This is a genomic window from Pseudomonas sp. H1_A03, assembly GCF_054685145.1.
In genome coordinates this window covers 6,011,587-6,122,899 of record NZ_CP162829.1, presented here as the reverse complement: position 1 = coordinate 6,122,899, position 111,313 = coordinate 6,011,587, and the positions used below count along the sequence as shown (strand labels likewise).

107 protein-coding genes and 5 pseudogenes (1 of these 112 cut by a window edge) are annotated in these 111,313 nt (G+C 59.5%); 57 read left to right on the top strand and 55 right to left on the bottom strand.

The features are described 5' to 3' along the window. Positions 1-4 precede the first annotated feature (4 nt). The 3 genes from scpB to rluB all read left to right on the top strand — a co-directional run bounded on the left by scpB (position 5) and on the right by rluB (position 2,546). Positions 5-943, top strand: a complete 939-nt coding sequence (scpB, locus tag AB4O35_RS28335; protein ID WP_065873573.1) for an SMC-Scp complex subunit ScpB — start codon at positions 5-7, stop codon at positions 941-943. A gap of 55 nt (positions 944-998) precedes the next feature. Then, entirely contained in the window at positions 999-1,190 is a 192-nt protein-coding gene (locus tag AB4O35_RS28330; RefSeq protein WP_065873572.1) for a DUF1289 domain-containing protein, read from the top strand. 144 nt (positions 1,191-1,334) lie between these two features. Next, positions 1,335-2,546: a 23S rRNA pseudouridine(2605) synthase RluB gene (gene rluB, locus AB4O35_RS28325; RefSeq protein WP_015885577.1), complete on the top strand. Its 1,212-nt coding sequence runs from the start codon at positions 1,335-1,337 to the stop codon at positions 2,544-2,546. A 195-nt stretch (positions 2,547-2,741) separates the two neighbouring features. Here rluB and AB4O35_RS28320 read toward each other — a convergent pair whose 3' ends face one another. Then, on the bottom strand, positions 2,742-3,701 hold the full coding sequence (locus AB4O35_RS28320) for a M29 family metallopeptidase (RefSeq protein ID WP_065889927.1): 960 nt from the start codon (positions 3,699-3,701) through the stop codon (positions 2,742-2,744). Positions 3,702-3,775: 74 nt separating this feature from the next. Further along, positions 3,776-3,913, bottom strand: coding sequence for a hypothetical protein (locus AB4O35_RS28315; RefSeq protein WP_175403017.1), 138 nt, complete (start codon positions 3,911-3,913; stop codon positions 3,776-3,778). A gap of 638 nt (positions 3,914-4,551) precedes the next feature. On the opposite strand from AB4O35_RS28315, the gene AB4O35_RS28310 reads away from it, so the two are divergent. From AB4O35_RS28310 to arfB, 3 genes are all read left to right on the top strand, one after another. Beyond that, complete coding sequence (locus tag AB4O35_RS28310) at positions 4,552-5,973, top strand: amino acid permease (protein ID WP_065873569.1); 1,422 nt, start codon at positions 4,552-4,554, stop codon at positions 5,971-5,973. Positions 5,974-6,076: 103 nt separating this feature from the next. Continuing rightward, entirely contained in the window at positions 6,077-6,760 is a 684-nt protein-coding gene (locus tag AB4O35_RS28305; RefSeq protein ID WP_065873568.1) for a pentapeptide repeat-containing protein, read from the top strand. Between the two features lie 12 nt (positions 6,761-6,772). Further along, on the top strand, positions 6,773-7,186 hold the full coding sequence (arfB, locus tag AB4O35_RS28300) for an alternative ribosome rescue aminoacyl-tRNA hydrolase ArfB (protein ID WP_065873567.1): 414 nt from the start codon (positions 6,773-6,775) through the stop codon (positions 7,184-7,186). Here the strand turns inward: arfB and AB4O35_RS28295 are convergent. The 3 genes from AB4O35_RS28295 to AB4O35_RS28285 form a co-directional block, all read right to left on the bottom strand. Next, on the bottom strand, positions 7,183-8,379 hold the full coding sequence (locus AB4O35_RS28295) for an MFS transporter (RefSeq protein ID WP_065873566.1): 1,197 nt from the start codon (positions 8,377-8,379) through the stop codon (positions 7,183-7,185). The genes arfB and AB4O35_RS28295 overlap by 4 nt on opposite strands. A 105-nt stretch (positions 8,380-8,484) precedes the next feature. After that, entirely contained in the window at positions 8,485-8,610 is a 126-nt protein-coding gene (locus tag AB4O35_RS28290) for a hypothetical protein (protein WP_460149417.1), read from the bottom strand. A gap of 423 nt (positions 8,611-9,033) precedes the next feature. Then, a complete protein-coding gene (locus AB4O35_RS28285) occupies positions 9,034-9,345 on the bottom strand; it encodes an Mpo1-like protein (protein ID WP_049711785.1) in 312 nt (103 codons plus the stop codon). A 160-nt stretch (positions 9,346-9,505) separates the two neighbouring features. Here AB4O35_RS28285 and AB4O35_RS28280 point away from each other — a divergent pair, with 160 nt between their 5' ends. Next, positions 9,506-10,564, top strand: a complete 1,059-nt coding sequence (locus tag AB4O35_RS28280) for an AraC family transcriptional regulator (RefSeq protein ID WP_065873564.1) — start codon at positions 9,506-9,508, stop codon at positions 10,562-10,564. Here the strand turns inward: AB4O35_RS28280 and AB4O35_RS28275 are convergent. The 6 genes from AB4O35_RS28275 to AB4O35_RS28250 all read right to left on the bottom strand — a co-directional run bounded on the left by AB4O35_RS28275 (position 10,521) and on the right by AB4O35_RS28250 (position 17,666). Further along, the gene (locus AB4O35_RS28275; protein WP_065873563.1) at positions 10,521-11,975 is read right to left on the bottom strand and encodes a TrkH family potassium uptake protein; all 1,455 of its coding nucleotides are present in this window, start codon (positions 11,973-11,975) and stop codon (positions 10,521-10,523) included. The two genes, AB4O35_RS28280 and AB4O35_RS28275, sit on opposite strands and share 44 nt — an antisense overlap. A 251-nt stretch (positions 11,976-12,226) precedes the next feature. Continuing rightward, the gene (locus tag AB4O35_RS28270) at positions 12,227-13,570 is read right to left on the bottom strand and encodes an imelysin family protein (protein WP_460149416.1); all 1,344 of its coding nucleotides are present in this window, start codon (positions 13,568-13,570) and stop codon (positions 12,227-12,229) included. A 126-nt stretch (positions 13,571-13,696) separates the two neighbouring features. Next, positions 13,697-15,748, bottom strand: a complete 2,052-nt coding sequence (locus AB4O35_RS28265) for a putative bifunctional diguanylate cyclase/phosphodiesterase (protein ID WP_065873561.1) — start codon at positions 15,746-15,748, stop codon at positions 13,697-13,699. 207 nt (positions 15,749-15,955) lie between these two features. After that, positions 15,956-16,138: a hypothetical protein gene (locus AB4O35_RS28260; RefSeq protein ID WP_065873560.1), complete on the bottom strand. Its 183-nt coding sequence runs from the start codon at positions 16,136-16,138 to the stop codon at positions 15,956-15,958. Between the two features lie 153 nt (positions 16,139-16,291). Continuing rightward, the gene (locus AB4O35_RS28255) at positions 16,292-16,888 is read right to left on the bottom strand and encodes a superoxide dismutase (RefSeq protein ID WP_017125974.1); all 597 of its coding nucleotides are present in this window, start codon (positions 16,886-16,888) and stop codon (positions 16,292-16,294) included. A gap of 178 nt (positions 16,889-17,066) precedes the next feature. Beyond that, complete coding sequence (locus AB4O35_RS28250) at positions 17,067-17,666, bottom strand: LysE/ArgO family amino acid transporter (protein WP_065873558.1); 600 nt, start codon at positions 17,664-17,666, stop codon at positions 17,067-17,069. A gap of 105 nt (positions 17,667-17,771) precedes the next feature. On the opposite strand from AB4O35_RS28250, the gene AB4O35_RS28245 reads away from it, so the two are divergent. The 3 genes from AB4O35_RS28245 (at position 17,772) to AB4O35_RS28235 (ending at position 20,658) form a co-directional block, all read left to right on the top strand. Continuing rightward, positions 17,772-18,665, top strand: a complete 894-nt coding sequence (locus AB4O35_RS28245; protein WP_065873557.1) for a LysR family transcriptional regulator ArgP — start codon at positions 17,772-17,774, stop codon at positions 18,663-18,665. Between the two features lie 52 nt (positions 18,666-18,717). Beyond that, complete coding sequence (locus AB4O35_RS28240) at positions 18,718-19,716, top strand: NAD-dependent epimerase/dehydratase family protein (protein WP_065881028.1); 999 nt, start codon at positions 18,718-18,720, stop codon at positions 19,714-19,716. 114 nt (positions 19,717-19,830) lie between these two features. Then, positions 19,831-20,658 (top strand): ATPase, encoded by an 828-nt coding sequence (locus AB4O35_RS28235; protein ID WP_065873555.1) that lies wholly within the window; start codon positions 19,831-19,833, stop codon positions 20,656-20,658. 70 nt (positions 20,659-20,728) lie between these two features. Here AB4O35_RS28235 and AB4O35_RS28230 read toward each other — a convergent pair whose 3' ends face one another. Beyond that, entirely contained in the window at positions 20,729-21,553 is an 825-nt protein-coding gene (locus tag AB4O35_RS28230) for a hypothetical protein (RefSeq protein WP_065873554.1), read from the bottom strand. A gap of 180 nt (positions 21,554-21,733) precedes the next feature. Between AB4O35_RS28230 and AB4O35_RS28225 the strand changes: the two genes are divergently transcribed. From AB4O35_RS28225 to AB4O35_RS28190, 8 genes and pseudogenes are all read left to right on the top strand, one after another. Continuing rightward, positions 21,734-22,504: a hypothetical protein gene (locus AB4O35_RS28225; protein WP_065873553.1), complete on the top strand. Its 771-nt coding sequence runs from the start codon at positions 21,734-21,736 to the stop codon at positions 22,502-22,504. 113 nt (positions 22,505-22,617) lie between these two features. Further along, positions 22,618-23,877 carry a D-mannose isomerase gene (locus AB4O35_RS28220; protein WP_065945861.1) on the top strand — a complete coding sequence of 420 codons (1,260 nt, stop codon included), beginning with the start codon at positions 22,618-22,620 and terminating at the stop codon, positions 23,875-23,877. 103 nt (positions 23,878-23,980) lie between these two features. After that, positions 23,981-25,267, top strand: coding sequence for an ABC transporter substrate-binding protein (locus AB4O35_RS28215; protein WP_065945883.1), 1,287 nt, complete (start codon positions 23,981-23,983; stop codon positions 25,265-25,267). Positions 25,268-25,445: 178 nt separating this feature from the next. Then, entirely contained in the window at positions 25,446-26,354 is a 909-nt protein-coding gene (locus tag AB4O35_RS28210; protein WP_003175732.1) for a carbohydrate ABC transporter permease, read from the top strand. Beyond that, positions 26,347-27,189, top strand: a pseudogene (locus AB4O35_RS28205) (carbohydrate ABC transporter permease); the annotation flags it as partial. The gene AB4O35_RS28210 and the pseudogene AB4O35_RS28205, both read left to right, overlap by 8 nt. Positions 27,190-27,195: 6 nt before the next feature. Beyond that, positions 27,196-28,356, top strand: a complete 1,161-nt coding sequence (locus tag AB4O35_RS28200; protein ID WP_065873550.1) for an ABC transporter ATP-binding protein — start codon at positions 27,196-27,198, stop codon at positions 28,354-28,356. An 84-nt stretch (positions 28,357-28,440) separates the two neighbouring features. Then, positions 28,441-29,787: a carbohydrate porin gene (locus AB4O35_RS28195; RefSeq protein ID WP_015885551.1), complete on the top strand. Its 1,347-nt coding sequence runs from the start codon at positions 28,441-28,443 to the stop codon at positions 29,785-29,787. 102 nt (positions 29,788-29,889) lie between these two features. Next, entirely contained in the window at positions 29,890-30,735 is an 846-nt protein-coding gene (locus AB4O35_RS28190; protein ID WP_065873549.1) for a D-hexose-6-phosphate mutarotase, read from the top strand. Positions 30,736-30,849: 114 nt separating this feature from the next. Here the strand turns inward: AB4O35_RS28190 and AB4O35_RS28185 are convergent, their stop codons facing one another. Continuing rightward, a complete protein-coding gene (locus AB4O35_RS28185) occupies positions 30,850-31,710 on the bottom strand; it encodes a MurR/RpiR family transcriptional regulator (RefSeq protein WP_170039859.1) in 861 nt (286 codons plus the stop codon). 219 nt (positions 31,711-31,929) lie between these two features. Here AB4O35_RS28185 and zwf point away from each other — a divergent pair, with 219 nt between their 5' ends. From zwf to AB4O35_RS28170, 3 genes are read left to right on the top strand one after another with little or no spacing between them, the layout of a single operon-like run. After that, complete coding sequence (zwf, locus tag AB4O35_RS28180; RefSeq protein WP_065945862.1) at positions 31,930-33,396, top strand: glucose-6-phosphate dehydrogenase; 1,467 nt, start codon at positions 31,930-31,932, stop codon at positions 33,394-33,396. Further along, complete coding sequence (pgl, locus tag AB4O35_RS28175) at positions 33,383-34,096, top strand: 6-phosphogluconolactonase (protein ID WP_065873546.1); 714 nt, start codon at positions 33,383-33,385, stop codon at positions 34,094-34,096. The genes zwf and pgl overlap by 14 nt, the downstream gene beginning before the upstream one ends. 17 nt (positions 34,097-34,113) lie before the next feature. After that, complete coding sequence (locus AB4O35_RS28170) at positions 34,114-34,779, top strand: bifunctional 4-hydroxy-2-oxoglutarate aldolase/2-dehydro-3-deoxy-phosphogluconate aldolase (protein WP_065873545.1); 666 nt, start codon at positions 34,114-34,116, stop codon at positions 34,777-34,779. A 115-nt stretch (positions 34,780-34,894) separates the two neighbouring features. Here the strand turns inward: AB4O35_RS28170 and AB4O35_RS28165 are convergent, their stop codons facing one another. Further along, positions 34,895-36,070 (bottom strand): aminotransferase class V-fold PLP-dependent enzyme, encoded by a 1,176-nt coding sequence (locus AB4O35_RS28165; RefSeq protein WP_065873544.1) that lies wholly within the window; start codon positions 36,068-36,070, stop codon positions 34,895-34,897. Positions 36,071-36,079: 9 nt separating this feature from the next. Continuing rightward, a complete protein-coding gene (locus AB4O35_RS28160; protein ID WP_010208204.1) occupies positions 36,080-36,316 on the bottom strand; it encodes a DUF3820 family protein in 237 nt (78 codons plus the stop codon). Between the two features lie 206 nt (positions 36,317-36,522). Here AB4O35_RS28160 and AB4O35_RS28155 point away from each other — a divergent pair, with 206 nt between their 5' ends. Further along, positions 36,523-36,990 carry a ferritin-like domain-containing protein gene (locus AB4O35_RS28155; RefSeq protein ID WP_003175720.1) on the top strand — a complete coding sequence of 156 codons (468 nt, stop codon included), beginning with the start codon at positions 36,523-36,525 and terminating at the stop codon, positions 36,988-36,990. A gap of 132 nt (positions 36,991-37,122) precedes the next feature. Here AB4O35_RS28155 and AB4O35_RS28150 read toward each other — a convergent pair whose 3' ends face one another. Further along, on the bottom strand, positions 37,123-37,593 hold the full coding sequence (locus tag AB4O35_RS28150; RefSeq protein ID WP_010208208.1) for a MaoC family dehydratase: 471 nt from the start codon (positions 37,591-37,593) through the stop codon (positions 37,123-37,125). Positions 37,594-37,650: 57 nt separating this feature from the next. Beyond that, a complete protein-coding gene (locus tag AB4O35_RS28145) occupies positions 37,651-38,595 on the bottom strand; it encodes an alpha/beta hydrolase (RefSeq protein ID WP_065873543.1) in 945 nt (314 codons plus the stop codon). A 234-nt stretch (positions 38,596-38,829) separates the two neighbouring features. Between AB4O35_RS28145 and fadD2 the strand changes: the two genes are divergently transcribed. Beyond that, positions 38,830-40,518 carry a long-chain-fatty-acid--CoA ligase FadD2 gene (gene fadD2 / locus AB4O35_RS28140; RefSeq protein WP_065873542.1) on the top strand — a complete coding sequence of 563 codons (1,689 nt, stop codon included), beginning with the start codon at positions 38,830-38,832 and terminating at the stop codon, positions 40,516-40,518. Between the two features lie 389 nt (positions 40,519-40,907). Further along, the gene (fadD1, locus tag AB4O35_RS28135; RefSeq protein WP_065873541.1) at positions 40,908-42,599 is read left to right on the top strand and encodes a long-chain-fatty-acid--CoA ligase FadD1; all 1,692 of its coding nucleotides are present in this window, start codon (positions 40,908-40,910) and stop codon (positions 42,597-42,599) included. A 104-nt stretch (positions 42,600-42,703) separates the two neighbouring features. Here the strand turns inward: fadD1 and AB4O35_RS28130 are convergent, their stop codons facing one another. Continuing rightward, positions 42,704-43,081 (bottom strand): hypothetical protein, encoded by a 378-nt coding sequence (locus AB4O35_RS28130; RefSeq protein ID WP_065875365.1) that lies wholly within the window; start codon positions 43,079-43,081, stop codon positions 42,704-42,706. A 199-nt stretch (positions 43,082-43,280) separates the two neighbouring features. On the opposite strand from AB4O35_RS28130, the gene AB4O35_RS28125 reads away from it, so the two are divergent. The 3 genes from AB4O35_RS28125 to def all read left to right on the top strand — a co-directional run bounded on the left by AB4O35_RS28125 (position 43,281) and on the right by def (position 45,139). After that, positions 43,281-43,466 carry a CsbD family protein gene (locus AB4O35_RS28125; protein ID WP_065881042.1) on the top strand — a complete coding sequence of 62 codons (186 nt, stop codon included), beginning with the start codon at positions 43,281-43,283 and terminating at the stop codon, positions 43,464-43,466. A gap of 179 nt (positions 43,467-43,645) precedes the next feature. Then, a complete protein-coding gene (locus tag AB4O35_RS28120; protein ID WP_065881044.1) occupies positions 43,646-44,596 on the top strand; it encodes a YihY/virulence factor BrkB family protein in 951 nt (316 codons plus the stop codon). 3 nt (positions 44,597-44,599) lie between these two features. Then, positions 44,600-45,139, top strand: coding sequence for a peptide deformylase (gene def / locus AB4O35_RS28115; protein WP_065881046.1), 540 nt, complete (start codon positions 44,600-44,602; stop codon positions 45,137-45,139). A gap of 271 nt (positions 45,140-45,410) precedes the next feature. On the opposite strand, the gene AB4O35_RS28110 is transcribed toward def, so the two are convergent. Further along, a complete protein-coding gene (locus AB4O35_RS28110) occupies positions 45,411-45,848 on the bottom strand; it encodes a GNAT family N-acetyltransferase (RefSeq protein WP_065875369.1) in 438 nt (145 codons plus the stop codon). A 240-nt stretch (positions 45,849-46,088) separates the two neighbouring features. Further along, on the bottom strand, positions 46,089-46,697 hold the full coding sequence (gstA, locus tag AB4O35_RS28105; protein ID WP_065875370.1) for a glutathione transferase GstA: 609 nt from the start codon (positions 46,695-46,697) through the stop codon (positions 46,089-46,091). A gap of 96 nt (positions 46,698-46,793) precedes the next feature. Here gstA and AB4O35_RS28100 point away from each other — a divergent pair, with 96 nt between their 5' ends. The 3 genes and pseudogenes from AB4O35_RS28100 (at position 46,794) to AB4O35_RS28090 (ending at position 49,119) form a co-directional block, all read left to right on the top strand. Continuing rightward, the gene (locus tag AB4O35_RS28100) at positions 46,794-47,663 is read left to right on the top strand and encodes a LysR family transcriptional regulator (protein WP_065875371.1); all 870 of its coding nucleotides are present in this window, start codon (positions 46,794-46,796) and stop codon (positions 47,661-47,663) included. 76 nt (positions 47,664-47,739) lie between these two features. Next, positions 47,740-48,576 (top strand): annotated as a pseudogene (locus tag AB4O35_RS28095) (PAS domain-containing protein); the annotation flags it as partial. Beyond that, positions 48,550-49,119, top strand: a complete 570-nt coding sequence (locus tag AB4O35_RS28090; RefSeq protein ID WP_405045930.1) for a methyl-accepting chemotaxis protein — start codon at positions 48,550-48,552, stop codon at positions 49,117-49,119. The pseudogene AB4O35_RS28095 and the gene AB4O35_RS28090, both read left to right, overlap by 27 nt. Before the next feature lie 151 nt (positions 49,120-49,270). Here AB4O35_RS28090 and AB4O35_RS28085 read toward each other — a convergent pair whose 3' ends face one another. From AB4O35_RS28085 to gntR, 6 genes are all read right to left on the bottom strand, one after another. After that, on the bottom strand, positions 49,271-49,768 hold the full coding sequence (locus tag AB4O35_RS28085) for a hypothetical protein (protein WP_065889890.1): 498 nt from the start codon (positions 49,766-49,768) through the stop codon (positions 49,271-49,273). A gap of 132 nt (positions 49,769-49,900) precedes the next feature. Beyond that, entirely contained in the window at positions 49,901-51,316 is a 1,416-nt protein-coding gene (locus AB4O35_RS28080; protein ID WP_065889889.1) for an MFS transporter, read from the bottom strand. Positions 51,317-51,458: 142 nt separating this feature from the next. Then, entirely contained in the window at positions 51,459-52,196 is a 738-nt protein-coding gene (locus AB4O35_RS28075) for an NAD-dependent epimerase/dehydratase family protein (RefSeq protein ID WP_065881055.1), read from the bottom strand. Between the two features lie 15 nt (positions 52,197-52,211). Next, positions 52,212-52,844 (bottom strand): glutathione S-transferase family protein, encoded by a 633-nt coding sequence (locus AB4O35_RS28070; RefSeq protein ID WP_065945863.1) that lies wholly within the window; start codon positions 52,842-52,844, stop codon positions 52,212-52,214. 138 nt (positions 52,845-52,982) lie between these two features. Continuing rightward, the gene (locus AB4O35_RS28065; protein WP_139113247.1) at positions 52,983-53,408 is read right to left on the bottom strand and encodes a DUF6252 domain-containing protein; all 426 of its coding nucleotides are present in this window, start codon (positions 53,406-53,408) and stop codon (positions 52,983-52,985) included. 153 nt (positions 53,409-53,561) lie between these two features. Next, positions 53,562-54,593: an HTH-type transcriptional regulator GntR gene (gene gntR, locus AB4O35_RS28060; protein WP_175403021.1), complete on the bottom strand. Its 1,032-nt coding sequence runs from the start codon at positions 54,591-54,593 to the stop codon at positions 53,562-53,564. A gap of 212 nt (positions 54,594-54,805) precedes the next feature. On the opposite strand from gntR, the gene AB4O35_RS28055 reads away from it, so the two are divergent. Together AB4O35_RS28055 and AB4O35_RS28050 are read left to right on the top strand one after the other, a co-directional pair. Further along, positions 54,806-55,339, top strand: a complete 534-nt coding sequence (locus tag AB4O35_RS28055; RefSeq protein WP_065875378.1) for a gluconokinase — start codon at positions 54,806-54,808, stop codon at positions 55,337-55,339. An 83-nt stretch (positions 55,340-55,422) separates the two neighbouring features. Beyond that, entirely contained in the window at positions 55,423-56,775 is a 1,353-nt protein-coding gene (locus AB4O35_RS28050; RefSeq protein WP_065875379.1) for a GntP family permease, read from the top strand. 155 nt (positions 56,776-56,930) lie between these two features. On the opposite strand, the gene alaC is transcribed toward AB4O35_RS28050, so the two are convergent. Beyond that, positions 56,931-58,142 carry an alanine transaminase gene (alaC, locus tag AB4O35_RS28045; RefSeq protein ID WP_065875380.1) on the bottom strand — a complete coding sequence of 404 codons (1,212 nt, stop codon included), beginning with the start codon at positions 58,140-58,142 and terminating at the stop codon, positions 56,931-56,933. A 196-nt stretch (positions 58,143-58,338) separates the two neighbouring features. On the opposite strand from alaC, the gene AB4O35_RS28040 reads away from it, so the two are divergent. Beyond that, complete coding sequence (locus AB4O35_RS28040) at positions 58,339-58,821, top strand: GyrI-like domain-containing protein (RefSeq protein WP_065945864.1); 483 nt, start codon at positions 58,339-58,341, stop codon at positions 58,819-58,821. A 42-nt stretch (positions 58,822-58,863) separates the two neighbouring features. Here the strand turns inward: AB4O35_RS28040 and AB4O35_RS28035 are convergent, their stop codons facing one another. Beyond that, on the bottom strand, positions 58,864-59,469 hold the full coding sequence (locus tag AB4O35_RS28035; RefSeq protein WP_065945865.1) for a pyridoxamine 5'-phosphate oxidase family protein: 606 nt from the start codon (positions 59,467-59,469) through the stop codon (positions 58,864-58,866). Positions 59,470-59,489: 20 nt separating this feature from the next. Beyond that, positions 59,490-59,978 carry a GNAT family N-acetyltransferase gene (locus AB4O35_RS28030; RefSeq protein WP_065881060.1) on the bottom strand — a complete coding sequence of 163 codons (489 nt, stop codon included), beginning with the start codon at positions 59,976-59,978 and terminating at the stop codon, positions 59,490-59,492. Between the two features lie 136 nt (positions 59,979-60,114). Between AB4O35_RS28030 and AB4O35_RS28025 the strand changes: the two are divergent. Next, positions 60,115-60,351: pseudogene (locus tag AB4O35_RS28025) on the top strand (SRPBCC domain-containing protein); the annotation flags it as partial. Positions 60,352-60,398: 47 nt separating this feature from the next. Here AB4O35_RS28025 and AB4O35_RS28020 read toward each other — a convergent pair. Beyond that, positions 60,399-61,253 carry a LysR family transcriptional regulator gene (locus AB4O35_RS28020; protein ID WP_065945866.1) on the bottom strand — a complete coding sequence of 285 codons (855 nt, stop codon included), beginning with the start codon at positions 61,251-61,253 and terminating at the stop codon, positions 60,399-60,401. Positions 61,254-61,342: 89 nt separating this feature from the next. Here AB4O35_RS28020 and AB4O35_RS28015 point away from each other — a divergent pair, with 89 nt between their 5' ends. Continuing rightward, on the top strand, positions 61,343-61,804 hold the full coding sequence (locus AB4O35_RS28015; protein ID WP_065875383.1) for a multidrug/biocide efflux PACE transporter: 462 nt from the start codon (positions 61,343-61,345) through the stop codon (positions 61,802-61,804). Here the strand turns inward: AB4O35_RS28015 and AB4O35_RS28010 are convergent. Next, complete coding sequence (locus AB4O35_RS28010; RefSeq protein ID WP_065875384.1) at positions 61,761-62,519, bottom strand: SDR family NAD(P)-dependent oxidoreductase; 759 nt, start codon at positions 62,517-62,519, stop codon at positions 61,761-61,763. The two genes, AB4O35_RS28015 and AB4O35_RS28010, sit on opposite strands and share 44 nt — an antisense overlap. Positions 62,520-62,624: 105 nt before the next feature. Here AB4O35_RS28010 and AB4O35_RS28005 point away from each other — a divergent pair, with 105 nt between their 5' ends. Continuing rightward, entirely contained in the window at positions 62,625-63,521 is an 897-nt protein-coding gene (locus AB4O35_RS28005; RefSeq protein ID WP_065945867.1) for a LysR family transcriptional regulator, read from the top strand. Here the strand turns inward: AB4O35_RS28005 and AB4O35_RS28000 are convergent. After that, positions 63,518-64,435, bottom strand: a complete 918-nt coding sequence (locus tag AB4O35_RS28000) for a LysR family transcriptional regulator (RefSeq protein WP_065875386.1) — start codon at positions 64,433-64,435, stop codon at positions 63,518-63,520. The genes AB4O35_RS28005 and AB4O35_RS28000 overlap by 4 nt on opposite strands. A gap of 121 nt (positions 64,436-64,556) precedes the next feature. On the opposite strand from AB4O35_RS28000, the gene AB4O35_RS27995 reads away from it, so the two are divergent. Genes AB4O35_RS27995 through AB4O35_RS27985 form a run of 3 tightly spaced genes read left to right on the top strand, consistent with a single transcriptional unit; the run spans position 64,557 to position 67,223 of the window. Beyond that, positions 64,557-65,315 carry a 5-oxoprolinase subunit PxpA gene (locus tag AB4O35_RS27995; RefSeq protein ID WP_065945868.1) on the top strand — a complete coding sequence of 253 codons (759 nt, stop codon included), beginning with the start codon at positions 64,557-64,559 and terminating at the stop codon, positions 65,313-65,315. 58 nt (positions 65,316-65,373) lie between these two features. Then, the gene (locus tag AB4O35_RS27990) at positions 65,374-66,252 is read left to right on the top strand and encodes a 5-oxoprolinase subunit B family protein (RefSeq protein ID WP_065945869.1); all 879 of its coding nucleotides are present in this window, start codon (positions 65,374-65,376) and stop codon (positions 66,250-66,252) included. Beyond that, the gene (locus AB4O35_RS27985) at positions 66,249-67,223 is read left to right on the top strand and encodes a 5-oxoprolinase subunit C family protein (protein WP_065875389.1); all 975 of its coding nucleotides are present in this window, start codon (positions 66,249-66,251) and stop codon (positions 67,221-67,223) included. Before AB4O35_RS27990 ends, AB4O35_RS27985 begins: the two co-directional genes overlap by 4 nt. A gap of 124 nt (positions 67,224-67,347) precedes the next feature. On the opposite strand, the gene AB4O35_RS27980 is transcribed toward AB4O35_RS27985, so the two are convergent. After that, positions 67,348-68,964 carry an inorganic phosphate transporter gene (locus tag AB4O35_RS27980; protein WP_065875390.1) on the bottom strand — a complete coding sequence of 539 codons (1,617 nt, stop codon included), beginning with the start codon at positions 68,962-68,964 and terminating at the stop codon, positions 67,348-67,350. A gap of 139 nt (positions 68,965-69,103) precedes the next feature. Continuing rightward, positions 69,104-70,123 (bottom strand): transporter, encoded by a 1,020-nt coding sequence (locus AB4O35_RS27975; protein ID WP_065875391.1) that lies wholly within the window; start codon positions 70,121-70,123, stop codon positions 69,104-69,106. 259 nt (positions 70,124-70,382) lie between these two features. Here AB4O35_RS27975 and AB4O35_RS27970 point away from each other — a divergent pair. Beyond that, a pseudogene (locus tag AB4O35_RS27970) lies at positions 70,383-71,078 on the top strand (methyl-accepting chemotaxis protein); the annotation flags it as partial. Between the two features lie 165 nt (positions 71,079-71,243). Next, positions 71,244-72,011, top strand: a complete 768-nt coding sequence (locus AB4O35_RS27965) for a methyl-accepting chemotaxis protein (RefSeq protein WP_405045929.1) — start codon at positions 71,244-71,246, stop codon at positions 72,009-72,011. Here the strand turns inward: AB4O35_RS27965 and AB4O35_RS27960 are convergent, their stop codons facing one another. Beyond that, a complete protein-coding gene (locus tag AB4O35_RS27960) occupies positions 72,012-73,184 on the bottom strand; it encodes a GAF domain-containing sensor histidine kinase (RefSeq protein WP_065875393.1) in 1,173 nt (390 codons plus the stop codon). Positions 73,185-73,366: 182 nt separating this feature from the next. Continuing rightward, on the bottom strand, positions 73,367-73,672 hold the full coding sequence (locus tag AB4O35_RS27955; protein ID WP_065875394.1) for a PepSY domain-containing protein: 306 nt from the start codon (positions 73,670-73,672) through the stop codon (positions 73,367-73,369). Between the two features lie 155 nt (positions 73,673-73,827). On the opposite strand from AB4O35_RS27955, the gene AB4O35_RS27950 reads away from it, so the two are divergent. Beyond that, a complete protein-coding gene (locus tag AB4O35_RS27950; RefSeq protein ID WP_065875395.1) occupies positions 73,828-74,691 on the top strand; it encodes a sterol desaturase family protein in 864 nt (287 codons plus the stop codon). On the opposite strand, the gene AB4O35_RS27945 is transcribed toward AB4O35_RS27950, so the two are convergent. Continuing rightward, a complete protein-coding gene (locus tag AB4O35_RS27945) occupies positions 74,683-75,345 on the bottom strand; it encodes a helix-turn-helix domain-containing protein (RefSeq protein WP_065875396.1) in 663 nt (220 codons plus the stop codon). The genes AB4O35_RS27950 and AB4O35_RS27945 overlap by 9 nt on opposite strands. Further along, a complete protein-coding gene (locus AB4O35_RS27940) occupies positions 75,346-76,473 on the bottom strand; it encodes a glycerophosphodiester phosphodiesterase family protein (protein ID WP_065875397.1) in 1,128 nt (375 codons plus the stop codon). A 232-nt stretch (positions 76,474-76,705) separates the two neighbouring features. On the opposite strand from AB4O35_RS27940, the gene AB4O35_RS27935 reads away from it, so the two are divergent. Continuing rightward, a complete protein-coding gene (locus AB4O35_RS27935; protein WP_065875398.1) occupies positions 76,706-77,029 on the top strand; it encodes a DUF2025 family protein in 324 nt (107 codons plus the stop codon). A 228-nt stretch (positions 77,030-77,257) separates the two neighbouring features. On the opposite strand, the gene AB4O35_RS27930 is transcribed toward AB4O35_RS27935, so the two are convergent. Together AB4O35_RS27930 and AB4O35_RS27925 are read right to left on the bottom strand one after the other, a co-directional pair. After that, the gene (locus AB4O35_RS27930) at positions 77,258-77,578 is read right to left on the bottom strand and encodes an antibiotic biosynthesis monooxygenase family protein (protein ID WP_065875399.1); all 321 of its coding nucleotides are present in this window, start codon (positions 77,576-77,578) and stop codon (positions 77,258-77,260) included. After that, positions 77,575-78,276, bottom strand: coding sequence for a CTP synthase C-terminal region-related (seleno)protein (locus AB4O35_RS27925; RefSeq protein WP_065875400.1), 702 nt, complete (start codon positions 78,274-78,276; stop codon positions 77,575-77,577). The genes AB4O35_RS27930 and AB4O35_RS27925 overlap by 4 nt, the downstream gene beginning before the upstream one ends. Before the next feature lie 80 nt (positions 78,277-78,356). Here AB4O35_RS27925 and AB4O35_RS27920 point away from each other — a divergent pair, with 80 nt between their 5' ends. Beyond that, positions 78,357-79,274, top strand: coding sequence for a LysR family transcriptional regulator (locus tag AB4O35_RS27920; protein WP_065945870.1), 918 nt, complete (start codon positions 78,357-78,359; stop codon positions 79,272-79,274). Here AB4O35_RS27920 and AB4O35_RS27915 read toward each other — a convergent pair. The 4 genes from AB4O35_RS27915 to AB4O35_RS27900 form a co-directional block, all read right to left on the bottom strand. Continuing rightward, positions 79,259-79,789, bottom strand: coding sequence for a DUF1003 domain-containing protein (locus AB4O35_RS27915; protein WP_065945871.1), 531 nt, complete (start codon positions 79,787-79,789; stop codon positions 79,259-79,261). The two genes, AB4O35_RS27920 and AB4O35_RS27915, sit on opposite strands and share 16 nt — an antisense overlap. A gap of 76 nt (positions 79,790-79,865) precedes the next feature. Beyond that, positions 79,866-81,185, bottom strand: a complete 1,320-nt coding sequence (locus AB4O35_RS27910; RefSeq protein WP_065875403.1) for a methyl-accepting chemotaxis protein — start codon at positions 81,183-81,185, stop codon at positions 79,866-79,868. 263 nt (positions 81,186-81,448) lie between these two features. Beyond that, positions 81,449-82,507 carry a diguanylate cyclase gene (locus tag AB4O35_RS27905; RefSeq protein WP_065875404.1) on the bottom strand — a complete coding sequence of 353 codons (1,059 nt, stop codon included), beginning with the start codon at positions 82,505-82,507 and terminating at the stop codon, positions 81,449-81,451. Positions 82,508-82,700: 193 nt separating this feature from the next. After that, positions 82,701-83,327, bottom strand: coding sequence for a TetR/AcrR family transcriptional regulator (locus tag AB4O35_RS27900; protein WP_065875405.1), 627 nt, complete (start codon positions 83,325-83,327; stop codon positions 82,701-82,703). 122 nt (positions 83,328-83,449) lie between these two features. Between AB4O35_RS27900 and AB4O35_RS27895 the strand changes: the two genes are divergently transcribed. From AB4O35_RS27895 to AB4O35_RS27880, 4 genes are all read left to right on the top strand, one after another. Beyond that, on the top strand, positions 83,450-84,499 hold the full coding sequence (locus AB4O35_RS27895) for an MBL fold metallo-hydrolase (RefSeq protein ID WP_065875406.1): 1,050 nt from the start codon (positions 83,450-83,452) through the stop codon (positions 84,497-84,499). 273 nt (positions 84,500-84,772) lie between these two features. Continuing rightward, positions 84,773-85,354, top strand: a complete 582-nt coding sequence (locus tag AB4O35_RS27890) for a hypothetical protein (RefSeq protein ID WP_256530451.1) — start codon at positions 84,773-84,775, stop codon at positions 85,352-85,354. 110 nt (positions 85,355-85,464) lie between these two features. Then, complete coding sequence (locus AB4O35_RS27885; RefSeq protein WP_065881076.1) at positions 85,465-86,967, top strand: amidase family protein; 1,503 nt, start codon at positions 85,465-85,467, stop codon at positions 86,965-86,967. A 97-nt stretch (positions 86,968-87,064) separates the two neighbouring features. After that, positions 87,065-87,622: an AAA family ATPase gene (locus AB4O35_RS27880; RefSeq protein ID WP_065945872.1), complete on the top strand. Its 558-nt coding sequence runs from the start codon at positions 87,065-87,067 to the stop codon at positions 87,620-87,622. Here AB4O35_RS27880 and AB4O35_RS27875 read toward each other — a convergent pair. From AB4O35_RS27875 to argH, 7 genes and pseudogenes are all read right to left on the bottom strand, one after another. Beyond that, on the bottom strand, positions 87,552-87,932 hold the full coding sequence (locus AB4O35_RS27875; protein WP_083207121.1) for a helix-turn-helix domain-containing protein: 381 nt from the start codon (positions 87,930-87,932) through the stop codon (positions 87,552-87,554). The genes AB4O35_RS27880 and AB4O35_RS27875 overlap by 71 nt on opposite strands. Positions 87,933-88,026: 94 nt before the next feature. Then, entirely contained in the window at positions 88,027-88,977 is a 951-nt protein-coding gene (locus tag AB4O35_RS27870) for a hypothetical protein (protein ID WP_065875410.1), read from the bottom strand. Between the two features lie 89 nt (positions 88,978-89,066). Next, a complete protein-coding gene (locus AB4O35_RS27865) occupies positions 89,067-90,257 on the bottom strand; it encodes an MFS transporter (RefSeq protein ID WP_065875411.1) in 1,191 nt (396 codons plus the stop codon). A gap of 101 nt (positions 90,258-90,358) precedes the next feature. Beyond that, positions 90,359-91,180, bottom strand: a complete 822-nt coding sequence (locus AB4O35_RS27860; protein ID WP_065875412.1) for an ABC transporter substrate-binding protein — start codon at positions 91,178-91,180, stop codon at positions 90,359-90,361. 25 nt (positions 91,181-91,205) lie between these two features. Further along, complete coding sequence (locus AB4O35_RS27855) at positions 91,206-91,970, bottom strand: amino acid ABC transporter ATP-binding protein (protein WP_065875413.1); 765 nt, start codon at positions 91,968-91,970, stop codon at positions 91,206-91,208. A gap of 24 nt (positions 91,971-91,994) precedes the next feature. After that, positions 91,995-92,873, bottom strand: a complete 879-nt coding sequence (locus tag AB4O35_RS27850; RefSeq protein WP_025859372.1) for an amino acid ABC transporter permease — start codon at positions 92,871-92,873, stop codon at positions 91,995-91,997. Between the two features lie 118 nt (positions 92,874-92,991). After that, positions 92,992-94,429 (bottom strand): annotated as a pseudogene (argH, locus tag AB4O35_RS27845) (argininosuccinate lyase). Positions 94,430-94,622: 193 nt separating this feature from the next. On the opposite strand from argH, the gene AB4O35_RS27840 reads away from it, so the two are divergent. Together AB4O35_RS27840 and AB4O35_RS27835 are read left to right on the top strand one after the other, a co-directional pair. Next, on the top strand, positions 94,623-95,582 hold the full coding sequence (locus AB4O35_RS27840) for a LysR family transcriptional regulator (protein ID WP_065945873.1): 960 nt from the start codon (positions 94,623-94,625) through the stop codon (positions 95,580-95,582). 270 nt (positions 95,583-95,852) lie between these two features. Further along, a complete protein-coding gene (locus tag AB4O35_RS27835) occupies positions 95,853-97,397 on the top strand; it encodes a Fic family protein (RefSeq protein WP_065875416.1) in 1,545 nt (514 codons plus the stop codon). 149 nt (positions 97,398-97,546) lie between these two features. Here AB4O35_RS27835 and AB4O35_RS27830 read toward each other — a convergent pair whose 3' ends face one another. The 3 genes from AB4O35_RS27830 to AB4O35_RS27820 form a co-directional block, all read right to left on the bottom strand. Continuing rightward, positions 97,547-98,194, bottom strand: coding sequence for an HAD-IB family hydrolase (locus AB4O35_RS27830; protein ID WP_065875417.1), 648 nt, complete (start codon positions 98,192-98,194; stop codon positions 97,547-97,549). 302 nt (positions 98,195-98,496) lie between these two features. After that, positions 98,497-99,747: a ribonucleotide-diphosphate reductase subunit beta gene (locus AB4O35_RS27825; RefSeq protein WP_049711875.1), complete on the bottom strand. Its 1,251-nt coding sequence runs from the start codon at positions 99,745-99,747 to the stop codon at positions 98,497-98,499. Positions 99,748-100,313: 566 nt separating this feature from the next. Beyond that, positions 100,314-100,583: a DUF2790 domain-containing protein gene (locus AB4O35_RS27820; protein WP_065946023.1), complete on the bottom strand. Its 270-nt coding sequence runs from the start codon at positions 100,581-100,583 to the stop codon at positions 100,314-100,316. A gap of 397 nt (positions 100,584-100,980) precedes the next feature. On the opposite strand from AB4O35_RS27820, the gene acs reads away from it, so the two are divergent. The 7 genes from acs (at position 100,981) to argR (ending at position 109,018) form a co-directional block, all read left to right on the top strand. Further along, positions 100,981-102,936 carry an acetate--CoA ligase gene (gene acs / locus AB4O35_RS27815; protein WP_065874011.1) on the top strand — a complete coding sequence of 652 codons (1,956 nt, stop codon included), beginning with the start codon at positions 100,981-100,983 and terminating at the stop codon, positions 102,934-102,936. 687 nt (positions 102,937-103,623) lie between these two features. Continuing rightward, a complete protein-coding gene (locus AB4O35_RS27810; protein ID WP_065874010.1) occupies positions 103,624-104,409 on the top strand; it encodes an ABC transporter substrate-binding protein in 786 nt (261 codons plus the stop codon). A gap of 91 nt (positions 104,410-104,500) precedes the next feature. After that, positions 104,501-105,190: an ABC transporter permease gene (locus AB4O35_RS27805; protein ID WP_032886746.1), complete on the top strand. Its 690-nt coding sequence runs from the start codon at positions 104,501-104,503 to the stop codon at positions 105,188-105,190. Beyond that, positions 105,187-105,885, top strand: a complete 699-nt coding sequence (locus AB4O35_RS27800; protein ID WP_460149406.1) for an ABC transporter permease — start codon at positions 105,187-105,189, stop codon at positions 105,883-105,885. The genes AB4O35_RS27805 and AB4O35_RS27800 overlap by 4 nt, the downstream gene beginning before the upstream one ends. A gap of 1 nt (position 105,886) precedes the next feature. Beyond that, positions 105,887-106,999: a succinylglutamate desuccinylase/aspartoacylase family protein gene (locus tag AB4O35_RS27795; protein WP_065881349.1), complete on the top strand. Its 1,113-nt coding sequence runs from the start codon at positions 105,887-105,889 to the stop codon at positions 106,997-106,999. Between the two features lie 27 nt (positions 107,000-107,026). Then, on the top strand, positions 107,027-107,791 hold the full coding sequence (locus AB4O35_RS27790; RefSeq protein ID WP_005790637.1) for an ABC transporter ATP-binding protein: 765 nt from the start codon (positions 107,027-107,029) through the stop codon (positions 107,789-107,791). Between the two features lie 246 nt (positions 107,792-108,037). After that, a complete protein-coding gene (argR, locus tag AB4O35_RS27785) occupies positions 108,038-109,018 on the top strand; it encodes a transcriptional regulator ArgR (RefSeq protein WP_049711881.1) in 981 nt (326 codons plus the stop codon). Positions 109,019-109,025: 7 nt separating this feature from the next. On the opposite strand, the gene AB4O35_RS27780 is transcribed toward argR, so the two are convergent. Next, on the bottom strand, positions 109,026-111,313 hold the end of the coding sequence (locus AB4O35_RS27780; protein WP_256531184.1) for a leucine-rich repeat domain-containing protein. Its footprint extends 2,602 nt past the window's final position; the window shows 2,288 of its 4,890 coding nt (coding positions 2,603-4,890); its start codon lies beyond the right edge, outside the window — the gene reads right to left on this strand; the stop codon is at positions 109,026-109,028.

Sequence of the window (111,313 nt, the reverse complement as noted above, 5' to 3'; positions counted from 1 at the left end):
ATCGATGAATCTGACTGAACCCCGCGAACTGGCGCCGCTGCTGGAGGCCTTTCTCCTGGCCTCGGGTAAACCGCAATCCCTGGAGCGCTTGTTCGAACTCTTTGAAGAAGCCGAGCGCCCTGAGCCGCCGGTGTTCAAGAAGGCGCTGGAGATATTGCGCAAATCCTGCGACGGCCGTGCCTTTGAACTGCGCGAGGTGGCGTCGGGTTATCGCCTGCAGATCCGTGAGAAGTTTTCCCCGTGGGTTGGGCGTTTGTGGGAAGAGCGCCCGCAACGTTATTCGCGGGCAATGCTGGAAACCATGGCGCTGATCGCCTACCGCCAGCCCATCACCCGGGGCGAGATCGAGGACGTACGTGGCGTGGCGGTCAACAGCCATATCGTCAAGACCTTGCTGGAGCGCGAGTGGATCCGCATCGTTGGCTACCGTGACGTTCCCGGCAAACCGGCGATGTTTGCCACCACCAAGGTGTTCCTCGACCACTTTAACCTGAAAAACCTCGACGACCTGCCGCCGCTCGCCGAACTGCGCGAAATGGAACCCGACCCGGTGCTGGACTTCGACGACGCCCCCGTGCCCGCCAGCCTGCAAGAGTTGGCGGATGCCAGCGCCGAGCCGGAAGAACCGAAGGACGAGACCAGTTTCCACACGTTGTTGCTTGAGCTGGACGACATGGAGCAGGGCATCAAGACCGACTTCGACGACCTGTTGCGTGATGGCGCGGCAGAGCCTGAAGCCCAAGTGAACGTGGACGTTGAGCCCGAGGTCGAACCTGAATCCGAGCCTGAGCCCGAAGAAGATGTCCTCGGCGTGGCCGAAGCCCGCGAGAAACTCCTGGCCGCCGTCGCCGCCCTCGAACAGCCGCCGCTGAGCGACGAAGAAGACGAAGCCAGGGCCCTGGCCGAAGCCATCGAGAACGAGCGCCGCGAGTTTGAAGACTAACGCGATCCGCCAGGCCCGCTCCCACATTTGATTATTGTTGCCAGGGAGAAATCATATGAGTTCAACCAAAGACCCCTGCATCAGCGTCTGCAAATTCAGCGACGACATCTGCCTTGGCTGTGGCCGCAACAAGCGCGAAATCCGTGCCTGGAAGAAACTCGACAAGGTCGACAAGCGCACAGTGTTGGCCGAGGCCGAGCTCCGATTGCTGGCCCTGGGCGCCACCGGTCGGCGGAAAAGCAAATGACTTGGGCCATATCGACTAGTCTCTGATGCGCAACGCGCGTCATGCGCGTATGATTCGCGACCCTTTGCCGAGCTATTCGGCCAAAGCCCCGCTTTCAACACTCTTCAGGCCACGCCTGAATCGACCCACCGGGAGGTGCTTAAGATGAACGACAAAGACCAGAACGACAGCCAGGAAATCGGCCCAGCAGGTGAAAAACTGCAAAAGGTGCTGGCGCGTATCGGCGTGGGCTCGCGCCGCGACGTCGAAGCCTGGATCACCCAGAAGCGCATCAAGGTCAACGGCGTCGAGGCTACCCTCGGCCAGCGCGTCGACCTGCACGATGCAATCACCATTGATGGCAAGGTCATCAAGCGTGAAGAGGCCGCCGAATCGGTGCGCCGCGTGATCATGTACAACAAGCCCGATGGCGAGATCTGCACCCGTGACGACCCGGAAGGCCGTCCGACCGTGTTCGACAAGATGCCTAAGCCGAAAGAAGGCCGTTGGATCAACATCGGTCGTCTCGACATCAACACCACCGGCTTGCTGATGTTCACCACTGACGGTGAATTGGCCAACCGCCTGATGCACCCGTCCTACGAGATGGACCGCGAATACGCTGTGCGTGTGCGTGGCGAAGTCGATGACGAGATGATCGAGCGCTTGAAAGCCGGCGTGGTGCTGGAAGACGGCCCGGCCAAGTTCACCGATATCAAGCAGGCCCCAGGCGGCGAAGGTTTCAACCACTGGTACCACTGCGTGGTGATGGAAGGCCGTAACCGTGAAGTGCGTCGCCTGTGGGAATCCCAGGGCCTGGTGGTCAGCCGCCTGAAGCGCGTGCGTTTCGGCCCGGTGTTCTTGAACTCCGACCTGCCGATGGGCCGCTGGCGCGAAATGAGCCAGTACGAAGTCGACATCCTCAGCGCCGAAGTCGGCCTGACGCCAGTCGCGATGCCGCAGATGAACGCCAAGAGCAAAGACAAGCTTGAGCGTATGCAGCGTAAATCGTCGCGTCCGGTTGCTCGTACCGAGCGCGTTGCCCGCACCCTGCGCCCTGCGCTGAATGCACCGGCTACCGGCGGTCGTATTTCCCGTGAGCCGCAGATCGAAGGCGAGCGTCGTCCGACCGCGCCATCGCGCCAGGAAGGCGAGCGTGCTCCACGCACGCCGCGCCCAGCTCCGGCCGGTGGTCGCAGCAATCGCGGTGAAGCGGATCGCCCCGCCGACAACGCCAGCACCAAGCGTCCAGCCAAGCCGGCGGCAAATAAGCGCCCCGGCCCCAAACTGGTCGCGGACGAGCCGTCGGGCAAGCGCCGTGGCGCCCCGGCCGGTTCGGGTCAGCGTCCTGGTTTTGGTCGCAAGAAGCCGCAGTGATTTGCTAAGCGCTGCATAAAAAAACGCCAACCTTCGGGTTGGCGTTTTTTTTGGTCTGAATTTGAAATGCGTTCAACTGTGGGAGCTGGCTTGCCTGCGATGGCATCACTGCGGTCTGTCTGATAGACCGAGGTGTCTGCATCGCAGGCAAGCCAGCTCCCACATTTAGAGCCTCAGCGTTCATGAGGTCAGTGGTTAGAACGCAAACCTGCCATCAAACACCGGCTTGTCATCCAGCGCCAACACCCCGCTGGCAAAGATCAGGTCCAGGTGATGGCTGCCTTTCTGCCCACCCCCCAAGCCCAAATGCAACCCACAATGGCGCTCCTCAAACCCGGCATTGCGCGCATACAAATCCTTGACCCCTTCATTGGTCCCAATCCCTAATTCCTCCACGCGCCGGTTGGACGGGTTGGCATTCAGGTACTTGTTGAAGTCATCGGCCAACCCCGGCACCTCACTGGCTACGCTGCAGACGGTCGAGTTCTCGATCCACAGCTCCAGCGGTGATTGCAGCACGCCATATTTGCGTGCAAACGGGATGGTGCTGAGAAAGGTGCCGACAAACCGCACCTGGCCATTGATGGCTTCGCTGTGGGTCGCGATCTCGCCGGGTGCCAGGTCGTGGTTGCCGATGCCGTTGATATTGGTCCACTTCTTGATGCTGCTCAGCGGCGCCTCCAGCCGCGAGCCGTGCTTGTCGGTGAAGCTCAACACATTGGCCTGGGACATGCGTCGGATCAGTGTGGCGTTGAGGTCGGCGATGCGCTGCGGCTCGACGCTGAAGGTGTCGTAGAAATAGTCGCCGTAATCCTTGAACAGCAGGGATTTCTTCCAGTGCTCGGCCATCACGCCCTGCAGGGTGCGGATAAAGTCCGGGCCTTCGGCGCGTGGATTGGGCAAGGTGGAGGAATCGTAGAGGAACAGGTACAGGTCGCAGGTTTCGATGGCCTGGGCGAGTGTGTCGCTGGCCGCCAGGTCCAGGCGCTGCACCTGAAAGTTGAAGCGGGCGGCGCTGCTGTGGGTGATCGCCTGGGCAATGGCGTCGTAGCGCTCGGTATGGCCCAGTAACACGGTGGGACGATTCAGGCCGCTGAGGGCCGGGTGGTGCGCAAGGTAGTAGAGAAAGTGTTCGACGGCGCGGGCCTTGTCCATGACGTACATCCTATTGTGCCTTGGGTAAGGGTGGCAGGTGCCGTGCACAGCACCTGCCGGATACCTGCCGATTTTTAGAAAGGCCACATCGCGGTGCCGAACGGCACGACGGCATCGGCTTGCATCATTTTAACGGCGGCCTCATGGGTCGGCGCTTCAAACCAATCGTCGAGTTGCAGTTCGGTTTCCAGGTCGTTTTCCAGTGCTTGCATGGTGTATCTCCTAGAGGACGTTGTTTGAGAACGGCTTGCCAACGGGCTGCGCTGGGCAAGTGGAATGAACCTAGGAGAGCCTGTTTCAGAATGCAAAATATTTATTGACACGGTTCCAATTACACAATTTTTTCTATTTAGGGCCATTAGCTTTTTTTTCATAAAAAACAGCAGGCTGATCATGAGGATTTGTAAGAAGTTTCCCACCGCCAATTTTCCGTGAGTTCACGCCTGTAACGTAGATTTTCCGCGCTGTAACGATTATTTGACGATAAAGTCGCGCGCTTGTTGAGCGGTGAAACTGTGTAAGAAATGCCTGACAGATCGTCGCATGCACCGTTGCGGGGCGGCCCCAAGCTGTCGAGCGGTGTACAATCCGCCGCGTTTTACTGTGACGCCCCTTGCGTACCCACGCAAAAGGCCAAGACCTCAGGGTTATCGACCCTGATCACTCCGCCCGGCCACGAGCCAGACGGGTTCGATTTCGTCACAGATAAAAATAAACAGGTGACGCATGACCGTTAGAAAGACGCTGTATTCCTGGTGCCTGCGCTGGGGTTTGAGCAGCGCTGCTTGAGTCGAGATTCAAGGCAGCAACGTGCATTCAACATCATCAAACCTTGCGTGAGACCCTTTTCATGAGTGGACCCCATTCCTCTTCAGGCGAGCTGAAACGCGGCTTGAAAAATCGGCATATCCAGTTGATCGCCCTCGGCGGCGCCATCGGCACCGGCCTGTTCCTGGGCTCTGCCGGGGTGCTCAAATCCGCCGGCCCTTCGATGATCCTGGGTTATGCCATCTGCGGCTTCATTGCCTTCATGATCATGCGCCAGCTCGGCGAAATGATCGTTGAAGAGCCGGTCGCCGGCTCCTTCAGTCACTTTGCCCACAAGTACTGGGGCGGTTTCGCTGGCTTCCTGTCGGGCTGGAACTGCTGGATCCTGTACATTTTGGTGGGCATGTCGGAGCTGACGGCTGTCGGCAAATACGTGCATTACTGGTGGCCGGAGATTCCGACCTGGGTCTCGGCGGCGGCGTTCTTCGTGCTGATCAACCTGATCAATCTGGCCAACGTCAAAGTCTTTGGTGAGGCTGAGTTCTGGTTCGCCATCATCAAGGTGGTGGCTATCGTCGGCATGATCGCCCTGGGCAGCTACATGCTGGTCAGCGGCAGCGGCGGGCCGCAGGCTTCGGTGACTAACCTATGGGCGCACGGTGGGTTCTTCCCTCACGGCGTCGGCGGTTTGGTGATGGCCATGGCGATCATCATGTTCTCCTTCGGTGGCCTGGAAATGCTTGGCTTCACTGCCGCCGAAGCGGACCAGCCACGCACTGTGATCCCGAAAGCGATCAACCAAGTGATCTACCGCATCCTGATTTTCTACATCGGTGCGCTGGTCGTGCTGTTGTCGCTGACACCGTGGGACAGCCTGCTGACAACCCTCAACGCCTCGGGCGATGCCTACAGCGGCAGCCCGTTCGTGCAGGTGTTCTCGATGCTAGGCAGCAACACCGCCGCGCATATTCTTAACTTCGTGGTCCTGACGGCGGCGCTGTCGGTGTACAACAGCGGCACTTACTGTAACAGCCGCATGCTGCTGGGTATGGCCGAACAGGGTGATGCGCCCAAAGCACTGGCGAAGATCGACAAGCGCGGCGTACCAGTGCGCTCTATCCTCGCCTCGGCGGCGATCACCCTGGTGGCGGTGTTGATGAACTACCTGATCCCGCAACACGCACTGGAACTGCTGATGTCTCTGGTCGTGGCGACGCTGGTGATCAACTGGGCGATGATCAGCTTCTCCCACTTCAAGTTCCGCCAGCACATGAACCGCACCGGTCAGGTGCCGTTGTTCAAGGCGTTGTGGTACCCGTACGGCAACTATGTGTGCTTGGCGTTCGTGGTGTTTATCCTGGTGATCATGCTGATGATTCCAGGGATTCAGGTGTCGGTGTTCGCGATCCCGGTGTGGGTGGCGTTTATGGCGGTGTGCTACTGGATCAAGAATAAGCGCAGTGCCCGTGTGGTCGCGAGCACAACGCGGACAGTTTTGGAGTAGGACCTTTCCGCAAATAGAAAACCCGGCACCTTGCCGGGTTTTTTGTTTGCGGCAGCAGGTTAGAATCGCCCCTCGTTTTTTCCAGCGCTCGCCCGGAGGTCCCATGCAACACACCGACATCGACGGCGGCGCTTTACAGCGCTTTGATCTGGAAGACCTCATCGACCAGCACGGCGGGCCCTTACGCCTGATCGGCGTCGACCTGAGTGGCGCCGATCTGTCGCGCATGGTGCTGGATCACTGGGTGCTTGAACGCTGCATCCTCGTCCAGACCTCCTTCCTCGGTTCGCGCCTGGAAGGTACCCAGTGGAAAAGCTGTCGGGCCGGCCACGCCATATTTGAAGCGGCAAACCTACTGGAGGCGCAGTTCCACAGCTGCGACCTGAACAACACCCGCTGGCAGCGCAGCAAGCTGTCCCAGGCGAGCTTTGAACACTGCAAGTTGACCGGGGCCAACTTCACCCATTGCGCTTCCCTGGGCCTGAGCTTCAGCGAGACTCGACTGAACAGCGCTTTCCTGTCCGGGCTGTCGTTTGCGCGCACCGTACTGAATAACCTGGACTTCTCCGACAGCGATTTGTCGGACGCCGACTTTCGCAAGGCCGAACTGATCGACTGCAGCCTCGCCCACGCCCGTATCAACGGTGCCAATTTCGCCGGCGCCGATTTGCGCGGTGCGGATTTAAGCGGTTTCCGTCTCAATGATGCCAAACTGTTCAAAGGCGCTGTGATTTCCAAAGCCCAGGCCTCGATGTTGTTGTCCGAGTTGGGCTTGTCCGTTGCGTAAGGGTTTTGATTGATGCTGGTGATTTCCAACAACGTGCACTTGCCCGACGCCGAGATCGAGCTGACCGCCATTCGCGCCCAGGGCGCAGGTGGGCAGAACGTGAATAAGGTGTCGAGCGCGGTGCACCTGCGTTTTGACATTCCGGCGTCGTCGCTGCCGGAATTCTATAAGGAGCGGCTGCTGGCGCTGCGCGATAGCCGTATCACCAGCGAAGGCGTGCTGGTGCTCAAGGCCCAGCAATACCGGACCCAGGAGCAGAATCGCACGGATGCGCTGGAGCGTTTGGTGGAGTTGATTCTCAGCGCCACCAAGGTCGAGAAGAAGCGCCGCCCGACCAAGCCGACCCTGGGCTCGAAAAAGCGTCGCCTCGAATCCAAGACCAAGCGGGGCAGCATCAAGGCCGGGCGCGGCAAGGTCGACTTTTAGTCGCCGCGCGCTTCACGGGCCTTGGGGGCCTGGCGGTACAAGCACACGCTCAGTAGCAAACCACCCAGGGCGGCGAGGGCGGCGAACAGGAAGATCGACGCAAAGCCGAAGCCAGCCGCCACGGCGCCGGCGAGCGGGCCGGTGATGCCCAGCGATAAATCGATAAACAGCGAATAGGCCCCCACCGCCGAGCCACGGCTGGACGCCGGTACCAGGTTAACTGCCTCCACCCCCAGCGCCGGAAACACCAGGGAAAAGCCGAAGCCGCTCAACGCCGCGCCGGCCAAGGCCAGGTTGGCGTCCGGCGCCAGCCACAGCAACAGCAGCCCTAGGATTTCCACGGATAGGCAGGCAATCGCCACGCGAAAACCGCCGATGCGGTTGATCAGGTTACCGAACAGCAAGCGCGCGCCGATGAAACTGGCGCCGAACAGGCTCAGGGCCCACACCGCGTTGTCCCAGTGCTGGGTGGTGTAATACAAGGTGATAAACGTGGCGATGGTGCCAAAGCCGATGGAGCCCAGCGCGAGGGCGCAGCCGTGGGGCAATACCCGGCCCAGCACATTCATGAACGGCAGGCGCACGCCAGTGACGATCGGCGCTGCGACTTTGTTCCAGGCCAGCAACAAGCCGACGACCGCCAGCAGGATGATGCTGACGCCCATGCTCCACAGCCCGAAGTTTCTCACCAGTAATACGCCCAATGGCGCGCCGACGGCCAAGGCGCCGTAGCTGGCAATGCCGTTCCAGGAGATGACTTTGGCGGTATTTGCCGCACCGACCCGGCCGATGCCCCAGCCGATGGCGCCCGAACCCACCAGGCTTTCAGCGCTGCCCAGCACCAGTCGGCCAATCAGCAGGCTGCAGAGGCTCACGGCAGGCACGCTTGAAAACCACGCCGCGAGCAGCATGAACACGCCGCTCAGGCCACAGCCCGCCAAACCGATCAGCACCGCACGCTTGCTGCCCAAGTTGTCGATGATTTTGCCCGCATAGGGGCGGCTCAGCAGGGTGGCCAGGTATTGCACGCTGATCACCAGGCCGGCAATCACCGCGCCGTAGCCCAGCTCACTGTGGACATAGCCTGGCAATACGGCCAGGGGAATGCCGATATTCAGGTAGCCGATAAAGGTGAACAGCACGATGGAAACAACTTGCAGCGTGACCGCCATGGGGCGCTGGGTATCTGGCATGGGGAGAGGTCCACTGTCGCAGCAGGTAAAGATAGGCTGCTAATGATACCGGTGGTTTGGCCCGCGCAGGGCGGTAAAACGCAAAAACCTCAGGTCACAAAGACCTCAGGTTTGCGCAGGGGCCAGCAATTGCGTGGTGACCAGGGCGGCCAGCGCGTTTTCCTGGGTGCCGAAGCGCTTGAGCAGCACGGCTTGCTTGTCGGCGCTGAGGCGGTTCCAGACCTCGACCATCTGCAGGGCAGCATCGAGTACGGCGGTGTCCGGGGAGTGGGGGAGGAGTCAGTCATGGCAGGTATCTCGGATAATTCAGGCAGTGTGGAAAGCGCTCAAAGCTGCGCTTTCCACACGGTCTGGTACGGCGTCAGTCCTGGCTTTTGCTGTCGACTGGTTTTGCTTCTCTGGCCTCAGGCTGCTTGTCGCTGGCCTGCTGCGGTGTTGGCTGCTCTGTAGGGTGCAGGCTTGGGAAGGGGAGATTAGGTATCTCGTGCATCGTCGTCGCTCCTCGCAAGGTCTGTTTTTTCAATCGCAGGTGATTCCGCGCTCTCAAAAAGCCTTGGCAGGATACAGCACTGTAAATGACAAATAGACTTTTATCTCGACGGATAGGCGACCCTTCATCCTGCAAACGCAAGTGACATGGGGTCACACTTACCTTTAGAACGGCACTTTGCCCAGGATCATGTCGCGATACATCACAAAATCCCCGAGCAAGCTGTAGAACGGGTGCTGAAACGTCGCCGGGCGATTTTTTTCGAAGAAGAAGTGGCCGATCCACGCAAAGCTGTAGCCGGCAATCGGCACGGCAATCAGTAGGCCCAGCGAGCCTCTGCCGATGGCGTACGCCAAAATTCCGATCACCAGCGTGGTGCCGATAAAATGCAGGCGCCGGCACGTGCTGTTGCCGTGCTCGCTCAGGTAATAAGGATAGAACTCAGCAAAGCTATTGAATTGCTTGACGTTTTCCACAGTGACCGGCCCTTTGATTGTTATGCCGCCCAACAGGTGTTCGGCGGGGAGCTTATTTGAGTCTAGAGTGATCAGTAGTAACAGCCAGTGACAATAGACGCCACTTTAGTATCCTTGGCTTCCTGGCTGCCATTTGAACCTGCTTTTTTAAGAAGACGCCATGAGCGAACGAACAACTTCTGCAAGCTGGGCGATGGGGATCGTCAAGGCATTGGAAATGGACGGCCTGGATTGCCGCGCCTTGTTCAAGCAGCTCGGCCTGGACTACGCCGCCCTGAGTGAACCCGATGCGCGGTTTCCGCAAGACTCCATGACGCGCCTGTGGCAACGGGCGGTGGAGCTTTCAGGCAACCCGGCGATCGGCTTGAACATGGGTAAAGTGGTGCGCCCGGCGTCGTTTCATGTGGCTGGCTATGCACTGATGTCCAGCAATACCCTTGCCGAGGGCTTTATGCGCCTGGTGCGCTACCAGCGCATCATCGCCGAAAGTGCCGACCTGAGTTTCCGACTGATCCCCGAAGGTTATGCGCTGATTCTGACGGTGCATGGCGATCACCTGCCGCCCACCCGACAAAGCGCCGAAGCGTCGCTGGCCAGTGCCCTGGCCCTGTGCGGTTGGCTGACCGGCCGTACCCTGCAGCCGCGCAAGGTAGTGTTGCAGGGTGATCAACCGGCGGACCTGTCGCCCTACAAACAAGCCTTCCATGCACCTTTGGAATTCAACGCGCCCTATGACGCGCTGATTTTCGAGCGGGCCGACATGGACGCGCCGCTGCCCACGGCCAACGAGGCCATGGCGCTGCTGCATGATCGATTTGCCGGCGAATACCTGGCGCGTTTTTCGGAAAGCCGCGTGACCCACAAGGCACGGCAGGTGTTGTGCCGCCTGTTGCCCCAAGGTGAGCCCAAGCGAGAAGTGGTGGCCCAGACGTTGCACCTTTCCCAGCGCACCTTGCAGCGGCGTCTACAGGAGGAGGGCACCAGCTTCCAGACCCTGCTCGATGACACCCGTCGCGAACTGGCCGAGCAGTACCTGGCGCAGCCCAGCATGACGTTATTGGAAATCGCCTACCTGTTGGGTTTTGCCGACCCGAGCAACTTCTTTCGCGCGTTTCGTCGTTGGTTCGACGCCACGCCCGGCGAATACCGGGCGCGGTTGCTGGAAGCGTCAGCCGTCAGTGACGCCAAAACGCCGGAATGCACAGAACAAAGACTGTAATGATCTCCAGCCGGCCCAACAGCATGCCGAGTGACAGAATCCACTTGGCCGCATCCGGCAGGCTGGCGAAGTTGCCCGCCGGGCCAATGGTTTCCCCCAGGCCCGGGCCGACGCCGGACACGGTACTGGCTGCGCCGGTCAAGGCGGTCATCCAGTCCAGTCCCAGCAGCGACAAGGCCAGGGCGATGGCGCAGATGGTGATGGCGAAGAAAAACGAGAACGTCAGGATCGAACGCACGATTTCTTCGTCAAGGCGATGGCCGTTGTACTTCTGCTTGATCACCGCGCGCGGGTGAATCAACTGGTTCAAGTTGGCCTTGAGCAGGATATAGGCGACCTGAAAGCGGAAGATCTTGATCCCACCCGCCGTAGAGCCTGAACAACCACCGATAAAGCCCAGGTAAAAGAACAGCATCAGTGAGAAGTTGCCCCACAGGCTGTAGTCCCCCAATGCAAAACCTGTGGTGGTGACCACCGAGGTCACGTTCAACGCCACATGACGCAGGGCGTCCAGCCAATGCAGGTTGGTGGTCCACCAGTACCAGGTGCCCAGTACCAGCCAGGTCACCAGCAACAATCCGAGCAAGCCTTGTACCTGCTGGTCCTTGATCAACGCCCGGCGGTTGCCGCGCAACGTGGCCACGTACAGGGTGAACGGCAAGCTGCCGAGGATCATCACCACTACCGCCACCCAGTGCACCGCCGGTTGTTTCCAGTGGGCCAGGGATTCATCGGAGGTGGAGAACCCCCCGGTGGAAATCGCCGACATCGCGTGGTTGATCGCATCGAACAGGCCCATCCCGGCCCACCAGAACGCCAGGCTGCCGAGGATGGTGATACCGACGTAGGCCGCCACGATCAGCCGCGCCACCATGTGCGAGCGGGGCATGACCTTTTCCGAGCGGTCCGAGGATTCGGTCTGGAACAGGCGCATGCCACCGATACGCAGCAGTGGCAGGATCGCCACCGCCATGCCGATAAAGCCGATGCCACCCAGCCAGTGCAGCAGCGAGCGCCACATCAGGATGCCTGGCGACATGGCGTCCAGGCCGCTTAATACGGTGGAGCCGGTGGCGGTGATGCCGGACATGCTTTCAAAAAATGAGTCGGTGTAGCTGATGTGCTGGGTCAACAGAAACGGCAGCGCAGCAAAGATGCATACCACCACCCAGCTTGTAACGGTGAGTAGGTACATGTCCCGCGGGCGCAGGTGCACATGCTCGGGGCGACCCGGGATCACCAGGGCCAGGCCGGCGAGAAAGGTGATCATGCTGGCCCACAGGAAAGAGGGTAGGTCACGGGTGCGTTCGAAGATCACCAGGGTCGCCATTGGCACGACCATGGCGATCGCGAGGGTGATCAGGAAGATGCCGATGATGAAACCGATGATGCGTAGGGTCGGCAACGCCATGAAGTGAGCTCGGGGTTATTGGGTAGAGGCGCCATTCTACCTGCGGTGCAGGTCTTGTAAACCGGGGCGTCCGAGGCGAAACCGGTCAAGTGTGGGAGCCGGCTTGCCTGCGATAGCGGTGGGTCTGCGAAACATTCGTCAACTGACAGCTCGCTATCGCAGGCAAGCCAGCTCCCACAGGAGTTGTGTGGTAGCAGGTAGCGCGCACAAAAAAGGCGACCCGAAGGTCGCCTTTTTCAACGCGCTACCGATCAGAACTCGTGATCAGCGCTGTCCGGGTTCAAGTCGCTGATGCCCAGCTTGCCTGCCGCCGCTTCGATCGAACCGGTCTGCTTGACCAGCGCAGCGATGGCGTCACGCACGATCTGGTTGCCCGCATCGTTACCCGCAGCGATCAACTGGTCGTAGTGCTCACCCTTGTTGGCGTGGTCAACCATGACCTGGATCTTCGCTTCGGTGGCTGCCAGGTCCGCTTTCAGCGCGGTATCGGCAGCTGGATCGGCCTTGGCCACCAGGGACGACAGGCTGGCGCCGGTCATTTTGGTGCCGTCAACACGGGTGTACTCGCCCAGGTAGACGTTGCGGATACCCTTGGCGTCGTAGAAGTGCGAGTTGTGGGTGTTGTCGCTGAAGTAGTCCTGCTCGTCTTCCGGCGAGTTGGCTTCCAGGGAAACCTTCATGCGCTCACCGGCCAGCTCGCCCAGGGACAGGCTGCCCATGCCGAACAGCATCTTGCGCAGGCCGTCGGTGGCAGGTTCTGCCTCCAGGGTGGCGCGGTAGTTGTCTTCGACGTTGGGTTTCCAGTTGCCGACCATTTCTTCCAGGTCGCTGACCAGCAGTTGAGTCACAGCGCTCAGGTAGGCACGGCGACGCTCGTTGTGGCCGCCGGTGGCACCGTCGCCGGTCAGGTAGTCCGATGCAGGACGGTTGCCGGCGCCTGGGCCGGTGCCGTTCAGGTCTTGGCCCCAGAGCAGGAATTCGATGGCGTGGTAACCGGTGGCGACGTTGGCCTCGGAACCGCCCAGCTCATTGAGGCTGGCGAGTTTTTCCGGGGTGATGTCCTTCACGTCGACCTTGTCTTCGCCGACCTGGATCTCGGTATTGGCGATGATGTTGGCGGTAGCGCCTGGGTTACCCAGGGCGTGTTCGTAGGACTTGTCGGTGTAGTCGATCAGGCCTTCGTCGAGCGGCCATGCGTTCACCTGGCCTTCCCAGTCGTCGATGATGGTGTTGCCGAAGCGGAACACTTCGCTCTGCAGGTACGGAACGCGGGCGGCCACCCAGGCGGTACGCGCGGCTTTCAGGGTTTCGTCGTTCGGCTTGGCGAGAAACGCGTCGATCGCGGTTTGCAGGGTTTTAGCGGTGGACTCGGCGTCGCTGTAGACCGCAAACACCATGTCTGCGTAATGCGCGACCACGGCCTTGGCGGCTGCTTCGTCGACCTGGCCGGCAGGGGTGGCAGCGGCTGGAGCGGTGGTGCTGGCAGCCGGGGTCGGCGCCTGGTTTGCAGGGGCCTTGTCTTTACCTTCGCCGCAACCGGCGAGAGAAATGGCAATGGCCAGCAGACTGGCGGTGGCCAGGGGCATACGAATCATGGCGAACATCCTGCTTCGGTTGTTGAGAGGGCGCGCGGGGGCGCGCAAAACTGCGACATAATGCGAAAGATTTGCATTTTGTGTAAAGGGTTATACGCGGGAAATATTCAGTATCGTTATGCCAAGTCAGAGAATGGCGGCGTTATTGCGCTCCGACTGCTTCAAAAAAGCCGCCAGCTCTCGGGCCTGCAAGGGTTTGCTGTAGTGGTATCCCTGACCTTCATGGCAGCCTTCGGAGATGATGTAGGCCTCTTGCTCAGCGGTTTCCACGCCTTCGGCGATCACCTGCATGCCCAGGCTTTTGCCCAGCTGGATGATCGCGCGCACGATGGTGGCGTCGTCGTCATCGTCCAGCAGGTCCTGGACGAAGCTCTTGTCGATCTTGATCTTGTCCAAGGGCAGGCTTTTCAAATAGCTGAGGGATGAGTAGCCGGTGCCGAAGTCATCAATCGCGATCAACGCACCGGACCGGCGCAGGCTCAGCAGGTGCTGGGCGGCGGTGCTGATGTCTTCCATCAGGCCGGTTTCCGTGACTTCCAGTTCCAGGCTGCGCGGCGGCAAGCGGTAGATTTGCATCAGGTTATTGACCACCCGCGGCAATTCGGTGTGGTGCAATTGCACGGTGGACAGGTTGACCGCCATGCGCAGGTCGGTAAAGCCCAGGTCGTGCCATTCGCGCAATTGGCGGCAGGCTTGGTCGAGTACCCATTCGCCTATCGGGATAATCGTGCCGTTCTGCTCCGCCAGCGGGATAAACAGGTCCGGCGGGACCAGGCCGTGTTCCGGATGCTCCCAGCGCAACAGGGCTTCCACGCCCACCACACGGTGGTCGCGGTAACTGATCTGCGGCTGGTACACCAGGTGGAATTGGTTGCGGCTGAGGGCGTCGCGCAGGTCTTTTTCCAGCTCCCGGCGGCGGCGCATCTCACTGTCGACGCTGGCGATATAGAATTGATAGCGATTGCGCGAGCGGGTCTTGGCCAGGGTCATGGTCTGTTCGGCTTTTTGCAGCAGCTTTTCAGTGCTGTCGCCGTCTTCTGGGAATAAGGTGATGCCGATGGTGGCGCGCAGGCGGATCCGTTCGTGGTCGAGGACGAAGTCTGCTTCCAGGTCATCAAGGATGCTTTGTGCCAGCTCGGCGGCCTCGTAAGGCTGTTCGATATCGGCTTGGACCAGCGCGAACTGGTCTCCGCCCAGACGGGCCAGGGTGCCGAGGCGCCCACTGTGCGCGCGTAAACGGTCGGCCAGCGCCAGCAGCAGTTTGTCACCGGCCTGGTAGGTGAACTGTTCGTTGACGCTTTTGAAATCATCCAGCCCCACGCACAACACCGCTACGCGCCGTTGTCGGCGGCCTGCGTCAATGAGGATCTTGTCCAGTTGCTCCTGCAGTTTCTGGCGGTTCGGTAAACCGGTCAGGAAGTCATACTGGGCCATGCGCAGCAGGCTGGTTTCGGCTTCATGGCGCAGGTGGGTATTGCGCTCGATGGACTCGAGCAGCTGGTTGGCGGTGTTGATCCACAGCCCCAATTCGTCGCGTTCGTGACCCTTGAGCTGCGGGATCTTGTGTTCGCTGGGCCGGTCCGGGTTGATCGACGTCAGGTGTTCGATAATCCGCGACAGCGGCTTGGTCAGCAGCCAGTGATAAACCAGGTAGAGCACCAGGCCCATGGCCAGGGCGCGCAATACACCGGAAATAAAGATGATCACCGAATTGACGATAAATCCCTGGCCATAGGTGGCCGTGTCGAGGGTGATACTCAGGTCGCCGTAATACTCGCTGTAGGGGCCTTTGCCGACCAGAGGCGTGGTAAACGTGCGTTCCTGGCCAAGAATCAGGTCGGTCAACCAGCGGCTCGGGGCGTGCTGCAAGGCGCGGCTCTTCTCGGCCAGCATGGTTTCGTTGGGGTGGCCGATGGACGCCATGCGCACCGCGTCATCCTGGAACAGGCCCTCAATCACTTGCATACCCATTTCGCGGTCCAGGCTGTAGACGGCCTGGGTCGAGGGGTCGCGAAACATGTCGAGGATGCGCTGGGCATCGCCGGCCACGGCCTGGCGCGTCTTGTAGGCATCGAAAACGATCTGCGCCACGCTCAGCGCTACGCCCACGATCAATGCCGACAGCAGCACAACCCGTAGTAACTTCACCGACAAGCTGTTCTTGAGTTCCAGCTTCAAAGGGGCATTCCTTGTCTCATGCGGGTGGCCTTCAATATGCCATGAGTATTGGCAATCCCGTGAGGCCAGTCAAAGGAACATTAGGGCTGGAGACGTCTTGGCGGTGGGGAGGGAGAAAAAACCAGAAAAAACGGCGGATTTGCTCCGCCGCGTGGGGGGCTCGGCGTACGTGTGGTCAGGCAAATGCCTTTCCTGCCGTGGCCGCTTTTATTGATAGGCTGAAATCTCGATCTTTGGTGGCGCCGGCGGCATCATGTCCTCGCCTGGTTTGCTGGGAGGGCTGGCAGCAGCGCCATCACCGCCATCCGCCCCGCCGGCGAGGCCTTTCATAAGTCCGGTGATTAATTGCATCGCCATCTGTGCGCCTGCTTTTCCGATTTCTTCCATCATTGATTCTCCAGAAGCGTGTGGGAGGGGTATTCCTCTCGCTGGATGGTTGGCACATTCCCTTCCGCGCGTTCCACGATTCTGGGCAGGTCGACGTTGTGGAACACCCACAAAAAAGCCCGGCAATCGCCGGGCTCTTTCTGCTGCAAGCGGTGCTTAGGCAGTGAAGGTTTTGCCTTCGAACTGCTCAGCCACGAACTTCCAGTTGACCAGGTTCCAGAACGCTTCCACATACTTTGGACGCACGTTACGGTAGTCGATGTAGTAGGCGTGTTCCCATACGTCGCAGGTCAGCAGCGGGGTGTCGCCGCTGGTCAGCGGGTTGCCGGCGCCGATAGTGCTGGCCAGGGCCAGGGAACCGTCAGCCTTTTTCACCAGCCAGCCCCAACCGGAACCGAAGGTGCCGACGGACGTTTTGGTGAACTCTTCCTTGAACTTGTCGAACGAACCAAACGCAGCGTTGATGGCTTCAGCCAGCGCGCCGGTAGGTTGGCCGCCGGCGTTTGGCGCCAGGCAGTTCCAGTAGAAAGTGTGGTTCCAGACCTGAGCAGCGTTGTTGAAGATGCCGCCCGAAGAGGATTTAACGATCTCTTCCAGGGTCTTGCCTTCGAACTCGGTGCCTGGCACCAGGTTGTTCAGGTTCACGACATAGGTGTTGTGGTGCTTGTCGTGGTGAAATTCCAAGGTTTCCTTGGAGATGTGCGGCTGCAGGGCATCGTGTGCGTAGGGCAGCGGCGGCAATTCGAAAGCCATGATGATTCTCCTAATCAGGTCAGTTGCGGTGAGCGCAAGGCCGATCACGGGCGGCCAAACAAGCGCCGGGGAGTTTGTACTCTTTGCGGCGCAGGGTCCGGATCATAGCACCGGGGGTGCGGCAAAACCACGCAACAACTGTGTGGGATAGAGGTTCCAGAGCGTTTTGGAATATTCCTCAGGCGCTGATCAATTGGTAGGCCACGCTGAACATCATCACCGCTACCAATAGGTCCAGCAGGCGCCAGGTGGCGGGGCGCGCCAGCCAGGGGGCCAGCCAGGCCGCGCCGAGTGCCAACGTGGCGAACCACAGGAACGAGGCGCTGGCGGCACCGGCCACATAGGCGCCGGGCTCGGTTTGCTGCGCGCCGAGAGAGCCGATCAGCAAAACAGTGTCCAGGTACACGTGAGGGTTGAGCAGCGTCACCGCCAAGGCACTGAGCAACACGGCGCGCAAGGAGCGCACCTTGAGGTTGTCGCCTTGTTCCAGGCTCTGTTTTGAACAGGCCCGACGCAGTGCGCAAGCCCCGTACCAGATCAGGAAAGCTGCGCCGCCCCAACGGGCAATCGCCAGCAGCAATGGGCTTTGTGCCAGCACCGTCGCTAATCCGAACACCCCGGCGGCTACCAGCAGGGCATCGCACACTACGCACAACGCCGCGACCGGCAAGTGATGCTCGCGACGCAGGCTTTGCGCCAATACAAAGGCATTCTGGGAGCCGATGGCCATGATCAGGCCGAGCGCGACCAGCAGGCCATTCAGATAACTTTGCCACATAGGGATTACTCCGTGTCCGCTGCCAAGAGAAGCGATGCTGGCTATTCTCTTGGCACAGGCTGTATAAGAAAAACAAATATTGCTGATCGCTCATTAGAGAAACTGATGTTCGACTATAAATTGCTTTCTGCCCTGGCGGCGGTGGTGGAACAGGCTGGCTTCGAGCGCGCCGCGCAAGTGTTGGGGCTCTCGCAATCGGCGATCTCCCAGCGCATCAAGTTGCTCGAGGCGCGCATCGGCCAGCCGGTGCTAGTGCGGGCCACGCCGCCGACGCCTACCGAGATCGGCCGTCGCCTGCTCAACCATGTGCAACAGGTGCGCCTGTTGGAACGCGACCTGCAAAGTCAGGTGCCGGCACTGGACGAGGAAGGCATGCCCGAGCGCCTGCGCATCGCGTTGAACGCCGATAGCCTGGCCACTTGGTGGGCAGAGGCCGTCAGCGATTTTTGCGCCGAACACCATTTGCTGCTGGATTTGGTGGTGGAAGACCAGACCGTGGGCCTCAAACGCATGCGTGCTGGCGAAGTGGCCGCCTGCATCTGCGCCAGCGAGCGCCCGGTTGCCGGGGCACGCAGCCTGTTGCTGGGCGCTATGCGCTACCGGGCGCTGGCCAGCCCGGCTTTTATAACCCGGCACTTTCCGGATGGCGTACGCGCTGATCAACTGGCGCGCACCCCGGCACTGGTGTTCGGCCCGGATGATTTCCTGCAGCACCGTTACCTGGCGTCCCTCGGCGTGGACGGTGGTTTCGAGCACCATTTGTGCCCTTCGTCCGAAGGCTTCATCCGTTTGACAGAAGCAGGCCTGGGCTGGGGGCTGGTGCCGGAATTGCAGGTGCGCGACCAACTGGAAAAGGGCGTATTGGTCGAGTTATTGCCAGATAAGCCCATCGACGTGCCGTTGTACTGGCATCATTGGCGCAGTGGCGGGCAACTGCTGGGCTTGTTGACGGATCACCTGGCCCAGGCATGTGGCCAATGGTTGGTGCCGTTGGAGTAATGGCGCGCGTCAAGGCAACAGCGATGAAAAACGAAAGCACACGGGGTAACACATGAAGATTCTGGTCACCGGCGCAAGCGGCTTCATTGGCGGGCGCTTCGCGCGTTTCGCCTTGGAGCAGGGCCTGGACGTGCGGGTCAACGGGCGGCGCGCTGAAGGTGTGGAACACCTGGTGAGGCGCGGCGCCGAGTTTATCCAGGGTGATCTGAATGACGCCGACCTGGTGCGCGGGCTGTGCCGCGATGTCGAAGCCGTGGTGCATTGCGCGGGTGCTGTCGGGCTGTGGGGGCGCTATCAGGACTTTCATCAAGGCAACGTGCAGGTCACTGAGAACGTGGTCGAGGCCTGCCTCAAGCAACGGGTCGGCCGACTGGTGCACTTGTCGTCGCCATCAATCTATTTTGACGGCCGCGACCACCTGGGCCTGACCGAAGAGCAAGTCCCCAAGCGCTTCAAGCATCCCTATGCCGCCACCAAATACTTGGCGGAACAAAAGGTGTTCGGCGCCCAGGAGTTCGGCCTCGAAGTGCTGGCCCTGCGCCCGCGCTTCGTTACCGGCGCCGGCGACATGAGCATCTTCCCACGCCTGCTGAAAATGCAGCGCAAGAACCGCCTGGCTATCGTCGGCGACGGCCTGAACAAGGTCGATTTCACCAGCGTGCACAACCTCAATGAAGCGCTGCTCAGCAGCCTGCTCGCCACCGGTTCAGCACTGGGTAAGGCCTACAACATCAGCAACGGCACGCCAGTGCCGGTGTGGGATGTGGTGAACTACGTGATGCGCCAAATGGAGTTGCCGCAGGTAACGCGGTATCGGTCCTACGGTTTGTCCTACAGCGTGGCGGCCCTCAACGAGGCCTTCTGCGCGATGTGGCCCGGGCGTCCGGAGCCAGCATTGTCGCGCCTGGGCATGCAAGTCATGAACAAAGATTTCACGTTAGACATCAGCCGCGCCAGGCATTATCTGGACTACGAGCCCAAGGTCAGCCTGTGGACCGCCCTCGACGAGTTCTGCAGTTGGTGGAAGGCCCAGGACCCAGGGTTCAAGTGAGCACACAACAGGCAACACTTGGGGAACCGAATCTGGCCTTCCAGGTCGACCAGTGCGCCGGGAAGGCGGTTTATACTCCCGTCGCTCGCCATTTCACCGATTCAGGGTTGATTCATGCGCAACGATGCTAAAGACGACTTCGACAACGTTCCCAGCCTGCGGGCCGATGTCGGGGATGACGATGATTTCGAACCGACCCCGGCCACCTCGGTGCGTTCGCGCAACACGAAGGTAGTCAAGGTCAAGGGCGCCAGCACCGGCCCGTTATGGGCGTTGATCGGCGCGCTGCTGATCGCTTTTGCGGGCCTGGCCTGGTGGAGCTTCCAGCAGATTTCCCTGATGGGCCAGCAATTGGTTGCCACCCAGGAAAGTTTTGCGCGCATCAGCGAAGAAGCGGCGGGGCGCCTGCAGGATATTTCCGGCAAGGTGGTGGCCAGTGAAGCCAGCGTCAACAACGGCAGCGAAGCGTTGAAACTGCAGATCAAGCAGCTCGAAAGCCAGTTGTTGGAGCAGGGCAAACAGCAGGTCGGCGTGGCCGGCCAGGCCACCGAGTTGGATAAGCGGCTGGCGCAAATGACGGCCAGCACCACTGAACTCTCCAACGCCAACAGCAAGCTGCAAGGCCAGGTCCAGGCCCTGACCGACGCCGTGGCGACGCTTAAGGCGGCGCAAGGTGACGCAGGTAAGCGCGATGCCGAAATCAAGGAGCTTTCCGCTGACGTGGCCGCGTTGAAGAAACAGGGCAACCCAAGTGCGGCCATCGCCCGGATCGAGCAGGATCTGGTAGTGCTCAAAAGCGCGCAGGATAACCAGCCGGCCAACAGCGACGCGCCAACCAATAAAGAGTTCGACGTGTTCCGTATCCAGACCACGCGCAACATCACCACGTTGCAGAGCCAGGTGCAGAACCTGCAACGACAGATCGCAACGCCGACGCAATAACCTCAGTAATCAGTCGAGCCACTCTGGCGGGGGAGTGGCTCTTGTGGCGAGCGGCCTCGAGAATCCCTTCCTATTCTGTTATCAAGGGTGCCATCGGCTTGCCGACCATTGAAACGCGGATTGAGACTTGCCAGTCTGCAAAGCTGGCATAGGAGACCACTCCATTCTCGTGCAAGCGGTAGCGGGTGTCTTGCTCGATTCCGGGCATAAGGTCTGCTTGCTGATAATCGGCAGCGATAGCGATCCATTTTATCGGCTGTTTATAGGTCACCAGCGCCTGCATCGGCCAAGCGCCCGCGAAACTCATTACAAGAGACACCACGATAGCGCCCGCCCAGTGTTTGATCATGCGTCCTGCGAACTCTCTTCGGCCGGCCTGCATGAAGGCCTTGGCTGACCCATCAGGAAAGGCCAGGGCTAACAGCCTGAAGATGTCGTCAATAATTGGAAACGTGGAAATATGGACGAGAACGCCTAACAGTATCGCAACTAAGGCATTGCATAGAATAATGAGGGAAGCAGCCATTAACCAAAGGCTGGGATAAATCAGTGCGCTGACCACGCTGACCGTTATATCGAAATCCTGTGCTGGAAGCCCCATCACGCTGGATACACACCAGCGCGCAGGTATAAACGCAATAAAGAATATCGCGGTGTGGGCGACAGTCAGGTATACCTTGCCGAAGGATGAAGCCCAGCGATGCTTGATGAAGTTGAACAAAAAGGTGAGGTAGCCGATGCCGAATAATCCACCTGCGCAAAGAATAAGTGTCTCTGTCAGCCAAATCTTTTGGAATATTAGTTGAGCGACCAGTCCGGCAATGCCAAGCCCTAAACCAATATTATAAAATATGCTGCCGGAAGAAAGTTTCGTCGTTGTGGTGTGTTGTTGCATGTCAGTCCTTTGTTTGCGGCAGTTGAGTGATGGGTTCCGACGCTTGAAACGGACGCGTCGGTGGTGACACGTTGCTCTGGGCGGGCATCATAAATACAATCGCGCGCTCATGGGTCGATGAATGACCTGTAAAGTGGTAATTACGTTATTAGTTTTGCGCAAAAAAAGGAATTGATGCGAATGTCATTTGAAACAAAATTGTCTGAATGCTGGGTCTGGCTTCAAGCGTTGAAGCACACCGTTGCAAAATTCACACTCTGTTTAATTCTTGTTTATATTTTAGTAGGCCTGTCTGTCTGGTTTGAGTTGCCCGCGCCCATCATTTTCCTCAGCCTGCTTTGCACGTTGCTTGTTCCTTTTGCTTTGATCGTAATGCTGCTGACCGAAAATATTCTATATAAAAAACTTTCCGATACGGTCTGGGGCAAGGCTGTCATTGGCGTCGGGGTAACGTTCTACGGAGCGTTGGCGTACATATGGGCCGCCAGCGAGGTGAACCAGGTATTTGCCGAGGCGGCCGGGAATTTTCCCTGGGCGGTTACTGCTCTTGCTATCGTATATTTTTTCAAGAATGTGGTGTTGGTGTTCGCGTTAGTGCTGCTGACGGGCATGATCTTCTACGTACCACTGTGGCTGTTACTGGTGCTCATAAACGAAGAGCAATCGGCCAAGGGTTTTTTTCGGAAACTTGCGGGCGGCATTTTACTGTTGCTAGGCGTCAGCATGCTCATGGGAACTGCCAATGCTGTAACATTGCAGGCGCGGGAGCTTGCCATACACGTGGCGTTGTATGCTGATTTCAGCAGTAAGTACCATTGTAATGGCGCGGTTTTCAACGGTGTAGGTCAGGTGTTGTTCTTACCGTCCGGTAGCGTTTTGATACCTGAAAAGGTCTCAATTGATCAACATCAAGTTGAATGGCGGTTTCCAAGGGTCAAGTGTGGGGAGTGATGCGAATCTTGAATGTCACCACTCGGTGACATTTCCCATCCCCTTCGTTACATGCCCCCACCGCGCCCTTGTTTAGACTCCGGTCACCCCACAAAAAATAATAAGGGCCACCCATGACCACGCAACCACTGCCTGCCAGCAGTTGGCTGAACGCGCCTGCCCATCACGCTTGGCTTGCCGCCGAAGGCCAGCGTCTGCTGGCATTCGCCAAGGCGTCTCGACTGCCTGACGGTTTCGGCAACCTCGACGACAAAGGCCAACTGCCGGCCAATGCCCACGCCGAAACCATGAACACCGCCCGCATGACCCACAGCTTTGCCATGGCCCACGCCCTGGGTTTGCCAGGGTATGCCGAGTTGGTCGCACACGGTGTCGCAGCCCTCAGTGGCCCGCTGCGCGACGCTGAGCACGGAGGCTGGTTCGCCGCACCCCAGGCCATCGATGGCAACCGTGGCAAGGCTGCTTACCTGCACGCCTTTGTCGCCCTGGCCGCCAGCTCGGCGGTGGTAGCCGGCGCTCCCGGCGCACAAAACCTGTTGAACGACGCCATCCATATCATCGACCAGTTTTTCTGGAGCGAGGAGGAGGGCGTGATGCTTGAGTCGTTCGCCCAAGACTGGAGCGGCGTCGAGGCCTACCGCGGCGCCAACAGCAACATGCACGCCACCGAAGCCTTCCTCGCCTTGGCCGATGTCACCGGCGATACACGCTGGCTGGACCGCGCGCTGCGGATCGTCGAGCGTGTGATCCACACCCACGCCGCCGGTAACCAGTTCATGGTGATCGAGCATTTCGACGCGCATTGGCAACCGCTGCTCGGTTACAACGAAGACAACCCCGCCGACGGCTTCCGCCCCTACGGCATCACGCCCGGCCACGGCTTCGAGTGGGCGCGGCTGGTGCTGCACCTGGAGGCAGCGCGCCTGCAAGCCGGGCTCGTCACACCAGAATGGTTGGTGACCGACGCCAAGGGCCTGTTCGCCAGCGCCTGCGAATATGCCTGGTCCGTGGATGGCGCCCCCGGCATCGTCTACACGCTGGACTGGAACCACCGCCCGGTGGTGCGCGAACGCCTGCACTGGACCCACGCCGAAGCCAGCGCCGCTGCCCAGGCGCTGCTCAAGCGTACCGGCGAGTTGCACTACGAAACGTGGTACCGGCGCTTCTGGGAGTTTTGCGAGGCCCACTTTATCGATCGTCTCCACGGCAGTTGGCACCACGAACTCAGCCCGCACAACCAACCCAGCAGCAACATCTGGGGCGGCAAGCCAGACCTGTACCATGCTTGGCAAGCGGTCGTGCTGCCTGCACTGCCCTTGGCACCGAGTATGGCCAGTGCCATCGGGGCTGGGTGTTATGTCACCAGTTGGTGACATTTGTGCATCCCTTTGTTACCTGCGCCTCAAAAATCCATGTTTAAACTCCGTGCAGCGCAAGCTTAAGACTTGCATGCATAACAACAAGAAAGGTATTCAGATGAACGCGATTAATCGCCTCGCCGTAGCTATTTCCATTGTCTCGTTGTTTCCCCTCAGTGCATTTGCCGCCGACTCGAAAGGGACGGTTGAAGTTGTGCATTGGTGGACCTCGGGCGGTGAAAAAGCGGCTGTAGATGTCCTGAAGGCCCAAGTTGAGAAAGACGGTTTCATCTGGAAAGACGGTGCCGTCGCAGGTGGCGGTGGCGCAACGGCCATGACCGTGCTGAAAAGCCGCGCGGTCGCCGGCAACCCGCCCGGCGTTGCCCAGATCAAAGGTCCCGACATCCAGGAATGGGCGTCCACCGGCCTGCTCGACACCGACGTTCTGAAATCTGTCGCCAAAGACGAAAAATGGGACTCCCTGCTCGACAAGAAAGTCTCCGACACCGTGAAGTACGACGGTGACTACGTTGCCGTACCGGTCAACATCCACCGCGTGAACTGGCTGTGGATCAACCCGGAAGTCTTCAAGAAAGCCGGCATCACCAAGAACCCAACCACCCTCGAAGAATTCTACGCAGCGGGCGACAAGCTCAAGGCCGCGGGCTTCATTCCGCTCGCCCATGGTGGCCAGCCGTGGCAGGACAGCACCGTTTTCGAAGCCGTCGTCCTGTCGGTGATGGGGGCCGATGGCTACAAGAAAGCCCTGGTCGACCTGGATAACGCTGCACTGACCGGTCCGGAAATGGTCAAGTCGCTGACCGAGCTGAAGAAAGTCGCGACCTACATGGACGTCGACGGCAAAGGCCAGGACTGGAACCTCGAAGCGGGCAAAGTCATCAACGGCAAGGCCGGCATGCAGATCATGGGTGACTGGGCCAAGTCCGAGTGGACCGCCGCCAAGAAAGTCGCCGGCAAGGACTACGAGTGCGTAGCTTTCCCAGGCACCGACAAAGCCTTCACCTACAACATCGACTCCCTGGCGGTGTTCAAGCAGAAAGACAAAGGCACTGCGGCGGGTCAGCAGGATATTGCCAAGGTCGTGCTGGGTGAAAACTTCCAGAAAGTGTTCAGCATCAACAAGGGTTCGATCCCTGTGCGTAACGACATGCTGACCAAAATGGATTCGTACGGCTTCGACTCGTGCGCCCAGACCGCTGCCAAGGACTTCCTGGCAGACGCCAAGACCGGCGGCCTGCAGCCAAGCATGGCGCACAACATGGCCACGACCCTGGCTGTGCAAGGTGCGTTCTTTGACGTCGTGACCAACTACATCAACGACCCGAAAGCTGACCCGGCCGACACCGCCAAGAAACTCGGCGCTGCGATCAAGTCGGCTAAGTAAGGCCAGGTAGCGGCTTTTTGTAGGAGCCGGGCTTGTGTGGGAGCGGGCTTGCTCGCGAAGGCATCACCGCGGTGTAACGGTTACACCGCGTCGCCTGCTTCGCGAGCAAGCCCGCTCCCACAAAGCCAGCGTCACAAGGTTTATTGGCTGGTCCTTTTTCCCTGTATTGGATTTCCCCATGAGTTCTGTTGCTGTCTTCAGCAAAGCCTCGCCGTTCGATGCACTGCAGCGCTGGCTACCCAAACTGGTGCTTGCGCCCAGCATGTTCATCGTGTTGGTGGGCTTCTACGGCTACATCCTGTGGACGTTTGTACTGTCGTTCACGACGTCTACGTTCCTGCCAAGCTACAAATGGGCGGGTCTCGCGCAGTATGAGCGTTTGTTCGACAACGACCGCTGGTGGGTCGCGAGCAAGAACCTGGCCCTGTTTGGCGGGATGTTTATCGGCATCACCCTGGTGATCGGCGTAACACTGGCGATCTTCCTCGACCAGAAAATCCGTCGCGAAGGCTTCATCCGCACCATTTACCTGTACCCGATGGCGCTCTCTATGATCGTCACCGGTACGGCCTGGAAATGGCTGCTCAACCCGGGCATGGGCCTGGACAAACTCCTGCGTGACTGGGGCTGGGAAGGCTTCCGTCTCGACTGGCTGATCGACCCGGACCGCGTGGTCTATTGCCTGGTGATCGCCGCGGTATGGCAAGCCTCGGGCTTCATCATGGCAATGTTCCTTGCGGGCCTGCGTGGCGTTGATCAATCGATCATCCGCGCTGCGCAGATCGACGGCGCAAGCCTGCCGCGCATCTACTGGAGCGTGGTGCTGCCAAGCCTGCGTCCGGTGTTCTTCAGTGCGGTGATGATCCTGGCGCACATTGCGATCAAGAGTTTCGACCTGGTGGCGGCGATGACGGCTGGCGGCCCCGGCTACTCGTCCGACCTGCCTGCGATGTTCATGTACTCGTTCACCTTCAGCCGTGGCCAGATGGGCATGGGCTCGGCCAGTGCAATCCTGATGCTCGGTGCGATCCTCGCGATCATCGTGCCTTACCTCTACTCCGAGCTGAGGACCAAACGTAATGACTAGTCTCGTCTCCAAATCGCCCATCAGCCTGAGTCGCATCGCGATCTATGCGGTGTTGATTCTCGCCGTGCTGCTGTACCTGGTGCCGCTGGTGGTGATGTTGCTGACCAGCTTCAAGACCCCGGAAGACATCAGCACCGGCAACCTGCTGAGCTGGCCGACCGTGGTCAGCGGCATCGGCTGGGTCAAGGCCTGGGCCACCGTGGATGGCTACTTCTGGAACTCGATCAAGATCACCGTTCCCGCTGTGCTGATCTCCACCGCCATCGGTGCGTTGAACGGCTACGTGTTGTCGTTCTGGCGCTTCCGGGGTTCGCAGTTGTTCTTCGGTCTGTTGTTGTTCGGCTGCTTCCTGCCGTTCCAGACCGTGCTGCTGCCGGCCTCGTTCACCCTCGGCAAGATGGGCCTCGCCAGCACCACCACCGGCCTGGTGTTTATCCATGTGGTCTACGGCCTGGCGTTCACCACGCTGTTTTTCCGTAACTACTACGTGAGCATTCCGGATGCGCTGATCAAGGCGGCACGCCTGGACGGTGCCGGTTTCTTCACCATTTTCCGCCTGATCATCCTGCCGATGTCGACCCCGATCATCATGGTCTGCCTGATCTGGCAGTTCACCCAGATCTGGAACGACTTTCTGTTCGGCGTGGTGTTCTCCAGTGGCGACTCCCAACCCATCACGGTGGCGCTGAACAACCTGGTCAACACCAGCACCGGGGCCAAGGAATATAACGTGGATATGGCGGCGGCGATGATCGCCGGGCTGCCGACCCTGCTGGTCTATGTGATCGCAGGCAAGTATTTCGTGCGCGGCCTCACGGCCGGCGCGGTCAAGGGGGTAATCATGGCTACGCTTGAACTTCGCAATGTAAACAAGACCTATGGCGCCGGCCTGCCCGACACCTTGAAGAACATCGAACTGTCGATCAAGGAAGGCGAATTCCTGATCCTGGTCGGCCCTTCGGGGTGCGGCAAATCCACGCTGATGAACTGCATCGCGGGCCTGGAAACCATCACCGGCGGCGCGATCATGATCGGTGATCAAGACGTGAGCGGCATGAGCCCCAAGGATCGCGACATCGCCATGGTGTTCCAGTCCTACGCGCTGTACCCGACCATGAGCGTGCGCGAGAACATCGAGTTCGGCCTCAAGATCCGCAAGATGCCCCAGGCCGAGATCGACACTGAAGTGGCGCGCGTGTCCAAGCTGCTGCAGATCGAACACCTGCTCAACCGCAAGCCGGGCCAGCTCTCTGGCGGGCAGCAACAGCGTGTGGCGATGGGCCGTGCGTTGGCGCGCCGGCCGAAGATCTACCTGTTCGACGAACCGCTGTCCAACCTCGACGCCAAGCTGCGCGTTGAGATGCGCACCGAAATGAAACTGATGCACCAGCGCCTCAAGACCACCACGGTCTACGTGACCCACGACCAGATCGAAGCGATGACCCTGGGCGACAAAGTGGCGGTGATGAAGGACGGCATCATCCAACAATTCGGCACGCCGAAAGAAATTTACAACGACCCGGCCAACCTGTTTGTGGCAAGCTTTATCGGTTCACCACCAATGAACTTCGTTCCTATGCGCCTAAAACGCAAGGAAGGTCGTTTGGTCGCGCTGCTCGACAGCGGCCAGGCCCGTTGCGAATTGCCGTTAGGCATGAACGACGCAGGCCTGGAGGACCGTGATGTGATTCTGGGCCTGCGCCCGGAGCAGATCGTGTTGGCGGCGGGTGAGGGCAACGGTTCGTCGAGCATTCGCGCTGAAGTCCAGGTCACCGAACCGACCGGTCCGGACACCCTGGTGTTCGTGCAGCTCAATGACACCAAGGTCTGCTGCCGTTTGGCGCCGGATGTGGCGCCCCAGGTCGGCGAGACCCTGACCCTGCAATTTGATCCGGCCAAGGTATTGCTGTTCGACGCCAACACTGGCGAACGCCTAGGCACTGCTTCTTCATTGCCCGCACAGGGGCATGCCGACAACGTGGCCCAATTCAAAGGCCGCTGAAGCAGCTAAGTTGTTGTTTTAAATAAAAAAGTAACCCGCGTTAGATAAAAACAGTTTAATAACAATAAAGACGAGGATGTAGGGATGAAAAAGCAACACAACAACACTCGGCTGATCTGCCAAATGTCAGCTGCAGCAGCCCTGGTTTTGTCCGCCAATGCGATGGCGGCCGATGCATTCAGTGCCGACTCCAAGTGGATGACCGGCGATTGGGGTGGTGAGCGTACCAAGCTGATCGAGCAAGGTATCGACATCAAGGCTGACTACGTAGGGGAAATGGGCGCCAACCTGCGCGGCGGCTATAACGACGACAGGACCGGCCGTTACTCTGACCAGTTCGGTCTGGGCGTAGCGCTGGACCTGCAAAAGCTGTGGGGCTGGGACAACACCCAGGCCAAGATCCAGTTCACCAACCGTAATGGCCAGAACATCTCCAACGACCGCATCGGCGACCCACGTGCCGGCACGCTCAGTTCGTCGATGGAAGTCTACGGCCGTGGCCACATGGTGCGTCTGACCCAGTTCTGGATTCAGCACCAGATGTTCGACAACAAGCTGGACGTCAAACTCGGCTACTTCGGTGAAGGCGAAGACTTCAACACCTTCCCGTGCGACTTCCAGAACCTGTCGTTCTGCGGCTCCCAGGTCGGTAACTATGTAAACACCTGGTACAACTGGCCCGTCAGCCAGGCCGCGATCCGCGTGAAGTACAACATCACGCCTGAGCTGTATGCGCAAATCGGTGCCTACAACCAGAACCCATCGCAGCTTGAGCACGGCAACGGCTTCAAGCTCAGCGGCAGCGGCACCAAGGGCACCGTGATTCCGGTGGAATTGGTCTGGTCGCCGAAGGTCAACAACCTGCCGGGCGAATACCGTGTGGGTTACTACAAGAGCGCGGCTGATGCTGCCGACGTACGTGAAGACGTGAACGGCAACGATGCGGCTACCACTGGCGCCGCGTACCGTACCCGCAGCAGCAAGAAAGGCTACTGGTTTGTTGCCCAACAGCAACTCACCACGCATAACGGCGACGCTTCCCGCGGCTTGAATATCGCGGCCAACGCCACCTTCCACGACAAAGAGACCAACCTGGTCGACAACTATCAGTCGTTGATGCTGGTGTACAAAGGCCCATTCGACGCGCGTCCAAAAGATGACGTCGGCATTGGTGCTGCTCGCCTGCACGTCAACGATGACGTGAAGAAAAACGCTGAGCTGCTGAACGTCGCCAATGGCGTGAATGATTACGACAATGCGCTGTTCTCGCCCATTCGCGAGACCGAGTACAACTTCGAAATCAACTACGGCTTCCACGTTACCAACTGGCTGACCGTGCGTCCTAACCTGCAATACGTCGTCCAGCCTGGCGGCGTGGATAAAGTCGACAACGCGCTCGTGGCGGGTCTGAAAATTCAGTCTACGTTCTAACGCTGTTGCGATAAGCTCCTCTCTCTGTGCGCATTTTGCGGGTAGCCATGGCTATCCGCTTTTTTTTGGGTCGCATTGTGAAGATATTCAGGACCGTGGCACATGCATGAGCAACCGCTGCAACGCTTTTTCAAATCCCTGCGCGAGCGTCCGGTGTTCGCCTGGGAGCGCTTTCAGATGCGCGACGTGTTGGTGATCGACCATCCGCTGTGCCAGGCGGTGTTCAGTCGTCAGGGCGCGCAGCTGTTGCACTTCCAACCCCGTGGCCAGAAACCCTGGCTGTGGTGTGCAGCCAAATGGCCACAGGTCGGTGCCATTCGTGGTGGCGTACCGGTGTGCTGGCCGTGGTATGGCCGCCACCCGAGCGAAAATGCGTGGCCGTCCCATGGCTGGGCGCGGCTGATCGACTGGAAGCTGCTCGACAGCAGCACCGACGATGAGGGCGTGCGCCTGCATTGGCAATTGCAGTTGTGCGACTGGCAGGTCGACCTGCACGCGCACCTCGGGGAGACCCTGGAACTGCGCCTGAGCACCGAGCACCAGGACGAGCTCCCGTGCCAGCTGAGCCATGCTTTGCACGCTTATTGGCGTATTGGTCACGTTGATGAGGTAGCGCTGTCTGGGCTTGATGGCGCGCAAGGTTACGACCAGCTCAATCGCCAGGTTTGCCAGCAGGAAGGTGAGCTAAGGGTAGAGGGCGGGTGCCAGCGGGTGTTCCAGCACGAGGGTGAGTTGCAGCTCAAGGATCACGCCTGGCAGCGTGAACTGTGCATTGATACGGGTGACAGCGCTGACACGGTGGTGTGGCATCCCGGCAGCCGGCCGCTGTTGGGGGTGAGCTTTAACGAGGCGTCGGGGTTTGTGTGCGTGGAGTCGGCGATGGCCGGGGCCAGTTTGGCGCCGGGGGAGAGGGCGCATTTGAGTTTGCAGGCTAGAGCCGGGGTTTAACGGTGTGGCTGATGGCACCATCGCGGGCAAGCCCGCTCCCACAGGGGAGTGCATTCCAAATGTGGGAGCGGGCTTGCCCGCGATTAGGCCAGTAGTGCCACCTCAAATGTGTGTTTAGTTAAACTCATCGCCCACCGGATACCGGCTGTCATTCAAGCTTTCCTTGATCTTGCGCAAATGCGGCTGGAAATCCACGCCACGACGCAAAGTCATGCCGGTCGCCAACACATCCAGCACCGTCAATTGGATGATCCGCGAGGTCATCGGCATGTAGATGTCGGTGTCTTCGGGCAGCGGAATGTTCAGGCTTACCGTACTGGCCTTGGCCAGCGGCGAATTCTCAGCCGTCACGCCCAGCACGGAAGCGCCGTTTTCCCGTGCGATCCGCGCCACTTCCACCAGCTCACGGGTACGCCCGGTGTAGGAAATGATCACGAACAACTCGCCTGTGTGCGCCACCGAGGCGATCATGCGCTGCATCAGCACGTCGGCGTGGGCGGTAACAGCCAAGTTGAAACGGAAGAACTTGTGCAGCGCATCCATGGCCACCGGGGCCGAAGCGCCCAGGCCGAAGAAGTGGATCTGCCGTGCCTGGATCAACAAATCCACGGCTTTGCTGATCAGGGCAGGGTCCAGCGCCTGGCAGGCACTGTCCAGCGAGGCGATGGCGCTGCCGAAGATTTTCTGGGTGTAGGCCTCAGGGTTATCATCGGCCTCCACCGCGCGGCTGACATACGCCGCGCCACTGGCCAGGCTTTGCGCCAGCTGCAATTTCAGTTCAGGGTAACCGCTCACGCCGAACGAACGGCAGAAACGGTTGACCGTCGGTTCACTGACCGAGGCAGCCTGGGCGAGGGCGGCAATGGAGAAGCGGGTCGCCTGCTGCGGGTTGAGCAGGATGACCTCGGCGACTTTTTTCTCGGCCTTGTTTAATTCTTCGAGGCGGTTCCGGATCTGTTCCAGAAGATTTCGCACGCGGTCCATTCAGTCTTTCCTTCGGGCGACGATGCAAATAAAAGGTGGCGACCAATCGATGAGTGGTCTTTTGCGGTGGCCTATCCTACTGAGGGTAGCTGAACACCACCACTCGCAATGCGTATTTCGGGAAAATGTTGTGGTTATTACTACATTTTTCCTTGAGTGATGCCTTGAAAAAAGGTATTTGTAGCTTAACTTGATAAAAGAACAAACATCATGCCTTCGATAACCGTAGAACCCTGCACCTTTGCCCTGTTTGGCGCCTTGGGTGATCTGGCGCTGCGCAAGTTATTTCCTGCTCTCTATCAACTCGATGGCGCCGGGTTGCTGCACGACGACACGCGCATCCTGGCACTGGCCCGTGAAGCCGGTTCCGAGCAACAGCACCTGGCCCACATCGAGCAAGCACTGCGCAAATACGTCGGCAAGGAACTGGACGAAGCCATCGCCCAGCGTTTCCTCGCGCGCCTGACTTACGTTCACGTCGACTTCATTAAGGCTGATGACTACGTGGCCCTGGCGGAAATCGCCGGCACCGAGCAGCGTCTGATCGCCTATTTCGCTACGCCTGCAGCGGTCTACGGCGCGATCTGCGAAAACCTGTCCAAGGTCGGCCTGGCGGAAAACACCCGCGTCGTGCTGGAAAAGCCAATCGGTTCGGACCTGGAGTCCTCGCGCAAGGTCAATGACGCCGTGGCGCAGTATTTTCCGGAAAACCGCACCTACCGCATCGACCACTATCTGGGCAAGGAAACCGTCCAGAACCTGATCGCGCTGCGTTTCGCCAACAGCCTGTTCGAAACCCAGTGGAACCAGAATTACATTTCCCACGTGGAAATCACCGTGGCCGAGCAGGTCGGTATCGAGGGCCGTTGGGGCTACTTCGACAAGGCCGGCCAGTTGCGCGACATGATCCAGAACCACCTGTTGCAACTGCTTTGCCTGATCGCCATGGACCCGCCGGCCGACCTGTCCGCCGACAGCATCCGCGACGAGAAGGTCAAGGTGCTCAAGGCCCTGGCGCCCATCAGCCCGGACGGCCTGACCACCCAAGTGGTGCGCGGCCAGTACATTGCCGGCTACAGCGCTGGCAAGCCAGTGCCGGGTTATCTGGAAGAAGACAACTCCAACACCCAGAGCGACACAGAAACCTTCGTCGCCCTGCGTGCCGATATCCGCAACTGGCGTTGGGCCGGGGTGCCGTTCTACCTGCGCACCGGCAAGCGGATGCCGCAAAAGCTGTCGCAGATCGTCATCCACTTCAAGGAACCGTCCCACTACATCTTCGCCCCCGAGCAGCGCTTGCAGATCAGCAACAAACTGATCATCCGCCTGCAACCGGACGAAGGTATTTCCTTGCGCGTGATGACCAAGGAGCAGGGCCTGGACAAAGGCATGCAACTGCGCAGCGGGCCACTGCAACTGAATTTTTCCGACACCTACCGCAGCGCACGGATTCCCGATGCCTATGAGCGGTTGTTGCTGGAAGTCATGCGCGGCAATCAGAACCTGTTTGTTCGCAAAGATGAAATCGAAGCCGCGTGGAAGTGGTGTGACCAGTTGATTGCCGGGTGGAAAAAATCTGGTGATGCGCCCAAGCCGTACGCGGCGGGTTCCTGGGGGCCGATGAGCTCAATTGCACTGATCACGCGGGATGGGAGGTCGTGGTATGGCGATATCTGAATTGAAACTGCCGCAGGGCGTAATCCCCCACGAGTACCGCACGCCGGTGCTGTTGGCGGAAGGCCTGGCGAATGATGTGGCCGAGCAACTGCGCGGAGCCATCAGTGCCCGTGGCGAAGCGACCCTGGTGGTGTCCGGTGGCCGCAGCCCCGTGGCGTTTTTCCAGCACTTGGCCAAGCAAGGCCTGGACTGGTCCAAGGTCACCATCACCCTGGCCGACGAACGCTGGGTGCCGGTGGAACACGCCGACAGCAATGCCGGCCTGTTGAAGCAACACCTGCTGCAGGGCCCGGCGGCCAAGGCCAAGTTTCTCAGCCTGTACAGCGCCGCGGCCAACCTTGAAGACGCTGCCGAGCAGGCTGATCGCCTGCTGGGCGAGTTGCCAGCCATCGATGTGCTGGTGCTCGGGATGGGCGATGACGGCCACACCGCATCGCTGTTCCCCAACAGCCCGAACCTGACTGAAGCCTTGCAGGCCGACGGTACCCGCCGTTGCTGGCCGATGCTGGCGCCGACCGTGCCCCATCAGCGCCTGACCATGAGTCGCGCGCTGCTTGCCACTGCCCACTACACCGTACTGTCGATTTCCGGCAGTTCGAAGTTGACCACCTTGAGCGCCGCGCTGGCCAGTGACGATGTCGCTGCCATGCCGATTCGCGCGTTTTTGCAGCCTACATTAGAGATTTACTGGTGCCCATGAGCCAAGGATCAGCCGCTATGAAAAGCCCTCAACCGACCGTGTCCATGGCGGATAAAGTTGCCCTGATCGACAGCCTCTGCGCGAAGGCGCGGATCCTGCCGGTGATCACCATCGCCCGCGAACAGGACATCCTGCCGCTGGCCGATGCCTTGGCAGCCGGCGGTTTGACCGCATTGGAAGTGACCCTGCGTTCCGAGTTCGGCCTCAAGGCCATTCAGGTATTGCGCGAGCAACGCCCTGAACTGTGCACCGGTGCCGGCACTGTGCTGGATCGCCACATGCTCGAAGCGGCCGAAGTGGCGGGCTCGCAATTCATCGTCACCCCCGGCATTACACGCGACCTGCTGGAAGCGTCGGTGCACAGCCCGATTCCGCTGCTGCCGGGCATCAGTAATGCTTCGGGCATCATGGAAGGCTATGGCCTGGGCTATCGCCGCTTCAAGCTGTTCCCAGCCGAAGTCAGCGGTGGCGTTGCTGCCATCAAGGCCCTCGGTGGCCCGTTTGGCGAAGTGAAGTTCTGCCCGACTGGCGGCGTTAGCCCGGCCAATATCAAAAGCTACATGGCGTTGAAAAACGTGATGTGCGTAGGTGGTAGCTGGATGCTCGATCCTGAGTGGATCAAGAACGGCGACTGGGCCCGTATCCAGGAAGTCACCGCCGAAGCGCTGGCGCTGTTGGATTGATCTGATTTATCGAATCGTTGTTGCTGTGCTTAACGGCATTTTTGCGGTGCACTTGGTCGGTGTGCCGCTTTTTTTTGCCTGTAGAAAACTTGAATTCAACGCCGCTCCCACATTTTTAGTCTGCGTTCAGTTGGGTAATCGCGTTCAACAACACGCTGATATCCGCAGCTGAAGTCACTAGCCCCGGTGTCACCCGAATGCACGTCCCGAACGACGCACCCACGCGCGTGGTGGTAAACAAGTCAAAGTCCCTGAGCAACCGATCCACCATCACTTGCTGATCCCGTCCGACAAACTTGAACGCCGTAATCCCGCAATACAGCCTCGGATCATCCGGCGTCAGCACTTCAATCCCCGGCAACGCCCGCACCTGGTTCACCCACAAATCCCGCAGGTAATTAACCCGCGCACCCTTGGCCGCCGAGCCACCCAATTCCCGGTGCTCTTCAAACACCAATGGCAAGGTCATCAGCGCTGGAAAGTTCGGCGTGCTGTAGGACGTCCGCGCGCGTACGTCGGTAGCCGGGTAGTGAAACTCGCCCATGTCCGGGTCGATATCGGCCAGGCGCTCCGGGGCGATGTACAGAAAGCCCAGGGTCAGCGGCGCGCCGATCCATTTGTGCAGGTTGAAACCGGCAAACTGAATGCCCAACTCGGCGAGGTTGAACTCGATCTGGCCCAGGGCATGGGCGCCATCGAGGATCACGTCGATATCATGCTCGCGCGCCGCCAGGGCAATCGCGGCGACGGGCATGACCAGCCCGGTGCGGTGGGTAACGTGGGTCAGCGCCATCAGTTTGAGGCGTGGGTACTTAACGAACGCCTCGCGATAAGTCTGCACCAGGCTGTCGAAACTGGCCGGGTGAGTGTGGGACAGTTCGATCACCTCCACGCCGCGATAGCCTGCCAGCCAGCGCATGGCACCTTTCACGGTGTCGTACTCCAGGTCACTGATCAGCACTTGATCGCCCGGTTGCAGGCGGTTGTAGTTGCGGATCAGCGATTGCAGGGCTTCAGTGGCGTTACGGGTAAAGGCCACTGACTCCGGGTCGACATCCATCAGCCCGGCCAGTTGCCGACGAATCTCGACGTTTTCGCCTGTTTCGAACGTCTGGCGCACATACAGCGAGTTGCTGCGGTTGATAAACGCAACGTGTTCCAGGTACTGCGTTTGCACCGCTTGGCTCATGCGGCCGAAGTAGCCGTTTTCCAGATTGATCGGGCCGGGTTCCAGGGCGTAGCGCTGGGCGATGGCCTGCCAGTGACGTTCGTTGTCTGCATTCCGTGGCATAGGGCGCTCTTAATGACGAGGGGCGGGTTTACCGTGTTTGGCGCGCAGCGGTTCGAGCAATTCGGACAATCCGTTGCTGTCGATTTCCTGCATCAATGCCAGCAACCCGCCTAGTTCGCCGTGAGGGAAACCTTCACGGGCAAACCAGTTCAAGTAGGGACCTGGCAGGTCGGCGATGATCCGTCCCTTGTATTTGCCGAAGGGCATTTCGCGGGTGATCAGCAGTTCGAGTTTTTCGGGGTTCATGGGCGCTTCGTGAAGGTCAGTCGTAGCAGTGGAAAATACAGGCATTCTGCATGAAGGCCAAATGACAGATCATGCAAAAAACGCACATACAGAAGGTTCAAGAATTTTTAAGCTTTTGATTTATAACGGAAAATAGTTTTTCAAAAAGCTGGCACGGACGCTGCAATTCTTATTGCAACCTTCTAACCTGCCAAAGGAATTGAAAAATGACTGACATCAATAAAGAATCCATCTCCGTACTCAACGACCTGATCGAGACCAGCATTGACGGTCAGAAAGGTTTCAAAGAGTGCGCTGAAGACATCAAGCACCCAGAACTCAAAGCACTGTTCGCCAAGCGTTCCGCTGATTGCGCGACAGCTGCAGCTGAACTGAAAACCGCCGTACGTGCCCTGGGTGGCGATCCGGAAGATTCCGGTAGCGTTGCTGGTGCTCTGCACCGCGGCTGGGTCGATGTTAAGTCGATGGTTACCGGTAAAGATGAAGAAGCTGTGCTGAACGAAGCCGAGCGCGGTGAAGACCACGCACTGAAGGCTTACCGTGAAGCGATCGAGAAGATCAACAAGCACAACCTGCTGGGCATTCGTGACCTGGTTGAGCGTCAGTACCACGGCGTACAACGCAACCACGACCAGGTAAAAGCCCTGCGTAACCAGGCTCGCGCTCAGTCGTAAGCCCTGTGCTTTAAATGCTGTAAGAAATGTGGGAGGGGGCTTGCCCCCGATTGCGGAGTGTCAATCACTGCATCTTGTGACTGATCTACCGCTATCGGGGCAAGCCCCTCCCACATTCGTATTGCATAAGTGTTAGCCAATGCTGATTGGCGGCAACTCGGTCAGCGTCACGACTTGCTGCTTACGCGGCGCAAGAATTTCCGCTTCACCGTCCACCACCAACTCATCACGCTGGTTGAATACACGGGTGGCAATGCGCACACGAAACTTCGGCAACTTCTCGAGAATTTCCAGGCGCACCGTGAGGGTGTCGCCGATCTTCACCGGCTTCTGGAAGCTCATCTGCTGGCCAATGTAGATCGTGCCCGGCCCAGGCAACTCGCAGGCAACCGCCGCGCTGATCAGGGCGCCGCTGAACATGCCGTGGGCGATACGCTCCTTGAACATGGTGGCCTTGGCGTATTCGGCGTCCAGGTGCACCGGGTTGTGGTCACCGGACATGGCGGCGAACAGCTGGATATCGCGCTCTTCCACCAGCTTGCTGTAGCTGGCGGTCTGGCCGACTTCGAGGGCTTCGTACGGGGTGTTGGTTACCTGGGTCATCTAAAGGTGCATCCTGTGGCTAATCGGTAATTTAAACATTTGATTTTAAATAAAAAATCATTCGCAACGGGTCGGCCTGCGTAATGTCAGCGCCTGGTCGAGCCATGCCAGCACATCCGCTGTGACATCGTCGCGGTTGGTTTCATTGAACACTTCATGGCGCGCCTGCGGGTAGATATTCAGGTGCAGGTGCTGGCAGCCGGCTTCACGCAACGCATGGGCAAGGCTTTTGAGACGCTTGCCTTCACTCACCGGATCACATTCGCCGCCCATCACCAGGATTGGCAGGCCCGGATCGATCTGCGCGAGATTGGACGCTTTGCTGATTTGCTGCAAGCCGCCGAGCAGGTCGATCCACAGCTGGTTGGTGCAGCGGAACCCGCACAGCGGGTCATTGATGTAATTATCAACTTCAGCCGGGTCACGGCTGAGCCAGTCGAAAGCGGTGCGATTGGGTTTGAACGCCTTGTTGAACGATCCAAACGACAGGAATTCGATCAGCGCACTGCGCCCGCGCAAGCCCTGGCGCAAGCGTTCGGCCCGGGCAATCACCCGTGCGGCGCGATACAGCGCCACCGGCTGGAAATTCGAACCGCAGAGAATCACCCCATGCAGGCTGGCGCTGTGGTGCAGCAAGTACGCTTGGGCAATATAACTGCCCATGCTGTGGCCCAGCAGAATGATCGGCAGCCCCGGCTGCTGTTGGCCGATATGCTGGTTGAGGCTGGCGAGGTCGCCCACCACTTTGTTCCAGCCGTCCTTTTCGGCGTAGAGGCCCAAGGTGCCTTCATCGGCAGTACGGCCATGGCCCCGCTGGTCCAGCGCATATAAACCGTAGCCGGCGCCGCACAAGGCTTCAGCCAGGCGTGCATAACGACCGCTGTGCTCGGCCATGCCATGGGACAGCATCACCAGGGCCTTGGCGGGGCCGTCGGGCATCCATTGATTGACGTACAGGCGGCTGCGGTCATTCGCGGTCAGCCAGAAGGTGCTGTGGTTCATGGCGGTTCCTTTGCTCACGGTCTGCTCAAGGTCTGCGTTGCAGTGTATCGCTCATCCCACGCAAGCGTCTGATCAGTGCGGGCACGTGTAGGAAGATTCACGCAATCAATGAAGCGCCTTCCTGTATTTGCCTGTTTGGCCATAGCTGCTAACGTCCCCAAAGCTCCGCTTTTTATAGCTGTACACTTTTGCAGCAGCAGCGGCCGGACACACTCAGGTAAGAGGACAAGAATAATGCAACCTGATTTCTGGAATGACAAACGCGCGGCGGGCGTTCCCAATGACATCGACCTCGGTGCCTACAAGTCGGTGATCGAAGTCTTCGAGCGCTCGTGCAAGACTTTTGCCGACCGTCCGGCATTCAGCAACATGGGCATCACCCTGACCTACGCCGAGCTTGAACGCCAGAGCGCGGCGTTTGCCGGCTACCTTCAACAGCACACCGACCTCAAGCCGGGCGAGCGTATCGCGGTGCAAATGCCCAACGTGCTGCATTACCCGATTGCCGTGTTCGGCGCACTGCGCGCCGGGCTGATCGTGGTCAACACCAACCCGCTGTACACCCCGCGCGAGATGCGTCACCAGTTCAAGGACGCTGGCGTGCGGGCGCTGGTCTACCTCAACCTGTTCGGTTCGCGGGTGCAGGAAGTGTGCGGCGACACCGAGATCGACTACCTGATCGAAGCCAAGATGGGCGACTTCATGCCCGCCGCCAAGGGCTGGCTGGTCAACACCTTGGTCGATAAGGTCAAGAAGATGGTCCCGGCCTACAATCTGCCGCGTGCCGTCTCCTTCAAGCGCGCGTTGCGCATGGGCGCGGGCCTGGGTCTTACCCGTCACCCGGTGAGCCTGGACGACATCGCCGTGCTGCAATACACCGGCGGCACCACCGGCTTGGCCAAGGGCGCGATGCTCACCCACGGCAACCTGGTGGCCAACATGCAACAAGTGCGCGCCTGCATGTCCCAGACCGGCGAGGACGGCCACCCGCTGATCAAGGAAGGGCAGGAGGTGATGATCGCGCCGCTGCCGCTGTACCACATCTATGCATTCACCGCGAACTGCATGTGCATGATGGTCTCCGGCAACCATAACGTGCTGATCACCAATCCACGGGACATCGGCGGCTTTATCAAAGAGCTGAAGAAGTGGCGGTTCACCGGATTGCTGGGGCTAAACACGCTGTTTGTCGCGTTGATGGACCACCCGGACTTCAAGACCTTGGATTTCTCCCACCTCAAGCTCACCAACTCCGGCGGCACCGCGTTGATCAAGGCTACAGCCGAGCGTTGGGAGCAAATCACCGGCTGTGCGATTGGCGAGGGCTATGGCCTGACGGAAACCTCCCCGGTGGCCAGCACCAACCCGTACGGCAACAAATCCCGCCTGGGGACCGTGGGCATTCCGGTGCCGGCCACGGCGATGAAGGTGATTGATGATCAGGGCGTCGAGCTGCCGTTGGGCGAGCGTGGCGAGCTGTGCATCAAAGGCCCGCAGGTGATGAAGGGCTACTGGCAGCAACCAGCCGCCACCGCCGAGGCCCTGGACGCCGAGGGGTGGCTGAAGACCGGTGACATCGCGGTGATCGATGACGATGGCTTCGTGCGCATTGTCGACCGCAAGAAAGACCTGATCATCGTCTCGGGCTTCAACGTGTACCCCAACGAAATCGAAGACGTGGTGATGGCCCACCCGGCCGTGGCCAACTGCGCGGTGATCGGTGTGCCGGATGAACGCACGGGGGAGGCGGTGAAGCTGTTTGTGGTGGCGCGTGCGGAGGGTGTGAGCCTTGAGGAGTTGAAGGCGTACTGCAAGACCAACTTCACCGGGTACAAAGTGCCTAAGCATATTGTGTTGCGCGAATCGTTGCCGATGACGCCGGTGGGGAAAATTTTGCGCAGGGAGCTGCGCGACATCGCCTGACCCGGAATTGAAATGCAATCAAACAGGTGGGAGCTGGCTTGCCTGCGATAGCGGTTTATCAGTCGATACATTGGGTGACTGAAACACCGCTATCGCAGGCAAGCCAGCTCCCACATTATTATTTATTGTTCTGGAATGCCCATTCCAGAGCCGTTTTTAATGATCTAGAATCTTTGCTCTAAAAATGACCACTGGCTGTTCTTGAGTCATGTTTATGACCGTAGGGCCCTCGTTTGGCTCTAGGCGGCCCTTGGCAAAGCTGCTACTCTCGGCGCGCTTTGTGACGTCTCGGCCTGCTTTAAAGCGCCAGATTCACCTAAAAAAACACACACCAATAATAATCGCATCAAATGCGATGATGAATTCGCGTCGCTGAGGAGTGGGCTTCCATGAACGAAGACTTTTGGAAGGATAAGTACCCCGCCGGGATTGCTGCAGAAATCAATCCAGACGAGTATCCGAATATTCAGGCGGTACTGAAGCAGTCCTGCCAGCGCTTCGCCAACAAACCGGCTTTCAGCAACCTGGGCAAGACAATCACCTACGGTGAATTGTACGAACTGTCCGGCGCCTTCGCCGCCTATCTGCAACAGCATACCGACTTGAAGCCCGGCGATCGAATTGCCGTGCAATTGCCTAACGTCCTGCAATACCCGGTCGCGGTGTTCGGCGCCATCCGTGCTGGCCTGATCGTGGTCAACACCAACCCGCTGTACACCGCGCGGGAAATGGAACACCAATTCAATGACTCCGGTGCCAAGGCCCTGATCTGCCTGGCCAACATGGCGCACCTGGCGGAAAAGGTCGTGCCCAAGACCGCCGTCAAGCATGTGATCGTCACCGAGGTCGCCGACCTGTTGCCGCCGCTCAAGCGTCTGCTGATCAACAGCGTCATCAAGTACGTGAAGAAAATGGTCCCGGCTTATCACTTGCCACAGGCGATCAAGTTCAACGACGTGCTCGCCAAGGGCCATGGCCAGGCGGTCAACGAAGTCAGCCCGGCCAGCAGTGATGTGGCCGTGCTGCAATACACCGGCGGCACCACCGGCGTGGCCAAGGGCGCGATGCTCACCCACCGCAACCTGGTCGCCAACATGTTGCAATGCAAGGCGCTGATGGGTTCCAACCTCAACGAAGGCTGCGAGATCCTGATCACGCCGCTGCCGCTGTACCACATCTATGCGTTCACCTTTCATTGCATGGCGATGATGCTGATCGGTAACCACAACATCCTGATCAGCAACCCGCGTGACCTGCCGGCGATGGTCAAGGAACTGTCGAAGTGGAAGTTCAGCGGCTTTGTCGGCCTGAACACCCTGTTCGTGGCGCTGTGCAACAACGAGGCGTTCCGCAAGCTCGACTTCTCTGCGCTGAAAGTCACCTTGTCGGGCGGTATGGCCCTGCAACTGGCGGCGGCCGAGCGTTGGAAGGCCGTGACCGGCTGTGGCATCTGCGAAGGTTATGGCATGACCGAAACCAGCCCGGTGGCGACTGTGAACCCGATCCAGCATATCCAGTTGGGTACCATCGGCATTCCGGTGCCGTCCACGGTGTGTAAAGTCATTTCCGACGACGGCACCGAGCTGGCGCTGGGCGAAACCGGCGAGCTGTGCGTCAAGGGCCCACAGGTCATGAAGGGCTACTGGCAGCGCCAGGACGCCACCGACGAGATGCTCGACAGCGAAGGTTGGCTGAAGACCGGTGACATCGCGATCATCCAGCCCGACGGCTACATGCGCATTGTCGACCGCAAGAAGGACATGATCCTGGTCTCGGGCTTCAACGTGTACCCCAACGAGCTGGAAGACGTACTGGCGGGCCTGCCGGGCGTGCTGCAGTGCGCGGCCATCGGCGTGCCGGACGAGAAGTCCGGGGAGCACATCAAGCTGTTTATCGTGGTAAAGCCGGGCGCAACCCTGACCAAGGAGCAGGTGATGGAGCATATGCGCGCCAACGTCACCGCCTACAAAGTGCCCAAGGCTGTGGAGTTCCGTGATGCGTTGCCGACCACCAACGTGGGCAAGATCCTGCGGCGTGAGTTGCGCGATGAAGAGCTGAAGAAGCTCGGTCTGAAAAAGTAACCTGGCCTGAAACAAAAAGCCCCGCAGATGCGGGGCTTTTTGTTGCCTGCGGATTTGCGGGCGTTGAAATGCAATCCAATGTGGGAGCGGGCTTAACCGCGTTCTTACAGGGAGAACTGCGCGAAACTGACACCAGCGCCTGCTGGGCGTACGTCCTTTAGAAACGAATCCTTATCCGCACTCAACTCCAGGGTGATCTCCGGCTTGCGCTTGCCCGCATTACGCACCACCAAACCCTCGAGCTTTTCACGCAAAAACACCGTCGGCACCTTCAGGTGCAGCAACTGGTCAGTCTCGGCATTGTGCATCAACAAATGAATCCACTCGTACTGGCCCACGGCGATACGGCCCAGCGGCAGGTCGAACCACCAGATGTTGCGTTTCTGGTCCAGGTCGGTGAAGTGGCAGTTGTTGACGCCGAGTACGGCACCGCCCAGTTCAGTGTTTCTGCGGGCGATAGCCTGTGCTTTATTGAGTTTCATAACCTTCCTACGGGATCTGTTATTCAGCGTTGTAGCCTGAATGTGCCGGGCATTCTCGTGGGTTGGCCACAAAACATAAAGCCCAACCTGCGGCTGGCGATGAAATGCACAGGCAAAAATAATTGAAACTCTGCCAAACCGCCTCGGGTCAATCTTTACGTAGTGACCAAAAACCATCGATTGTTCCAGGAGAAATACCATGAGCAGCACATCGGACAAGGTAAAAGGTACAGCCAACGAAGTGGCCGGCAACGTGAAGCAAGGTGTCGGTAAAGTGACTGGCAACGACAAACTGCGCGCTGAAGGTGTGGTACAGGAAAAGAAAGGCGAAGTGCAGAAAGCGGTCGGCGATACCAAAGACGCCGTGAAAAAAGCGACCAAGTAATTTCGAATCGCTGGCTGGTTTTACCCGCCCGACGGCCATCCACGGATGGCCGTTTTTGTATCCTCCGCTGCAACTAAACTTTCGAAATTGTTTCAAAGTCGCCAAATGGGCTACTTTGATGTAGAAAACGGCCCCTGAGTCGCCCACGAACTCAACCTTTTGCGGCGAAAGGAGACGCTATGCTTTTTCCGGTATTACAAGGCCTCAAGCTGCACAAAGTGCTGGTGCGCACCGTGACCGAGTTCCTCGATGACGAGATGCCCACCTACGCCTCGGCGCTGGCCTACCAGATGCTGTTCTCGCTGTTTCCTTTTCTGCTGTTTCTGATCGCGCTGATCGGCTTCCTGCACCTGCCGGATTTCTTCTCCTGGCTGCGCCTGCAGTCGGAGCTGGTGTTGCCGCCCCAGGCGCTGGAGCAGGTCAACCCGGTCATCGACCAGTTGCAGCAATCCAAGGGTGGCCTGCTGTCCGTGGGTATCGTGATTGCGCTGTGGACGGCTTCAGCTGGCGTGCGCCTGATGATGAGCGCGATGAACGCCGCCTACGACGTGGTTGAAGGCCGGCCGATCTGGAAGCGCTTCCCGCTGTCGATTTTCTACACCATCGGTATTGCCGGCATGCTGTTGGCCGCCGCCGCGCTGATGGTGCTTGGCCCGCAGGTGATGGAGTGGATCGCCGCGCAGATCGGCATGCAGGAATTCGTGGTCACCCTGTGGACCATCCTGCGCTGGCCGCTGATCGTGATCCTGCTGATGTTCGCCGTGGCCCTCATGTACTACGTGATGCCCGACGTCGAACAGAAATTCCGCTTTATCACGCCCGGCTCGGTGCTGGCGGTGGTGGTGTGGATCGTCGCGTCCCTGGGCTTTGGCTATTACGTTAAAACCTTTGCCGACTACAACGCCATGTATGGCAGTATCGGCGCAATTATCGTACTGCTCCTCTACTTCTATATTTCCGCCGCGGTGCTGCTGCTGGGTGCGGAGATGAATGCAGTGATCGAACACATGTCCGCCGAAGGTAAGGAACCGGGTGAAAAAGAGTTTGATGCACCGGCTCATACCACTGAAAAACAGCACGTCTCAGGCCTTGGCCGGGACCATTCCAAGCCCACCCCTGACGAAGTCTGATCGATGATCCGTGAAATCCTGAAAATGGGCGACGAGCGCCTGTTGCGTATCGCGCCGCCGGTTCCGCCGGAAATGTTCGACAGCCCCGAGCTGTGGCAATTGATCGATGACATGTTCCAGACCATGGAACACGTGGGCGGCGTCGGCCTGGCCGCACCGCAGATTGGTGTCGACCTGCAATTGGTGATCTTTGGTTTCGAGTCCAGCGAACGCTACCCGGACGCGCCGCCGGTGCCGCAGACCATCCTGATCAACCCGCTGATCACCCCACTGAGCCCGGTGCTGGAGGAGGGCTACGAAGGTTGCCTGTCTGTGCCGGGCCTGCGTGGCGCGGTGAACCGTTACCAGCAGATTCGTTATGAGGGCTTCGATCCGAAGGGTGAGCCTATCGTGCGTTTTGCCGATGGTTTTCATGCGCGGGTGGTGCAGCATGAGTGCGATCACTTGATCGGCCGGTTGTACCCGTCACGGGTTACGGATTTCAGTAAGTTCGGGTTTATTGACGTGATGTTCCCGGAGTTGGAACCCACTGCTGACGAATAGCTTTCAGATCCAATGAAGTCCAAATGTGGGAGCGGGCTTGCTCGCGAATGCGGAGTGTCAGTCAATATATTTGGCGACTGATTCACCGCATTCGCGAGCAAGCCCGCTCCCACATTTTCAGACCGCGTTCTGGCCAGATTATCTAGCAGGCTTTACGAACCGCAACGTCATCCGATCCGACTCCCTGACCGCCACATACCTGGCCCGGTGGTCTTCCACACCGAGCACGGCATCCGCCGACGCCGGTTTGCCGAACACTGGCGCGCGCTGATCACACATTATTCGAGATCGACCTCACCAAGCGATCTAAGCCCATCGCGATCATGGGTTTGTTGCGTTTGTAGCGCACCAACCGCTCGCTAAGCGATTGCGGCAGCAGCGTGTCCTGAGTGAATCCCATGCGCTGGTATAGCCCTTCCAGATCCGGATGACACAACAACCAAACGGTTCCCTCGCAAGCAGCCACCGCCGTAAGAATCAACCGCGCCGCCAACCCCTGGCCGCGATACGCGGGTGCCACATACACACCGGTCAACCACTGCCCACCCACCACCGGCGTGAGGCACAGCCCCGCGACGATCTCACCCTCCCGGGCCACCCACAAACGGCCGCCCTTGAGCGCCTTCATCGGCGAATTATGGCTGCGGTAAAACTTGTTCAGCAGCGGCCACAACGGTTCTGCCAGCGGTTCGATGTGTAATTCGGGCATGGTGTTCAGGCAGCGTTATCAGGGGCTGGGGATTATAAGCGCCTTCTACGTCGCAATAGGTGGTATACCCAGTGTTACATCCCCTGTTAAGTGGAGCATGCATCATGGCCAAAGGTATGGATTCAAAGAAAGCCGCGAAGAAAAAACCGGCAAAGACCGCCGATGAAAAACGCGCTGACAAGAAAGCCAAGAAAACCGAGACAGGTCTGTTCGGTCACTGAGACCCGTTTTTGAATGAACTCAGCTTTCGGGGGATTCGGCGGCCAACGAGGCAATCACTGCTGGCCGCTCACCCACCCGCTGCTGAAACGCCGCCAGCGCCGGCCACTCGCTCAGATCAATCGCGTGAAAGGCCGCCCAGCGCAGCACCACGAACAGATACGCATCCGCCACCGAGTATTGCGCGCCCAGCAAATAGTCCTGGCGTTCCAGCGTCTGCACCAGCACCGCAAAACGCTTGAACAACGTGGCCTGGAACATGGCTCGCACCTCGCCCTGAATCGCATCGTTGAAGAACACCGCCAAGCCACCATGCACTTCGGTGGCGATAAAATTCAGCCATTCCTGCAAACGCACACGCTCCCAGCTGCCATTGGCCGGCGCGAGATTTGCTGTGGGTTTCAGGTCAGCCAGGTACTGCAGGATCGCGCTGGCTTCGGTCAGCACCTGGCCGTTGTCCAGTTTCAGCGCTGCAACGTAGCCCTTGGGGTTGATCTGCAGGAAGTCTTCGCCGTCGGCAGTGGTCTTGGCCTGGTTATCGACCCGCACCAGGTCGAACGGCAACGCCAGTTCGCGCAGCACGATATGCGGGGCGAGGGAGCAGGCGTGGGGAAAGAAATACAGTTTCATCTTGAACAGCTCCGTTGAATTTGCGCCAGTCTCGCGGGCATGGCACCGTGCGTAAAATTAAACCTTCAGACCCCTGCCATAAGGACAGCGAATGCCATGATGAACCTGATGCACTGGCGCCTGCTGGTGGCTGTGGCCGATCACGGCAGCATCACTGCCGCCGCCGAGCGCGTCGGTATGACTCAATCCGCCGCCAGCCAGGCCATGGCCGGCATGGAGGCGACGCTGGGCGCGCAGCTGTTTACCCGTGCACCGCGCAAGACCTTGCCCACCGCCCTGGGTTTGAGTGTGATCGAACAGGCGCGGGTGATGCTCAAAGCCTTGCAGACCATTCGCAGCACCGTGGATGAAGCCCGCCCAATGCTGCGTGGGACGATTCGCATCGCCAGTTTTCCCATGGTGCTGGCGAGGTTCCTGACACCGTTGTTGCAGCGCTTTGCCCAGCTTTATCCGGGGATCGAGGTGACCACCCTGGATGTCACCGACAACGAAGTGCTCACTTTGCTCGATGCGGAGCTGATCGACCTGGGTGTAGTGCTTAACCCCACGCCCGAACGCAATGCCACGGTATTGGGCCGGGACTTCTGGATGGCCGTGCTACCGGTGGATCATGCGTTGGCGCAACGTCCGGCCGATGCCAGTGTGTCGCTTGAGGAATTACTTGAGCAGCCGTTCGTGCTCGCCACCGGTGGGTGTACCGCGAATGCGCGCAGCCTGGGCGCCGCAGCGGGGCTGACGCTGCGCGATATCCGCGTGGAAGTGCGCGAATGGAACAGCGCGTTCAGCCTGGTACGCGAGGGCGTTGGCGTCACGCTGGTGCCGGAAATGGCTCTGCCGGCCCAGCGCAAAGGCTTGCGCGTGATGCCGCTGACGGTGCCGCTGCACCGTGAGTTTGCCTTGGTCGGCTCGCCCACCCGTGACCCGTCAGCCGCTGCCCGCGCTTTATTAGAAATGCTGGCTGATTAGTGGCCTTGCATAGCGCCTAGCCCTGTCTATGCTCACCCAGAACCGTTGATGACGCTTGGGATATAAAGCGATTTGGATGGTTACATATGAAATGGAATGCGCCTTCCGGGCGCCGGGAATCCAGGGTGATCTGACCATGTTCAACCGCCATCACAAATCCGACCTGCTTGAAATCCAACGCTTTTCCTGCGCACTGACCGAAACCAACGCCAAACTCGCGGCCATCAGCCGCTCCATGGCCATGATCGAGTTCGACGCCACTGGCGTGATCCTCGACGCCAACGACAACTTCTGCAAAACCATGGGCTACAGCGCCGAGGAGATTCGCGGCAAGCATCACCGCCTCTTTTGCGACGAGGCCTATACCCATACCGACGGTTACGCCAAGCTATGGCGCAACTTGGCGCGGGGCGAGGCGCTGAGTGGCACCTTCATGCGCTTGAACAAGCACGGCCAGGAGGTGTGGCTTGAAGCCAGCTACATGCCGGTGCTGGACAAAGACAATCAGGTGCAGAGCGTGATCAAAGTCGCGTCGGATATTTCTGCGCGGGTTCACCACGAACATGAAAACCAGAGCCTGATCGACGCCATCGGCCGTTCCATGGCAGTGATCGAGTTCACGCCCCAGGGCCAGATTCTCAATGCCAACGAAAACTTCCTGAAGACCGTGCAGTATTCCCTGGATGAAATCGTCGGCCAGCACCACAGCATGTTCTGCCACCGCAACGAAGTGGAATCGCCGGCCTACACAGCATTCTGGGCGTCCCTCAATCGCGGCGAATACCATTCACACCGCTTCGAGCGCAAAGACAAATACGGCAAGACCCTGTTCCTGGAAGCCTCCTACAACCCGATCTTCGATCCCAATGGCCGCCTGTACAAAGTGGTGAAGTTCGCCAGCGACATCACCGACCAGGTCACCACCCTGCGCACCGCTGCCGACTCGGCCCACGCCACCTCGGTGCAAAACGATGCCTGCGCGCGCAAGGGCTCGGAGGTGGTGCAGCAAACCGTGCAGATCATCGAACAGATTTCCCACGACTTGAACCAGGCCGCCGAGAGCATTGATGCGGTCAACAAGCAGTCGGACATCATCGGCGCCATCGTGCAGACCATCCGCGGCATTGCCGAGCAAACCAATATGCTCGCGCTGAACGCTGCGATTGAAGCGGCGCGGGCCGGTGAGCACGGGCGCGGCTTTGCAGTGGTGGCCGACGAAGTACGCAGCCTCGCGGCGCGCACCAGCCAGGCGACGGTGGAGATAGTGGATGTAGTGCGCAAGAACCACGACCTGTCGCTGAGCGCCGTGTCGAGCATGCAATCGAGCTTGAGCCGCACGGGGCTCGGGGTGGAGCTGGCGAATGAAGCGGGGCAAGTGATCCTGGAGATTCAGGAAGGCTCACGGCACGTGGTGGATGCGATCGGTCAGTTCAACTCGACCCTACAACTGCAATAACGCCACTGCGGATTTGGTAACCCGAATCAATGTGGGAGCTGGCTTGCCTGCGATGCAGACACCTCGGTCTATCAGGTCGGCCGAGGTGATGCTATCGCAGGCAAGCCAGCTCTCACACACGTCTGCTTTCACATTTGATCAGTGGTGTGGCTTAGATCGCGGCCAGGGTTTCTTTCACCGCCCGCGCCTGCGGCTCAGCTGTCTTCGCCGCTACCTGCTGCTCTTGTTGCTGCTTCAAACGCTCAGCCACTTGCTTGGAAATAGCGTCCTGCTTTTCCTGCGACATGTTCTGCACATCCGCCTCGGTCAAACCCTGTTCCTTGAGCAATTGCTCACGGATACGCTCGGCCGGCGTCTTGCTCATGTAGTCGGTAAAATCCGCCCGCGCGCCGGAGGTAGCGCTGGTCGCGGGCACATCGGAGGCCGAAGCGGAGGTCTGCAGTTGCACGCGGGTCTTGGCGAAGGCTTCGTCGATACGGTCGGTGGCCTTGTCCAGTTCCTTTTGCGCGGCCGGCACGGTCACGCTTTGCTGCGCCGCCTGCAGGGCACCGCTGTACAGCGCGCTGGCAGCGGCGTTGGCAGGGTCCATATCAGGCCGTTTGATCTGTTGAACGGTCGACACGGCTTGGGTGTTGTTGTTAACCAGCATGATCGGTCACCTGTGGAATGTTCGGTGCCACAGGTGGAGCAAATAGCGTGCCGGGTGCGAAGCGCCCGGTTTTGTTGGGGATGACGTGGCCGCCGCGGCAAGCATTGTCCCGCAGGCGGCCAACTGTTGCCGTCAATGGGCGATATTTTCCAATGCCAAATTACGCGTACGCGGCCCGAACCAACTGATGGTGATCATCACGATCAACATGCTGCTGGCAATAAACGCCAACACCCCTGGCGTGCCCAGGTGTTCAAGGATAAAACCGATCAACAGGCTGCTGAACACCGTGGACAAGCGGCTGAACGAATAACAGAACCCCACCGCCCGCGCGCGGATGTTGGTGGGGAACAGCTCGCTCTGGTACGAGTGATAGCTGAAGCTGAGCCAGGCATTGCAGAACGTGATCATCACCCCGCAGATCACCAGCCCCACCGCCGTGGTCTGCAGCGCGAACAGGCTGCCGAAGATCACCGCGCCCATGGCTGAGCCGACGATCTGCCATTTGTTTTCAAAGCGGTTGGCCACTTTCACAAACAGCAACGGCCCCAGCGGGTAGGCGAGGGTGATGATAAAGGCGTAGAGCAAGCTGTGGGTCACGCTGACGCCCTGGCCCGAAAGCAGCGCCGGCAACCAATTGCCAAAGCCGAAAAAGCCGATGGCCTGAAACACATGAAACACAATCAGCATCAACGCGCGGCGACGGTACGGCGGTTGCCAGATATCGGCAAAACGGCCACTGCCCTGCACGCTGACGGCTTCCGGCTCAGGCTCGTCCAGTGGTTTGCCGTGATCTTTCTGACAGCGCGCCTCAAGGTTGTCCATGATCGCACCGGCTTCTTCGAAGCGGCCCTTTTGCGCAAGCCAGCGCGGCGACTCCGGCAGGCGTTTGCGCAGTTGCCAGATAAACAACGCAAACACCGCGCTCGACAGTACCACCCAGCGCCAGCCGGACACGCCGAACGGCGCTTGCGGCACCAGCCACCACGACATCAATGCCACGGCTGGCACTGACAGAAATTGGATAAAGAACGCGAAGGCAAACGCCGAGCTGCGCATGCGCTTGGGCACCAGTTCAGACAGGTAGGCGTCGATGGTCACCAACTCAATGCCCAGGCCAATCCCCACCAGAAAACGCATGCAGATGATGCCCACGGCGGAGGTTTGGATACCCATCAGCACGGTGGCGACGGTGTACCAGATCAACGCAAAGGTGAAGATCGCCCGCCGACCATAGCGGTCGGCGATGGGGCTGAGCAGGCTGGCGCCGAGGAACAGGCCAAGGAAGGTTGCCGAGGCGAACGCGGCCTGGTCGGAGAAGCCGAATACGCCCGCGCTGCCGGTATGGAAAATCCCGTCGCTGATCAAGCCGGGGCTGATATAGGCGGTCTGGAACAGGTCATACAGCTCGAAAAAGCCACCAATCGACAGCAGCGCCACCAGGCGCCAGACCGTCGCAACGGCGGGCAGGCGGTCGATGCGCGCGCTGATATGGGCTGCACGGAGGGGGTCGATGCCGTCGGCGGCAGAGGCGGTGAGTGTGGACATGGGAGGCGATTCCAGGGGCAGTGACCTGGAATCTTAGCGGGCTAACGGAAATCGGTGCTTGTGAAGTTGAGCTTGTTTGGCCGCACATTCACCGATTTATTGCGCCAAAGCTCTATCTTTCAAGGTTTTATGGCGCAGAGCCTCAGTAGGTTACGGGTATTTCAAACGTCTGGAAGGCGTCGTCCACCGGTTGGTAACCCAGCACGCGTGTGGTTTCGCTCAGGTCCAGGCGCTTGAAGCGGTTATTGGATATGCCATGGGCGATCAGGTGCTTCACGCCTTCAGCCTCCACCGAGCGCTGCAGCAACTGCACCGCATCACGCGGGCTGAGCCAGGCGCTGAGGTCGCGGGCGTTGTTCAGGTCGTGGGTTTCGGGAAATTCAAAGGCGCCGATGCGCAGGGCGATCGTCGAAAGTGGCGTTTTGGCTGCGTAGTAACCACACAGTGCTTCGCCATAGCATTTGCTCACGCCATACAGGTTGGCGGGCATCACCTGCATGCCAGGGGTGATCTGGCGGTCTACCGGATAGCCTTCGATGGTCTGGGCGCTGCTGGCGAACACCAGGCGTTTTACCCCGGCGGCCACGGCGGCTTCGAACAGGTAGGTGGTGGCGAGGATATTGTTGGGCAGCAATTCGTCGAATGAGGCGTTGGCGTGCGGAATGCCTGACAGGTGCACGATTACGTCGATGCCGTCGAGCAGGGCGGCGAGGCTGGATGGGTCGCTGAGGTCGGCGTGCACAAAACGGTGCTCGCCCAGGTCGACATCCGGCGCGATACGGTCTGTGAGGGTGAAACGGTAGCGGTCTTTCGAGGCCTCGAAAAACGTCTTGCCGATTCTGCCGCAGGCGCCGGTGAGCAGTACGTTGAGTCCTTTCACGGTGGAGTCCTTATTTTAGTTATGGCCGTCGAGGGCGAAAGTCTGGAAGCCTTTGTGCTGGCTCAGCCGCTGGTAGTACGCGGCAATAGCCGGGTAGGGCGGGCGTGCCATAGGCGTCATCTGCCAGCGGTGCACCGACAGCCCGATCAGGATGTCGGCGAGGGTGAATTCATCACCGGCCACGTAAGCGTTTGTGCGAACGAGCTGTTGCTCCAGAATGCCCATCTTGTCGTTCCAAACCTGCACAGCAGCGTCGATCTGCGCGGCGTCCAGACCATCCGGGTTATTACGCACCAAGGCCGTGAACGCATCGCCCCAGGCGCGGTTGAGTTCGATGGCTTGCCAGTCTATCCACTGCTCGACCCGGGCCCGCGGTGCAGGTTCGGCGGGCAGCAGGTCATGCCGTTGGTAGAGGTTCACGAGGTAGCGGCAGATGGTGTTGGATTCCCACAGCACGCCGTGGTCGTCGATCAGCACGGGGATCTGGGCGTTGGGGTTCAGGGCGAGGAATTCAGCAGACTGGGTAGGCTTGAAACCGATGCCCCAATCCTCGCGGGTGTAGTCGATGCCGAGTTCCTGGCAGGTCCACAGCACTTTGCGCACGTTGATGGAGGACGTACGGCCGAGGATTTTCAGTGAGTGTCCCATGGTGCTTCCCTTGCGATGGAGAGCAGCCAATTTAGCAGGGACATGCGGGTGGAGCGAGACCGTCGTAAGGCGCTGGCGTTAAGAGCTCTCTGGCAAGCGAAGGGCCCTTAGCGCGTCAAATGAATAAAAAATACTTCTTCAAAGTGAAGGGCCAGTAAGTTTAACAACACCGTTTGTTATCTTCATTTCCGGTTCAGCTTCCATGCCTGGCGCGTTGAAGCTAAAAGTCCCATCCAATAGCGAGTTGGCAAAATCAACACTTAATAGCGTGAAGGTTCCACTGTCCGCAAAGTAGCTCCATCCAAAGCCTGAGTAACGATGATAATAATAGGCAAACACTTCCTCGTCTCGCCCAATGTTGTAGGTTCCTGGGGAGATATTTTTGTTTAGGTAGATGAATAAAACTCGATCCTTTGATTTGTCGCTGCCAACGACTACAAATTGGGTATTGCTCGCGTCTTGAAGATCCACTGAGTCTGAGGTGAATGGGAGGGGTGTAACCGATGCATTGCAGCCGATCACACCTTTGGCGAATAGCGTTTTATTGGAGATGAGCGAGTACATGGCAAGACCCTTTTCAGTGAGAACCAAGTGTCAGGAAATATCCTTGAGGATGTACTTATAAGGCGCCCACCGGTGCTTGCCTACTGTCAAAGTTGACAGGTCAGAAGAGTACAACCTGCTGTGTTTTGGCTCAGAATGCACGCCGCAAAGCGCTTACGTGCTCTCGCGCACCTGCAACTCAAACCCCATATCCACCACCGGCTTGGCGATCTTGTTACCCGCCATGATCGTTAGCAAATGCTCCGCCGAGCGCCGGCCAATCGCTTCACGCGGCGTGCTGATACTGCTCAGGCGCGGTACCATATAAGAAGAGGCGGGCAGATCGTTGAAACCTAGCACCGCGACGCGCTCCGGCACCTTGATGTCATGGCGCATGGCTTCCAGCAGCGCGCCTTGGGCCAAGTCGTCGTTGCCAAAGAAGATCGCATCCACATCCGGATGGGCGGCCAACAGCTGCAAAAACAGCTCGCCACCCAAGCCGACCGAAGAGGGCCGCGGTGTCAGCAATTCCAGCGCCGGGTCATACAGGCCGGCCTGTTGCAGCGCCCGGCGGAAACCTTCGCCACGCAGCAAAGTGCGTTGGTCCAGTTGCGCACCGATGTACGCCAAGCGTTTGTACCCACGGGACAGCAAATGCGCTGCCGCCGTTTCACCCGCCGCCAGTTGCGAGAAACCCACGCAGTTCACGCCGGCATTCGGGTCCAGGTCCATCATGTACACGCAGGGCACGTTGCTGGCCTCGACCATCCGTCGGGCGCTTTCGGTGCGATCGAACCCGGTGAGCAGCAACCCACGTGGCTGGTAGGCCATGTAGTTTCGCAGCAGGTTTTCTTCTTCGTCACGGGAATAGTGGAAGTTACCGATCAGTACTTCAAAACCCTTGGGCCGCAGCACTTGGTGGATAGCTTCGAGGGTTTCGATGAACAGCAGGTTGGACAGCGACGGCACCAACACCACCACTGAATGGCTCTGGGCCGAGGCCAGCGCGCGGGCGGCGGGGTTGACCACGTAGTTGAGTTCGGCGGCGGCTTGCTGCACTTTTTCCACCAGCTCGGTGGCGACGGTGCTGATGCCACGCAGGGCGCGCGACGCGGTAATCGGGCTGACGCCGGCCAGGCGGGCGACTTCGTTAAGGGTCGGGCGACCCGTGGTGCGCAATTTTTTATCGTTCTTAGAGGTCATCAGGCGGCTTGCCAAACAAAAATCGAGGCACTAAGGTAGCGCTGTCTCCAAACGGCTGCAAATGCTTGAACGTTGGGTTGCCTGATCCCGTTCGAATGATTGGAGCGGATGCACGCGTCACTCCATAAAAAAAGACAAGAGGCGCGGGAAAAGCCTGTTTTTGCACTAGCCTTACAGCGTGCAAAGGTAGCGCTATCTGCGTCCTGAGGTGTTTCATGAGTCAACCTGTTACCGCCCTGGTTATCATGGGTGTTGCCGGCTGTGGCAAGACCAGCGTCAGCGAGGCCCTGTGCCGGCTGAACGGCGCCACCGCCATTGAAGGCGACAGCTTTCATCCCGCCGCGAATATCGAAAAGATGAGCGCCGGCCACCCCCTCGACGACGACGACCGCGCCGGCTGGCTCGACATCCTGTGCGATGAACTGCGCCGTTCGCTCAAGGCCGGCGAACACCCGGTGCTCACCTGCTCCTCACTCAAGAAAAAATACCGCGACCACCTGCGCGAAGCCGCGCCGGGCCTGGGGTTTGTCTTTTTGGAGCTGACCCGCGAAGTGGCCGCCGACCGCGTGTCCCATCGCCCCGGCCATTTCATGCCGGCAAGCCTCATAGACAGCCAGTTCGCCACCCTTGAATCGCCGATAGGCGAACCGCTGACCCTGGCCCTCAACGCCAGCGAAGACAGCATCGAGGAACTGGCCGAGCAGACCAACACTTGGTGGCTGCAACACGGCTTTGAACGAACCCGATAATTTTTTGCCGGAAAGATAGCGCTATCCCCGGCGAAAGATTCAACACCCGCTTTAATAACAACAACAAACAGGAGAGACCCCCCATGTTTGGCATGTCCCACGAGTCCTACCTGCTGCTAGACGCAGTGGTCACTATCATCGGGTTGATCGTTCTGATCACCAAGTTCAAGGTGCACCCGTTCATTGCACTGATCATCGCGGCCGGCTTCCTCGGCCTGACCTCGGGCATGCCCGTGGACAAGATCATCAAGGCGTTCCAGGACGGTTTCGGCGGGGTGCTCGGCTTTGTCGGCATCATCCTCGCGCTGGGCACCATGCTCGGCAAGATGATGGCCGAATCCGGCGGTGCCGATCAGATCGCCCAGACCCTGATCCGCGCCTTTGGCAAGGACAAGGTCCAGTGGGCCATGATGTTTGCCGCGTTCCTGGTGGGTATCCCGCTGTTCTTCGAGATCGGTTTTGTCTTGCTGATCCCGCTGGTATTCATCGTCGCGCGCCGCACCGGCGTGTCGCTGATCAAGATCGGCATCCCGCTGCTGGCCGGCCTGTCGGCGGTACACGGCCTGGTGCCACCGCACCCGGGCCCGCTGCTGGCTATCGGCGTGTTTGGCGCGGACATCGGCAAGACCATCCTGTACGGCCTGATCGTCGCACTGCCGACTGCCATCATCGCAGGCCCGATCTTCGGTACGTTTATCGCCAAGTACATCCCGGGCAACCCGTCCCAGGAACTGGTCGACCAACTGGCCCGCGAGACCGATAACAAGTCGTTGCCGAGCTTTGGCATCACCCTGGTCACTGTGCTGCTGCCGGTGTTCCTGATGCTGCTCAAAACCTTTGCCGACATCGCGTTTGCCGAAGGCAACGTGGTGCGCAACTGGATGGACATGATCGGTCACCCGATCACTGCGCTGCTGCTGGCGTTGCTGCTGTCGCTGTATACCTTCGGCCATCGCCAGGGCATTCACTCCAAGCAAATCCTCAAGCTGCTCGACGCCAGCCTTGCGCCGACCGCCGCGATCATTCTGATCATCGGTGCCGGTGGTGGCTTCAAGCAGATGCTGGTGACCAGCGGTGTGGGCGACGTGATTGGCCATATGGCGGTGAACGCGCAGATCAACCCGATCCTGCTGGCGTGGCTGGTGGCGGCGGTGATTCGCGTCGCGACGGGCTCGGCCACCGTTGCGACCATTACTGGCGCGGGCATTGTGGTGCCGGTAGTAGGCATGATTCCAGGGGTTAACCGTGAGCTGCTGGTGTTGGCGACAGGGGCGGGTTCGTTAATCCTGTCTCACGTCAACGATGCGGGGTTCTGGCTGGTTAAGCAGTACTTCAACATGACCGTGGCTGAGACGTTCAAGACGTGGACGGCGATGGAGACGATTCTGTCGATCGTGGCGTTGATCTTTATCATGCTGTTGTCGTTGGTGGTGTAAGCCGCACCACCGTTACCCCTGTGGTAACCCGATCAAATGTGGGAGCTGGCTTGCCTGCGATGCAGGCACCTCGGTGTAGCAAATACACCGAGGTGATGCTATCGCAGGCAAGCCAGCTCCCACATGTTTGACCGCATTTCTTCAGGGAGATTGGGTCAGGCCTTGGTGACCAGGCCATCCGCCCGGAACATCCCGCGAATCCCGCGCACGGCCTGGCGAATCCGGTCCTGGTTCTCGATCAGTGCAAAGCGCACATGATCATCCCCGTACTCGCCAAACCCAATCCCCGGCGACACACACACCTTGGCTTCCAGCAGCAACTTCTTGGCAAATTCCAGCGAACCCATGGCGGCATACTGCTCGGGGATTTTCGCCCAGACGTACATCGACGCCTTCGGATTTTCCACCATCCAACCCAGCTCATGCAGGCCCTTGACCAACACATTGCGGCGCTGGCGGTACTGCTCGGCAATGTCCTTCACGCATTGCTGATCGCCTTCCAGCGCCGCAATCGCCGCCACTTGCAGCGGGGTGAACGTGCCGTAGTCGTGGTAACTCTTGATCCGCGCCAGGGCGTTGACCAGTTCCGGGTTACCCACCATGAAACCGATGCGCCAGCCGGCCATGTTGTAGCTCTTGGACAGGGTGAAAAACTCCACCGCAATGTCCTTGGCGCCCGGTACCTGCATGATCGACGGGGCTTTCCAGCCGTCGTAGACGATGTCGGCGTAGGCCAGGTCGTGCACCACCAGCACGTCGTACTGCTTGGCCAGCGCAATCACGCGCTCGAAGAAATCCAACTCCACGCACTGCGCAGTGGGGTTGGACGGGAAGCCCAGGATCATCATCTTCGGTTTGGGGATCGAACCGCGAATCGCCCGTTCCAGTTCAGCGAAGAAGTCCACGCCAGGAATCAGCGGCACCGAGCGGACCTGGGCGCCGGCAATCACGGCACCGTAGATGTGGATCGGGTAGCTCGGGTTCGGCACCAAAACAGTGTCGCCCTGGTCCAGGGTGGCCAGCATCAAGTGCGCCAGGCCTTCCTTGGAACCGATGGTCACGATGGCCTCGGTTTCTGGGTCGATGTCCACTTCATAGCGGTCTTTGTACCAGCGCGAAATCGCCCGGCGCAGGCGCGGAATGCCTTTGGAGGTGGAGTAGCCGTGGGTGTCTTCACGCTGGGCGACGGTGACCATTTTCTCCACGATATGCGGTGGGGTCGGGCCGTCAGGGTTACCCATGCTCAAGTCGATGATGTCTTCGCCGCGCCGACGCGCAGCCATCTTCAGCTCGGCAGTGATATTGAACACGTAAGGGGGGAGTCGATCTATGCGCGCAAAGCGGCGCGGCAAACCTTGGTCAGCCATTGTTGCCTCGAGGGTACGTAAGCGCCCGGAACCGTCCGAGCGACGTCGGCCACTGCGGTGGCCTGCGGGGCAGACAATACGGTCGGTGATGGCCAGTTGTCCAGATGCGTAGGAAAATTTTCTGCATGGAGTCCAATACGGATATGCCCCTATACTCGATGCGGGTTTGTTCCCTCATAAGAAGGAGACTGTTCGTATGGATCAGCAGACAAAACAACCGTTAGAACCGCGCATGGAAGCGGGCAAGGCCCTGGTGATTGCCGGCGTACAAGGGCGTTATTCAAAGGCCACCGTGGGTGATATCCCCAAGCTTTGGGAGTTGTTCGATACCTGCATCAAGGACATCAAGCAGCGCGTGGGCGGCGTGACGTATGGCGTTTGCCATAACCCCCATCATGGCGAATTCGATTACATGGCCGGTGTTGAAGTCCCGAGCAAAGCCGAGGTGCCGAGCAACTTCGAGTCTATCGAAATTCCGCCGCTCAACTATGCCGTGTTCCCGCATTACGGGCCGGTGCAGGCACTTGAGCAAACATACGAGCGCATCATGTTCGAATGGCTGCCGCACTCGGGCTATAAAGTGATGGGTGCGGATTTCGAGCGGTACAGTGCGGACTTTGATGGGCGCAAAGGCACCGGGACGGTGGAGATCTGGTTGCCGGTTGGCGAAAGAGGCTGACGACTGCCTTGCAGAAGCCGGCTAGCCGGCTTCTGCGGGATATCAGTACAACGTATTTTTGACCCGCTCCGGCATCTCCCGGTCATACGCCTCGGCGTCGAACTGCCCATCATTGAGCCGTTTGTGAAACGCCCCCGCTGACGGCAACGCCGAGCGGTCGAACTGTTTCTCCGGGTTCCAGCAGTCCGAGCGCACAAACGCCTTGGAGCAGTGGAAATACGCGGCCTCCACCTGCACCAGAATCACCGACCGCGCCGGCTTGCCATTCACCGCAAAACTCTCCAGCAGCGCAGGTTCGATGGAAATCTGCGCCCGGCCATTCACGCGCAAGGTCTCGCCAATCCCCGGAATGATGAACAGCAAGGCAATCCGCGGGTCCTGGATCAGGTTGCGCAATGTATCCACGCGGTTGTTCCCCGGCCGATCCGGAATCGCCAGGGTGCGCTCATCCACAATCCGCACAAACCCAGGCACATCGCCGCGTGGCGAACCGTCGATGCCGTCCGGCCCGGACGAACTCACCACCACCAACGGCGACGCCCGCACCATGGCCTGGTAGTCCTCGTTGAGAAACGGGATTTCCTTGCGCACGGCGCGCTCGTGGGGGAGGCCGTAGAGAGTGTCGAGTTGTTCGAGGGTTGCCAGCATGCTTACCACCTCCTTACCGTTCAAAATACTAACGCCAACCGGCGCTCATACCCAATCCGCCCCTTGTACGCCTCCCCACTGTCCACCCAGCCTGCTGCCAGATACAGCCGCATCGCCGCCACATTGTCCGCGTCCACCGACAACTCCAAGCCCTTGATCTGTGGCCACGCTTGCAATGCCGCCGCCGGCAACGCCTGCAAACACGCCTTGCCGAATCCGCGCCCTTGCTGGTGCCGGTCCACCTGCAATGCATGCAGCGTCGCGCTGTGTTCATGCGCCCAATGGGGCAGGCAAGGTGGGCGTTTGAGCAACAGGAAGGCCACGGGCTGGTCGTCGGCGAGCAGGGCGAAGCCTTTGATCGCGTCGGGATTGGGATTGACCAGCAGGCTGTTCAGCGCACAGTAGATATCACCGGAATACGCCAGTTGCTCGGGATGCACTTGCAGGGTGTCGAGCTGCTGTTTCTGTACAAGGCTCAGCGTCTCATAGGGGACGAGGCGGGTTTCCATGGGGGGGCGCATCCGAAATCCTACAAAGAGGCGGGGATTCTAGCGGGTTTGGCGTCTGTCGGGTCGACCGGAAACCTTGAGCGACGCGAACTATAGTGAGCCCCGTGCGCCCATTGAATCTCTGAACACAACAATACGGCGCCTGGTGTTTACCGACGCGTTTACGCCGGGCTGGATCCCGTCGGGTAAGCCGTTCATGACCGCTGAAGTGACCCTGCAAGAGGTCGACGGCAACAAGACCCTCTACACCGCCCGCGCCATGCACTGGAGCGCTGAAGATAAAAAAGCCCCTGAGGCCATGGGGTTTCATGACGGCTGGGGCCAGAGCCTGGATCGGCTGGTGACGCTGGTCACCGAAGGCATGAGGGATTGAGCTAACGGTAGGCGCTCCCACATTTGATCTTCATTGTCTGGTCGGGATCACTCGAGCATCTTGCCCAACAACCAACTCCCCGCCGGCCCCGGCGGGTGCTGCCGCGACCACAACGCGTCCACCGCCACCGAGCGCGGCCAACTGCGTGCTTTGAGCTCCACCAATTGGCCGCCATCAAAACGCTCCACCAGCCAGCGCGGCAGCGGTGCCCAGCCGAAGCCCAGTTGCGCCATCTCCATCAACATCAAGTAACTCGGCGCCGACCACACGCGGCCGCTGGGGCGGGTTTCAGTCGGGTTGATGATGCTGGCCAGGCGCAGTTCGCGATGCTGCTGCAGCGTGTCGGCGGGGATGTTTTTCAGTTTGGCCAGTGGGTGCCTGGCCGCGACGAACAGTGAGATTTCCGTGCTTTCTGCTACCGGCGCGCCGGTGAGGTCAGGCGGGTAGTTATCCTGTTTTTCAATAAAAGCGAGGTGCGCACGGCCACTTTGCACCAAGGCCATCAAGTCCTCGCACTCAGCGATCAGGCATTCCAGTTCAAGGTCCGGGTAACGCTGCTCAAAGGCGCTGAGCGCGATCTCGAAGCGATCGGACTGGTAAGTATCGGACATGGCGATGGTCAGCTTCGGCTCCAACCCCTGGGCCAGTTGGCTCGCCGCCAGTTCCAAACGACTGCTGGCCTCCAGCACCTGCTCGGCGCGTTGCAGCAACACATGGCCGGCCGGGGTCAGTGTCGGCTTGCGGCTAGTGCGGTCAAACAGCACCACGTCCAAATCAATCTCCAGGCTCGCCACTGCCGCGCTGACGGTGGACTGGCTCTTGCCCAGCTTGCGCGCCGCTGCGGAAAACGAGCCTTGCGTAGCTGCCTGTACGAACGCCTGCAGCACTTCATGGGAGGCCATGACTATCGCCTTGATCGATGGTTATTGGTTATGAAGTATCGAGTCAAAGGGTAAACATGGCAACCCTCGTCACTCACAGAGCGCTGGTTATGAGCCCTACCAAGTCGGTTACTGAACGTGTTTGCCAAGCCATCGGTTTTGAGGGATTGGCATTGTTGATCTGCACCCCATTGCTGGCGTGGATCATGGACAAGCCCGCCCTGGAAATGGGCATGGTCACCCTGGCGATCAGCCTGATCGCGCTGACCTGGAACGTGATCTTCAACGGCCTGTTCGACCGCCTAAAAGCGCGCCTGCAACTGGCCAACACGCCGTGGACGCGGGTGTTGCATGCGTTGCTGTTTGAAGGCGGGCTGATTCTGGTGTGTGTGCCGCTGATCGCGGCGTGGCTGAACATCAGCCTGATCCAGGCGTTCATCCTCGACATAGGTGTACTGCTGTTTTTCCTGCCGTACACCTATGTGTATCACTGGGGCTATGACGTGCTGCGCGAGAAGCTCCTGGGGCTTAAAGAAACATCCCCCCCGAAGCCTCAATGCGCTGACCGGTGATCCAGTTGCTGCCGTCGGCCAGCAAACTCGAAATCGCCCCGCCGATGTCGTCCGGCAAGCCGGCTCGGCCCAGGGCGGTGTTGTTGGCGACCATGGTATTGAGGGCAGCGTTATCGCGCACGGCGCCACCACCGAAGTCGGTTTCAATGGCACCAGGCGCGATGATGTTGACGGTGATACCACGAACGCCCAACTCTTTGGCTTGGTAGCGCGTGAGCACTTCCATCGCACCTTTCATCGACGCGTACGCTGAATAGCCCGGCAGGCTGAACCGCGCTAGGCCGCTGGAGATGTTGAGGATGCGGCCACCGTCGCGGATCAGCGGCAGCAGTTTTTGCGTAAGAAAGAACGGCCCCTTGAAGTGGATAGCCACCAATTGGTCGAACTGCGCTTCAGTGGTGTCGGCAAAGCTGGCGTGGGCGCCGATGCCGGCGTTGTTGACCAGAAAGTTGAAGTGATCCTGTGCGAAAACCGCCTTGAGCACATCGCCGACGCTGCCAACAAACTCATTGAAGCTCGCACTTTGGCTGACATCCAGTTGCAGCATCGCCGCGCGGCCACCCAATTGTTCGATCTGCGCGACCACGGCCTGCGCCTCGTCGGCCTTGCTGTGGTAAGTGCCGATGATATCGACGCCTTGCGCCGCCAGGTGCAGTGCGGCGCTTTTGCCCAGGCCACGGCTGGCGCCGGTGATCAATGCGATTTTACGGGTCATGGTGAAGTCCTCTGAAGTAGTGGTGAGACTGAGTGTATTTGTCCGGTCATAACGTGATAAACAGGGTTAAACCGGAATCACTGGCCGGATAGAGCGAACAATCCCATGAACAAACTTGAGCTGCTGCGCACCTTCGTGCGCGTCACCGAACTGTCGAGTTTTACCCAGGCAGGCGAGAGCCTGGGCCTGCCGCGTTCAACCGTGTCCGAGCATGTGCAGGCGCTGGAGGAACTGCTCGGCGCTCGCCTGCTGCAACGCACCACGCGCAAGGTCCAGGCGACCCAGGACGGCCGCGTGTTGTATGAGCGCAGCAAGGATTTGTTGTCGCACATGGAGGAACTGGAAGGGCTGTTTCGCCAGGACGAAGCGCAGCTGAGCGGGCGTATTCGTGTGGACATGCCCAACGTGATGGCGCGGGAATTGATCCTGCCGCAACTGCCGGCATTCATGGACGCGCACCCGCTGATCGAGCTGGAAATCAGCACCACCGACCGTCAGGTCGACCTGCTCGCGGAAGGCTTTGATTGCGTGCTGCGCGTCGGCGCACAACCGGACCAGACCGTAGTGGCACGCTTGCTGTGCAACCTGCCGATGATCAACTGCGCGAGCGCGGCGTACTTGCAACGTTACGGCGTGCCCGAGACCCTGGCCGACCTCGCGCAGCATCAGTTGGTGCATTACGTGCGGCCGTTGGGCTCACGCTCGGCGGGCTTTGAATACGTGCAGGGCAACAAGGTGCAGCGCGTTCCCATGGCCGGGCGGGTGACAGTCAACAGCACCGATGCGTACAGGGCGGCGTGCCTCGGCGGCTTCGGCATTACCCAGGTACCGGCGCTGGGCATTCGTGACCTGCTGGAAAGCGGTGAGTTGGTGGCGCTATTGCCGGACTACCCGGCACCCCCGCTGGATGTCTCGCTGCTTTACGCCGGCCAGCGACATTTGCCGCAGCGTGTACGGGTATTCATGGACTGGCTTGCTGCCACCTTGCAAGCCCGGCTTTAGCGTCGTGCCGACAACTGCTGGGGCGCCAGGAACGCGTCGTGGAAGTAATCGCGCACCGCCTGCATCGCCGGGGTAAACGCACGCTCACGGTGCCAGGCCAGGCCGACGCTCATGGGCGTTACCGGGTCGGTGACGGTCAGGGTTTCGATGCGTTTGCCTTCCAGTGACCAAGGCCTGTGCACCAAATCTGACAGGATCGCCACACCGCTGCCATTGGCAACCATGCTGCGCACCGCCTCCACCGAACTGGTGCGCAGCCGCACCCCTGGCGTTTGCCCGGCCTGTTCCCAGTAGCGCATGGCGCTGTGTTCGGCCTCGTCGACGGTGAGCAGGATGTAGGGTTCCTGGGCCACATCCGCCAAGCTCACGGCGCCGCGTTCGCACAGGGGGTGATGGCTGGGCAGCCACAGGCGACGTTCCGAATTGAACAGGATTTCCGAGACGATATCCGGGTGGGTGAGGTTGGCGGTGAGCACCACCGCCATGTCGAACTGGCCGTCGAGCAAACCTTGTTCGATGGCTTGGCGCTCCTGTTCAAAGACCTCGATGGTCACGTCCGGGTGCCAGTGTTCCATGCGCTGCAGGTGGTGGGGCAGGAAGTAGCCGAGCACCGTGTAGCTGGCCGCCAGGCGCAACACGCCACTGGCGCGGTAGTCGGGCAACGGGCTGTTCAACGCATCATCGACACTGCGCACAATCACATAGGCGCGGTTGAGAAAGTGCCGGCCGGCATCGGTCAGGTTCATGCCCTGGGCCGAGCGCACGAACAGTTGCACACCCAGCATGGCCTCCAATTCCTTGATCGCCGTGGTCACTGCCGATTGGGAGATATTCAGGTGAATCGCCGCCTGGGAAATCTGGCCAATCTCAGCCGTGGCGACGAAATAGCGGACTTGGCGCAAGGTCAGGGACATCTGCCTCTCCAAAACGTAGGGCTATCTGATTTTCAGAAGATGGGCCATCTGATAATAGATCTTCCCAAGGGGTCAAGCGGCAGCCTACTTTCCAATATCACCTTTTGGCGGAGCGACCCTGATGCAGGCAGTGGATTTCAACTCAGACATGGGCGAAGGCTTCGGCCCCTGGACCATTGGCGACGGCGTCGACGCGGAGCTGATGGCTTATATCAGCTCGGCCAATATCGCCACCGGCTTTCACGCCGGTGACCCCGGCACCATGCGCCGTACCGTCGAGCGTGCCAAGCAACTGGGTGTCGCTATCGGTGCGCACCCTGGCTTCCGTGATTTGGTCGGCTTCGGCCGGCGCCACATCAACGCGCCGCCCCAGGAGCTGGTGGACGACATGCTCTATCAGCTCGGCGCGCTGCGTGAAATCGCGCGCGCCCAGGGCATGACCCTGCAACACATCAAACCCCATGGCGCGCTGTACATGCACCTCGCCCGCGACGAAGAAGCCGCGCGGCTGCTGGTGCAAAACCTGCAAATCATCGAGCCGACGTTGCTGCTGTACTGCATGCCCAACTCAGTGATCTGGCGCGTCGCCCAGGAACTCGGGCAGCCGGTGGTGCGCGAGTTTTATGCCGACCGTGAGTACGATCTGACGGGCTCCATCGTGTTTACGCGCAATGTGCGGGCGCTGGATCCGGCGACCGTGGCGGCGCGAGTCCTGCGTGCGTGTCAGACCGGTCTGGTGCGCACCGTAGAAGGCGAAGACTTGTTTATCGAATTCGATTCCATCTGCCTGCACAGCGACACGCCCGGCGCGCTTGAACTGGTGGAGGCGACCCGCGAAGCCCTGGACCAAGCGGGCATCACCGTCAAAACACCTCAATAAGATCGAAACATCATTTTTTTTCGCCTGCCTTTCTACAATGATTCCAAGAGGAACAGACATGGCTGAAACGTCCCCCATCCGCTACAGCTTCGGCGGTGATGAACACCTGTTTGCCGAGGTCAGCGAGAGTATGTCGCTGGAGGCCTTTTTCAAAGGCATGGCCGTGACGCGTGCGGTGGAGCGCCTGGCGCTGGAGGGCGTGCTGGACGTGTGCCTGGCCAACGCATCGTTCCAGATTCGCTTCGACCCCGACCGCATCGCGCCCCATGTATTGCTCGATGCGGTGCAGACCGCCGAAGCCCAGGCCGTGGCCGAACGCACCCTGCACACGCGCATCATTGAAATTCCGGTGCTCTACAACGACCCCTGGACCCATGAAACCCTGATGCGCTTTCGCGACCGCCACCAAGACCCCAGCGGCACCGACCTTGAGTACGCGGCGCGTATCAATGGCCTGGCCGATGTGGATGCGTTTATCGCCGCCCACAGTGGCGCGCCGTGGTTTGTGTCGATGGTCGGCTTTGTCGCGGGCTTGCCGTTCATGTTCCAGATGGTCGAGCGCGAGCGTCAATTGCAGGTGCCCAAGTACCTGCGGCCGCGCACCGACACACCCAAATTGACCCTCGGCCATGGTGGCTGTTTCGGCTGCATCTACTCGGTACGCGGCGCAGGTGGCTACCAGATGTTCGGCGTGACCCCGGCGCCGATCTACGACCCGGCGCAGCAATTGGCGTACCTCAAGGAACACATGGTGTTCTTCCGTCCCGGCGATATCGTGCAGTTCAAACCGATGGACCGTGACGCCTACGACCTGGCGGTGGCCGAAGTGGACGCAGGACGTTTCGACCTGCGCATCCGCCCGGTGGAATTTTCCCTCGACGCCTTTCTCGCCGACCCCATGGGTTATCCGAAATCCCTGCAGGAGGCGCTGGCATGATCAAGGTGCTCAAACCCGGCCTCGCCACCTCCGTGCAGGACCTTGGCCGCGAAGGTTATTACCACTTGGGCATCCCGCCGTCGGGTGCGTTGGACCAATATGCATTGAGCGCAGCCAATCACCTGGTGGGCAATCCGGTCGGCGCGGCGGGGTTGGAATGCACGCTGATAGGCCCCGAACTGGCGTTTCAACAGGACGCGTTGGTGGCACTCAGCGGTGCCTTGATGTCGCCGCGCCTGGACGGTGAAGTCGTGCACCAGGACACCGCGTTCCAGGTGCGCGCCGGGCAGGTTTTACGCTTTGAATTTCCCAAGGCCGGCGCGCGGACGTATCTCGCGGTGGCCGGTGGTATTGACGTGCCGTTGGTGCTCGGCAGTCGTTCGACTTACACCCTCGGCGCACTCGGCGGGTTTCACGGTCGGCGCTTGCAGGAAGGCGACGAATTGCCCATCGGTGACGCCAGTGGTACGGGCCGTGCGGGCGACAGTTTACCGATGGCGTTGCGCCGTTCGGTGGGCGGTGATGTGACCCTGCGCGTGGTGCCGGGGCTGTATTACGAGCGGCTGACAGATGCGGCCAAAAACAGCTTTTTTGCCGAGCCCTGGACAGTGGGTTCCGAAGCCGACCGCATCGGCTATCGCTTCAAAGGCGGCAGTGCGCTGAGCTTTCAGCCACGGGAGCAGCCGTTTGGCGCGGGCTCCGATCCTTCTAATATCGTCGACAGTTGCTACCCGATCGGCTCGATCCAGGTGCCGGCCGGGTTGGAGCCGATCGTGTTGCATCGGGACGCGGTGTCGGGCGGTGGGTACGCGATGATTGGCACGGTGATCAGTGCCGATCTGGACTTGATCGGGCAGATGCAGCCGAACCAGCGGGCGGGGTTTGTGGCGGTGACGCTGGAGGAAGCACTGGAGGCGCGGCGGGTGTACAAGAAACGCGTCAAAGCGATGACTGGACTCTTCAACAACTGAATACCTGCAAAACCACTGTGGGAGCTGGCTTGCCTGCGATGGCGATCTTTCAGTCAACAAATGTGTTGAATGTTAATCCGCTATCGCAGGCAAGCCAGCTCCCACATTTTTGCTCTGAGTTGTGTCAGAAGAGTTTGGTGAACAGCCAGTAGAGGCTGCCCGAAAGAAGAATGGCCGCGGGCAATGTGAGCACCCACGCCATCAGCAAATTACGGATAGTGCGCATCTGCAACCCACCGCCATTCGCCACCATGGTCCCTGCCACACCCGACGACAGCACATGCGTGGTCGACACCGGCAACCCGTACATGTCCGCCGCGCCGATGGTCAGCATCGCCACCATCTCGGCCGAGGCGCCTTGAGCATACGTCAGGTGCGTCTTGCCGATCTTCTCGCCGACTGTCACCACGATGCGCTTCCAGCCCACCATGGTGCCCAGGCCCAGGGCGATGGCCACGGCGATTTTCACCCACAGCGGAATGAAGCGTGTGGAACTGTCGATCTGTTGCTTGAACAGTTGCAGCTTGCCCTGGGTGTCGGCGTCGAAATTGCCGACCTTGCCCTTGTCCATCAGGCGAATGGTTTCGCTGGTCAGGTACATGTCGTTACGTACGTTGCCGACGGCTTCGGCGGGCACTTTGGCCAGGGAACCGTAGCCTTTGACTTCATCCCCGATCTGCCCGGCGAGCGCGGCGAGGGCGGGCACCAGTTCCGGCGTGGCTTCCTTGGTGCGCACGTAGGTCGAGAGGATCGGACGCGGGTCGCCTGTCAGCGCTTGCGGCGCGCTTTTTACCAGGGCGACCTGGGTGACTTCGGCCACGGCCGCGAACTGCAACGACTGCTCGGCGGGCATCGCCCGGTTCAGCGCGTAGGCCATCGGCAGCGTGCCGACCAGAATCAACATGATCAGGCCCATGCCTTTCTGCCCATCGTTGGAACCGTGAGCGAAGGAGACGCCGGTGCAGGTGGCGATCAGCATGCCGCGGATCCACCACGGCGGTGGCGTGTCGCCTTTCGGCGCCTTGTACAGCGCGCGGTTCTTGACGAAGGCGCGCAGGGCCAGCAACAGCATCGCCGCAAACGCAAAGCCGATCAGCGGCGAGAGCAGCAAGGCGTAACCGATCTTGATCGCCTGGCTCCAGTCCACACCGCTGGTGCCGTCACGCCCGTGCATCAAGGCATTCGCCACGCCAACGCCGATGATCGAGCCAATCAGCGTGTGGGAAGACGACGCCGGCAACCCCAGCCACCACGTGCCGAGGTTCCACAGGATGGCGGCGATCAACAGCGCGAAGATCATCGCAAAACCGGCTGATGAGCCCACCTGCAAAATCAGCTCGACCGGCAGCAGCGCAATGATGCCAAACGCCACCGCACCGCTGGAAAGCAGCACGCCGAGGAAGTTGAAAAAGCCCGACCACACCACCGCAAAATGGGGCGGCAGCGAGTTGGTGTAGATCACCGTCGCCACCGCGTTGGCGGTGTCGTGGAAGCCGTTGACGAACTCGAACCCCAGGGCAATCAACAGCGCTACGCCCAATAGCAGGAACGGTGTCCAGGTGGTGAGTTGCGCGCCCATTTCGTGCATGTCATGCATCAGGCTGTAGGCGGTAAACAACAGGCCCATGGCGAGTACGGCGAAGAAGATGATCACCGTCACCAGGCTGGGTTTCTTGTCCAGCCTGGGTTTGGGGTCTGCAACTGAGGTGTGGGTGGAGGCAGTCAAGGAAGGGGTGGCCATGCCGGAGCATCCAGTGTTGTGAGGATGCCGTTCATAGTCATTGCAGAATGTTACAGAGATGCTGCCGCAGGTCAGTGTTTAGGGAATTGGATTTGCCGCCGGTCCATAAAGCACCGCAGCTCCCACAGTTGATATCATTTCAGCTTGAGAATTTGCGGAATGCCCAGCGTCCGGCGATTAACGTGAAGGTCGCCACCAACGCCACTAATATCCAAAACCCCTCCGGATCCTGTGAAAGCGGCACGCCCCCGACGTTCATCCCAAAAAAACCGGCGATGATATTGATCGGCAATGCCAGCACCGTCACCACGGTGAGAGTGAACAACGTGCGGTTGCTTTGCTCGTTGAGGTTGGCCGCGATCTCTTCCTGCAACAGCTTGATGCGTTCGCCCAGGGCCATCAGGTCGTTGATGATCAGCGCAAACTCCTCGGTGGACTTGCGCAATTCCTTCACGTCTTCCTTTTGCAGCCACTGCGGCGGGCGATTCAGCAGGCGCAGCAGCGAGCCCGGCTCCAGCGCCAGCAGGCGTTGCAGGCGCACCAGCACCCGGCGCGCGGCACCCAGTTCGGCGCGGTTGGTGGACAAGCGCGAGGACAGCAACTGGTCTTCGATATGGTCGACGCTGATGCTGGTCTTGCGCACGATCTGCGTCAGTACTTCACCCTGGTCGCGCAGCAGGTGCACCAGCAGGGCCAGCGGTGAGCGAAAGCGCTCACCGGCTTTCACCGATGAGCGCAACTTGTCCACCGAGTGCAGCGGTTGCAGGCGCGCACTGATCAACAGACGGCTGCGGGCGCAGACCCAGAGCGTGGAAATATCCGACGACACCATGCTGCTGAAGTTGAACACCACGTCGTTGACCACGGCCAGCAAGGCCGAGTCGACATGTTCGATACGCGTGGAGCGCGAACCTTCATGCAGGGCTTCGAAGAACTCTTCCGGCAGGTCCAGGTGTGCCTGCATCCAGCGTTCGCACGCCGCGTGGGCCAGGTTCAGGTGCAGCCACAAAAACTCTTCCGGGTCGGCCGGTTGCTGCAGGGCCTGAAGCGCCGTGGCCGAATCTATCTGCTCGCCCTTCTCACCGGGCCGAAAACGGAAACCGTAGAGCAAGCCAAACAGATCGGGATCCTGGTGGCTGTGATCAATGCTGTGGTTCATGGGGGCTCGCAGAGAAATGGCCTGTAGGACGTTTCACAGGTCGCGTGGGCGATCATTGCAAGGGGAAATGACAGTTTTGTGACGATTCTGGAATTATTTCGTTGCGGTGACATTTATTTGACCGTTTGTCAGCAACCGTTCAAGAAGCCTCTAGCTCGGCCGATTCAGGGCGTTATGAACCGCTGTGGATGGGCGGTGCTTTAACAACAAGGACGTTAGGCGTGCACGCACCAATTCCTTGTATCGAGGCTTTTCCCCGATGAATGTTTTGCGAACCTCCTTGAGAGCACAAATCCTGTCGCTGCTCGGTGGCAGCCTGTTGGCGATCTTGCTGATCGCCCTGGCGTGTTTCAACTTCCTGTCCAACGGGGTGCAGAGTTATCGCAGTTTGATTGATGGGCCGTTACTGACTTCACAGATGATTGACGAGGCCAACCTGCAATTCAAAGTGCAGGTGCAGGAATGGAAAAACGTCCTGCTACGCGGCAAGCAGCCTCAGGACATGGAGAAATATTGGGGCCAGTTCCAGGACCGCCAGCGCGATGTGCAAGGCATCCTCACGCGGCTGGTCACCCAGACCATCGGCGACCCGACCCTGAGCCGGCGTATCGAAACCCTGCGCCAGGAACACGTGCAACTCGGCGTGGCCTACCAGAAGGGCCGCGATGCCTACGTAGCCGCGGGCGGCGATGCAACCGCTGGCGACACGGCGGTCAAGGGCGTGGACCGCGCTGCCAGCGAGCAGATGAGTGCACTGGTCAACGACCTGCGTGCGCAAGGCAGCCAACAATCCAAAGCCATCAGCGCCTACGCTGAGCGCACCGTGTTGGTGGGCCTGGCGGTTATGTTGCTGTCCGGTGTGTTGATCGGTCTGTTCAGCCTGTGGTTGATCAACCGTAACCTGATCCTGCCGATCCGCAGCCTGATCGATTACGTGACGCAACTGAGCCACGGTCGCTTCGCCGAGCGCGTGGCCAGCCGTCGCCAGGATGAGCTGGGCCATCTGGCCGCAGCGGCGAATACCTTGCGCGATTTTCTTGCCGAAACGTTCAGCCGCCTGCAGCGCAGCGCCACCGACCTGGTCAGTTCCAGCGGCGAGTTGAATGCTATCGCCGGGCAGATGGCCAACGGTACCAGTGATCAATTCAACCGCACCGACCAGGTGGCCACGGCCATGACGGAAATGTCGGCCACCGCTCAGGAAGTTGCGCGCCACGCCGCCAGTGCTTCCCGTGCTGCTGATGAGGCGGATCATTCGGCCCGCGAAGGCGGTGAGGTGATGAAGGTCACCATCGCCACCATCGGCCAGATGCGCAACGAGATCCTCAACACCGGCACCATCATCCGCCGCTTGGAAACCGATAGCGTGCGCATCGGCAAGGTGCTGGAAGTGATACGCGGGATCGCCGAGCAGACCAATCTGCTGGCGCTCAACGCTGCGATCGAAGCCGCGCGCGCAGGCGAGGCCGGTCGTGGTTTCGCGGTGGTGGCCGATGAAGTGCGCAGCCTGGCGCAACGCACGGCGGCGTCGATCATCGAGATCAACGGCATTATCGAGGCCGTGCAAACCGGCGCGGTGGACGCGGCCGAAGCCATCCTGAGCGGCCAGTCGTGCAGTGATGACAGCGTGGAGAAGGTGACGCAAGCCGGCGCCATGCTGGCTCACATCACCCAGGCGGTGGAGGCGATCCGCGACATGAACCGCCAGATCGCCACGGCTGCCGAGGAGCAGACATCGGTGGCGGAGGATATCTCGCGCAACATCACGCAGATCACCACCGTGGCCACGGCCAACCTCGATAACGTCAAACGCACCGAAGCGGCAAGCCACAACCTGCGCGGGTTGTCGAGCGAGTTGAATGAGGTGACGGCGCGTTTGGGCGCCTGATCAAGCGGTCGGCAAGCTGAACGTGAACACGGTGCCGTGCTGTTCGGTGGTGGACACGCTCAGCTCACCGCCGTGGGCATCGGCAATTTGCTTGACGATGTACAACCCCAGGCCAAGCCCGGCCTGGGGCGCCTCCTTGACCGGCCGCGCATAGGGCTGGAACAACCGAGGCAGGGCCTGTGCACTGATCTGCCCGGGGTTTTTCACCGTCAGCGTGAAGTGCGACTGCTCGACCCTGGCCGTGACTTCAACGGGGCCATCGTGGCTGCCGTGGTGGATGGCGTTGGCGACCAGGTTGGAGAGCAGTTGCGCCAACCGTTCCCGGTCACCCTTGAACCCTCGAAGTTCGCCGATATTCGCCACAATCTCGCGTTGTGGGTGGACGCTCTGGACCTCTGACACCACATGTTGCAACGCGGCCTGTAAGCCCTGGCAATCGCCCATGCTTACCGGAATGCCGCTGCCCATACGTCCACGGGCGAAATCCAGCACGTCTTCCACCAGTTGCGCCGCACGCCGACCACTGGTGAGGATATGCCGCACGGTGCTGTCAGTGGCAGGGTCGGGGTGCTTGCGCAGCAGCCGTTCGGCGCCGAAATTGATCGCGAACAGTGGGTTGCGCAGATCATGCCCGAGCACCGCGATGAACTGCTCGCGTAATTCGGCGGTGCGACGTTCTTCCTGCAAGTCGGTTTCGGTTCGTTGCTGGCTCTCTTCGGCCTCGATTTGCAGCGACAGCACGCGAGCAAATGACTCCATGGTCGATTGGATGGTGCTGTTGCGCAGGCAGGCGGGGTTGGGGTCGAGCGCGCAAATGGTGCCGAAGAAGCGCCCATCGGTTCGAAACACGGGCACGGAAATATAGCTTTCAAATCGGTAGATCTGTGGGGTGTGGTGGTCGTGGTAGAGCGGGTCTTCGCTGGCTTTATCGATCACCACAGACACGTGGGAGCTGCGGATTTCGTGGCAGAGGGTGGTGGTCAGGTCCAGCTCGCCACCGACACCCAGGCCGAAACCCAGGGTGTCGAGCACCGCGCAGGCTGTCCAGGTGTTTTCCGTAACGCGGGCAACAGCGGCAAACCGCAGGCCGGTCATGTCACTGATGACCTTGAGCATGGCCGGCACGGCGCTGATGCGACCGATAGTGGCGATGTCGGCAGCTTTTTGCCCCATTGGCTGTCTCTGTTGGTGTGCGGTGGGCGTCATGCCTTGGCTGATGCACGGGATTCTAACGGCCTTGCAGTGTATGTAGGCAACTTCCTTCGTCGCCGGGATGAATTTCCTACAGCTTGCCGACGAGCGCGCACAAAAAAACCGCGCCACCCTTAGGTGGCGCGGTTTTTTAAGAAGACAACTCAAGTGTCGAGCTTGTTTTCCAGGACTTCGCTGGTTTTGGCGTCAAGCTTCACGTCCCACTTTTTGCCGGTGGTGTCGGTCAGGTCCACCTCGTAGACCAGGCGGCCGGCTTCGTTGTCCAGCTCGGTGTCATTGATGGTGGCGCCGGGGTGTTTGGCAACGGCGTCTTTGTTGAGCTGCTCGAAAGGCTTCACGGCGCCGGACTGCAACAGGCCTGGAATCTGGTCTGGGCGAACATCGGCCTGGGCCAGGCCGGCGGTCAGGGTCAGGGCGGTAGCGGCGAACAAAGCGGTCAGGTTTTTCATGGTGTGTGTCCTTGTCTGGTGAGCTGTTTAAGTGGGATCAGGTTATCCAGCGCAACTTAATTCATCCTTAATTATTTCAAGCGGTTGCGCAGTTTGTTCAATCCGACGCGCGCGGGGGATTTCATGCTGGGGGCTCACTTCAAAGGAGACTCGGCATGAAACGGTTAGTGAGTTGGATCTACGCGCCCACCTTTTTGCTGGGATTTATCGGTTGCGGACTGTGGCAGCCGAACAGCTTGATTCTGCTGTTCGTGATAGCCGTCGCAGTGTCATTCCTGGCAGAGCGGTGGTTGCCCTATGAACCGCAGTGGAATCGCAGCCTGGGCGATCGTCGGCGCGACACCTTGCACGCCTTGGTCAACGAAAGCCTGAATGCCGCTGGGTTGTTGATCCTGCCGGGGCTTACGGCGCTGTTGGCGTTTGAAGGTATCTGGCCGCGTGGCTGGCCGCTGTGGGAGCAACTGCTGATGGCGATTGTGCTCGCTGATGCCGGTATTACCTTGATGCATTACGCCAGCCACCGCATTGGGGCGCTGTGGCGTTTGCATGCGGTGCACCACAGCGTGCAGCGGCTTTACGGCTTCAATGGTTTGATGAAGCATCCGTTGCACCAGATGCTGGAAGCCACGGCGGGGCTGTTGCCATTGATCCTGCTGGGCATTCCCACGCCGGTGGCGCAGTTGCTGGCATTGGCCATCGCCGTTCAATTGTTGTTGCAGCATTCCAATGTAGACATGCGCCTGGGGCCGTTGCGCTGGGTGTTCGCCTGGGCGCCGGTGCATCGGTTTCACCATATGAAGTACGGTCGCGCCGGGGATGTGAATTTCGGGCTGTTTTTCAATCTGTGGGATTGGCTGCTGGGCACGGCGTTCTATCGCGAGGGGTATCGCATGGGGCCGGGAGACCTGGGGATTGGCAGTCGACCGGATTTCCCGGTGGCATATGGGGAACAGTTGCGTGACCCGTTCAGGCCGGTTGCCTTGAGCAAGGAGCCGGCACTGCCAGACGATTTACGCTAATAGCTGCACCTCCAGCTGGCGCAATGAGGCTGCCGCCGTGACGCCAAACAACTGCTTCATGGTTCGTGAGAAGTGCGCGGAATCGGCAAAACCCGCACCGTGCGCAGCGTCGGTCAGTGTGCCGCCGGCAATTGCCAATTGCAGGGCGATGCGCAAGCGTCGCCACAGCACCAGGCGGCGCACGGGCAAGCCGAGTTGATCCGAGAACAGCCGCTCCAGTTGGCTCAATGACAGGTGCGCCGCTTCGGCCAGGGCGTGGGCAGAAACCTTGCCGCTCAACTGTTGATCCAGTGCAGCAAGGGCTCGTTCCACGCGTGGATCATCCAGCGTGCGCCGGGGGAGTTGGCGCAACCCCTCCAGGGACAGCTGCTCGTGGATCAACAGGTGTTGCAAGTGGGCGGTATCAAACACGGCGGGTTCGGCATACAGCACCTTTACCTCACCCTCAGTGTCGAGAATGGCGTGGGTCTGCCGCGAAGGGATAAACAGGCGATGGGTTGTAGTGACCTGGCCATCGAGGCTGACCGTGATTGGCCGGGCGCAGAGCATCAACTGGTGGGCGTAATGTGCATGGGGCGCGGTGCGCCCCAGCTCGCCGAGGATAAGGCCGTAGTCACGCCCCAACCACAGGCGGCCTGACCATTCGGCCTTCACTCAGTACTTATAGTCGTTCAGCAGGTCCTGCACGCTGGACGACGGCCAGCGTTTGTAGAACTTCAGCAGTTCGGCGGCGCGGTTGGTGAAGATGCCATCGACGCCCGCTTTCATTACCTTCTCGAAGTCGACCGGCTCATCCACGGTGTAGACGTGTACCAGCAGGCCTTTGTCGTGGGTCAGCTTGTTCATCTCGGGTTTGACTAAGTCCGTATAGCTCTGGTCGCCGTGGTCTGTCAGCTCGGCCGATGGGCCGGTGCCGATGGCGCCGAGGCTCTTGGCTTCGTCGACCCATTTTTCGAACTCAGCAGCGTCCTTAGGCTCCTGCTTGGCGTAGTAGGCGGCCTTGGTGGTTTCACCGGATTCGGCGAAGGTCTGCTTGTTTTTCGGTTCGATGCTGCCTTCACCCACCCACAGCAGGAGGATTTTCGGGGTGTTGGGCATTTCGTTCTGCAGCTCTTTGAGGCTCGCCACTTCGAAAGTTTGCAGCACCACGCGGCCCTTGCCCTGGCCGACGCCGGTGTTGCTCTTGCCCAGCTTGGAGCCAGCGGAACTCAGCCAGCCTTTGTCCAGCAGCTTGTTCTTCAGGTCGGCTTCGATGCCTGGGAATTGCTTGGGCTCCTTGGTCTCGATGTAGAGGCCGGGTTTGTGCTGCGGGTTGCCTTCGGCGATCTTGATGATGTCGTCCAGGCTCTGGATTTTCAGGCCGACGAAACCCGGGCGGGCGCGGTCCGGGTAGGCGGCGTTGAACCAGCTGCCGGCGTCGAGGGTTTGCAATTCTTTCCAGGTGAACTCGTTGGCCGGGGCGTCCTTGCGGTCGGGAAACTTGGTGGCCACGTCGGTGGTGCGCTGCAGGTTGTTGTCGTGCAGGGCGAACAGCACGCCGTCCTTGCTGCGCTGCAGGTCCAGTTCCAGGTAGTCGGCGCCCAAGTCACGCGCGACCTTGTAGGCGGCGGCGGTGGACTCAGGGGCGTCGTATGAAGCGCCCCGGTGGGCGATCACGGCAGGGTAGGGGATGCCTTCGTTAGTCGCCAATTCAGCCGGGCTGATCGGGTCGGCAGCCTGTGCTTGGCCAAGGCCGAGCATCAGGGCCAGCAGCAGGGCGCTCTTGGTAAACGTGACAGGCATATGCGAAGTCCTTTCGTGGAGGAGGCTTTGAGAAGGCCTCCTTTTTAACAATTGATGGCGAAAGGCGCTATCACCAAACCGACATTAACGTGCGCACGGGCAAAATTTTCGGGTTTTTATGGGATGCATTGCAGTACTCTTGCTCGAAGCTGCCCCGTTAGAGGACAGTACTTTCCGCCACGCGTGTAAACCATCTTTCCAGTCCATGTAGGACTTTTCAGTGAGGTTTACCATGCGCATCACCTCCGAGCTTATCTGCCAGGCCGCCGACCAACTCCACGGATTTGTTGGCCTCAATCGCAAGACCGGCCAGTACATCGTACGTTTCAGCGAAGACGCCTTCGGTATGGACGTGGCCGATGACGGCATCATCCCCACCGCCGAGTTTGTCTGGCTGCCGGCCCCGGAGCAGACCATGACCCTGTCCCGCGAACGCCTCCAATTGCTGCTGGACCAGAACATCGACGACCGCATCAACATCACCGAACCGTTGCGGGTGTACATGCGGCGGGTGGAGATTGCGCAGATCAGTGCGTTGCGCAGTCTGGTGAGCTGAATAAGGCGACAACCATAGGTGTTTGTAGTGAGCGGGCTTGCCCCGCGCTGGGCTGCGAAGCGGCCCCAATAAAGCCACCGCGGTTATCCAGACAAAACGCAGTGTCAGGTTTTAGGGCCGCTTCGCAGCCCAGCGCGGGGCAAGCCCGCTCACTACAATATTTCGTAGATACCTTTGGCTATCGCAAGCAAGCCTCACAGGGTTTTGTGCTGCTCTTCAGGCACTATTTCAATTTTGGAATGCGTAGGCCCGTTCGACTTTGCACACCCGGGTCTGAAAGGCCGAGTACCAAGTGGCGCGCCCCTGTTCGCGCACCGCTTGGTGCTCGGCGTGCTGCTTCCACGCCGAAATCGCCGCCTCACTCTCCCAGTACGACACGGTAATCCCCAGGCCATCTTCCCGTGCCGATTCCACACCGAGAAACCCCGGTTGTTCGCGCGCCAGTTCCAGCATGCGGTTGGCCGCGTGGCCGTAACCTTGATCGCCCTCGGTGCGCAGTGAGCTGAAAATCACCGCGTAGTAGGGCGGGGCAGGCGTGCGCGCGATCATGCCGACACCGCCTGACAGGCTTTGAGCAGGGCAATCGCCAAGGGTGGGGTGACGCCTTTTAATGCGCTGCGTTCGGGTTGGAACAGGGTGGCCACGAAGAACGGGTGGTCGAGCAGTTCCACCGCGCGCAGGTCACCTGCCGAGTCATGGCCACTGGGGATCAGATCGCCTTCCAGCAGGGCATTGAGAAACTCAGGGTTCACGCCATAGCGGCACCGATAACCTTCCTGTACATCAAGAGTCCCGTAGGCTTCGGCGATGCGGGTGTAGGGCGCCAAACGCACGGTGTCGGTGGCTTCCACCAGCGTGCAGTTCAGTGGCGTGATCACCGCGCGCTTTGCATGCGGAGCGAGTTCGCCATGCTCGGCGTCCTTCCAGCCCAGCACATTGCGGGCATATTCCAACACTGCGTGTTGAAAACCGCCGCAGGTGCCGAGAAACGGTCGCCGCTGTTCGCGGGCAAAACGGATCGCTCGCAGTGCGCCATCGGTATCGCGGTAGGGGCTGCCGGGCACGCACCAGAACCCGTCGAAACCATGCAGTGACTGGGGCAGGGCATCCGTGTCGAGCCACTGGGTATGAACGGTCAGGCCCAGGGTGTCGGCTGCCTGTTGCAACGCCACGGGTATGGCCTGGTGGGCGATAACATCGGGGTTGTAATCGCCGATCAGGGCGAGGTGCAAGGGTGTGGCGTTCATCGTGTACGTCCCATGGCTTGTGGTGTCCTGGGGTGCACTATAGATTGGCGAGCACGCAATTAAAATTGGCGTTTTCCCACATGTTCAATGCAGCTACGCACTATTCAATTGACTACCCTGACCTGTCGCTGATCCTTGCCCTGGTGCGCGGCGGCACCCTCGCTCGGGCGGCGGCGTTGTTGCGGGTGGACGTGTCCACGGTGTTCCGCGCAGTGCGGCGCCTGGAGGCGGCGCTGGGCCAGACACTGTTTGAAAAGAGCCGTACTGGCTACTTGCCCACCAGCCTGGCAAGCAACCTGGCCCAACAGGCGGAGCGCGCTGAACAAGCACTGGAGGCGGCGCGTGTTGGCGTGGAGCAGGGGGGTGAAGTGATCAGCGGCACGGTGCGCCTGACCTGTACCGATTCGGTGTTGCAGGGGTTATTGCTGCCGGCCCTGGCGCAATTCATGCCGCAGTACCCTGCGTTGATCCTGGAGCTGAGCACGTCGAATGATTTCGCCAACCTCAGCCGCCGCGACGCGGACATCGCCCTGCGCCTGACCCGCACGCCGCCGGAGCATCTGGTGGGCCGTCGCCTTGGCAGCGTGGCCTATCAGGTATGCGCCAGCCCTGGTTTCGCCCGCCAACACGCGGGCCGTGAGTTGGCCGACCTGCCCTGGATCGCCCCGGATGACTTCCTGCCCGACCACCCTACGGTCGCCTGGCGCTGCGAGCACCTGCCCGGTGTGCGCCCCAGTTATCGCTGCAACAGCATGTTATCGGTCACCGACTTGGTGCGGGCGGGGTTGGGGGTGGCGGCGTTGCCGGACTTTCTATTGGATGCAGGCCTGCAACCGCTGGGCCCCGCGTTGGCCGGGCACGATACGGCGTTGTGGTTGCTCACGCGCGCGGACTGCCGGGCGTTGCGCTCGGTGGTGACGCTGTTCGATGAACTGGGGCGGCATATTGGGATGAAGTGTGGCACCGCCGCTCCCACCGGGGATCACTGGAATTCTTGAGGTTTTCGGACAAAGTGCTCATGCATTTCACACGTCAGGCTTTCGATGTGTTCTGTCAGTTGTTTGGTCATTTCCGTAAGCCGGGTATTTTGCTCCAGCAGTTCCAGTAACTGTCTGGTGGTCTGCTCGGCCTGGGCCTGGCGCTCGGTATTGGCAGTCGCCAAGGCTTCGCGGTGCAGGGCATCGGCGTCCGTCTGCGCTTTGTCGCGGGCAGCCTGGCGCGTCTGGGCCAGCAGGATCAGCGGCGCGGCGTAGGCCGATTGCAGGCTGAAGGCCAGGTTGAGCAGGATGAACGGGTACACATCAAAGTGCGTGATGCCGGTTGCGTTCAGCACCACCCACAGCACCACGATTGCGGTTTGCGCGCCGAGGAAGGTGGGAGTGCCGAAGAAGCGGGCGAAGGCTTCGGCCTTGAGGGCAAAGGTGTCGTTGCCGAAGGTCGGTGCCAGGTGGGCGTGAGAGCGGTGGAAGCGCAGGTGGTCAACGGGCGTGGCTTCGGGCTTTTCTGGGGTCATGGCGGGCTCGGGTCTTTTGCTTGCAGACAATCAAGCACTATAGACCGAGCCCCCCGGCAGGCACATGAAGAACCGGTCAGTTGCCGCCGCGCTCATTGGCAAACGTACTCACCGCCTGGACCGCCTCGCTGGTGCCTTCGCGAATCTGCAGGATCACGGTGCCAGCGCGATTGGCCAGGTCGACCCCTTGCGCAGCGCGGTCGCGGGTGCCGTCCATGCTGTGGATGGCCTGGCGGGTTTCATCCTGGATCATCGCGATCATGCTGGAAATTTCCGTCGTGGAACCGCTGGTGCGCGCCGCCAGTTGGCGTACTTCATCCGCCACAACCGCAAACCCGCGACCTTGTTCGCCTGCACGCGCCGCCTCGATGGCGGCGTTGAGTGCCAGCAGGTTGGTCTGGTCGGCGATGCCACGAATGGTGTTGACGATGGTGGTGATCTGCTGCGAACGCTCGCCCAACTTGGCGATCAGCTGCGAGGAGCTGTCGATGTCCGCGGCAATGTCGCGCATGCCACTGGCCGTTTGCTGGATCACCTCGGCGCCTTTTTCGGCGATGTCCCGAGTGGTCAGGGAAATATGGTACGCCTGGGCCGCGCTGGCAGCGTCGGCGGCATGTTGTTGCACCATAGCGGTGACATCGGAGGCGAACTTGACCACTTTGCACAGGCGCCCGCTGGCGTCGTACACCGGGTTGTAGTTGGCTTCGAGCCACACGGTTTGGCCATTTTTATCCACCCGCTCGAACTGGCCGCTGAACAATTCGCCCTGGTTCAGGCGCTGCCAGAAATCACTGTAGGCCGAGCTTTTGGCCATCTCTGCGGTGCAGAACATACGGTGATGCTGACCCTGGATCTGCGCCAGGCTGTAGCCCATGCGCTGCAGGAAGTTTGCGTTGGCAGTGATGATGGTGCCGTCGAGGTTGAACTCGATCACCGCCATGGCACGGCCGATGGCCTCGAGTTTGGCATTGGCTTCGCTTTCGGCCTGTAGCCGTGGGGTGACGTCCATGGCGTACTTCACCACTTTGATCACTTGACCCGCGTCATCACGCACCGGGTTGTAGCTGGCTTCCAGCCACACCGACTGGCCATCGCCGGCCACGCGTTCAAAGGTGCCGGACTGGAACTGACCATTGCGCAAGTTCGACCACAATTGGTTGTACTCGGCGCTGCGGGCGAACGCTGGGGTACAGAACATTCGATGGGACTGGCCCTCGACCTGCTCGGCGCGGTAGCCCATGGTCTGGAGGAAGTTGGGGTTGGCCCGTAACACGTTGCCGGACAGGTCGAATTCGATCACCGCCATGGAGCGCTCGATAGCGTCCAGCAGGCTGGCCTGTTGGGCAATGGTGTGTTGCAAGGTGTTGATGGTTTTTTTATGGGCGTTGAATAGCATGTTCGGGTGCTCGGGCAAGCAAACTTCTAGGGTTTCCGTGGGTATGCGCCTGCCCCCGTAAGGCATCCGCCATACGGTTGACTTGCTCATTGTCAGCTTCCTTGTGCTGACAGAGGGGGGTGAACAACGGGTTCAGAGTGATCAGCCTGGCAAGAAGTTCGCCCCAGGGGCAGGACCTTTTTTGGGTAGCCGACCAATGGTGGCATTGTGCTTCCTTCTCGGGTGCCGAGAGGAAGATTCAGACGAAGAGTCGTAGGACAACTTCAGGCGGAGTGGGCGATCACTTCTTCGCTGACATTGACCCGGTTGCGCCCGGTGTCCTTGGCGGCGTACAGCGCCCGATCCGCCGCATTCAGCCACATCGCGGCATCGGTGAAGTAGGGGTGGAAATCTGCCAGGCCGATGCTCAGGCTGACACGCAGCTCTGGGATCTGCGGGTTGCGATAGTTGCAGAAGGTTTCGCGCATGCGTTCCATCACCTGCGCCGCTTCTTCCAACGGTACTTGCGGAAGAATCACACAGAACTCATCGCCACCGTAACGCCCGGCCAAGTCTTTTTCACGCAGGTTGCGCCGCAGTTCCAAGCTCAATTGGCGCAGTACGGCATCACCGACGATGTGGCCGTGGGTGTCGTTGATCTGTTTGAAGTGATCGATATCGATCAAGGCAATCGTGGCGTGGCTTTGTTGCTGCTGGCACTTGTGGAACTTGAGGTGCAGCAGGTCTTTCCATGAACCGTGGTTAAGCAGGCCGGTGAGGCTGTCTGTGCGGCTGAGGGCGCTGAGGGCACGTTTATGTTCGGACAGTTTGATCGCCAGTTGGTAGCAGACCATCCCGATGGCCATGGGGTAGAGCGTCAGCATCGGCAGGCAGGTGTAAACCTGAGTGAGGCTGACATTGGGGTTGAACGTGAAGCCGAACAGCGCACCTGCGACGCCGATACCGGCGGCTTGCGCCAACAACCCGCGCAGGAAAAGACGCTTGCCGCCCGCAGCGACGTTGTTCATGGTCATCATTGAAAGGATCGTCACGGTTGTGAGGGGCGTGAACTGCGTGGCCGTGGCCCAGAATCCACCCCACAACGAGTCGTACAGCAGATTGCGCTGCTCGGCCTGATAGGGGAATTGCGCACGAGTCGAGAGTTGGTATGCCAGATGCGCCCAGGCAAAACCGTTGAACAGCAGGAATGCCCATACCCAGCCCGGCATCGCCAGCGGATAAAGGGCGCCTGCGACACTGATGCAGCCGATACCCAGGCCGATAATCCTTGGCTTGTAGATACGCCTGGCAAATGAAAGCCCTTTGCCTCGTCTGTTTTCCATAAATTCCTGGGGCAGTTCTTTTTTCTGCGGGTGCAGCGATGTGCGTCAGCGGGTAGAACCGTTGATCGGATAATAATGGTGAATATTGTCAGTGATTCGCGTGTGAATAATCAGTGTCCTTCCAAGCCATTTGTGCAGGACAGCGTGCGAATACGTCAAAAACGACCAGGAATGTCGCTCAAGCAACGGTTTCTTACTGATGACTTGAAGGGGGGACCGCGTACCCAGCCAGAAACAGGTCAATGGCTGACTCGATAACGCTGGCCTGATTGGCCGCGTCGAGTACCGGCAGGCCCAACGTGATCTGCGGCCAGAATGCGAAGGCTTTGAGCAGGCTCTGGATCTGGTGCGCGGCAAATGCCGGGTCGCTGCAGTTGAGTCGGCCGTCCTCTTGAGCGGCGCGTACCCACTGGGTGAAGCCTTCTTCACGCGTGCTCAGGCGGTTGACCATGTCTTGTGCGCGCTCCGGGGAGTGGATGGTGGCGGCGATCGCGACCCGGGCTAGGTCGAGGAAATTGGCGTCCGACATCATCTTCATCTTCGCTTCCAGCAACCCACGCAATTGTTCACGCAGCGGGCGATCGCTGGCGTAGCTGACGTCGAGTTGTGCGACGCTGCTGGCCCAGAGTTGATGGAGTATTTCGGCGAACAACTCTTCCTTGCTGGGGAAGTGGTTATACACCGTGCGCTTGGAAACGCCGGCGGTGGCGGCGATCTTGTCCATGCTGGTGACCTCGAAACCGTTCTCGCGAAACTCGGCGATGGCCGCTGCCACGATGGCTTCGCGTTTGCGGTCGGTGAGGCGTTGAGGGGCAGTCATGGGCAGCGCTCGGCTCTTCAGGGAAAATTACACTCGGTAGTTTACTTGCTCCGGATTTTGTTGCAATCTTGAAACTACACTGTGCAGTGTAATTTATAGCGACCCGTAGGAGTCACCCGGTAATGGCCACGATCTCGTCCCGTGTCGATTCTTCGCCAGCAACCCCCAGGCAGGACCAGGGCCACTTCAGCAACGATGCCCCTGTGCAGCACGGTGGCTTCGGCAAGACCTTGCGCATTTTCTGGAACATGCTGTTCAACAAGCCGCGCAGCACGCGACCGGTGGGGCAGATCCCGGTGCAACCGCTGACCCGCGAGCAGTTACTGGCGGCCCCGGATCACAGCGTGTTCCGCCTCGGGCATTCGACTGTATTGCTGAAAATGCGCGGTAAATTCTGGGTGACCGACCCGGTGTTCGCCGAGCGCGCGTCCCCATTCAGTTGGGCCGGCCCCAAGCGTTTCCATCAACCGCCCATCAGTCTTGAGGAATTACCGCCGTTGGAAGCGGTAATTCTTTCCCACAACCACTACGACCATCTTGACCGCAAGGCTGTCGTCCAATTGGCTGACAAAACCCGCTATTTTCTTGCGCCCCTGGGCGTGGGCGACACCCTGGTGAAGTGGGGCGTGGAGGCGAGCAAAGTGCATCAGTTGGATTGGTGGCAAGGCACTGAGGTGGATGGCATTCGATTTGTCGCCACGCCTGCGCAGCATTTTTCCGGGCGCGGCCTGTTTGATGCCAACCAGACCCTGTGGTGTTCCTGGGTGATGATCGATGGCGCGCGGCGGATCTTTTTCAGCGGTGATACCGGTTACTTCGATGGCTTTAAACGCATCGGCGAACAGTACGGCCCGTTTGACCTGACGTTGATGGAAACAGGTGCTTACAACGTCGATTGGCCCCATGTGCACATGCAGCCGGAGCAAACCCTGCAAGCGCACATCGACCTCAAAGGCCGCTGGCTGCTGCCGATTCACAACGGCACCTTCGACCTGGCGTTTCATGCGTGGCACGAACCGTTTGACCGCATCATGGCCCTGGCGTGGGAGCGCAGCGTTTCGATTACCACGCCGCCGATGGGGCAGGCATTCAGCTTGAATCAACCCGAGCGTGGATATGCATGGTGGTTGGAGGTGGAAACCCAAGGCGCACAGGAACACCTCGCCAGCTGACGAAAGAGGTATCGGAAAAAGGAGTTTTCAAGCTGTTTCAGAGCTGCGACAGACGCCGGTCAAGGGTGCGATGATTCCCGGAAAGTCATTTTTCGGGAGGCAGATCTTATGGAGAGTAAGTGTGGGAAATATTGGCCAGCGGGTATGCCGTGTCCGACAGACCACCCCGCACCTGTGTTCACTGAACGGTCAGGTCAGGCAATTACGTCCAAGGATCATGCGAGCCTCAGAGGCATCAATTTTGGCATCGATCCCCGCGCTCATGATCAGCCTGTGAGCAGCGTTCCGGTCCCGGGGTATGACGCCCCAGGACTTCCCCTTAAACCCCTGCGCGACCCGTCGCTGTCACTGATTGCCTTGAGTGGTGTCGATCCTTCTGGGCCGGTGATGGTGCAAGTGCCCCTCGTCCAAAACAACAGCCCCTTTACGCCAGCCCAAGCGTTGAGCGGCAGGCGCGTGGGGTTTGCCGAGCGGTTCGCCGGCGGCCATGAACACGAGCTCATTGAGCACAACTCATCCTTCCTGAGAGCGCTGGACATCCTGTCACGGGCGGGGGCTCAGCCGGTACCGGTGCTTGCACACCAAGGCAATGGCCCGCAGTACTCGCGCAATGAAATCGATGAGCTTGTGCATGAATATCAACTGGACGCGTTGGTGTCCGACAGCCGCAGCGCCGCTTTCCATAGCGCTTGCAGGAGTGGGTATCCGGTGCTTGGCGAACCACTGGGGGATGGTGCCACGCTATGGTTCTACGGTGCGCAATGGTCGAGGGATTCGCTGAAAAGCCTGGTACAGGGGTATCGGAGCGTCCGGGATCTGATGGATGCAGGCGTGGCTACCCACAGCGTTGAATAATCCTACGTTGTAAATGACCTGGGTCGCGCTGCTGAACGGGGGATGGGTTTTTAGACTGGGGCACGGATCAATCTGGGTCCTTCGTCATTTCTTACCCCCGAAGAGGTCTTATGTTAGGTATCGCATATGGTATGGGCTCCATCGTTCGGCAACTCGTGCAGTCCTTCGCTGGCGACTACGCTTCCGTCGCGTCAAAGGCAGTTCCTCCAGGTACCGAATACCTCAGTGTCAAAGAGCTAGGCACGCAAATGGCCCGGTCGGACGGGCTCACATCGGCCAATCTGGTCACTTACCTGCAGGAACGGATTCGCAAGGTGGACCCGCAACTGAGCTCCGTCATTGAACTCAACCCTGAAGCACTTGAGACCGCACGCGAGTTGGATCGTGAGCGAGCCAGCGGCAACGTGCGCGGGCCGCTGCATGGCATTCCTGTTTTGCTCAAGGACACCATTGAAACCTCAGGCATGCAAACCAGTGCAGGTGCGTATGGACTGGTCGGCGCAACGGCCGGCAAGAACGCGCCGTTGGTTGATCACCTGATTCAGCAGGGCGCGGTAATCCTGGGTAAAACCAATATGACCGAACTGGCTGGGTTTCGAGGTGGCCCCGATGGCTGGAGTAGCCGGGGTGGGCAAACCCGCAACCCTCACCAGCCCGGTGCGGACGTCGGCGGTTCCAGCTCCGGTTCCGCCGCCGCAGTCGCCGCTGGCCTGGCACCCTTGGCGGTGGGGGCTGAAACCAATGGTTCGATCATTGTGCCGGCAGCGTTCAATGGTGTTGTCGGGCTCAAGCCCAGCGTCGGCCTGCTGGATCGCAATGGGATTATCCCCGCGAGCCAGCGCCAGGACACACCGGGCCCGATGGCTCGCTCGGTGTTCGACGTAGCGCTGATGCTCAATGCCATGTCCGGCAGCGATCCTCAAGACCCAGCGAGTGTAGGAGCGCCCCAAGGTATTGATTACACCGAACTACTGGTTCCGGGCGCCTTGAAAGGCAAGCGTATTGGATATCCCGCGACGTTCTCCGCAAATGGCGAAACCCTGCCAGTGGTGAATAGCGTGCAATTTGGCCGTACACTTGAGGTGCTTCGCGAGCAGGATGCGGTATTGGTGCCGGTCAACATGCGCTTGGCGGATGCCTCACGCTACGACGAGTTACTGCTTTCGGATGTAAAGGAGGAACTGAACGGTTACCTGGCCAAGCGTTCGGGGTTACCAGTCAAGTCGTTGACCGAGTTGATCAAGTTCAACAACGAGCGCGATGGCACCGACGTGGATCATCAACCGGTGCTCAAGGAAATCAGCGCTTCAACCCTGACACCGGAGCAGCGCAAGCCACTGTGGGACGAATTGATCCAGGATTTTCGCAGCACAGTGGACGACCCGATCACGTCGGAAAAACTCGACGCCATGGTCTCGGATTTCGAGACCAACAGTTACTTCGGTGTCGCAGCGGCCGGCTACCCAGGGATCGCCGTACCTTCCGGGGCGAACGAGGACGGGCTACCGACCAGTGCCTACTTTTTTGGTACCCGCTGGTCCGAGCCCACGTTGTTGGCAGTGGCCCATGGGTATGAGCAGGCAGCCCAGGCGGCAATCAAACCTGGGCTTTGACCGGGCTCATAATTTCACATCGCAAATGGGGCGTCGGGTACTGCAACCGCAGTCCTGAGGTTCCCGGCGTCTACACTCAGTGCCATGGAGGGCCGCCATGGCCTACAGAATTCACATCCTCGGTGCAGCGGGCGCCGGTACCACGACGCTGGGCAAGGCCTTGGCCGAACGCTTGAACGTTGCCTATTTCGATTCGGACACCTTCTACTGGCAGCAGACGCCAGACCCTTTCACCGTCGCGCGACCCAAAGATGAACGCATCCGCTTGCTGCAGGAACAAGCCGCCGATCTTGAAGGCTGGGTGCTGTCCGGCTCACTGTGCGGCTGGGGCGACCCCATGATCCCGCACTTCACCCACGTAGTATTCCTGCGTCTCGACTCGCAATCACGCCTGCACCGTCTGCGCCTGCGGGAAGTGCAACGCTACGGCGATGCGATCCTGCCAGGTGGTAGCCGCCATGAAAACAGCGTCGCGTTCCTGGCCTGGGCCGCCCGCTATGATGGCGGTAACCACAGCCTGCGTAGCTTGCGCCGGCATGAAACCTGGCTAAAGGCGCTGACCTGCCCGGTGATGCGGCTGGACTCTACGCACCATTCGGTTGAGGGGTTGGTGAGTCAATTGATGCCGTCGGTGTGCCGAGCAAGCGGGAGATGATGCCTTGGGGCGTGGGCTCGGTTGAGGTCGTGTCAAACCGGCGCACACTCATCCCCCACCCCGGCGCAAACCCCGGGAAAAATACCAACCCCTCGGCCTCCAACCGAAATGCCAATGCCAGACGGGTTTCATCACCCACATCTCGCTGGCTTTCAAACTGTTGAATCGCCTCCGCCGACACACCTGCCAGGCGGGCCAGGTCTTCCCGGCTCCAGCCCAGCATCGCGCGTGCCTGTACGCTGTGTTTGGCGGTGAATTGATGCAGGACGATCTGCTGTTCTACGAAAGAGCTCATTGCCAGAGAGGACATGGGGTTTCTCCAGGGTTCGACGGGGGAGGACAAACTATACTGTGTTTTTGTACAGTTGTTTTGACCGCTCATCAACTGGATTTGTACTCACCCACTAATCCACCCCCGGCGCCTCACGAATGATCAAGTGATCCAGGTTCTCGATATTCGCGCTGAACACCCCAAATGTCTGCTCGGGGTTTTTCTTGCTCGGCACCTGTTTCAGCTCCGGGGTCACCCCGTAGAAGAAGCAATACAACGCCCGCTCGCTGTCCACCGCAGCCTTGATCTGCTCCAGGAACGCCGTGCGCATGCGGTAGTTCTCGATAAGCTTTTTGTTCAGGTACACGTTGACTGAGTAGGGCTTTTTATCGAGCCACACCTTCTTTTCGAAGTCGATGCGAAAGCTGCTGGTGTAGTCCTTGATCGCCTTGATCTTGCCCCAGTAGATCAAGCCCTTGTTGTCTTGCAGGTATTCGATCTTCTTGAAAAACGTCCAGTAGCTTGCCGTGTGCTCGCCGATCTTCAACGGCATGCTCTTGAGCTTGTCCTTGTCGTCGATGTTGGACACATAGCATTCCACTGGGTGGGCGAAGACGCTGGTTTTGTCTGGGGTGCTGTCGTTGGTGCTGTGGGATGTGGATACACGAATTGAAGGTGTTTTCGCTGCATTTTGAGGGCTGCTTCCTTCCGCGCCGGTCAGTGGCGCCTTGCGCTCGTACTGACGCCGTGTAAGCACAAATTCCGATGGGAAATTTTCCTCGCGCTCGTCGTCACCTTCATCCGTCGCGGTTTTGTGCGTGCTGGCGTAGCGGCAGCCGTCGATATGCCGGGTGCTGGTTTTGTTCTTGAAATGCGGCGTGCGCTGGTAGTTAACGTTCTTCGCGTTGAAAGTGCTCAGCGTATTGCCGCCCTTATCAAACGCTGCGCGGCAGGCATCATTGGGGCACAGGAAACTGTCCTTGTCTGAGTCGAAATCAGCGGTTTCGTCGAAATTCAGGTCTCGTACGTCGTAGATCGATAGCTTGTCGTCGAGACTCAGGCAGTAGGCCGTGTCGAATTTCATGGGGCTCGGGTCCGTGAGATGAGTAGCGCGATACTACGCAAATATCAGCCCTATGGAGATCAAAAATGTGGGAGCGAGCGCCTCCCACATTAGATGTGTAGTGTTGGGGGCGGCGGGTTCTCAGCCACGCGTCGCCCACTCATGAAGCACAAGGTGCCACCGATTGCTGTGAGTGCACCAAGGGCATAGAACATGCTGGCGGGCGCCGCATTGATCAATAGATAACCACAAATCACCGGGCTCATCGCTCCGCCAAACGCCGCCAGGTTCTGCGCACCGTAGTAACTGCCGCGCAGGGCATCGGGAGCGATGGTGTCGATAAACAGGAACTCCGAGGGGTAGATGATCATCTCGCCCAAGGTGAATACGAACATCGCCAGGCACCAGGTGAGCAGGCTGTCGGCCAGGCTGAACCCGATCAGCCCGACAATGAACAGCAAGGTGCCGAGCACGATCCAGTAACGCAGTTGCTCACGCTTGAGAAACCGCCCGATCTGGTACTGCATCAAGATCACGGTGACGGCGTTGCAGGCCAGCACCGCAGACAGAATCTTCAGCGCCTCGGCGGGCTTGTAGGCCACCAGCAAAAACTGCGACAGATACAGGGTGTAGCGCCCGTGGACAATGGTGCTCAGCAGGCTGCCGCTGGTGAACAGGATCAGCGTGCGGTCGCTGCGCAACGTGCGCAAGGTGCTGAGGAAACTCAAGGGTTTGTGGCTGTCATCCCGTTGGGTGGGTGGAATGCCTATCATCAGGAATACGCTACCAAACGCGATGGCGCTGGCGATCAGAAACGGCGCCAACTGCATATGGCCGGCAATCACCACGCCGACCATCGGGCCAGTGGCATAGCCGACGTTGGTCAGCGTGTAGCGCAGGGAAAACACCTTGGCGCGATCACCCACCGGCAGGTTTTCGCTGATGATGGCTTTGGAGCCAATCAGGAATAGCGCCGACGCCGCTTCGGTGATCACCAGGGTCAAGGTGGTGAGGTAGAGGTTGCTGGCAAAGGTCAGCAACAGAAAACCGATGGAGCTGGACAGCATGGCCAGGATCAGCAGCTTGCGCTTTTCCAGGCGGTCGATGATGTAGCCGCCGTACAGGCCCAACAGTGTCGCGATGAATACGGCGATGCCCATCAGCAAGCCGATGTCCTGCTGGTTAAGGCCCAGGCGCGTGCTGAGCAGCAAGGCCAGCAGCGGGCTGGTCATGGCACGGCTGACCACGATGGTCACCGAGCAGATCAGCAGGCGGCGGATTACCAGGGAGTAGGTGACCACGGTGGGCGAGCGTCCTTTTTATTGTGCCAATGCACCACACATCAAATGTGGACACAGATCAATGTGGGAGCGGGCAAGCCAGCGCCCACATTCAGATCATTTTACTGGCCGGCATTGATGGAGATTTTTTCCACTGCACCTTGCTCCAGATCCCACTTCTTCAGGATCTTGCCGTAGGTCCCATCATCAATCATGCCCTGCAACGCTTCACTGATCGCCGTGACCAACTCGGTGTTGCTCTTCTCAATCCCGAGCCCCGTAAACTGCTTGGAAATCGCCAGGCCCACCGGCTTGTACTTGCCCTTGTCCAACGACATCAAATAAGGAATCGTCTCGCTGCCCTGCATCGCCGCATCCAGGCGGTTCTGCTGCAACTGCGCCCGCGCATCCGCCGAGCCCTCAGTACCAATCACCACGATCGCTGGCTTACCCGCTGCTTCGCAGTTTTCCTTGCTCCACGCGGCAATTTCCGACGGCCAGGTGGTACGACGGCTGGTGCCGACTTTTTTACCGCACAGGTCAGTCAATTCCTTGATCTCTTCACGCTTGGCCAGGGTGTACAGCTGCGGGCCACTGGTGAAGTAGTCGATAAAGGTCACCGACTTCTGGCGTTCGGCGGTGTCGGTCATGCCCGACAGCACGATGTCCACGCGCTTGGTGGTCAGGCCGCTGAGCATTTGCTCGAAGCCGGTTTCCTGCCATTTGATCTTCACGCCCAGGCGTTCGGCGAGGGCATTGCCCAAGTCGAAGTCGAAACCAGTGAGCTTATTGGTGGCGGGGTCCTTGAAATCCATCGGTGGATAATTCGGCACGATGGCCGCGCTGATCTCACCCTTGTCCTTGATTGCCGCCGGCAATGCCGCCAATACACAGGTGGAAGCCATCAGGCCTGCGAGCAACGTTGGGATAAACAATTTTTTCATGGGGGCGTTCTCGTTAGTTTTCTAGTTAAGTGCGAACGGCAGAAATGAAGCTTTGGGTACGCGGGTTTTGTGGGCTTATTAGAATTTCTTCGGGGCTGCCGGCTTCCACAATCTGGCCGGCATCCATAAACACCATGCGGTTGGACACTTCGCGGGCGAAGCCCAACTCATGGGTGACCACGATCATGGTCATGCCGGTGGTGGCCAAATCGCGCATCACCGACAGCACTTCTCCTACCAGCTCCGGGTCAAGGGCTGACGTGGGTTCGTCGAACAACATCAATTTGGGGCGCATCGCCAGCGCTCGGGCAATCGCCACGCGCTGCTGTTGCCCACCGGATAATTCCACCGGGTAGGCATTTCGTTTGTCCGCCAGGCCCACGCGAGCGAGCAACTCCAACGCATCCTCAATGGCCTCCTTGGGCGAGCGCTTGAGCACCTGGCACGGGCCTTCGATGATGTTCTGCAGCACGGTCATGTGCGGGAACAAATTGAAGCGCTGGAACACCATCCCGGTGGCCAAGCGCTGGCGGGCGATCTGCGATTCATTCATCTCGTGCAGCTTGTTGCCGACCACCCGGTAACCCACCAGCTCGCCGTCGACCCACAGGCCACCCTTGTCGATTTTTTCCAACTGGTTGACGCAACGCAGCAGCGTGCTTTTACCCGAACCCGACGGGCCGATGATGCACATGACTTCGCCTTGCTCGACCTCGATATTGATGTCGCGCAGCGCGTGATATTCGTCGTAATACTTGTTCAGGTTGACGGCCTTTACGATGCTTCTCATGGGGCAAATCTCCTCAACCCAGACTTACGAACGCTTGCCGGCGCCGCGGGCAAAACGACGCTCGAGGCGGCTTTGACCAAATGAAAGAACAGTCACCACCGCCAGGTACCAGATGCCGGCCACAATCAGCAGCTCCATGACTCGCGCGTTGGCGTAGTAGATGTTTTGCGCGTTGTGCAGCAGCTCCGAGTACTGGATCACGCTGGCCAGGCTGGTCATTTTCACCATGCTGATGAACTCGTTGCCTACAGGCGGAATGATCACCCGCATGGCCTGCGGCAGAATGATCCTACGCAGCGCTTGCAGGCTCGGCATGCCGATGGACTTGGCGGCTTCGTACTGGCCGGTGTCGACCGACAGCAAGCCGGCGCGCACCACCTCGGCGGTGTAGGCGCCCTGGTTGATGCTCAAGCCGAGCAGGGCGGCCACGAACGGTGTCATCAGGTCGACGGTGTCGATGCTGAACAGGCCGGGAATCGCGATCACCGGGAAAATCAGCGCCAGGTTGAACCACAGCAGCAACTGCAGAATCAACGGCGTGCCACGGAACAGCCAGGTGTAGGTGATGGCCACATACCGCAGGATCGGGTTGGCCGACATGCGCATGATCGCCGTGATCACCCCGATCACCACGCCCAGCGCCATCGCCAGGATCGACATGACGATGGTGTTCACCAGGCCCCAGAGGATGGCCTCAGACGTGAGGAACTGACCGATGTAGGACCATTCGATCTGGCCGTTGGCGAATGCACGCAACAGTGCGGCCAATACGATCACGATCAACGTGGCAAAAAACATCCGCCCGTAATAGCGACGCGGCACGTGTTCGTACTGCGTGATATCGAACTGGTTCTCGGACAACTTGCGCTCTATTTCCAAGCGCTCGGCCGGGGTTTGGTTCATGGTGATTCTCCAAAAAAGCGATTACCGCTCTACTCGATCCAACAGTTAAAACCCGATCCAATGTGGGAGCTGGCTTGCCTGCAAAAGCGCCAGCCCAAACACTACAAATCTCCCAGGCTTACATCCGAAACCCCTGATAACTCTCAGCCCATCGCTGCTGCTCAGCCAACGCCACCTTCAACCGCCCAATCTGCTCCCTGACCCGCTCCGGCGCCGTCCCACCCCACCCACTGCGCGCCGCAATCGCCGCCTCCAGGGTCAAGCAGTCCCGCACTTCAGGCAGCAACCGAGCATCCACCTCCGCCAACATCGCCGGCGAGGCTTCCCACAACTCAATCTCATGCTTCTCACAGGCCTGCACCAGCGCGCCGGTAATCTCATGGGCTTCTTTAAACGGCACACCACGGGTGGCCAACCAATCCGCCACCTCCGTCGCCAAGGTGAAGCCCATCGGCGCCTGACGCCGCAGCTCTTCCACCTGCACCTTCATGGTCGCAACCATCCCGGCCATCGCCGGCAGTACCAGCAGCAAGGTGTCCACGCTGTCCAACACACTGTGCTTGTCTTCACTCAAATCGCGGTTGTACGACAGCGGCAACGACTTGAGCGTCGACATCAACCCGGTCAAGTTGCCGATCAAGCGCCCAGCCTTGCCCCGCGCCAATTCGGCAATATCCGGGTTCTTCTTCTGCGGCATGATCGAGCTGCCGGTGGCGTAGGCATCGTCCAACACCACCCAGCGAAACTGGCGCGACGACCACAGGCAAAACTCCTCCGACAGCCGCGAAATATTCACCCCGAGCATGCCCGCCACAAACAGAAACTCCGCCACATGGTCGCGACTGGCTACCGCGTCAATCGAGTTTTCGCACGGCCCGGTGTAGCCCATTTCCTTGGCCGAATGCTCCGGCTGGCGCGCAATCGCCGAACCGGCCATGGCTGCCGCACCCAACGGTGACAGCGCTGCACGCGCATCCCAATCCACCAAACGTTGCACATCCCGCAGCATCGACTGCGCATGAGCCAGCAAGTGGTGGGCAAACACAATCGGCTGCGCCTGCTGCAAATGGGTAAAGCCTGGGCAGATGCTCTCCACATGCTGCTCGGCCTGTTCCACCAACGCCTTTTGCAGACCCAACACCTCAGTGGTGATGGTGCGCGCGTGGTCGCGTAGGAAAAGCCGCAGGTCATTCGCGGTCTGATCATTGCGTGAACGCCCGGCGCGCAGCTTGCCGCCCAAGGCGCCGAGGCGCTCGGTCAATACGCGTTCGATGAAGGTGTGCACGTCCTCGTCATCCAGGGTCGGATGCAGGCGGCTGGCGGCGAAGTCAGCGCCGATCCCCTCCAGGGCTTCGAGGGTACGCAAGGTCTCCGACTCATCCAGCAAACCGGCGCGCTGCAACTCACGGGCATGGGCACGGGAGCCGGCCAGGTCGTAGGGCGTCAGGCGAAAATAGCGCTCAGGGCAACGCGACAACGCGGCCAATGCAGCAGACGGACCCAGACGGACCGGTCTTGAAACGAGCGCCCCAAAGGCGGTCGGTGGGCTGGGACATGGGTATTCCTCACGCTTGTTTTTAGAAGAGTCGGAGGCAGTAAAAATAAGTTTTCAACTAGACTGAATCAGCGTCTGACGCGCCGTATTCAAGGTTGCCAAGGGCGGTTGTTTATGTTCATTATCGCCGCCTGGCTATGTTCAAGGACTGGGTTGAAGCCTGTTGAATATGGCACTTGAGGTCAACGCGTATTATGGAAACTCCACTTTCCACTTCTGGAAACCTACCGCCAAAACCCGGCACACGACCGCCCCTGCAGCTGAGCGGGCTGGACTTCAAATTGCTGCGGGTATTTATGGCCGTGGTCGAAGCCGGCGGCTTTAGCGCCGCGCAAAACGAGCTGAACGTGGGGCTCGCGGCTATCAGCAAACAAATCTCCGACCTGGAAATCCGCATCGGCATGCGCCTGTGTACACGGGGGAGGGAAGGGTTCGGCCTGACCGAAGAAGGCAAGTTGGTGTATCAGGCGTCCATCGAGTTATTTACCTCGGTGGACAGTTTTCGCGACAAGCTTAGTTCGGCGCAAAACGAACTCATTGGCGACCTTAGTGTGGGGGTTATTGATAACACCGTGTCCGACGTTAATTCCCCGCTAATTACCGCGTTGGGGAAATTACATAGCGAATCACCAAAAATTAGATTGCGCCTACATGCCTCGCAATTGGACGAAGTTGAACGTGGCGTGGTGGAAGGCCGCTTGATCGTCGGCATCGTGCCGGTGTACCAACGCCGAGAGGAATTTGACTACTTCCCGCTGTACGAAGAAAAAGCCCACGTCTACTGCGCTGTAGGACATCCACTCTTCAGCGCGAGCGACATCACGCCCGACGTGCTGCGCCAATACGAAGTGGTGAACCACCGGTATGCGATCCACCGCGACAAGGCCACCTTCGTCAATTACGACAGCCAGTCCGCCTCGGCCTCACAAGTCGAAGCCGTCGCCATCCTGATCCTCACCGGCCGCTTCCTCGGCTTCCTGCCCGAACACTACGCCTCGCCATTGGTAAGGAAAGGGCGCCTGCGCGCACTGTGTCCGGAGCAAGTTCACCTGAGCACCGCCTTCAACCTCATCCTGCGCCACAACGCCCCGCGCAGCCCGATGGTAAAAGCCTTTGCAACGGCGCTGGGTGTGGACCTCAAAGCCACGACATAACACTCAAGCCAAACACCGTCCCTCCGAGCGACAGAGATCAACTGTGGGAGCTGTCGAGCCCCAGCGAGGCTGCGAAGGGATCGCCTCGGTCTCCTGACGGACCCTCAACTCGGATCGCTTTCTTTTAGGTCGTTATCGTTTTCAAATGAAATAGCTGAATTGTTAGCAAATTTAATAGCGCATTAGCATTTTCGTACTCACAAAATTATCGTTTTCGCCTACCATTCCCTAATAGTTATCGTTTTTTAGCGTTCGTTAGGGGATTCGACCATGCAGGTAGGCTTCAAGGCACTCGCTGACCGCTACCGTATCGCGCTTGCACAGCCACTACGCGTCGAATCGGTAATCGGTACGACCCGTATGAGCCACGAGAGCAATGGACATGTCGAGCGTAAGTACCCCCTCAGCTACCAACCCTCGGACGACTTTGCAGGGCATTTCGAGTTCGGGCTCAAGTACGAAGAAATTCACCTTGAATTCTTCGCTCGCCTATTTGCTGCCGCCGGCCCCGAACCCGTTGAAGCCTGGTGCCGGCAAACGCCCTTTGGTCAATATGCCCGCCGCACCGGATTCCTGTACGAATGGGTAACCGGACGGCAGCTTGATGTGCCAGACGTGACCAATGGCGGCTATGTCGATGCTGTTTCATCGCAGCATTACCTGACCCGCGTTGAGCCTCTGAGGATACGACGCTGGCGCATCAACGATAATCTTCCCGGCGTGCCAGCGTTCTCCCCTCTGATCCGCCGTACCGAAGCTGTACAAGACGCGCTGCAGTTTGATCTGGGTGCAGCACTGCGAGAACTGAACCAGACCTTTGGCGCCGATATCCTGATGCGCACGGCAAGTTGGCTGACGTTCAAGGAGTCGCGTGCCAGCTTCTTGATCGAGAGAGAGGCAGACAAAGCCGACAGGATCCAGCGGTTTGCCCACGTGATCGCCAAATACTGTGGCCATATCGAGGATCCGTTGAGCAACGAAAGCCTGCACACGTTGCAAGCCGGTATTTTGGGAGGCGAGGCTCTCGGGCTGGGCTTGCGGCGCTCGCCGATCTTTGTGGGGCAGGCGACCATGCGCGAGGACATCGTGCACTACATTGCGCCGCAATTTGAGGTGCTGACGCAACTGCTCAATGGCTTGAAAGCATTCGAGCTGGCAACACGAGGTTCTGAGTCGCTGGCCCGGGCAGCTGTAATCGCTTTCGCCTTCGTGTATATCCACCCCATGCGGGACGGCAATGGTCGGATCCATCGCTTTCTTATCAACGATACGTTGATCCGTGATAATGCGGTGCCTGATGGCGTGATCCTGCCGGTATCAGCCACGATCACAAGTTCGATTGATTTTCGGGCACGTTACGATCGCACGCTGGAGGTGTTTTCGCGACCATTCATGCAACGCTACGCCGCGTCTTATCGGTTTGGCGAACTCGTCGTCTACGAGGACGGCACCCGCAGCAACCTGGTCTTTGATGACTATGAAGATGCGCAATTCGCGTGGCGCTATCCCGATTTGACTGAGCATGTCCTGTATACGGCACAGGTTGTGGCGCATACCGTCCGGACAGAAATGGCTGATGAAGCGCGTGTATTGGTCATTTTTCAGCGCGCTCAGGAGCAGCTCAAAGAAGTGCTGGAAATGCCGGATCAGGACGCAAACCGCGTCATTCGCTCGCTAAAGGAAAATGGCTGGCAGATATCGGGGAAATTGAAAAAAGCTTATCCGCAGTTGGAAGTTGCTCACTTAGCCGAACGGGTAGTGGAAGCGGTGCGATCCGCATTTGAAGAACAAGAATCGGGTAGCGTTAACGAGTGATCGGGATGGGCCTATGCGGCCACTCAACCCCGGGCACCCCATGCTAGTGCGTTACCCAGTCTGACACCGATCAAACGTTGGGAGCTGTCGAACCCCAGCCATGCTGCGATGGGATCACCTCGATCCCCCCGCCAACCCAACCCCCCGCATCACCGCTGCAACCGAGCCCGCCTTTTCTTCTTCGCATGAAAATGCCGAAAATGCGCATCCTGCGCCGCCGCCAGCAACTCCCGATCCCCACGCGTATCGCCCCAGGCCCGCAGCCGATACTCCCCCAGGTCCCCATACACCGCCTCAAGCCGCAACACCTTGTTCTCACACCGGCAGTTATTCCCGGTGAGCTTACCGGTCAGCACCCCATCCACCACCTCAAGCTCAGTCCCGATCAACTTGATCCCAAGACGATCGGCAAACGGCTGCAACACCAACGTCGGCGACGCCGAGCACAGCGTCACCACCGCGCCCGAACCCAACTCCTGCTCCACCGACAGCACGCCGGCCGGGCGCATCAACCGCGCCCAATTGCGCTGGCAATACTCCTCGGCCTTCTGCTGCACCCACGCCTTCTCCACCCCGGTCATAAAGGTGCGGATCAACTGCGCCTTCAACTCATCCCGGCTGATCTGCTGCAACAAAAAGCGCAGACCTGGCACCGCCAGCTTGACCATCCGGCCATAAAACTCACCGGTGCCAAAGGCGAACTTGAGGAACGGCACGAAACTGTCGTGGTGGGTGAGGGTGCCGTCGAAGTCAAAGACGGAGAGTACTTTGGCGTCAGCGGGGCCGGCTTCGAGCATGTCTGGGTTCACGGGTTGGCCTCGGTCCTATCTAGTATTTTTAGGTGCGTGTCAGGTGTGACAGCGGGAGATTACTCCCGTGCCAATCTTTGGACTTTTGTAGAGCCCGTCGATGAAGGCTACCGATACTTTATCGGTGCAACACTGATGGCAATTGGGATGCAAGGCTACAGCATTGCTTGTACGATCCGAACCCTTCTCGGCGAGGTGATCAGCGCGATGTGCTTCAAGAAATGGCAAATCAACGCGCATAAAAAAGCCCTGAACAAGTCAGGGCTCCTTGATGTTGCTTGGCTTAGGAGTTAATCCCAGCTCAGCGCGCCGCCTGTTTGGTACTCGATCACACGGGTTTCGAAGAAGTTCTTCTCTTTCTTCAAGTCCATGATCTCGCTCATCCACGGGAACGGGTTGGTGGTGCCCGGATACTCTTCCTTCAACCCAATCTGCGACAGGCGACGGTTAGCGATGAACTTGAGGTAATCCTCCATCATCGCCGCATTCATGCCCAGCACGCCGCGCGGCATGGTATCGCGCGCGTATTCGATCTCCAGCTGAGTCCCTTGCAGGATCATCTGGGTCGCTTCTTCCTTCATCTCGGCATCCCACAAATGCGGGTTTTCGATTTTGATCTGGTTGATCACATCGATACCGAAGTTCAGGTGCATCGACTCGTCGCGCAGGATGTACTGGAACTGCTCGGCGACGCCGGTCATTTTGTTGCGACGGCCCATGGACAGGATCTGGGTGAAGCCGCAGTAAAAGAAGATGCCTTCCAGCACGCAGTAGTAGGCGACCAGGTTACGCAGCAGTTCTTTATCAGTCTCGACAGTGCCGGTTTCGAACTTCGGATCGGAGATCGAGCGGGTGTACTTCAGGCCCCAGGCAGCCTTTTTGGCGACCGATGGAATCTCGTGGTACATGTTGAAGATCTCGCCTTCATCCATGGCCAGCGATTCGATGCAGTACTGGTAGGCGTGGGTGTGGATCGCTTCTTCGAAGGCCTGGCGCAGGATGTACTGGCGGCACTCTGGGTTGGTGATCAGGCGGTACACGGCCAGGACCAGGTTGTTGGCAACCAGGGAGTCGGCGGTGGAGAAGAAGCCGAGGTTGCGCATGACGATGCGGCGTTCGTCGTCGGTCAGGCCTTCGGGGTCTTTCCACACGGCGATGTCGGCGGTCATGTTGACCTCTTGCGGCATCCAGTGGTTGGCGCAGCCGTCGAGGTACTTCTGCCAGGCCCAGTCGTACTTGAAGGGCACGAGTTGGTTGAGGTCGGCGCGGCAGTTGATCATGCGCTTTTCGTCAACGGCGACGCGGGCGGAGGCGCCTTCGAGTTCGGCGAGGCCTTCGGCGACGTCGAGTTTGTCGAGGGCGGCCTTGGCGCGGACGATGGCGGCGGAGTCACTGGCGGTGACGGCGCGGGCTTCAAGGGCGGCGGCAGCGCCGGCACCGTCGAGGCGGTCCATGTTGGCTTCGGTGGCGTGGCCGGCGTTGGCGCCTTTGGTGGCTACCTCGCCTTCTTCTTCTTTGTCGAATTCGTCCCAGCTCAGCATGACGTGTCGTCTCCTGCGTGAGGGCTCAAAGGTGCCCGTGTGAAACCGGATGGTTGGGTGTTCACACGGCCCAGAGGCCGCGGTGGATCTTAAGGAATCGTTTGTTGCAGCAGCTAGCGCAGGCATTAAACGGAATAGGGTTACGGGTACTCTGCGTGAGGCTTGAGGTGCGGAGCGGTGCGTGCTTGCTCCTGCGGAGGCCTCAGTCTGGCTCTTCGTCCCTGTGTAAAGGGATATTGCAGGCCCGATTTACTCGCGCATTGTAGGGGAAAAAAATGGGTTTGTGTTGGGACGGATGGTCACGGAGACCGGCCAGAATGGCGTGTTTTTCGGCCAGAGTGCGGTTTTATAAGGCTTTGCTGGGGCTCGAAATTTTTGACGGACGGCGGGAGGTTTTTTGGGCGGGGGAGTGGGGTAAGGCTTTGCAGCGTGGTTGTGGCTATAACCGCTATCGCAGGCAAGCCAGCTGCCACATTTGATTTGCGGGATTCGAGGTGGGTCCTTGGCCGCAAGAACGATTTCTTGCGGCGACCAAGATCCGGGGTTAAACCTGACGTAATAAGTTATTACCCGTTAGAACAACCATTACCCATCACGTGATAGTTAAGAATATGACGCTGACCTTGCGAATCTTCATATTCCATCTTCACCGGTACAACTTCGCAAACTTCCGGGATGTTGCTCATCGATAATACTTTGGCGACGTCCAGATGGGTGCTGTAAGTGTAGTCCTCAACAATCGGCGCGCTCTGGCCGGCCAGTTCAGTCGGGGCCTCGTCGGCCAGGGCGGCGGTGGCGCACAAGCTGCTCAAGGCCATAACTAATAAAACTTTCATTTCTTTACTTACCTTCTTCAGGGCGAAAGGGGTCACGGGGCCCTTGTGAGGCCACGTGTGTAACTTAGGGTTGGTGAGTTCGGATTAACGTTGCCTTCGTGGGGGCTGTTACGTTGTCAATCGCAGTGCCTGTGTTGGCGGAAGTGATTCTAGGCGTGTGGGTTATATTCATATACCCGCACTTTTGATAAACACTTTTGGCGGTTTTTGTAACAATCCTGTGGTAAAGCTTTTTTCACAATGCTGCGAACCGCCGCAGCCCGCGGGCTAGGGGCGTGAACGGGGATGTCAGGGTAATTTGTAGGGGCTTGTTACTACCATCGTCGAATGGTTCTATAGGCCAGCCCCGGCTACAACAGGGCCATACAACAACAACTATGTCACCGAGGTAAGAAAGATGAGTGCGGCTTCCCTGTACCCCGTTCGCCCCGAAGTAGCAGCCAACACGCTGACTGACGAGGCAACCTACAAGGCCATGTACCAGCAGTCGGTGGTCAACCCCGATGGCTTCTGGCGCGAGCAAGCCAAGCGTCTTGACTGGATCAAGCCTTTCACCACGGTGAAGCAGACCTCTTTCGACGATCACCATGTCGACATCAAGTGGTTTGCCGATGGCACCTTGAACGTTTCCTACAACTGCCTGGACCGTCACCTCGCTGAGCGTGGCGACCAGGCGGCGATCATCTGGGAGGGCGATGACCCTGCCGAGAGCCGCACCATTACCTACCGCGAGCTGCATGAACAAGTCTGCAAGTTCGCCAACGCCCTGCGCGGCCAGGATGTGCACCGCGGCGATGTAGTGACGATCTATATGCCGATGATCCCCGAAGCCGTGGTCGCCATGCTGGCCTGTACCCGTATCGGTGCGATTCACTCGGTGGTGTTTGGCGGTTTTTCGCCGGAGGCCCTGGCCGGTCGCATCATTGACTGTAAGTCGAAGGTGGTGATCACCGCCGATGAAGGCATTCGCGCCGGTAAGAAAATTCCGCTGAAGGCCAACGTCGACGACGCCCTGACCAACCCGGAAACCAGCAGCATCCAGAAAGTCATCGTGTGCAAGCGCACCAATGGCCAGATTAAGTGGAACCAGCATCGCGACATCTGGTACGAAGACCTGATGAAAGTGGCCGGCACTGTGTGCGCACCCAAAGAGATGGGCGCCGAAGAAGCCCTGTTCATCCTTTATACCTCCGGTTCAACCGGCAAGCCTAAAGGCGTGCAGCACACCACCGGCGGCTACCTGCTTTACGCGGCCCTGACCCATGAACGTGTGTTCGACTACCGCCCAGGCGAAATCTACTGGTGCACCGCCGACGTCGGCTGGGTCACTGGCCACACCTACATTGTCTACGGCCCGCTGGCCAATGGCGCGACCACCTTGCTGTTCGAAGGCGTGCCGAACTACCCGGACATCACCCGGGTGGCGAAGATCGTCGACAAGCACAAGGTCAACATCCTCTACACCGCACCGACCGCGATCCGCGCAATGATGGCTTCGGGCACCGCTGCCTGTGAAGGCGCCGATGGCAGCAGCCTGCGTTTGTTGGGTTCGGTGGGCGAGCCGATCAACCCGGAAGCCTGGGATTGGTACTACAAGAACGTCGGCCAATCCCGTTGCCCGATTGTCGACACTTGGTGGCAGACCGAAACCGGCGGCAACATGATGAGCCCACTGCCGGGCGCTCACGCGCTCAAGCCGGGTTCGGCGGCACGGCCGTTCTTTGGTGTGGTGCCGGCGTTGGTGGATAACCTGGGCAACCTGATCGAAGGCGCCGCCGAAGGTAACCTGGTGATCCTCGATTCGTGGCCAGGCCAGGCGCGTACGCTGTTTGGCGACCATGACCGCTTCGTCGACACCTACTTCAAGACGTTCCGTGGCATGTACTTCACCGGTGACGGTGCGCGGCGTGACGAGGACGGTTACTACTGGATCACCGGGCGTGTGGACGACGTGTTGAACGTGTCCGGCCACCGCATGGGCACCGCCGAGATTGAAAGCGCGATGGTTGCGCACCCGAAAGTTGCCGAAGCGGCCGTTGTCGGTGTGCCGCACGACATCAAAGGGCAGGGCATCTATGTGTATGTCACGCTCAAAAATGGCGAAGAGCCGAACGAAGCGCTGCGCCTGGAGCTGAAAAACTGGGTGCGCAAAGAGATCGGGCCGATTGCTTCGCCGGACGTGATCCAGTGGGCGCCGGGCTTGCCGAAGACGCGCTCGGGGAAAATCATGCGGCGGATTCTGCGCAAGATTGCCACGGCTGAGTATGACGGGTTGGGGGATATCTCCACCCTGGCGGATCCGGGCGTGGTGGCGCATTTGATTGAGACGCACAAGACCATGAACGTCGCGTAAGCGCGGGATAGTCAGATAAAGCCCCATTCGGTGTAAGTCGGGTGGGGCTTTTTTGTGGGAATTGAGTCGATGCAAATCCCCAGTGGGAGCGGGCTTGCTCGCGAAAGCGGTGGATCAGTTGGCTCATATGTAGCTGACTCACCGCATTCGCGAGCAAGCCCACATTTGGGTTGTATTCCATCGCGGGCCTCGGTGGTGTTCTGACGGGCCGGGTTACTTCTAAACCAATAAATATCGGTTTCTCACGTAGGAGGTTTCTGAATGTTACCGTCGAACGCAAATGTGTAACCCCGCGCCCAAACATGAGGCAAAGTGCTACGCCCCCGCCCGCAAAAACCGCATTCCAGACACCCCAGCAAATAAGATTAAACGCCACACTTGCCGTGCCAGAAGGGTTTGCGAATAATAGGCCCGCAATTTGCAGCGTCTACAGGTTTAATGTCTTTTGTCTCTGCATAAAATCCAGAGGCTGTCAATAAGTTGGAACGGCTTTCTCGGTGCTTCTGTAAATTGTTGTCGCATTGAGGAAATATCGGCTTCCAGCCTGTCGTTAGAATGCCGATCACTCGCTCGTCGTCGCAGGTTTAACTGGCGTAGGACGCAGCACCGCAATTCGGTTTCCTTTAAGTCGCATCGTGGGCCATGGCTCATACTGCTGTTTTTGCCCTATACCGATGGAGTCCCAAGATGAAGAAACTCGTGCTGTTGGGCGCCCTGGCGCTGTCCGTGCTGTCCATGCAGGCTTTCGCTGAAGGCAAGCCGCTGAAAATTGGTATCGAAGCGGCTTACCCTCCGTTCGCCTCTAAAGCTCCCGATGGCAGCATCGTCGGCTTTGACTACGACATCGGCAACGCCCTGTGCGAAGAGATGAAGGTCAAGTGCACCTGGGTCGAGCAAGAATTCGACGGCCTGATCCCTGCGCTGAAAGTGCGCAAGATCGACGCGATCCTGTCGTCCATGTCCATCACTGAAGACCGCAAGAAGTCCGTGGACTTCACCAACCGCTACTACCTGACCCCAGCGCGCCTGGTGTTGAAGGAAGGCACTGCGGTCAGCGACAGTCTGGATGAACTGAAAGGCAAGAAAATCGGCGTGCAGCGCGGTTCGATCCATGACCGTTTTGCCAAGGAAGTCCTGGCCCCTAAAGGCGCCACGGTTGTGCCTTACAGCTCGCAGAACGAAATTTACCTGGACGTGGAAGCCGGTCGCCTCGACGGCACCGTGGCTGACGCTACCCTGCTGCAGGAAGGTTTCCTCGATACCCCAGCCGGCAAAGGCTACGCGTTCACCGGCCCGGCCTTCACCGACGCCAAATACTTCGGCGACGGCATCGGCATCGCGGTACGTAAAGGCGACAAGGAAAACCTGGACCGCATCAACGCTGCTATCGCGGCGATCCGTGCCAATGGCAAGTACAAAGAAATCGAGAAAAAGTACTTCAACTTCGACATTTACGGCCCTGAAGCCAAGTAAACCGTCGTAGCTGTCTGTCCTGAATGGCGCAAGCAACAGAGTTCCTGAGGTTTGCGCCATTTTTTCATCCCCCTTTTCGAGGACCTGAATCATGTTGAAAGGCTACGGGGCCGTCATCCTCGATGGCGCATGGTTGACGCTTCAGCTCGCCTTGTCGTCCATGGCCTTGGCCATTGTTCTGGGTCTGATCGGGGTCGCATTACGCCTGTCGCCGGTGCGCTGGTTGGCTTGGCTGGGTGACTTGTACTCCACGGTGATCCGCGGGATCCCCGACCTGGTGCTGATCCTGCTGATTTTCTACGGCGGTCAGGACTTGCTTAACCGCGTCGCGCCGATGCTTGGCTATGACGACTATATCGACTTGAACCCCCTGGCCGCCGGTATCGGCACTCTGGGTTTCATCTTTGGCGCCTACCTCTCGGAAACGTTTCGTGGCGCCTTCATGGCCATTCCCAAGGGCCAGGCCGAAGCCGGCCTTGCGTATGGCATGAGCAGTTTTCAGGTGTTTTTCCGGGTGATGGTGCCGCAGATGATTCGGCTGGCTATCCCTGGGTTTACCAACAACTGGCTGGTACTCACCAAGGCCACCGCGCTGATTTCGGTGGTGGGCCTGCAAGACATGATGTTCAAGGCCAAGCAGGCGGCAGATGCCACCCGTGAGCCTTTTACCTTCTTCCTCGCAGTGGCGGCGATGTACCTGGTGATCACCAGCGTGTCGTTGCTGGCCCTGCGTTATCTTGAGAAGCGCTACTCGGTAGGCGTAAGGGCGGCTGATCTATGATCTTCGACTACAACGTCATCTGGGAGGCCATGCCGCTGTACCTTGGCGGCCTGCTGACCACCCTGAAACTGCTCGCCATCTCGCTGTTCTTCGGCCTGCTCGCCGCCTTGCCCCTGGGCCTGATGCGTGTGTCCAAGCAGCCGATCATCAACGGTGCGGCCTGGCTCTACACCTATGTGATCCGTGGCACGCCGATGCTGGTGCAGCTGTTCTTGATCTACTACGGCCTGGCCCAGTTCGAGGCGGTGCGCGAGAGTTTCATGTGGCCGCTGCTATCCAGCGCCACGTTCTGTGCGTGCCTGGCGTTTGCGATCAACACCAGCGCCTACACCGCCGAGATCATTGCCGGTAGCCTCAAGGCCACGCCCAACGGCGAGATCGAAGCGGCCAAGGCCATGGGCATGTCGCGCTACAAGCTGTATCGCCACATCCTGCTGCCGTCGGCCCTGCGCCGCGCGCTGCCGCAGTACAGCAACGAAGTGATCATGATGTTGCAGACCACCAGCCTGGCCTCCATCGTCACCCTGATCGACATCACCGGTGCCGCGCGCACGGTGAACGCGCAGTTCTACCTGCCGTTCGAAGCCTATATCACCGCTGGTGTGTTCTACCTGTGCCTCACCTTTATCCTGGTGCGCCTGTTCAAGTTGGCCGAGCGCCGCTGGCTCAGCTACCTGGCTCCACGGAAGCACTGATATGGAACGTATCGATCACCTGTTGCCCTGGGGCCACCTGGGGTGCGAGCGCCAGCTGAGCGTGTTCCGCTTTGGCAAGGGCGAGCGCAAGGCGTATATCCAGGCCAGCCTGCACGCCGATGAATTACCCGGCATGCGCGCCGCGTGGGAGCTGAAAAAGCGCCTGGCCGAGTTGGAACAGCAAGGTGCGCTCAATGGCGTGATCGAGCTGGTGCCGGTGGCCAACCCGATGGGCCTGGGTCAGTTGCTGCAAGGCAGCCACCAGGGCCGTTTCGAAGTGGGCAGCGGCAAGAACTTTAACCGCGATTTCGTCGAGTTGAGCGAGCCGGTCACTGAGTTGCTCAAGGGCAAGTTGGGCGATGATCCTCACGCCAATGTGCGCTTGATCCGCCAGGCCATGAGTGATGTGCTCAGCGCGTTGCCAGAGCCGAGCAGCCAGCTGCAAGGCATGCAACGCATCCTGCTGAGCCACGCTTGCACCGCCGATGTGGTGCTCGACCTGCATTGCGACGCCGAAGCCGCACTGCACATGTATGCGCTGCCGCAGCACTGGCCGCAGTGGCGCTCGCTGTCGGCGCATTTGGGGGTGAAGGTCGGCCTGCTGGCGGAAGATTCCGGCGGCAGTTCGTTTGATGAAGCCTGCTCGCTGCCGTGGCTGCGCTTGTCCCAGGCGTTCCCCGAAGCACAGGTCCCGCTGGCCTGCCTGGCGACGACCCTGGAACTGGGCGGCCAGGCCGACACGGGTCGTGACGAGGCGATCTTCCACGCCGAAGGCATTCTCGCGTTTCTCGCCGAGCAGGGCTTGATCAAGGGGGAATGGCCCGCGCCACAGTTCGAACCCTGCGAAGGCATGCCTTTTGAAGGCACCGAGCTGCTGTTCGCACCCCACGCCGGGGTGATCAGCTACCTGCGTAAAGCCGGTGAGTGGATCGAAAAAGGCGAGCCGATTTTTGAAGTGATTGACCCCCTGGACGACCGCGTGAGCACCGTTTGCGCGGGCACCTCGGGGGTGTTGTTTGCCGTTGAACGGCTACGTTATGCCCAAGCGGGTTTCTGGCTGGCCAAGGTGGCGGGGCGCGAAGCGCTGCGTCACGGGCGCTTGCTCAACGACTGACCACCTGTTTTTGTGAGAACCGACCGCATGTACAAACTTGAAGTCCAAGACCTGCATAAACGCTATGGCAGTCATGAAGTGCTCAAAGGCGTGTCCCTGGCCGCCGCGGCCGGTGATGTAATCAGCATCATTGGTTCCAGTGGTTCGGGCAAAAGTACCTTTTTGCGCTGCATCAACCTGCTCGAGCAGCCTCACGCCGGCAAGATTCTGCTCAACAATGAAGAGCTGAAACTGGTGGCCAACAAAGACGGCGCCATGAAGGCCGCCGACCCCAAGCAGTTGCAACGCATGCGTTCGCGCCTGTCCATGGTGTTCCAGCATTTCAACCTGTGGTCGCACATGACCGCGCTGGAAAACGTCATGGAAGCGCCGGTGCACGTGCTCGGCATGTCGAAAAAAGAAGCCCGTGAAAAGGCCGAGCACTACCTGGCCAAAGTTGGGGTGGGCCATCGTAAGGATGCGTTCCCCGGCCATATGTCGGGCGGTGAGCAGCAGCGCGTGGCAATCGCACGTGCCTTGGCGATGGAGCCGGAGGTGATGCTGTTCGATGAACCCACCTCGGCGCTCGACCCGGAACTGGTCGGCGAAGTGCTCAAGGTGATGCAGGACCTGGCCCAGGAAGGCCGCACCATGGTGGTGGTGACCCACGAAATGGGCTTTGCCCGTGAAGTGTCGAACCAACTGGTGTTCTTGCACAAAGGTATCGTTGAAGAGCGTGGCAACCCGAGGGAAGTGCTGGTGAACCCGCAGTCCGAGCGTTTGCAGCAGTTCTTGTCGGGTAGCTTGAAATAATCAGGACTGCTTTTATGCACTGAAATAGTGCATGCTCAACAGTCTTGAGGTTGACGCCGATCCCCTGTGGGAGCTGGCTTGCCTGCGATAGCGGTGTATCAGAAACAGATATACCAGCTGACCCAGTGCTATCGCAGGCAAGGCAGCTCCCACATTTGATCTCCCTATGTTTTGAGATTTGTGTTGGTTTACGGGCTAGCATTAGCCCTTGTCTTCATTACCGTTCTTCGTTTCGGATAGCCCTCCATGACCGCCCATAAAATTGGTTTCCTGATTTGGCCCAGCACAAAAGCCCTGACGCTTGCGCTGGCTGAGGAGGCCTTGCGCGTTGCTCAGCGGGTGCATCCGGACGTGGTCTACGAGCTGTCGTTTTTGCTCGCGGAACCGGCGGCCGAAGGCGCATGGCAACTGCCGGGCGAGCCGTGGGCCGGTAAGCTCGAGGGCTTCCAGAAGCTGTTCCTGCTGGCGGACGAACCGCCGACCGTCATCGCCTCGCAACTGAGCACCGCGCTCAAGCAGCTGGTTCGCGCCGGTTGCGTGATTGGCGGCTTGTCGGCGGGTGTGTACCCGCTGGCCCAGCTCGGCCTGCTCGACGGCTACCGCGCCGCCGTGCACTGGCGCTGGCAGGACGATTTCGCCGAGCGTTTCCCCAAGGTCATCGCCACCAGCCATCTGTTCGACTGGGACCGCGACCGCCTCACCGCCTGCGGTGGCATGTCTGTGCTCGATCTGCTGCTGGCAGTACTCGCTCGTGATCACGGCGCCGAACTGGCCGGTGCAGTCTCCGAAGAGCTGGTGGTGGAGCGCATTCGCGAAGGCGGCGAGCGCCAGCGCATTCCACTGCAAAACCGCCTGGGTTCCAGCCATCCGAAGCTGACCCAGGCGGTTTTGTTGATGGAGGCGAATATCGAGGAACCGCTGACCACCGATGAAATCGCCCAGCACGTCTGTGTATCGCGACGACAACTCGAACGCATCTTCAAGCAATACCTCAATCGCGTCCCCAGCCAGTACTACCTGGAACTGCGCCTGAACAAGGCGCGCCAGATGCTCATGCAAACCAGCAAGTCGATCATTCAGATCGGCCTGTCGTGCGGCTTTTCCTCGGGGCCGCATTTCTCCAGCGCCTACCGCAACTTCTTCGGCGCCACACCCCGTGAAGACCGCAACCAGCGGCGCAGCAGCAGCCCGTTCGAGCTGTCGTCGGTGCCATCCGAGCGCGGTTGAGCATTTTTTATTCCTCCCCCTCTTCTTCGGAGCCGGTGTCGGCCAGCGTCGCCTCGGGCTGTCGAGCTTCGGGTACGTCAAAGTCCACGGCCGTACGCCGGTAGTAGTGGCGCAGCTTGTCTATCGTCCCGGTAGAGAAACGGTTGCCGCCGAGATTGAAGCCGTCAGCCCTGTCAGCGTCCAGTTCAAACAGGTCGTCAGGAAGCTCGGTCATTCGGTTGTTTCTCAGGCTCACCACATCGAGGCGGGGCAGGTTGAACATCCCGTGAGGGGGCTCGGTGAGGCCGGCGCTTTCAATCATCAGGGTTTCCAGTCCGGACATTTTGCTGATGTCGGGGGAAATGCCCAGGTCTGTGTTGTGACTCAGGTCCAGGTATTCAAGGGTGTGCAGGTCGCTCAAGTCTGCGGCGCTTTTTTGCGTCAAACGGACCGTGCTTTGAGTCAGGTTGAGCCGCTTGAGCTTCGGCAGCTTGAATACGCCGGCGGGAATGTCTGGCAGTGCATACCGATGGATAAACAGGCTCTCCAGGTTGGGAAAACGCTCGATAAATCCCGCGGGGATCGATGTGGTGTCCTCCCCCCTCAGTTCCAGCCTTGAAATATGTTCGAAATCGACCCTCAGCACCGGCAGATCGCCGAGCAGCGGCACGGCTAATGTCATGTTGTGGGAGGTGGTGGGTGGCTCATGCTCTGCATTCAGGCTGGTCTCCCTGCGCCAGCCTTCCTCAATCAATGCCTTGAGTTGGCCTCGCAGGACTTGTTGTCGCGCCTGCGCGTCTTCGTCCATTGGCGCCCCCTCGTGCGGGTCGGGTACGTTTGCCGCCCATTCTCCCAAGTCCGCTTGCAGGCGCTCGTAGTCGACTTTCAGGCGTTCCAGGATTGCCATGGAGTCATCCAACCCACCGGGCAGCTTGAAAATAAAGTTATTGGCTTCAGTGGCGGTGTAGCTGGGGTAGAGCTCGAGGACCCGCTGGCGCTCGGCAGGATGGGCGTCTGCGCCAAAGTGTTCGCCGGTTCTCTGGCAATAGCGTTTGATGCGCTCCAGCGTGGCGCGAGACAGCGGGTTGCCTGACAGATCAAAGACTCTGGCGGTTGCGCGGGGCACGCTGAAGGCGGCCTCGGGTAGCCGCCTCAAATAGTTGTTACTGAGGTCGGCACGCGTCAACCGAGGGCGGTTGAGCAGGCCTTCGGGGAATTGGGAGATATTGGTCTGGCTCAGATTCAGTGTCTGCAAGTCGGCCAGGGCTCTGAGGTCGGGTGTGAGCGACAGTTGGTTGTTGTCAGACAGGTCCAGATGGCGAAGCCCGGTCCGCGTGGCAAGGTCTGCACGATTTTGAAGGGACAGGTGAAGGTTGCAGTTGCGTAACGTCAGGCTGTCGAGGTGGGGCAGCCCAATGACCTCTGGGGGGATTGTGTTGAGGGCAATATCGCGGATAGCCAGCGTTCGCAGGTTGGGGAAGTGCGTGAGGAACGCGGGTGCGTCCCGGGTGGTGCGGTAGCCCCTCAGACTCAGGGTGGAGATGAACTTGAAGCGTGTATTGAGTGTGGGGAGTTCGCCGTACAGCGGCGGCAGGTGCAACTGGTGGCCCTCGCTGAAGGCTGGATCCGGTGGGGTTTCATGACGCCAGGCGCGGATCAGTTCGCGCGTCCATCTCCAGCGATTGAGTTGCTCATCGGCGATCGTCGAGGGGGGGAGCGGTATGTCGGTACCCTGAAGGGTTTGCGGCGTGTTGGAGTTCCAGGTCGAAAGGCTGTTTTCTAACTGTAAAAATTCGTTCTTCAAGTATTGAAGCGTTTGCAGGGGGGAGCCGGGCCGGTACCTCATGAAGTTCAATGCGTTGGTCACTTGTGCTGGGCTCAGGCTCGGGTACAGCTCATGTAATAACTGAGTCTCCAGAGGGGGGCTCGGGGTTGCCGGGCTGCTGCCGTAGCCTTCCATGCCGCCGGGCAGGCGCATCAGGGCCGGGTCGTAAGAGGGTTTACGCACGGGGGCTTCGGCCAGCAGAGTGCCCAGCGCTTCACGCGCCAGCGTGTGTTGACGCAAGGTTTGCCTCAGCAGCGGACCCTGGCCGATATGAATGCCCAGTGCGTTGCGCTGCGCGTCCGGCAGTGCCTGGAGAACGGCGGTGTAGAAGTCGGTTGCGCCAAACAGGGTGCCCTTGCCGTCTTCGGGAATGTAATCGCCCTCGACAGTGCACACGAGCGTGCGGTGTATCGGTGCCTGGGGGCTGCCGATAGCATCGCGTACCTTGCCGGTACGGCTGAAGTCGGTGACTACCAGGCGCACCTGCGGCG

What these genes read in the sequence shown, in the direction of transcription:
- scpB (WP_065873573.1), top strand. Translation starts at nt 5, where the DNA reads ATGAATCTGACTGAACCCCGCGAACTGGCGCCGCTGCTGGAGGCCTTT.
- AB4O35_RS28330 (WP_065873572.1), top strand. Translation starts at nt 999, where the DNA reads ATGAGTTCAACCAAAGACCCCTGCATCAGCGTCTGCAAATTCAGCGAC.
- rluB (WP_015885577.1), top strand. Translation starts at nt 1,335, where the DNA reads ATGAACGACAAAGACCAGAACGACAGCCAGGAAATCGGCCCAGCAGGT.
- AB4O35_RS28320 (WP_065889927.1), bottom strand. Translation starts at nt 3,701, where the DNA reads ATGGACAAGGCCCGCGCCGTCGAACACTTTCTCTACTACCTTGCGCAC.
- AB4O35_RS28315 (WP_175403017.1), bottom strand. Translation starts at nt 3,913, where the DNA reads ATGCAAGCACTGGAAAACGACCTGGAAACCGAACTGCAACTCGACGAT.
- AB4O35_RS28310 (WP_065873569.1), top strand. Translation starts at nt 4,552, where the DNA reads ATGAGTGGACCCCATTCCTCTTCAGGCGAGCTGAAACGCGGCTTGAAA.
- AB4O35_RS28305 (WP_065873568.1), top strand. Translation starts at nt 6,077, where the DNA reads ATGCAACACACCGACATCGACGGCGGCGCTTTACAGCGCTTTGATCTG.
- arfB (WP_065873567.1), top strand. Translation starts at nt 6,773, where the DNA reads ATGCTGGTGATTTCCAACAACGTGCACTTGCCCGACGCCGAGATCGAG.
- AB4O35_RS28295 (WP_065873566.1), bottom strand. Translation starts at nt 8,379, where the DNA reads ATGCCAGATACCCAGCGCCCCATGGCGGTCACGCTGCAAGTTGTTTCC.
- AB4O35_RS28290 (WP_460149417.1), bottom strand. Translation starts at nt 8,610, where the DNA reads ATGGTCGAGGTCTGGAACCGCCTCAGCGCCGACAAGCAAGCCGTGCTG.
- AB4O35_RS28280 (WP_065873564.1), top strand. Translation starts at nt 9,506, where the DNA reads ATGAGCGAACGAACAACTTCTGCAAGCTGGGCGATGGGGATCGTCAAG.
- AB4O35_RS28275 (WP_065873563.1), bottom strand. Translation starts at nt 11,975, where the DNA reads ATGGCGTTGCCGACCCTACGCATCATCGGTTTCATCATCGGCATCTTC.
- AB4O35_RS28270 (WP_460149416.1), bottom strand. Translation starts at nt 13,570, where the DNA reads ATGATTCGTATGCCCCTGGCCACCGCCAGTCTGCTGGCCATTGCCATT.
- AB4O35_RS28260 (WP_065873560.1), bottom strand. Translation starts at nt 16,138, where the DNA reads ATGATGGAAGAAATCGGAAAAGCAGGCGCACAGATGGCGATGCAATTA.
- AB4O35_RS28255 (WP_017125974.1), bottom strand. Translation starts at nt 16,888, where the DNA reads ATGGCTTTCGAATTGCCGCCGCTGCCCTACGCACACGATGCCCTGCAG.
- AB4O35_RS28250 (WP_065873558.1), bottom strand. Translation starts at nt 17,666, where the DNA reads ATGTGGCAAAGTTATCTGAATGGCCTGCTGGTCGCGCTCGGCCTGATC.
- AB4O35_RS28245 (WP_065873557.1), top strand. Translation starts at nt 17,772, where the DNA reads ATGTTCGACTATAAATTGCTTTCTGCCCTGGCGGCGGTGGTGGAACAG.
- AB4O35_RS28240 (WP_065881028.1), top strand. Translation starts at nt 18,718, where the DNA reads ATGAAGATTCTGGTCACCGGCGCAAGCGGCTTCATTGGCGGGCGCTTC.
- AB4O35_RS28235 (WP_065873555.1), top strand. Translation starts at nt 19,831, where the DNA reads ATGCGCAACGATGCTAAAGACGACTTCGACAACGTTCCCAGCCTGCGG.
- AB4O35_RS28230 (WP_065873554.1), bottom strand. Translation starts at nt 21,553, where the DNA reads ATGCAACAACACACCACAACGACGAAACTTTCTTCCGGCAGCATATTT.
- AB4O35_RS28225 (WP_065873553.1), top strand. Translation starts at nt 21,734, where the DNA reads ATGTCATTTGAAACAAAATTGTCTGAATGCTGGGTCTGGCTTCAAGCG.
- AB4O35_RS28220 (WP_065945861.1), top strand. Translation starts at nt 22,618, where the DNA reads ATGACCACGCAACCACTGCCTGCCAGCAGTTGGCTGAACGCGCCTGCC.
- AB4O35_RS28215 (WP_065945883.1), top strand. Translation starts at nt 23,981, where the DNA reads ATGAACGCGATTAATCGCCTCGCCGTAGCTATTTCCATTGTCTCGTTG.
- AB4O35_RS28210 (WP_003175732.1), top strand. Translation starts at nt 25,446, where the DNA reads ATGAGTTCTGTTGCTGTCTTCAGCAAAGCCTCGCCGTTCGATGCACTG.
- AB4O35_RS28200 (WP_065873550.1), top strand. Translation starts at nt 27,196, where the DNA reads ATGGCTACGCTTGAACTTCGCAATGTAAACAAGACCTATGGCGCCGGC.
- AB4O35_RS28195 (WP_015885551.1), top strand. Translation starts at nt 28,441, where the DNA reads ATGAAAAAGCAACACAACAACACTCGGCTGATCTGCCAAATGTCAGCT.
- AB4O35_RS28190 (WP_065873549.1), top strand. Translation starts at nt 29,890, where the DNA reads ATGCATGAGCAACCGCTGCAACGCTTTTTCAAATCCCTGCGCGAGCGT.
- zwf (WP_065945862.1), top strand. Translation starts at nt 31,930, where the DNA reads ATGCCTTCGATAACCGTAGAACCCTGCACCTTTGCCCTGTTTGGCGCC.
- pgl (WP_065873546.1), top strand. Translation starts at nt 33,383, where the DNA reads ATGGCGATATCTGAATTGAAACTGCCGCAGGGCGTAATCCCCCACGAG.
- AB4O35_RS28170 (WP_065873545.1), top strand. Translation starts at nt 34,114, where the DNA reads ATGAAAAGCCCTCAACCGACCGTGTCCATGGCGGATAAAGTTGCCCTG.
- AB4O35_RS28165 (WP_065873544.1), bottom strand. Translation starts at nt 36,070, where the DNA reads ATGCCACGGAATGCAGACAACGAACGTCACTGGCAGGCCATCGCCCAG.
- AB4O35_RS28160 (WP_010208204.1), bottom strand. Translation starts at nt 36,316, where the DNA reads ATGAACCCCGAAAAACTCGAACTGCTGATCACCCGCGAAATGCCCTTC.
- AB4O35_RS28155 (WP_003175720.1), top strand. Translation starts at nt 36,523, where the DNA reads ATGACTGACATCAATAAAGAATCCATCTCCGTACTCAACGACCTGATC.
- AB4O35_RS28150 (WP_010208208.1), bottom strand. Translation starts at nt 37,593, where the DNA reads ATGACCCAGGTAACCAACACCCCGTACGAAGCCCTCGAAGTCGGCCAG.
- AB4O35_RS28145 (WP_065873543.1), bottom strand. Translation starts at nt 38,595, where the DNA reads ATGAACCACAGCACCTTCTGGCTGACCGCGAATGACCGCAGCCGCCTG.
- fadD2 (WP_065873542.1), top strand. Translation starts at nt 38,830, where the DNA reads ATGCAACCTGATTTCTGGAATGACAAACGCGCGGCGGGCGTTCCCAAT.
- fadD1 (WP_065873541.1), top strand. Translation starts at nt 40,908, where the DNA reads ATGAACGAAGACTTTTGGAAGGATAAGTACCCCGCCGGGATTGCTGCA.
- AB4O35_RS28130 (WP_065875365.1), bottom strand. Translation starts at nt 43,081, where the DNA reads ATGAAACTCAATAAAGCACAGGCTATCGCCCGCAGAAACACTGAACTG.
- AB4O35_RS28125 (WP_065881042.1), top strand. Translation starts at nt 43,281, where the DNA reads ATGAGCAGCACATCGGACAAGGTAAAAGGTACAGCCAACGAAGTGGCC.
- AB4O35_RS28120 (WP_065881044.1), top strand. Translation starts at nt 43,646, where the DNA reads ATGCTTTTTCCGGTATTACAAGGCCTCAAGCTGCACAAAGTGCTGGTG.
- def (WP_065881046.1), top strand. Translation starts at nt 44,600, where the DNA reads ATGATCCGTGAAATCCTGAAAATGGGCGACGAGCGCCTGTTGCGTATC.
- AB4O35_RS28110 (WP_065875369.1), bottom strand. Translation starts at nt 45,848, where the DNA reads ATGCCCGAATTACACATCGAACCGCTGGCAGAACCGTTGTGGCCGCTG.
- gstA (WP_065875370.1), bottom strand. Translation starts at nt 46,697, where the DNA reads ATGAAACTGTATTTCTTTCCCCACGCCTGCTCCCTCGCCCCGCATATC.
- AB4O35_RS28100 (WP_065875371.1), top strand. Translation starts at nt 46,794, where the DNA reads ATGATGAACCTGATGCACTGGCGCCTGCTGGTGGCTGTGGCCGATCAC.
- AB4O35_RS28085 (WP_065889890.1), bottom strand. Translation starts at nt 49,768, where the DNA reads ATGCTGGTTAACAACAACACCCAAGCCGTGTCGACCGTTCAACAGATC.
- AB4O35_RS28080 (WP_065889889.1), bottom strand. Translation starts at nt 51,316, where the DNA reads ATGTCCACACTCACCGCCTCTGCCGCCGACGGCATCGACCCCCTCCGT.
- AB4O35_RS28070 (WP_065945863.1), bottom strand. Translation starts at nt 52,844, where the DNA reads ATGGGACACTCACTGAAAATCCTCGGCCGTACGTCCTCCATCAACGTG.
- AB4O35_RS28065 (WP_139113247.1), bottom strand. Translation starts at nt 53,408, where the DNA reads ATGTACTCGCTCATCTCCAATAAAACGCTATTCGCCAAAGGTGTGATC.
- AB4O35_RS28055 (WP_065875378.1), top strand. Translation starts at nt 54,806, where the DNA reads ATGAGTCAACCTGTTACCGCCCTGGTTATCATGGGTGTTGCCGGCTGT.
- AB4O35_RS28050 (WP_065875379.1), top strand. Translation starts at nt 55,423, where the DNA reads ATGTTTGGCATGTCCCACGAGTCCTACCTGCTGCTAGACGCAGTGGTC.
- alaC (WP_065875380.1), bottom strand. Translation starts at nt 58,142, where the DNA reads ATGGCTGACCAAGGTTTGCCGCGCCGCTTTGCGCGCATAGATCGACTC.
- AB4O35_RS28040 (WP_065945864.1), top strand. Translation starts at nt 58,339, where the DNA reads ATGGATCAGCAGACAAAACAACCGTTAGAACCGCGCATGGAAGCGGGC.
- AB4O35_RS28035 (WP_065945865.1), bottom strand. Translation starts at nt 59,469, where the DNA reads ATGCTGGCAACCCTCGAACAACTCGACACTCTCTACGGCCTCCCCCAC.
- AB4O35_RS28030 (WP_065881060.1), bottom strand. Translation starts at nt 59,978, where the DNA reads ATGGAAACCCGCCTCGTCCCCTATGAGACGCTGAGCCTTGTACAGAAA.
- AB4O35_RS28020 (WP_065945866.1), bottom strand. Translation starts at nt 61,253, where the DNA reads ATGGCCTCCCATGAAGTGCTGCAGGCGTTCGTACAGGCAGCTACGCAA.
- AB4O35_RS28015 (WP_065875383.1), top strand. Translation starts at nt 61,343, where the DNA reads ATGAGCCCTACCAAGTCGGTTACTGAACGTGTTTGCCAAGCCATCGGT.
- AB4O35_RS28010 (WP_065875384.1), bottom strand. Translation starts at nt 62,519, where the DNA reads ATGACCCGTAAAATCGCATTGATCACCGGCGCCAGCCGTGGCCTGGGC.
- AB4O35_RS28005 (WP_065945867.1), top strand. Translation starts at nt 62,625, where the DNA reads ATGAACAAACTTGAGCTGCTGCGCACCTTCGTGCGCGTCACCGAACTG.
- AB4O35_RS28000 (WP_065875386.1), bottom strand. Translation starts at nt 64,435, where the DNA reads ATGTCCCTGACCTTGCGCCAAGTCCGCTATTTCGTCGCCACGGCTGAG.
- AB4O35_RS27995 (WP_065945868.1), top strand. Translation starts at nt 64,557, where the DNA reads ATGCAGGCAGTGGATTTCAACTCAGACATGGGCGAAGGCTTCGGCCCC.
- AB4O35_RS27990 (WP_065945869.1), top strand. Translation starts at nt 65,374, where the DNA reads ATGGCTGAAACGTCCCCCATCCGCTACAGCTTCGGCGGTGATGAACAC.
- AB4O35_RS27985 (WP_065875389.1), top strand. Translation starts at nt 66,249, where the DNA reads ATGATCAAGGTGCTCAAACCCGGCCTCGCCACCTCCGTGCAGGACCTT.
- AB4O35_RS27980 (WP_065875390.1), bottom strand. Translation starts at nt 68,964, where the DNA reads ATGGCCACCCCTTCCTTGACTGCCTCCACCCACACCTCAGTTGCAGAC.
- AB4O35_RS27975 (WP_065875391.1), bottom strand. Translation starts at nt 70,123, where the DNA reads ATGAACCACAGCATTGATCACAGCCACCAGGATCCCGATCTGTTTGGC.
- AB4O35_RS27965 (WP_405045929.1), top strand. Translation starts at nt 71,244, where the DNA reads ATGGCCAACGGTACCAGTGATCAATTCAACCGCACCGACCAGGTGGCC.
- AB4O35_RS27960 (WP_065875393.1), bottom strand. Translation starts at nt 73,184, where the DNA reads ATGGGGCAAAAAGCTGCCGACATCGCCACTATCGGTCGCATCAGCGCC.
- AB4O35_RS27955 (WP_065875394.1), bottom strand. Translation starts at nt 73,672, where the DNA reads ATGAAAAACCTGACCGCTTTGTTCGCCGCTACCGCCCTGACCCTGACC.
- AB4O35_RS27950 (WP_065875395.1), top strand. Translation starts at nt 73,828, where the DNA reads ATGAAACGGTTAGTGAGTTGGATCTACGCGCCCACCTTTTTGCTGGGA.
- AB4O35_RS27940 (WP_065875397.1), bottom strand. Translation starts at nt 76,473, where the DNA reads ATGCCTGTCACGTTTACCAAGAGCGCCCTGCTGCTGGCCCTGATGCTC.
- AB4O35_RS27935 (WP_065875398.1), top strand. Translation starts at nt 76,706, where the DNA reads ATGCGCATCACCTCCGAGCTTATCTGCCAGGCCGCCGACCAACTCCAC.
- AB4O35_RS27930 (WP_065875399.1), bottom strand. Translation starts at nt 77,578, where the DNA reads ATGATCGCGCGCACGCCTGCCCCGCCCTACTACGCGGTGATTTTCAGC.
- AB4O35_RS27925 (WP_065875400.1), bottom strand. Translation starts at nt 78,276, where the DNA reads ATGAACGCCACACCCTTGCACCTCGCCCTGATCGGCGATTACAACCCC.
- AB4O35_RS27920 (WP_065945870.1), top strand. Translation starts at nt 78,357, where the DNA reads ATGTTCAATGCAGCTACGCACTATTCAATTGACTACCCTGACCTGTCG.
- AB4O35_RS27915 (WP_065945871.1), bottom strand. Translation starts at nt 79,789, where the DNA reads ATGACCCCAGAAAAGCCCGAAGCCACGCCCGTTGACCACCTGCGCTTC.
- AB4O35_RS27910 (WP_065875403.1), bottom strand. Translation starts at nt 81,185, where the DNA reads ATGCTATTCAACGCCCATAAAAAAACCATCAACACCTTGCAACACACC.
- AB4O35_RS27905 (WP_065875404.1), bottom strand. Translation starts at nt 82,507, where the DNA reads ATGGAAAACAGACGAGGCAAAGGGCTTTCATTTGCCAGGCGTATCTAC.
- AB4O35_RS27900 (WP_065875405.1), bottom strand. Translation starts at nt 83,327, where the DNA reads ATGACTGCCCCTCAACGCCTCACCGACCGCAAACGCGAAGCCATCGTG.
- AB4O35_RS27895 (WP_065875406.1), top strand. Translation starts at nt 83,450, where the DNA reads ATGGCCACGATCTCGTCCCGTGTCGATTCTTCGCCAGCAACCCCCAGG.
- AB4O35_RS27885 (WP_065881076.1), top strand. Translation starts at nt 85,465, where the DNA reads ATGTTAGGTATCGCATATGGTATGGGCTCCATCGTTCGGCAACTCGTG.
- AB4O35_RS27880 (WP_065945872.1), top strand. Translation starts at nt 87,065, where the DNA reads ATGGCCTACAGAATTCACATCCTCGGTGCAGCGGGCGCCGGTACCACG.
- AB4O35_RS27875 (WP_083207121.1), bottom strand. Translation starts at nt 87,932, where the DNA reads ATGTCCTCTCTGGCAATGAGCTCTTTCGTAGAACAGCAGATCGTCCTG.
- AB4O35_RS27870 (WP_065875410.1), bottom strand. Translation starts at nt 88,977, where the DNA reads ATGAAATTCGACACGGCCTACTGCCTGAGTCTCGACGACAAGCTATCG.
- AB4O35_RS27860 (WP_065875412.1), bottom strand. Translation starts at nt 91,180, where the DNA reads ATGAAAAAATTGTTTATCCCAACGTTGCTCGCAGGCCTGATGGCTTCC.
- AB4O35_RS27855 (WP_065875413.1), bottom strand. Translation starts at nt 91,970, where the DNA reads ATGAGAAGCATCGTAAAGGCCGTCAACCTGAACAAGTATTACGACGAA.
- AB4O35_RS27850 (WP_025859372.1), bottom strand. Translation starts at nt 92,873, where the DNA reads ATGAACCAAACCCCGGCCGAGCGCTTGGAAATAGAGCGCAAGTTGTCC.
- AB4O35_RS27840 (WP_065945873.1), top strand. Translation starts at nt 94,623, where the DNA reads ATGGAAACTCCACTTTCCACTTCTGGAAACCTACCGCCAAAACCCGGC.
- AB4O35_RS27835 (WP_065875416.1), top strand. Translation starts at nt 95,853, where the DNA reads ATGCAGGTAGGCTTCAAGGCACTCGCTGACCGCTACCGTATCGCGCTT.
- AB4O35_RS27830 (WP_065875417.1), bottom strand. Translation starts at nt 98,194, where the DNA reads ATGCTCGAAGCCGGCCCCGCTGACGCCAAAGTACTCTCCGTCTTTGAC.
- AB4O35_RS27825 (WP_049711875.1), bottom strand. Translation starts at nt 99,747, where the DNA reads ATGCTGAGCTGGGACGAATTCGACAAAGAAGAAGAAGGCGAGGTAGCC.
- AB4O35_RS27820 (WP_065946023.1), bottom strand. Translation starts at nt 100,583, where the DNA reads ATGAAAGTTTTATTAGTTATGGCCTTGAGCAGCTTGTGCGCCACCGCC.
- acs (WP_065874011.1), top strand. Translation starts at nt 100,981, where the DNA reads ATGAGTGCGGCTTCCCTGTACCCCGTTCGCCCCGAAGTAGCAGCCAAC.
- AB4O35_RS27810 (WP_065874010.1), top strand. Translation starts at nt 103,624, where the DNA reads ATGAAGAAACTCGTGCTGTTGGGCGCCCTGGCGCTGTCCGTGCTGTCC.
- AB4O35_RS27805 (WP_032886746.1), top strand. Translation starts at nt 104,501, where the DNA reads ATGTTGAAAGGCTACGGGGCCGTCATCCTCGATGGCGCATGGTTGACG.
- AB4O35_RS27800 (WP_460149406.1), top strand. Translation starts at nt 105,187, where the DNA reads ATGATCTTCGACTACAACGTCATCTGGGAGGCCATGCCGCTGTACCTT.
- AB4O35_RS27795 (WP_065881349.1), top strand. Translation starts at nt 105,887, where the DNA reads ATGGAACGTATCGATCACCTGTTGCCCTGGGGCCACCTGGGGTGCGAG.
- AB4O35_RS27790 (WP_005790637.1), top strand. Translation starts at nt 107,027, where the DNA reads ATGTACAAACTTGAAGTCCAAGACCTGCATAAACGCTATGGCAGTCAT.
- argR (WP_049711881.1), top strand. Translation starts at nt 108,038, where the DNA reads ATGACCGCCCATAAAATTGGTTTCCTGATTTGGCCCAGCACAAAAGCC.